This is a genomic window from Streptomyces griseus subsp. griseus (genome assembly GCF_003610995.1).
Classification (GTDB): Bacteria; Actinomycetota; Actinomycetes; order Streptomycetales; family Streptomycetaceae; genus Streptomyces.
In genome coordinates this window covers 6,356,917-6,472,259 of the sequence record NZ_CP032543.1, presented here as the reverse complement: position 1 = coordinate 6,472,259, position 115,343 = coordinate 6,356,917, and the positions used below count along the sequence as shown (strand labels likewise).

At 72.3% G+C, this 115,343-nt stretch carries 95 protein-coding genes, 6 pseudogenes and 2 riboswitches (1 of these 103 running past the window's edge); of the genes and pseudogenes, 60 read left to right on the top strand and 41 right to left on the bottom strand.

Translation table 11 applies throughout. The features are described 5' to 3' along the window. The 4 genes from D6270_RS29050 to D6270_RS29035 form a co-directional block, all read right to left on the bottom strand. Positions 1-505: the 5' portion of a S66 peptidase family protein gene (locus D6270_RS29050; protein ID WP_109162729.1), read on the bottom strand. Its footprint begins 452 nt before the window's first position; only the first 505 of its 957 coding nucleotides appear in the window; its start codon is at positions 503-505; its stop codon lies off the left edge, out of view. Next, on the bottom strand, positions 505-2,520 hold the full coding sequence (locus D6270_RS29045; RefSeq protein WP_109162730.1) for a prolyl oligopeptidase family serine peptidase: 2,016 nt from the start codon (positions 2,518-2,520) through the stop codon (positions 505-507). The genes D6270_RS29050 and D6270_RS29045 overlap by 1 nt, the downstream gene beginning before the upstream one ends. Before the next feature lie 80 nt (positions 2,521-2,600). Beyond that, entirely contained in the window at positions 2,601-3,944 is a 1,344-nt protein-coding gene (locus D6270_RS29040; RefSeq protein ID WP_109162731.1) for a M20/M25/M40 family metallo-hydrolase, read from the bottom strand. Next, entirely contained in the window at positions 3,937-4,770 is an 834-nt protein-coding gene (locus D6270_RS29035; protein WP_109162732.1) for a M55 family metallopeptidase, read from the bottom strand. Before D6270_RS29035 ends, D6270_RS29040 begins: the two co-directional genes overlap by 8 nt. A gap of 274 nt (positions 4,771-5,044) precedes the next feature. Here D6270_RS29035 and D6270_RS29030 point away from each other — a divergent pair, with 274 nt between their 5' ends. Continuing rightward, positions 5,045-6,472, top strand: a complete 1,428-nt coding sequence (locus D6270_RS29030) for a DUF6351 family protein (protein WP_109167233.1) — start codon at positions 5,045-5,047, stop codon at positions 6,470-6,472. Positions 6,473-6,478: 6 nt separating this feature from the next. On the opposite strand, the pseudogene D6270_RS29025 reads toward D6270_RS29030, so the two are convergent. Then, a pseudogene (locus tag D6270_RS29025) lies at positions 6,479-7,458 on the bottom strand (aldo/keto reductase). 112 nt (positions 7,459-7,570) lie between these two features. Here D6270_RS29025 and D6270_RS29020 point away from each other — a divergent pair. Further along, positions 7,571-8,482, top strand: coding sequence for a LysR family transcriptional regulator (locus D6270_RS29020; RefSeq protein ID WP_109162734.1), 912 nt, complete (start codon positions 7,571-7,573; stop codon positions 8,480-8,482). A gap of 50 nt (positions 8,483-8,532) precedes the next feature. On the opposite strand, the gene D6270_RS29015 is transcribed toward D6270_RS29020, so the two are convergent. Further along, positions 8,533-10,953: an MFS transporter gene (locus D6270_RS29015; protein ID WP_109162735.1), complete on the bottom strand. Its 2,421-nt coding sequence runs from the start codon at positions 10,951-10,953 to the stop codon at positions 8,533-8,535. Positions 10,954-11,173: 220 nt separating this feature from the next. Then, a complete protein-coding gene (locus D6270_RS29010; protein ID WP_109162736.1) occupies positions 11,174-11,617 on the bottom strand; it encodes an SRPBCC family protein in 444 nt (147 codons plus the stop codon). A 149-nt stretch (positions 11,618-11,766) separates the two neighbouring features. Between D6270_RS29010 and D6270_RS29005 the strand changes: the two genes are divergently transcribed. Beyond that, entirely contained in the window at positions 11,767-12,801 is a 1,035-nt protein-coding gene (locus D6270_RS29005) for an Rv2578c family radical SAM protein (protein ID WP_109162737.1), read from the top strand. Between the two features lie 156 nt (positions 12,802-12,957). After that, positions 12,958-14,553 (top strand): alpha/beta hydrolase, encoded by a 1,596-nt coding sequence (locus D6270_RS29000; protein WP_109162738.1) that lies wholly within the window; start codon positions 12,958-12,960, stop codon positions 14,551-14,553. A 15-nt stretch (positions 14,554-14,568) separates the two neighbouring features. Here D6270_RS29000 and D6270_RS28995 read toward each other — a convergent pair whose 3' ends face one another. After that, the gene (locus tag D6270_RS28995) at positions 14,569-15,135 is read right to left on the bottom strand and encodes an adenylosuccinate lyase (RefSeq protein ID WP_376204320.1); all 567 of its coding nucleotides are present in this window, start codon (positions 15,133-15,135) and stop codon (positions 14,569-14,571) included. Positions 15,136-15,496: 361 nt separating this feature from the next. Between D6270_RS28995 and D6270_RS28990 the strand changes: the two genes are divergently transcribed. Together D6270_RS28990 and D6270_RS28985 are read left to right on the top strand one after the other, a co-directional pair. Beyond that, on the top strand, positions 15,497-17,278 hold the full coding sequence (locus D6270_RS28990) for a 3-hydroxyacyl-CoA dehydrogenase family protein (protein WP_109162740.1): 1,782 nt from the start codon (positions 15,497-15,499) through the stop codon (positions 17,276-17,278). Positions 17,279-17,369: 91 nt separating this feature from the next. Continuing rightward, positions 17,370-18,185: a TetR family transcriptional regulator gene (locus D6270_RS28985; RefSeq protein ID WP_109162741.1), complete on the top strand. Its 816-nt coding sequence runs from the start codon at positions 17,370-17,372 to the stop codon at positions 18,183-18,185. Here D6270_RS28985 and D6270_RS28980 read toward each other — a convergent pair. Continuing rightward, complete coding sequence (locus tag D6270_RS28980; RefSeq protein ID WP_109162742.1) at positions 18,172-18,930, bottom strand: restriction endonuclease; 759 nt, start codon at positions 18,928-18,930, stop codon at positions 18,172-18,174. The two genes, D6270_RS28985 and D6270_RS28980, sit on opposite strands and share 14 nt — an antisense overlap. Before the next feature lie 131 nt (positions 18,931-19,061). On the opposite strand from D6270_RS28980, the gene D6270_RS28975 reads away from it, so the two are divergent. The 11 genes from D6270_RS28975 to D6270_RS28915 all read left to right on the top strand — a co-directional run bounded on the left by D6270_RS28975 (position 19,062) and on the right by D6270_RS28915 (position 34,241). Next, positions 19,062-19,868, top strand: coding sequence for a GNAT family N-acetyltransferase (locus tag D6270_RS28975; protein WP_109162743.1), 807 nt, complete (start codon positions 19,062-19,064; stop codon positions 19,866-19,868). A gap of 353 nt (positions 19,869-20,221) precedes the next feature. Next, positions 20,222-21,559: a crotonyl-CoA carboxylase/reductase gene (gene ccrA / locus D6270_RS28970; protein WP_109162744.1), complete on the top strand. Its 1,338-nt coding sequence runs from the start codon at positions 20,222-20,224 to the stop codon at positions 21,557-21,559. A gap of 9 nt (positions 21,560-21,568) precedes the next feature. After that, a complete protein-coding gene (locus D6270_RS28965) occupies positions 21,569-23,581 on the top strand; it encodes a protein meaA (RefSeq protein WP_109162745.1) in 2,013 nt (670 codons plus the stop codon). Beyond that, on the top strand, positions 23,578-24,600 hold the full coding sequence (locus D6270_RS28960) for an HpcH/HpaI aldolase/citrate lyase family protein (protein WP_225976980.1): 1,023 nt from the start codon (positions 23,578-23,580) through the stop codon (positions 24,598-24,600). The genes D6270_RS28965 and D6270_RS28960 overlap by 4 nt, the downstream gene beginning before the upstream one ends. 2 nt (positions 24,601-24,602) lie before the next feature. After that, positions 24,603-25,106, top strand: a complete 504-nt coding sequence (locus D6270_RS28955) for a MaoC family dehydratase (RefSeq protein ID WP_109162746.1) — start codon at positions 24,603-24,605, stop codon at positions 25,104-25,106. Between the two features lie 47 nt (positions 25,107-25,153). Next, positions 25,154-26,368 carry an acyl-CoA dehydrogenase family protein gene (locus D6270_RS28950; protein ID WP_109162747.1) on the top strand — a complete coding sequence of 405 codons (1,215 nt, stop codon included), beginning with the start codon at positions 25,154-25,156 and terminating at the stop codon, positions 26,366-26,368. 180 nt (positions 26,369-26,548) lie between these two features. Next, positions 26,549-27,196: a phosphatidylserine decarboxylase gene (locus D6270_RS28945; protein ID WP_093693814.1), complete on the top strand. Its 648-nt coding sequence runs from the start codon at positions 26,549-26,551 to the stop codon at positions 27,194-27,196. Then, positions 27,183-28,043: a CDP-diacylglycerol--serine O-phosphatidyltransferase gene (pssA, locus tag D6270_RS28940; RefSeq protein WP_109162748.1), complete on the top strand. Its 861-nt coding sequence runs from the start codon at positions 27,183-27,185 to the stop codon at positions 28,041-28,043. Before D6270_RS28945 ends, pssA begins: the two co-directional genes overlap by 14 nt. 586 nt (positions 28,044-28,629) lie before the next feature. Next, complete coding sequence (locus tag D6270_RS28925; RefSeq protein WP_109162749.1) at positions 28,630-29,472, top strand: hypothetical protein; 843 nt, start codon at positions 28,630-28,632, stop codon at positions 29,470-29,472. Positions 29,473-29,540: 68 nt separating this feature from the next. Beyond that, positions 29,541-31,694, top strand: coding sequence for a bifunctional serine/threonine-protein kinase/ABC transporter substrate-binding protein (locus tag D6270_RS28920; protein ID WP_109162750.1), 2,154 nt, complete (start codon positions 29,541-29,543; stop codon positions 31,692-31,694). A gap of 183 nt (positions 31,695-31,877) precedes the next feature. Continuing rightward, the gene (locus tag D6270_RS28915) at positions 31,878-34,241 is read left to right on the top strand and encodes a galactose-binding domain-containing protein (RefSeq protein ID WP_109162751.1); all 2,364 of its coding nucleotides are present in this window, start codon (positions 31,878-31,880) and stop codon (positions 34,239-34,241) included. Between the two features lie 91 nt (positions 34,242-34,332). Here the strand turns inward: D6270_RS28915 and D6270_RS28910 are convergent. The 5 genes and pseudogenes from D6270_RS28910 to D6270_RS28890 form a co-directional block, all read right to left on the bottom strand. Next, a pseudogene (locus D6270_RS28910) lies at positions 34,333-35,582 on the bottom strand (ABC transporter substrate-binding protein). Next, positions 35,579-36,739, bottom strand: a complete 1,161-nt coding sequence (locus tag D6270_RS28905) for a branched-chain amino acid ABC transporter permease (RefSeq protein ID WP_109162753.1) — start codon at positions 36,737-36,739, stop codon at positions 35,579-35,581. The pseudogene D6270_RS28910 and the gene D6270_RS28905 overlap by 4 nt, the downstream one beginning before the upstream one ends. Next, complete coding sequence (locus D6270_RS28900) at positions 36,732-37,622, bottom strand: branched-chain amino acid ABC transporter permease (RefSeq protein WP_093812558.1); 891 nt, start codon at positions 37,620-37,622, stop codon at positions 36,732-36,734. Before D6270_RS28900 ends, D6270_RS28905 begins: the two co-directional genes overlap by 8 nt. Further along, entirely contained in the window at positions 37,619-38,425 is an 807-nt protein-coding gene (locus D6270_RS28895; protein ID WP_109162754.1) for an ABC transporter ATP-binding protein, read from the bottom strand. The genes D6270_RS28900 and D6270_RS28895 overlap by 4 nt, the downstream gene beginning before the upstream one ends. Next, a complete protein-coding gene (locus D6270_RS28890; RefSeq protein WP_109162755.1) occupies positions 38,422-39,219 on the bottom strand; it encodes an ABC transporter ATP-binding protein in 798 nt (265 codons plus the stop codon). Before D6270_RS28890 ends, D6270_RS28895 begins: the two co-directional genes overlap by 4 nt. A gap of 263 nt (positions 39,220-39,482) precedes the next feature. On the opposite strand from D6270_RS28890, the gene D6270_RS28885 reads away from it, so the two are divergent. Beyond that, a complete protein-coding gene (locus D6270_RS28885) occupies positions 39,483-40,175 on the top strand; it encodes a helix-turn-helix domain-containing protein (protein WP_109162756.1) in 693 nt (230 codons plus the stop codon). 256 nt (positions 40,176-40,431) lie between these two features. Here the strand turns inward: D6270_RS28885 and D6270_RS28880 are convergent. Beyond that, a pseudogene (locus D6270_RS28880) lies at positions 40,432-41,546 on the bottom strand (glycerate kinase). 146 nt (positions 41,547-41,692) lie between these two features. Here D6270_RS28880 and D6270_RS28875 point away from each other — a divergent pair. Then, the gene (locus D6270_RS28875; protein ID WP_109162758.1) at positions 41,693-42,199 is read left to right on the top strand and encodes an NUDIX domain-containing protein; all 507 of its coding nucleotides are present in this window, start codon (positions 41,693-41,695) and stop codon (positions 42,197-42,199) included. Between the two features lie 15 nt (positions 42,200-42,214). On the opposite strand, the gene D6270_RS28870 is transcribed toward D6270_RS28875, so the two are convergent. After that, positions 42,215-42,415 carry a DUF2191 domain-containing protein gene (locus D6270_RS28870; protein ID WP_109162759.1) on the bottom strand — a complete coding sequence of 67 codons (201 nt, stop codon included), beginning with the start codon at positions 42,413-42,415 and terminating at the stop codon, positions 42,215-42,217. A gap of 18 nt (positions 42,416-42,433) precedes the next feature. On the opposite strand from D6270_RS28870, the pseudogene D6270_RS28865 reads away from it, so the two are divergent. Then, positions 42,434-42,646 (top strand): annotated as a pseudogene (locus D6270_RS28865) (NAD-dependent deacetylase); the annotation flags it as partial. A gap of 9 nt (positions 42,647-42,655) precedes the next feature. On the opposite strand, the gene D6270_RS28860 reads toward D6270_RS28865, so the two are convergent. After that, positions 42,656-43,060, bottom strand: a complete 405-nt coding sequence (locus D6270_RS28860; RefSeq protein ID WP_109162761.1) for a (2Fe-2S) ferredoxin domain-containing protein — start codon at positions 43,058-43,060, stop codon at positions 42,656-42,658. A gap of 425 nt (positions 43,061-43,485) precedes the next feature. Here D6270_RS28860 and D6270_RS28855 point away from each other — a divergent pair, with 425 nt between their 5' ends. Beyond that, positions 43,486-44,070: a TMEM165/GDT1 family protein gene (locus tag D6270_RS28855; RefSeq protein ID WP_109162762.1), complete on the top strand. Its 585-nt coding sequence runs from the start codon at positions 43,486-43,488 to the stop codon at positions 44,068-44,070. A 64-nt stretch (positions 44,071-44,134) separates the two neighbouring features. Here the strand turns inward: D6270_RS28855 and D6270_RS28850 are convergent, their stop codons facing one another. The 3 genes from D6270_RS28850 to D6270_RS28840 form a co-directional block, all read right to left on the bottom strand. Next, on the bottom strand, positions 44,135-44,644 hold the full coding sequence (locus D6270_RS28850) for a methylated-DNA--[protein]-cysteine S-methyltransferase (protein WP_109162763.1): 510 nt from the start codon (positions 44,642-44,644) through the stop codon (positions 44,135-44,137). Between the two features lie 14 nt (positions 44,645-44,658). Then, on the bottom strand, positions 44,659-46,131 hold the full coding sequence (locus tag D6270_RS28845; RefSeq protein ID WP_109162764.1) for an AlkA N-terminal domain-containing protein: 1,473 nt from the start codon (positions 46,129-46,131) through the stop codon (positions 44,659-44,661). Positions 46,132-46,216: 85 nt separating this feature from the next. Continuing rightward, complete coding sequence (locus D6270_RS28840; protein ID WP_109162765.1) at positions 46,217-46,753, bottom strand: O-acetyl-ADP-ribose deacetylase; 537 nt, start codon at positions 46,751-46,753, stop codon at positions 46,217-46,219. A 268-nt stretch (positions 46,754-47,021) separates the two neighbouring features. Here D6270_RS28840 and D6270_RS28835 point away from each other — a divergent pair, with 268 nt between their 5' ends. After that, complete coding sequence (locus tag D6270_RS28835) at positions 47,022-48,452, top strand: threonine/serine exporter family protein (RefSeq protein ID WP_225976979.1); 1,431 nt, start codon at positions 47,022-47,024, stop codon at positions 48,450-48,452. A 45-nt stretch (positions 48,453-48,497) separates the two neighbouring features. Here D6270_RS28835 and D6270_RS28830 read toward each other — a convergent pair whose 3' ends face one another. Both D6270_RS28830 and D6270_RS28825 read right to left on the bottom strand, forming a co-directional pair. After that, positions 48,498-49,913: a phytoene desaturase family protein gene (locus D6270_RS28830; RefSeq protein WP_109162766.1), complete on the bottom strand. Its 1,416-nt coding sequence runs from the start codon at positions 49,911-49,913 to the stop codon at positions 48,498-48,500. Positions 49,914-50,011: 98 nt separating this feature from the next. Further along, positions 50,012-50,857 carry an inositol monophosphatase family protein gene (locus D6270_RS28825; protein ID WP_109162767.1) on the bottom strand — a complete coding sequence of 282 codons (846 nt, stop codon included), beginning with the start codon at positions 50,855-50,857 and terminating at the stop codon, positions 50,012-50,014. A gap of 775 nt (positions 50,858-51,632) precedes the next feature. Between D6270_RS28825 and D6270_RS28820 the strand changes: the two genes are divergently transcribed. The 23 genes from D6270_RS28820 (at position 51,633) to D6270_RS28720 (ending at position 74,901) form a co-directional block, all read left to right on the top strand. Continuing rightward, a complete protein-coding gene (locus D6270_RS28820; RefSeq protein WP_109162768.1) occupies positions 51,633-52,253 on the top strand; it encodes a response regulator transcription factor in 621 nt (206 codons plus the stop codon). After that, a complete protein-coding gene (locus D6270_RS28815) occupies positions 52,250-53,026 on the top strand; it encodes an enoyl-CoA hydratase/isomerase family protein (RefSeq protein WP_109162769.1) in 777 nt (258 codons plus the stop codon). Before D6270_RS28820 ends, D6270_RS28815 begins: the two co-directional genes overlap by 4 nt. Positions 53,027-53,091: 65 nt before the next feature. Continuing rightward, a complete protein-coding gene (locus D6270_RS28810) occupies positions 53,092-53,898 on the top strand; it encodes an ABC transporter ATP-binding protein (RefSeq protein ID WP_225976978.1) in 807 nt (268 codons plus the stop codon). Then, on the top strand, positions 53,829-54,047 hold the full coding sequence (locus D6270_RS33435) for a hypothetical protein (RefSeq protein ID WP_225976977.1): 219 nt from the start codon (positions 53,829-53,831) through the stop codon (positions 54,045-54,047). The genes D6270_RS28810 and D6270_RS33435 overlap by 70 nt, the downstream gene beginning before the upstream one ends. Positions 54,048-54,147: 100 nt before the next feature. After that, a complete protein-coding gene (locus D6270_RS28805) occupies positions 54,148-54,954 on the top strand; it encodes an efflux permease Rv1217c-related protein (RefSeq protein ID WP_109162771.1) in 807 nt (268 codons plus the stop codon). 181 nt (positions 54,955-55,135) lie between these two features. Further along, a complete protein-coding gene (locus tag D6270_RS28800) occupies positions 55,136-56,428 on the top strand; it encodes a beta-ketoacyl-[acyl-carrier-protein] synthase family protein (protein WP_109162772.1) in 1,293 nt (430 codons plus the stop codon). After that, positions 56,425-57,432 (top strand): CoA-transferase, encoded by a 1,008-nt coding sequence (locus tag D6270_RS33430; protein ID WP_225976976.1) that lies wholly within the window; start codon positions 56,425-56,427, stop codon positions 57,430-57,432. The genes D6270_RS28800 and D6270_RS33430 overlap by 4 nt, the downstream gene beginning before the upstream one ends. Positions 57,433-57,515: 83 nt before the next feature. Then, complete coding sequence (locus D6270_RS33425) at positions 57,516-58,166, top strand: hypothetical protein (protein ID WP_225976975.1); 651 nt, start codon at positions 57,516-57,518, stop codon at positions 58,164-58,166. Then, entirely contained in the window at positions 58,163-59,209 is a 1,047-nt protein-coding gene (locus tag D6270_RS28790; RefSeq protein ID WP_109162774.1) for a ketoacyl-ACP synthase III, read from the top strand. The genes D6270_RS33425 and D6270_RS28790 overlap by 4 nt, the downstream gene beginning before the upstream one ends. Positions 59,210-59,274: 65 nt before the next feature. Beyond that, a complete protein-coding gene (locus tag D6270_RS28785) occupies positions 59,275-60,243 on the top strand; it encodes a ketoacyl-ACP synthase III (RefSeq protein ID WP_109162775.1) in 969 nt (322 codons plus the stop codon). Beyond that, entirely contained in the window at positions 60,236-61,135 is a 900-nt protein-coding gene (locus tag D6270_RS28780) for an SDR family NAD(P)-dependent oxidoreductase (RefSeq protein WP_109162776.1), read from the top strand. Before D6270_RS28785 ends, D6270_RS28780 begins: the two co-directional genes overlap by 8 nt. Continuing rightward, positions 61,132-61,956 carry an SDR family NAD(P)-dependent oxidoreductase gene (locus D6270_RS28775; protein WP_109162777.1) on the top strand — a complete coding sequence of 275 codons (825 nt, stop codon included), beginning with the start codon at positions 61,132-61,134 and terminating at the stop codon, positions 61,954-61,956. Before D6270_RS28780 ends, D6270_RS28775 begins: the two co-directional genes overlap by 4 nt. A gap of 44 nt (positions 61,957-62,000) precedes the next feature. Next, on the top strand, positions 62,001-63,278 hold the full coding sequence (locus D6270_RS28770; protein WP_202418558.1) for a beta-ketoacyl synthase N-terminal-like domain-containing protein: 1,278 nt from the start codon (positions 62,001-62,003) through the stop codon (positions 63,276-63,278). Positions 63,279-63,320: 42 nt separating this feature from the next. Next, the gene (locus D6270_RS28765) at positions 63,321-64,601 is read left to right on the top strand and encodes a beta-ketoacyl synthase (protein ID WP_109167236.1); all 1,281 of its coding nucleotides are present in this window, start codon (positions 63,321-63,323) and stop codon (positions 64,599-64,601) included. After that, a complete protein-coding gene (locus D6270_RS28760; RefSeq protein WP_109162779.1) occupies positions 64,598-66,133 on the top strand; it encodes an SDR family NAD(P)-dependent oxidoreductase in 1,536 nt (511 codons plus the stop codon). Before D6270_RS28765 ends, D6270_RS28760 begins: the two co-directional genes overlap by 4 nt. After that, positions 66,130-66,969, top strand: a complete 840-nt coding sequence (locus D6270_RS28755; RefSeq protein WP_109162780.1) for an SDR family oxidoreductase — start codon at positions 66,130-66,132, stop codon at positions 66,967-66,969. The genes D6270_RS28760 and D6270_RS28755 overlap by 4 nt, the downstream gene beginning before the upstream one ends. Further along, the gene (locus tag D6270_RS28750) at positions 66,969-68,681 is read left to right on the top strand and encodes a CocE/NonD family hydrolase (protein ID WP_109162781.1); all 1,713 of its coding nucleotides are present in this window, start codon (positions 66,969-66,971) and stop codon (positions 68,679-68,681) included. Before D6270_RS28755 ends, D6270_RS28750 begins: the two co-directional genes overlap by 1 nt. Then, the gene (locus D6270_RS28745) at positions 68,678-70,354 is read left to right on the top strand and encodes an ATP-dependent acyl-CoA ligase (protein WP_109162782.1); all 1,677 of its coding nucleotides are present in this window, start codon (positions 68,678-68,680) and stop codon (positions 70,352-70,354) included. The genes D6270_RS28750 and D6270_RS28745 overlap by 4 nt, the downstream gene beginning before the upstream one ends. A 101-nt stretch (positions 70,355-70,455) precedes the next feature. Beyond that, entirely contained in the window at positions 70,456-71,328 is an 873-nt protein-coding gene (locus tag D6270_RS28740) for an enoyl-CoA hydratase/isomerase family protein (protein ID WP_109162783.1), read from the top strand. 201 nt (positions 71,329-71,529) lie between these two features. Continuing rightward, complete coding sequence (locus D6270_RS28735; protein WP_345983539.1) at positions 71,530-72,366, top strand: alpha/beta fold hydrolase; 837 nt, start codon at positions 71,530-71,532, stop codon at positions 72,364-72,366. Between the two features lie 15 nt (positions 72,367-72,381). Then, positions 72,382-72,891, top strand: a complete 510-nt coding sequence (locus tag D6270_RS28730) for a GbsR/MarR family transcriptional regulator (RefSeq protein WP_109162784.1) — start codon at positions 72,382-72,384, stop codon at positions 72,889-72,891. 75 nt (positions 72,892-72,966) lie between these two features. Then, complete coding sequence (locus D6270_RS28725) at positions 72,967-74,022, top strand: amidohydrolase family protein (protein ID WP_225976974.1); 1,056 nt, start codon at positions 72,967-72,969, stop codon at positions 74,020-74,022. Positions 74,023-74,205: 183 nt separating this feature from the next. Next, the gene (locus D6270_RS28720; protein ID WP_109162786.1) at positions 74,206-74,901 is read left to right on the top strand and encodes a type 1 glutamine amidotransferase domain-containing protein; all 696 of its coding nucleotides are present in this window, start codon (positions 74,206-74,208) and stop codon (positions 74,899-74,901) included. Between the two features lie 67 nt (positions 74,902-74,968). Here D6270_RS28720 and D6270_RS28715 read toward each other — a convergent pair whose 3' ends face one another. Both D6270_RS28715 and D6270_RS28710 read right to left on the bottom strand, forming a co-directional pair. Next, entirely contained in the window at positions 74,969-75,334 is a 366-nt protein-coding gene (locus tag D6270_RS28715; RefSeq protein WP_109162787.1) for a Zn-ribbon domain-containing OB-fold protein, read from the bottom strand. A gap of 168 nt (positions 75,335-75,502) precedes the next feature. Further along, a complete protein-coding gene (locus D6270_RS28710; protein ID WP_109162788.1) occupies positions 75,503-76,267 on the bottom strand; it encodes a TetR family transcriptional regulator in 765 nt (254 codons plus the stop codon). 187 nt (positions 76,268-76,454) lie between these two features. Between D6270_RS28710 and D6270_RS28705 the strand changes: the two genes are divergently transcribed. Continuing rightward, the gene (locus tag D6270_RS28705; RefSeq protein WP_109162789.1) at positions 76,455-77,240 is read left to right on the top strand and encodes an electron transfer flavoprotein subunit beta/FixA family protein; all 786 of its coding nucleotides are present in this window, start codon (positions 76,455-76,457) and stop codon (positions 77,238-77,240) included. Between the two features lie 71 nt (positions 77,241-77,311). Beyond that, a complete protein-coding gene (locus tag D6270_RS28700) occupies positions 77,312-78,274 on the top strand; it encodes an electron transfer flavoprotein subunit alpha/FixB family protein (protein ID WP_109162790.1) in 963 nt (320 codons plus the stop codon). An 81-nt stretch (positions 78,275-78,355) separates the two neighbouring features. Here D6270_RS28700 and D6270_RS28695 read toward each other — a convergent pair whose 3' ends face one another. The 3 genes from D6270_RS28695 to metE all read right to left on the bottom strand — a co-directional run bounded on the left by D6270_RS28695 (position 78,356) and on the right by metE (position 83,838). Next, positions 78,356-79,741 carry a lysine N(6)-hydroxylase/L-ornithine N(5)-oxygenase family protein gene (locus tag D6270_RS28695; protein WP_109162791.1) on the bottom strand — a complete coding sequence of 462 codons (1,386 nt, stop codon included), beginning with the start codon at positions 79,739-79,741 and terminating at the stop codon, positions 78,356-78,358. A 37-nt stretch (positions 79,742-79,778) separates the two neighbouring features. After that, entirely contained in the window at positions 79,779-81,272 is a 1,494-nt protein-coding gene (locus D6270_RS28690) for a pyridoxal phosphate-dependent decarboxylase family protein (RefSeq protein ID WP_109162792.1), read from the bottom strand. A 241-nt stretch (positions 81,273-81,513) separates the two neighbouring features. Beyond that, the gene (metE, locus tag D6270_RS28685) at positions 81,514-83,838 is read right to left on the bottom strand and encodes a 5-methyltetrahydropteroyltriglutamate--homocysteine S-methyltransferase (RefSeq protein ID WP_109162793.1); all 2,325 of its coding nucleotides are present in this window, start codon (positions 83,836-83,838) and stop codon (positions 81,514-81,516) included. 182 nt (positions 83,839-84,020) lie between these two features. Next, a riboswitch (cobalamin riboswitch) is annotated at positions 84,021-84,167 on the bottom strand. A 301-nt stretch (positions 84,168-84,468) separates the two neighbouring features. On the opposite strand from metE, the gene D6270_RS28680 reads away from it, so the two are divergent. After that, positions 84,469-84,666, top strand: a complete 198-nt coding sequence (locus D6270_RS28680) for a hypothetical protein (RefSeq protein ID WP_015612446.1) — start codon at positions 84,469-84,471, stop codon at positions 84,664-84,666. Positions 84,667-84,784: 118 nt separating this feature from the next. Here the strand turns inward: D6270_RS28680 and cobF are convergent, their stop codons facing one another. Beyond that, on the bottom strand, positions 84,785-85,603 hold the full coding sequence (cobF, locus tag D6270_RS28675) for a precorrin-6A synthase (deacetylating) (protein WP_109162794.1): 819 nt from the start codon (positions 85,601-85,603) through the stop codon (positions 84,785-84,787). Between the two features lie 164 nt (positions 85,604-85,767). Beyond that, positions 85,768-85,947, top strand: a riboswitch (cobalamin riboswitch). Between the two features lie 229 nt (positions 85,948-86,176). On the opposite strand from cobF, the gene D6270_RS28670 reads away from it, so the two are divergent. From D6270_RS28670 to D6270_RS28650, 5 genes are read left to right on the top strand one after another with little or no spacing between them, the layout of a single operon-like run. Next, entirely contained in the window at positions 86,177-87,679 is a 1,503-nt protein-coding gene (locus D6270_RS28670; RefSeq protein ID WP_109162795.1) for a CoA-acylating methylmalonate-semialdehyde dehydrogenase, read from the top strand. Continuing rightward, positions 87,676-88,830, top strand: coding sequence for an acyl-CoA dehydrogenase family protein (locus tag D6270_RS28665; RefSeq protein ID WP_109162796.1), 1,155 nt, complete (start codon positions 87,676-87,678; stop codon positions 88,828-88,830). The genes D6270_RS28670 and D6270_RS28665 overlap by 4 nt, the downstream gene beginning before the upstream one ends. Beyond that, positions 88,827-89,894 carry an enoyl-CoA hydratase/isomerase family protein gene (locus D6270_RS28660; RefSeq protein WP_109162797.1) on the top strand — a complete coding sequence of 356 codons (1,068 nt, stop codon included), beginning with the start codon at positions 88,827-88,829 and terminating at the stop codon, positions 89,892-89,894. The genes D6270_RS28665 and D6270_RS28660 overlap by 4 nt, the downstream gene beginning before the upstream one ends. Further along, on the top strand, positions 89,891-90,817 hold the full coding sequence (mmsB, locus tag D6270_RS28655) for a 3-hydroxyisobutyrate dehydrogenase (protein WP_109162798.1): 927 nt from the start codon (positions 89,891-89,893) through the stop codon (positions 90,815-90,817). Before D6270_RS28660 ends, mmsB begins: the two co-directional genes overlap by 4 nt. Then, a complete protein-coding gene (locus D6270_RS28650) occupies positions 90,814-91,623 on the top strand; it encodes an enoyl-CoA hydratase (protein WP_109162799.1) in 810 nt (269 codons plus the stop codon). The genes mmsB and D6270_RS28650 overlap by 4 nt, the downstream gene beginning before the upstream one ends. On the opposite strand, the gene D6270_RS28645 is transcribed toward D6270_RS28650, so the two are convergent. Beyond that, positions 91,610-93,064: a short-chain fatty acyl-CoA regulator family protein gene (locus tag D6270_RS28645; RefSeq protein ID WP_109162800.1), complete on the bottom strand. Its 1,455-nt coding sequence runs from the start codon at positions 93,062-93,064 to the stop codon at positions 91,610-91,612. The genes D6270_RS28650 and D6270_RS28645 overlap by 14 nt on opposite strands. A gap of 194 nt (positions 93,065-93,258) precedes the next feature. Here D6270_RS28645 and D6270_RS28640 point away from each other — a divergent pair, with 194 nt between their 5' ends. The 5 genes from D6270_RS28640 (at position 93,259) to D6270_RS28620 (ending at position 98,937) form a co-directional block, all read left to right on the top strand. Continuing rightward, a complete protein-coding gene (locus D6270_RS28640) occupies positions 93,259-94,779 on the top strand; it encodes an MmgE/PrpD family protein (RefSeq protein ID WP_109162801.1) in 1,521 nt (506 codons plus the stop codon). Then, complete coding sequence (gene prpB, locus D6270_RS28635) at positions 94,779-95,684, top strand: methylisocitrate lyase (RefSeq protein ID WP_109162802.1); 906 nt, start codon at positions 94,779-94,781, stop codon at positions 95,682-95,684. The genes D6270_RS28640 and prpB overlap by 1 nt, the downstream gene beginning before the upstream one ends. Positions 95,685-95,729: 45 nt before the next feature. Further along, positions 95,730-96,875: a bifunctional 2-methylcitrate synthase/citrate synthase gene (locus tag D6270_RS28630; RefSeq protein WP_109162803.1), complete on the top strand. Its 1,146-nt coding sequence runs from the start codon at positions 95,730-95,732 to the stop codon at positions 96,873-96,875. Between the two features lie 95 nt (positions 96,876-96,970). Beyond that, on the top strand, positions 96,971-98,035 hold the full coding sequence (locus D6270_RS28625; protein WP_109162804.1) for a lipoate-protein ligase LplAB: 1,065 nt from the start codon (positions 96,971-96,973) through the stop codon (positions 98,033-98,035). A gap of 32 nt (positions 98,036-98,067) precedes the next feature. Continuing rightward, a complete protein-coding gene (locus tag D6270_RS28620; RefSeq protein WP_109162805.1) occupies positions 98,068-98,937 on the top strand; it encodes an oxygenase MpaB family protein in 870 nt (289 codons plus the stop codon). A gap of 101 nt (positions 98,938-99,038) precedes the next feature. Here the strand turns inward: D6270_RS28620 and D6270_RS28615 are convergent, their stop codons facing one another. From D6270_RS28615 to D6270_RS28580, 8 genes and pseudogenes are all read right to left on the bottom strand, one after another. Then, positions 99,039-99,686, bottom strand: a complete 648-nt coding sequence (locus tag D6270_RS28615) for a fasciclin domain-containing protein (RefSeq protein WP_109162806.1) — start codon at positions 99,684-99,686, stop codon at positions 99,039-99,041. 72 nt (positions 99,687-99,758) lie between these two features. Next, positions 99,759-101,354, bottom strand: a complete 1,596-nt coding sequence (locus D6270_RS28610; protein ID WP_109162807.1) for a molybdopterin-dependent oxidoreductase — start codon at positions 101,352-101,354, stop codon at positions 99,759-99,761. 173 nt (positions 101,355-101,527) lie between these two features. Then, positions 101,528-103,750 carry an NADP-dependent isocitrate dehydrogenase gene (locus D6270_RS28605; RefSeq protein WP_109162808.1) on the bottom strand — a complete coding sequence of 741 codons (2,223 nt, stop codon included), beginning with the start codon at positions 103,748-103,750 and terminating at the stop codon, positions 101,528-101,530. A gap of 266 nt (positions 103,751-104,016) precedes the next feature. Beyond that, a pseudogene (locus tag D6270_RS28600) lies at positions 104,017-104,826 on the bottom strand (sporulation-delaying protein SdpB family protein); the annotation flags it as partial. A gap of 5 nt (positions 104,827-104,831) precedes the next feature. Continuing rightward, positions 104,832-105,422, bottom strand: a complete 591-nt coding sequence (locus tag D6270_RS28595) for an SdpA family antimicrobial peptide system protein (RefSeq protein WP_109162810.1) — start codon at positions 105,420-105,422, stop codon at positions 104,832-104,834. Positions 105,423-105,533: 111 nt separating this feature from the next. Then, positions 105,534-106,160, bottom strand: a complete 627-nt coding sequence (locus tag D6270_RS28590) for a sporulation delaying protein family toxin (RefSeq protein WP_225976972.1) — start codon at positions 106,158-106,160, stop codon at positions 105,534-105,536. Positions 106,161-106,521: 361 nt separating this feature from the next. Then, the gene (locus D6270_RS28585) at positions 106,522-108,021 is read right to left on the bottom strand and encodes an amidase (RefSeq protein WP_109162812.1); all 1,500 of its coding nucleotides are present in this window, start codon (positions 108,019-108,021) and stop codon (positions 106,522-106,524) included. Between the two features lie 148 nt (positions 108,022-108,169). Then, the gene (locus D6270_RS28580; protein ID WP_109162813.1) at positions 108,170-108,562 is read right to left on the bottom strand and encodes a hypothetical protein; all 393 of its coding nucleotides are present in this window, start codon (positions 108,560-108,562) and stop codon (positions 108,170-108,172) included. Between the two features lie 228 nt (positions 108,563-108,790). Here D6270_RS28580 and D6270_RS28575 point away from each other — a divergent pair, with 228 nt between their 5' ends. Further along, a complete protein-coding gene (locus D6270_RS28575; protein ID WP_109162814.1) occupies positions 108,791-109,555 on the top strand; it encodes a hypothetical protein in 765 nt (254 codons plus the stop codon). A 121-nt stretch (positions 109,556-109,676) separates the two neighbouring features. On the opposite strand, the gene D6270_RS28570 is transcribed toward D6270_RS28575, so the two are convergent. From D6270_RS28570 to D6270_RS28555, 4 genes are all read right to left on the bottom strand, one after another. Further along, positions 109,677-110,690, bottom strand: coding sequence for a TIGR03842 family LLM class F420-dependent oxidoreductase (locus D6270_RS28570; protein ID WP_109162815.1), 1,014 nt, complete (start codon positions 110,688-110,690; stop codon positions 109,677-109,679). Positions 110,691-110,700: 10 nt separating this feature from the next. Continuing rightward, positions 110,701-112,101 (bottom strand): dihydropyrimidinase, encoded by a 1,401-nt coding sequence (hydA, locus tag D6270_RS28565; protein WP_109162816.1) that lies wholly within the window; start codon positions 112,099-112,101, stop codon positions 110,701-110,703. A gap of 187 nt (positions 112,102-112,288) precedes the next feature. Continuing rightward, the gene (locus tag D6270_RS28560) at positions 112,289-113,572 is read right to left on the bottom strand and encodes an aspartate aminotransferase family protein (protein WP_109162817.1); all 1,284 of its coding nucleotides are present in this window, start codon (positions 113,570-113,572) and stop codon (positions 112,289-112,291) included. Next, complete coding sequence (locus D6270_RS28555; RefSeq protein ID WP_109162818.1) at positions 113,569-114,411, bottom strand: nitrilase-related carbon-nitrogen hydrolase; 843 nt, start codon at positions 114,409-114,411, stop codon at positions 113,569-113,571. Before D6270_RS28555 ends, D6270_RS28560 begins: the two co-directional genes overlap by 4 nt. A 264-nt stretch (positions 114,412-114,675) precedes the next feature. Here D6270_RS28555 and D6270_RS28550 point away from each other — a divergent pair. Beyond that, positions 114,676-115,319: pseudogene (locus tag D6270_RS28550) on the top strand (aldo/keto reductase); the annotation flags it as partial. Positions 115,320-115,343: the final 24 nt, after the last annotated feature.

Sequence of the window (115,343 nt, the reverse complement as noted above, 5' to 3'; positions counted from 1 at the left end):
TCTCCGGCTCGAAGAGCGTGGCGCGCAGGTGCTCCCGGGTGGCCGCGTCCTTCAGGAACGCCTCGGTGGCCACCATCGGCCCGTGCAGGGTGGCGCATCCGGCCCGTAGCGCGAACGCCTCGTGCAGGGCGGTGATGTCGCTGTAGCCGACGAACACCTTGGGCCCGGCGTCCCGGAGCGCCGCCCAGTCGAGCAGGTCCACCATCCGGTGCGCGCCGTACCCGCCCCGGGCGCAGAACACCGCGTCCACGGACGGATCGCACCAGGCGGCCTGAAGGTCGGCCGCGCGGTCCGCGTCAGCCCCCGCCAGGAAGTCCAACTCCGGGTGTACGTCCAGGACATGAGGCGACACGACCGGCTCAAGCCCCCAGTCGCGCAGCACCCCGAGCCCCTCCTCCAGCCGGTCGGCGGGGACGGGGCCGCTGGGCGCGACCACGGCGACCCGCGCGCCGGGGCGCAGCCGGGACGGACGGGCCAAGGGGGCCAACGGCGAGGGAACCGACATCACTTCCTCAGCTCCAGCGGGGGCACATCACTCCGGCCGATACCGAACGTTTGCACGTAGAGGGAGAGTTCGGCCTCCAGCGCCCGGATCAGGGTCTCCGCCCGCCGGAACCCGTGCCCCTCCCCCTCGAAGGCGATGTACGCGTGCGGCACGCCGCGCCCCGCGACGGCGGCCAGGAACCGGTCGCACTGGGAGGGCGGGCAGACCAGGTCGTCCAGTCCCTGGAGCAGCAGGAACGGGGCGGTGAGCCGGTCGGTGCCGTTGATCGGCGCACGTTCGCGGTAGCGCTCGGGCACCTCGGCGGCCGGTCCGATCAGGGACTCCAGGTACCGCGACTCGAAGTCGTGCGTGCCGTCCGTCGCCCAGCCCTCCAGGTCCAGGACCGGGAAGAGGATCGTGCCGCAGGCGTAGCGGTCGGTGCCGATGAGCGAGGCCGCGGCGGTCCAGCCGCCCGCGCTGCCGCCCCGGACCGCGAGCCGGCCGGGGTCGGCCGCGCCCTCCGCGACCAGGGCGTCGGCGACGGCCGCGCAGTCCGCCACGTCGACAACTCCCCACTCACCTCGGAGCCGTTCGCGGTAGCGGCGGCCATAACCGGTGGAGCCACCGTAGTTCACGACGGCGACCCCGATGCCGCGCGAGGTGAAGTAGGCGAGCTCCAGGTCGAGGACGAGCGGTGCGTGGCCGGTGGGGCCCCCGTGCACGGCGACGAGGTACGGGGGCAGTTCCCCCTCGGGCGCGGTGCGTTCGGGGCTGTGCGGCGGATAGATGTGGGCGTGGATCTCGCGGCCGTCGGGGCCCGTGAACGTCCGGTCCCGCGGTGTGGGCAGGTAGGCCGGGTCGACCGCGTCCTGGTGGGCCGATCCGATGACGCGGGTACGCCCGGTCGCCGTGTCCAGCTCCACCACCTCGTAGCCGGTGCGCGGGCTCGCCGCGACGCCGACGACCCGGCTGCCGTGCACGGCGAGGGTGTCGGCCCAGGTGGTCCAGTGGCCGGGGGCATCGGCGAGTTCGCCGGTCTCCGGGTCGAGGACGCCGAGGCGCTGGGAGCCCCGGCCGTGCAGGACGGCGATCAGCCCGTTCTCCAGCGGGTGGAACCAGCGCAGCCCGATCTTCCACAGCGGCCCGCCGAACTCCTCGCCCCGGGGCGGCAGAAGACGGCTGCTGGGCACCGCACCACCGGCCACGGCATCGGGCCGGATGCGCTGGAGCTCCCACCAGTCGGCGAGGTCGGAGACGAACAGCAGGCTGCCGTCGCGGTCCCACTCGATCTGGCAGACCGACTCGTCGACATCGCCCACCAGGGGCCGGACGCCGGTGAATTCACCCGCGTCCGTGATCTCCGCCAGCATCACCACCGTGCCGTCCCACGGCATCCGGGGGTGGTCCCAGGCGATCCAGGCGGCCCGCCGCCCGTCGTGCGAGACCCGAGGGCCGGTGACGAACCGGTGGCCCCCGTCGGAGAGTTCCCGTACGGCGGAGCGGTCCCCGGCGGCCGAGCCGTCCAGCGGTACGGCGGCGAGCACCCGGCGTACGTCGGTCGGCCCGGGACCGGTGAACTCCTCCAGCACGCACCACACCTCGCCCTGCGCGCCCCGGTCCAGGCGCACCTGCGGGTCCACCCAGCGCAGTCCGCCGCCGACGTCCGAGAGCGGGGTCAGGGGGCGGGGCTCGTCCGGCCCGTCGGGGGCGTACACGTACAGCCGCTGGTCGGCGAAGTGGACGAAGACGACGAGCGGCCCGCCCTCCTCGCGCACCGCGCCCGCCCAGGGCTGTCCGCCGTACTCGATCACCCGGCTGCGCGGGTTCCACGGGGCGGGCAGCACGGACGCCGTGGTGCCGTCCGGGCGGCGGCGCACCAGGGCCCGGCGGCCGCCTTCGGCCGGGCGCGGCTCGGTCCACCACACCTCGTCGCCGACGGTGCCGAGGTGGTCCGGGCGGCCGTCGTGGGAGGCGGCGAGGGCCGCGTCGATCGGCGACGGCCAGGAGCCGTACGGGGCTTCGGGCACGGTGTTCACGGTGGAGGTCCCCCCAGGGTCCGGTCGAACGACATCGGTCGAACAGTGCTGGTCAGGCGGTGCTGGTCAGGCCATACGGATCAGGCGGTGCGCAGATAGTGGTCGAGGACGCGGACGCCGAAGTGGAGGGCGTCGACGGGGACGCGCTCGTCGACGCCGTGGAAGAGCGCCTGGTAGTCGAGGCCCGGGGGCATCTTGAGCGGCGAGAAGCCGTAGCCGGTGATGCCGAGCTTGGCGAACTGCTTGGCGTCGGTGCCGCCCGACATGCAGTACGGGACGGTGTGCGCGCCGGGGTCGAACCGCTCCACGGCGGCGCGGAGTCTGGCGTACGTGGGTGAGTCGACCGGGGCCTGGAGGGCCTGCTCGCGGTGGTAGAACTCCCAGGAGACGAGGGGGCCGGTGAGCCGGTCCAGGGTCTCGTGGAACTCCTCGTCGCCGCCGGGGACCGTGCGGCCGTCGATGAGGGCGGTGGCATGGCCGGGGATGACGTTGACCTTGTAACCGGCGTCCAGCATCGTCGGATTGCTGCTGTTGCGGATGGTGTTCTGGACGAGCGTGGCCGCCGGGCCCAGCTTGGCGAGGAGTTCGGCGACGTCGAAGCCCGGGTCGTCCAGCTCCACGGAGATGCCGTGCAGGGCGGCGATCTCGGTGATCGAGGCGCGGACGGTGGGGGTGAGGCGGACGGGCCACTCGTACGCGCCGATCCGGGCGGCCGCGGCCGCCACGGCGGTCACCGCGTTCTCCCGGTTGACCTTGGAACCGTGCCCGGCCCGGCCCTCGGCGGTCAGCTTCAGCCAGGCGGTGCCGCGCTCGCCCGCACCGATCGGGTAGAGTGAGAGGCCGTGTCCGGCGTGGAAGGTGAACGCACCGGACTCGCTGATGCCTTCCGTGCACCCCTCGAAGAGTCCGGGGTGCTGCTCGGCGAGGAAGCCGGAGCCGTCGGCGGCACTGTCCTCCTCGTCGGCGGTGTACGCGATGACGATGTCGCGGCGGGGGCGGAACCCCTCGCGCGCCCAGCCCCGGACGGTGGCGAGGACCATCGCGTCCATGTTCTTCATGTCGACGGCCCCGCGCCCCCACACCACCCCGTCGCGGACCTCGCCGGAGAAGGGGTGCACGGTCCAGTCGGCGGGCTCGGCGGGCACCACGTCGAGGTGGCCGTGGACGAGCAGCGCGTCGGCGGACGGGTCGGTGCCGGGGATCCGGGCGACGACGTTGGTCCGGCCGGGGGTGCGCTCCAGCAGCACCGGTTCCAGACCGGCACCGGCCAGGCGCTCGGCGACGTACTCGGCGGCCGGGCGCTCCCGGCAGTCGCCGCCGCCCCGGTTGGTCGTGTCGATCCGGATCAGGTCGGACGTGAACGTGACCACTTCGTCGAGGGCCTGCTCGTCCACGGGGCCGAGGGGGCCGGGGGCGTCAGCCATATTGTTCCTCCACGGCGGACGACACGATGGTCGTCACCGCCTTGAACGTGCGGATACCTTCGTACATCGTCCCGCTGGTGTAGGCGATGCGCCTCTCACCGCTGGGCGCGACGCCGGGCACCACGGTCGCCGCGGCAGCCAGATGCTCGGCGTCGAACTCCAGCTCCACGGTCCAGGTCCCGCCGGTGACGGGGGTCCGGCGGACGGCGAGCGCGGCGGCGTCCCGCGCGGCCGTCCGGATGTCCGCCGCCGTACGGGCGGGGGTGCGGCACACGGCCGCGTACCGCGATACGTGGTCCTTCACGGCGACCTTGCGGGCCCCGGGGGCATATCCCTCGGCGTCCACGCAGGTCAGGTCGTCGCCGGTGACGAGGACGACGGGCACGCCGTACTCGGCGGCGACGTGGGCGTTGAGGAGGCCCTCACTGGCGCGGGCGCCGTTGAGCCAGACGCCGGTGATGGAGTTGGCGAGGTAGGTGTGGGCGAGGACCCCCTCCGTACCGGCACCGGTGTGGTAGCCGACGAAGGCGATGCCGTCGACGTCACCGTGCTGGATGCCCTCCACCATCGAGAGCGACTTGTGCCGGCCGGTGAGCATCTGGACCCGGTCGTCCAGCCGCTCCAGCAGGAGGTTGCGCATCGACCAGTGGGCCTCGTTGACGAGGACCTCGTCGGCGCCGCCGTCGTAGAACCCGAGGGCGGCCGCGTTCACGTCGGAGGTGAACATCGGCCGGCAGCGCTCCCACTGCGGGGTGCCCGGCAGCACATCGGCCGGCCAGGTCACTCCGGTGGCGCCCTCCATGTCGGCGCTGATGAGGATCTTCATGCCGCCACACCGTACGCCCCGGCGGCGGGCTGAGCCAGGGAGGGTGCCCTTGTCGCCGGTCCGGCCCGCCGAAGGTCCCTCCGGTGGGCTCCTGAGGGGGCTCCACGGGTCACGCCGCGCGAACACTATGAACGCAACGCGCACGGGGGTTCTCCCGCCGCCCGGCCGCTTCCTAGCATCCCCGGCATCGCGGCACACGTCAGCGCCGCGCAGAGAGCCAGGAGCCCCGCCCGTGCACACCACCACCCCCCACGTCCCCGTCCGCTCCGCCCCGATGTACCGCCGAGGCCGGCGCCGGACCGCCGTGCTGGCGGCCCTCCTCGCCACGGCGTTCATCGGCATGGCCGGTCACGCCCAGTCGGCGGGGGCGGAGACGGCCGCTCCCGCCCCCGCCGACTGCCCGTCCGTCCTGGCCGGTCAGGCACGTTGCTACACCGGGCAGGACGCCAACGGGGCGCACTACGCCATCGCCGTCCCCACCCGCTGGAACGGCTCCCTGGTCGTGCACGCCCACGGCGGCCCCGACCTGGGCGAGGCCTCCGACCCGTCCCGCTCCACCGAAGACCTGGCACGCTGGGCCGTCATGGTGAAGGAGGGGTACGCCTGGGCCGGCTCCTCCTACCGGCGCGGCGGCTACGGCACGCGGATGGCGGCCGCCGACACCGAGAGTGTGCGACGGGTGTTCGTGGACCGGTTCGGGAAGCCGGGGCGGACCTTCGTGCACGGCCAGTCCTGGGGCGGCGACGTGGCGGCGAAGGTGGCGGAGACGTACGGGCGGAAGCCGGGGGCGTACGACGGTGTGCTGCTGACCAACGGCGTGCTGGCGGGCGGCTCGCGCGGCTACGACCACCGGGTCGACCTCCGTGTCGTCCACCAGTACTACTGCGGCAACCACCCGCGCCCCACCGAGCCGCAGTACCCCCTGTGGCAGGGGCTCCGCCCGGACTCCACGATGACGGCCTCCGGGCTGCGTGCCCGGCTGCGGGAGTGCACCGGGTTCGACGCGGACCCGGCGGAGCGGACCGCGCTCCAGCAGCGCAACCTGGACGACATCCTCGGCGTGACCGGCATCCCGGAGCGCTCCCTGGAGTCGCATCTGCGGTTCGCGACGTTCACGTTCCGGGACATCGTCTCGACCCGGCTCGGCGGCCGTAACCCCTTCTCCAACCAGGGTGTGAGGTACGCCGGTTCGCACGACGACCGGGCGCTGAACGCGGGCGTGGAGCGGTTCGCGGCCGACCCCGCCGCGCGCCGGGATCTCTCCTGGGACAGCGACCTCACCGGCCGGGTCTCCCTGCCGGTCCTCACCCTGCACGCGATCGACGACCCGACGGCCTTCGTGGAGCACGAGGCGGCCTACCGCTCCACGCTCCAGGGCGCGGGCCGGGCCCACCACCTCGTCCAGAGCTTCACCCGCGAGAGCGAGCACAGCGGGCTGAGCGACGCCGAGTACGCGAACTCCGTCGCCGCCCTGGACCGCTGGGCGCGCACCGGGAGCAGGCCCACCCCGCGCTCGCTGGCCGCCTCGTGCGCCGCCTTCGACCGGACGTACGGCACGGGCTGCTTCTACGACCCGGCGTTCCACCCGGCCCCGTACGCCTCCCGGGTCCTGCCCCGGCCGGGCGGGCACCACTGGCCCGCCATGTCCGCCGGGCAGGAGCGGGCGTGGAGCCGGATCGAAGGGGTGGGCATCGCCCCCTGAGCCCCCTCAGCGGAGCAGTTCCTCGATCCGCTCCAGCTCGTCCGCCGTGAACTCCAGGTTCGCGACGGCCGCCACGCTGTTCTCCAGCTGGGTGACGCTGCTCGCCCCGACCACGGCCGAGGTGAGGCGGCCGCCGCGCAGCACCCACGCCAGGGCCAGCTGGGCGAGGGACTGGCCGCGCTCCTCGGCCACCGCGTCCAGGGCGCGCAGCCGCTCCACCAGCTGGGGCGTGCGGGCGTCGGACGTCAGGAAGGGGCTGTCGCCCGCCGCCCGGGAACCGGCCGGGACGCCGTCCAGATAGCGGTCGGTGAGGAGGCCCTGCTCCAGCGGGGAGTAGGCGATGGAGCCGACGCCCAGCTCGTCCAGTGCGGTGAGCAGCCCGTCCTCGGGCGGCGGTCCAGCATCGAGTAGCGGGGCTGGTGGATGAGCAGGGGCGTGCCGAGGTCCTGGAGGATCGCGGCGGCCTCACGGGTCTGCTCGGCGGAGTAGTTGGAGAGGCCGGCGTAGAGGGCCTTGCCCTGGCGTACGGCGCTGTCGAGGGCGCCCATCGTCTCTTCGAGCGGGGTGTCGGGGTCGGGGCGGTGGGAGTAGAAGATGTCGACGTACTCGACGCCCAGGCGCTTCAGGCTCTGGGAGGCGCGCAGGTACTTCCGCGAGCCCCACTCCCCGTACGGGCCGTCCCACATGTCGTAGCCGGCCTTGGTGGAGATGACCAGCTCGTCCCGGAGGTGGGCGAAGTCGGTGGCGAGGGCGCGGCCCAGGGTGAGTTCGGCGGAGCCGGGCGGCGGGCCGTAGTTGTTGGCCAGGTCGAAGTGGGTGATGCCCAGGTCGAACGCGCGGCGCAGGATGGCGCCCTGCGTCTCGGGGGTGCGGTCGCCGCCGAAGTTGTGCCAGAGGCCGAGGGAGAGCGCGGGCAGCAGGAGGCCGCTGCGGCCGGTGCGGCGGTAGGGCATGGCGGAGTAGCGGTCGGCGGACGGCAGGTACATACGAAAGGCTCCGCGGGGAGAGGGACGGAGGGACGGCGCCCAGGCTTCCGTAGATGGATCCAGCAGTCCAACAGGAGATTCCGCTCGGATTCATCACCTACAGTCCTCAATCATGGAACTGCGTCAGCTGGAGCACTTCGTCGCCGTCGCCGAGGAGCAGCACTTCACCCGCGCCGCCGAGCGCCTCGCCGTCTCCCAGTCCGGCCTCTCCGCCTCCGTACGGGCCCTGGAGCAGGAGCTGCGGACCCCGCTGTTCTCCCGCACCACGCGGACGGTCCGGCTCACCGAGGCGGGGCGGGCGCTGCTGGTGGAGGCGGAGCGCACGCTGGCGGGGGCGCGGGCGGCGCGGGACGCGGTCGATGCCGTGCGGGGGCTGCTGCGCGGGACGTTGACGGTGGGCGTCGAACAGTGCGTGGCGGGGGTGAGCCCGGCCCGGCTGCTGGCCGCGTTCCACCGGGAGCACCCGCAGCTGGAGCTGCGGCTGCGCCAGGAGGGGACGAGCAGTCTGCTGGACGGGGTGGCGGGCGGGCGGCTGGACCTGGCGTTCGCCGCCACCGTCAGCCCGGCGGAGTGGCGCGGGGAGCTGATGCCACTGGCGCGGGAGCCGATGGTGGTGCTGTGTGCGGCGGGGCACCGGTTCGCCGGGCGGGGCGAGGTGGCGTGGGAGGAGCTGCCGGGTGAGTCGTTCATCGACTTCCACCCGGACTGGGGGCCTCGGCGGGCGGCGGACGAGGCGTTCGCGGCGGCGGGGGTCCGGCGGACGGTGGGCCTGGAGGTCAACGACGTGCACAGCCTGCTGGAGCTGGTGCAGGAGGGGCTGGGGATCGCGGTGGTGCCGCACCACTTCTCCCGCAAGCCGGAGGCGGCCCGGCTGCTCGCGGTGGAGGTGGCGCCCGCGGGCGGGCGGCAGGCCGTGTACGAGAGCGTGGTGGTGCTTCCGGCGGTGCGGAGCCTGAGCCCGGGGGCGCGGGCGCTGATGCGGCTGGTGCGGGAGGACGCGGTGCGGGAGGCGGGGGTGGGCTGAGGCCTCGGAGGCCCGCACCGGGCTCGAAGGGTCGGCCCACCCCGTACGCCTCAGTCCTCGTGGCCCAGCTGGAGGTCCCGTTCCGTGCGGCCGCCGCCCGCCACCTGGAGCACCGTGGCGACCGGCGGGTATCCGGCGGCGATCACCGTGTACTCGCCGGAGGACAGGTCCACGAACCGGAACGAGCCGTCGGCGCCCGTGGTGAGCGTGTCCACCACGTTGCCCGCCGCGTCCAGCAGCGTGACCCGGGCGTCCTCCACCGGCCGGCCGCCGGTGGCCCGGACCACGCCGCGCAGCACGGCACCGCCCGCCAGCTCGATGTCCTGCCGGGTCTCGCGGGCCGCCTGGACGCTGACCGGGAGGGCGGCGGGGCGGTAGGCGGGAGCGCTGGCGGCGAGGGTGTACTCGCCCGCGACCAGCTCGGTGATGACGTAGCCGCCCTCGCGCCCGGTGCGGGTGGAGGCGACGACCTCGCCGCGTACGTCGGTGAGGGTGACGGCCGCGTCCCGGACCGGCACACCGTCGGCCGTCAGGACGGACCCCGCGAGCCGTCCGGCGCCGCCGAGGACCACGTCCAGCTCCACGGGACGGTCGCCCACGGTGACGCTGACGGCCTGCGGCTGATGGCCCCCGGCCGCGGCGATGAGGACGTACGATCCGGCGCCCGGCACGCTCAGCGCGTACCGGCCGTCCGCGCCGCTGGCCCCGCGCCCGATCTGCTGCCCCTGGACGTCGATGAGCGTGAGGGCGGCCCGGTCCACCTTCGTACCGTCCGGGTGCTGGACGCTGCCGCTGACGGGCACGCCCGGGAGATGGCCACCGGTGCTCCGGCCGGAGTCGGTGCGGGCGGCGGGGATCGGCGAGGGCTCGGTGGCCGCTTCGGGGCTGTGGTGGGACACCAGCGGTTTCTCCTTGAGGAAGAAGGCGAGGATCAGGCCGAGGACGAGCACCGGCACGAGGTAGAGGAAGATGCGGGGCATCGCGTCGACGTATGCCTGGATGTAGGCGTCGCGCAGCGCGGGCTCCATCGCGTGGACGATCTGCGGGGTGATCGACTCGGGCGCGGGCAGCTCCACGCCGGTGGGCAGGCGGAGGCCGAGGGCGTCGGAGAGCCGCCCGGCGAACAGCGTGCCGAAGATGGCGGCGCCGACGCTGCCGCCGATCTGCCGGAAGTAGTTGTTGGCGCTGGTGGCGGTGCCGAGGTCGGCGGGGCGTACGGAGTTCTGCACGGCGAGGACCAGGACCGACATGACCAGCCCGATGCCGGTACCGAGGACGGCCTGCCAGAGGCTGTACTCCAGCCGGGAGGTGCCCCGTTCCAGCCCCGAGAGCAGCCACATGCCGACGACGGAGACGGCGCTGCCGACGATGGGGTAGACGCGGTAGCGGCCGGTACGGGTGATGAGCTGGCCGGAGACGATGGAGCCGCCGACGATGCCGAGCATCATCGGGAGCATCAGCAGTCCGGACTCGGTGGCGCTGGCCCCGTCCACCATCTGGAGGTAGGTCGGCAGATAGCTGGCGGCGCCGAAGAGCGCGACGCCGACGACCGCGCCGATCAGGCCGGTGATGTTGAAGACGGAGTCGCGGAACAGCCGCAGCGGGATGATCGGTTCGGCCGCGCGGTGCTCCACCGCGACGAAGAGGAGCGTCGTGACGACGGCCCCCGCCGACAGGCCCAGGATGGTGCGCGAGCCCCAGGCGTACTCCGTTCCGCCCCAACTGGTCACCAGGACCAGGCAGGTGGAGGCGGCAGCCAGCAGCACCGCTCCCAGGACGTCGAGTCGGGGACGTACGGCGGGCCTGGGGAGCTTCAGCACGACGGCGATCACGGCGAAGGTGACCAGTCCGAACGGCACGTTGATGTAGAAGCACCAGCGCCAGGAGGCGTGGTCGGTGAAGAAGCCGCCGAGCAGCGGTCCGGCGACCGAGGCGAGGCCGAAGACCGCGCCGATCAGGCCCATGTAGCGGCCGCGCTCCCGGGGCGGGACGATGTCCGCGATGATCGCCTGGACGCCGATCATGAGACCGCCGCCGCCGATGCCCTGGAGGGCGCGGAAGGCGATCAGCTCGTCCATGGTCCGCGACCAGCCGGCCAGGGCGGAACCGATGACGAAGACGACGATCGCGAACTGGAAGACGCCCTTGCGGCCGAAGAGGTCGCCGAGCTTGCCGTAGAGCGGCAGGACGATGGTGGAGGCGAGGAGGTAGGCGGTGACCGCCCAGGACATCTTCTCCAGGCCGTGCAGCTCACCGACGATCCTCGGCAGGGCGGTCGCGACGATCATCTGGTCGAGAGCCGCGAGCAGCAGGGTGAGCATCAGCCCGAGGAAGACCATGCGGACCTGACGGGGGCCGGTCTCCTCGGCCGCCGGGAGCGGGCCGGGACCGGCAGGTGGCGGTGGCGGCTCCTCCAGGGGAGCGGCAGCGCCGTCGGGCCCGTCCTTCACCAGCGTGATACCGCCCACCACGTAACGCTCCCCTTCGTCGCATCTGCGCCGCCCTTTCTCGCATCGCGGGGCAAGGCAGGGCAAACGGGATGAGGGGCGCGCAGGGCGCGTACGAAGGGCTTATGCGCCGGTGGGAGCCACTACGGCGCACAACCGGCCACCCCGGAAAACCACCCGTTCCGGTGAGGCCGGCCGACCTGCGGGAGCCGGGCCGTTCGAGGGCCCGGCGTACATGCGGGACCTACTTCTCGACCTCGGTGGCGAGGTTCTGGAGCAGCTCGTCGTAGATCCGGCCGAGGCCCTTGGGGGCGAAGGTCCGCTCGAAGAAGCCGCCGATGCCGCCGGCGCCGTCCCAGACGGTGGTGACGACGGCCTTGGACTTCCCCTCACCGGCCGGGGTGACGGTCCAGGTGGTGACCATGGAGGAGTTGCGGTCCTTCTCGACGAGTTGGCCGTCGGTCGGCTCGGTGACCTCCAGCAGGCAGTCGCGGACCCGCTTGCTGGTCGCCTGGAGCTTCCAGTGGACGAGAGTGCCCTCGCCGTCACCGCCCTCCCGGACCTCGTACTCGCTGAAGTGCGGGGTCAGCACCTTGCCGCGGACGTCCTTGTAGTCGGCCAGGGCGTCGAACACCGCCTCTGCGTCCGCCGCGATGATCCGCTCCGTGGTGGCCTCGACCTGCGCCATGGGTGTTCCTCCAGCAGTCCGTGATTCCGGGGGGTGAGCTGAGCCAACCACCTCGGGTGCCCCGTTCAAAATCGGGGCCGGTGGTACGGCTCGCACGATCAAGGGAACAAGTGTTCTATTCTGTGGCCAGTGCTACCGAGGAGGCGTCCATGCGCTGGGACAATCTGGTCGAAAACCGCTCCATGACCGGCAACAGCGCGCTCTTCGCCGCGGACGCGGTGACCACGCGCACCTTCGACACCCCGGAATTCCGGGGCATCACGTTCCATGAGATCCGGGCCCGTTCGATCCTGAACCGGGTGCCCGGGGCCTCACGGATGCCGTTCGAATGGACGGTGAACCCCTACCGGGGCTGCTCGCACGCCTGTGTGTACTGCTTCGCCCGTAAGACGCACAGCTATCTGGACCTGGACACCGGCATCGGGTTCGACTCCCAGATCGTCGTCAAGACCAACGCCGCCGAGCTGCTCCAGCGGGAGCTGGCCTCCCGGCACTGGCAGGGCGAGCACATCGCGATGGGCACCAACGTCGACTGCTACCAGCGGGCGGAGGGACGGTACCGGCTCATGCCGGGCATCATCACCGCCCTGCGCGACCGGGCTAACCCCTTCTCGATCCTCACGAAGGGCACGCTGATCCTGCGGGACCTGGAGCTGCTGCGGCAGGCCGCCGAGGTCACCGAGGTCGGCGTCTCGGTCTCCGTCGGCTTCACCGACCGCGAGCTGTGGCGGACGGTCGAACCCGGCACCCCCTCTCCCGGCCGCCGCCTCGACGTCGTCCACGCGCTCACCGAGAGCGGGATCGGCTGCTCGGTCCTGATGGCGCCGGTGATCCCCTTCCTCGGCGACAGTCCGGAGCAGCTGCGCGCCACCGTCTCCGCCATCGCGGCGGCCGGGGCGACCTCGGTGACCCCGCTGGTGCTGCATCTGCGCTCCGGCGCGCGCGAGTGGTACCTGCGGTGGCTCGGGCTCCACCATCCGCATCTGGTGCCGAGGTACGAGCGGATGTACGCGGACGGCGCGTACGCCCCCACCTGGTACCAGCGCCGGATCACCCGTCAGGTGCACGAGCTGGCGGACGAGTTCGGGATCGGCCCGGCGCACCGGGGCGAGGCCCGCCGGATCACCCCGGTCCGGACACCGGAGGAGCCGGAGCCGGGACCCACCCAGCTCACCCTGCTCTGAGGCCGCGCACACGCCCCTATGAGCCTCCCGCAGACCCGATCGCGTGACCGTACGGGTCAACTCCGCGCGGAATCGGCCCCGGACCCGTGGATCTCGGGGACCATGCGGCGGGGACCGGCCGACCGCCGGCGTGTCCCCTCCGCCTCGGGAGGCCCCATGACGAAACGTGCAGGAATTCTGGTCGCCGCCGGTGCGACGGTCGCCGGTCTGCTGGCCGGCGCTCCGGCCCCGGCCGCAGCGTCCTCCGGGACGGGCACACCGCCCGCCCCGGAGCTGGCGTGGACCGACTGTCCGACGGAGAACCATCCGACGCTCCAGTGCGCCAAGGTCGACGCCCCGCTGGACCACGCCGACCCCGCGGGCCGCCGGGTCACCCTCGCCCTGTCCCGCATCCCGCACACCGCGAAGACCTTCCAGGGCCCGCTGCTGGTCAACCCGGGCGGGCCGGGCGGCAGCGGTCTGTCGATGGCCGGGTTCGTGGCCTCGGCGCTGCCGAAGAAGGTGGCGTCGCAGTACGACGTGATCGGGTTCGACCCCCGCGGGGTCGGGAAGAGCACCCCGAAGCTGAACTGTCTGCCCGGCCACTCCGACCCGGTGCGCCCGGACTCGGTGCCCGCCTCCTACCGGGACGAGCGGATCAACCGCGACCGGGCCGCCGCCTTCGCGCGCGCCTGCGGCGAGAAGCACGGCGATGTGCTGCCCTACATGGACACCGTCAGCGCCGCGAAGGACCTCGATGTGATCCGCCGGGCGCTGGGCTCGGAGCAGATCAACTACTTCGGTTACTCTTACGGCACCTACCTGGGCGCGGTCTACGCGAAGCTGCACCCGGAGCGGGTGCGGCGGCTGGTCCTGGACTCGGTGGTCGGGCCGGACGACGTCTGGTACGAGGGCAACCTCAACCAGGACTACGCCTTCGACGACCGCCACAAGGCGTTCGCGGCCTGGGTGGCGAAGCACGACGCGGTGTACGGGCTCGGCACCGATCCGGCCGGGGTCGAGGCCGCCTGGTACCGGATGCGGGCGGCCGTCGCGGCAGAGCCCGCGGGCGGCAGGGTCGGGGCGAGCGAGCTGGAGGACACGTTCCTGCCCGGCGGGTACTACAACGGCTACTGGCCCTACCTCGCCGAGGCGTTCGCCGCGTACGTGAACGGCCAGGACACCGAGGCGCTGGTGACGGCGTACGAGAACTTCGGTGCCACCGGCCCGGGCGGCGGGAACAGCTACTCCGTCTACACCGCCGTCCAGTGCCGCGACGCCGGCTGGCCCCGGCACTGGAGCGACTGGCGCAACGACACGCGCCGCATCCACGACAAGGCGCCCTTCATGGCCTGGAACAACACCTGGTACAACGCGCCGTGCGCGAGCTGGCCGGTGGCTCCGCTCGCCCCGGTCCAGGTCACCAACCACCGCCTCCCGGCGACCCTGATCCTCCAGGCCACCGACGACGCGGCGACCCCGTACGCGGGCGCGGTCTCCATGCACCGCAAGCTGAAGGGCTCCAGCTTCGTGGTGGAGGAGGGCGGCGGCAACCACGGCATCACGCTCAGCGGCAACGCCTGCCTGGACAAGCACCTGACGGCCTATCTGACCGACGGGACCGTCCCGCGCGGCCGGGGCGAGGGTGAGGCGGACGCGGTCTGCGCGGCGCTCCCGGAGCCGAAGCCGCTGCCGGCCGCGAAGGCGGCGGCCCAGTCGGTGGACAACAGCGCGGGCAGCCGCCTGCACGGGCTGCTGGGGCCGCGCCACTGACCGCACGCCGCCCCCTTACCGCAGCCTCCCCAGCGCCTTCTCGGCCGCCGTCCCCAGGCGCGGGTGCGGAAGGGCCGCGGTGAGGACGGAGCGGGCCCGCCGGTCGCCGAGCTGACCGAGGCCCTCCACACAGGCGAGCGCCACCCTCCAGTGCGGCTCCCCCGGGGCCAGCAGGCGGTGGAGGGTGGCGACCAGGGCGGGCACCGCTTCCGGGGTCCGCAGGATGGTGAGCAGGCGCACCGGGTGCACGGCGTACGCGGTGCGCAGCGCGTTGGTGGCGAGCGCGGCGGCGGCCCTGGACGTGCGGGGGTCGTTCAGCTCGGCCAGGGCGTGGCAGGCGGAGACACAGCGCTCGGGGTCGCGGTGGTTGAGCAGGAGCACCAGCGCCTCGAAGGCCCGCCGGTCGCCCGCGCAGCCGAGCCGGAACGCGGCGATCTCACGGGCCCACAGCGGGCGCCCGGGCTCCACCAGGACCCGGGCCAGCACCTCGTTGTCGTCGGTCGCCACGAGCAGGTCGTACGCGGCGGAGCCGGCCGCCTCGTCCCGTAACCGGTCCAGGAGCGAACGGAGTTCCTCATCCATGACGCTCAGCGTATCGATGAACACGCTGCGTGGGGGACGGGGCCGGAGGAGCCGATGTGGTCCAGCACACAGAGACCCAGGGGTGGCGCGCTCGTTACTCGCCGGTTAATCTCATCTGAGCGGGAACACACTCCCCGCGACTCCGGTGGCCTGGTGACGCAGCCACCCAGAGTGCTTGTCGGTTCGGCAGTTCCCGTGCGACGCGACTCCGGGACAGAGTCCGTCACCCTTCCGGCCGGGCGTGCTTCCAGCGCCCCGCCACCGCGCTTCACGACACGCATCCGCGCATGCACCCGCGCCGCTCCCTCATCGCCGCGCGCCGCCTGCTCTCCACAGTCGTCACTCACCCTGGAGTCCCGTGATGGACACCCCGCTCTCCACCATTGCCGTCGTCGGCCTCGGCACCATGGGCACCGGCATCGCCGAGGTCCTGGCTCTCGCGGGCCGCGAGGTCATCGGTATCGACATCGACGAGGCGGCCGCCCGGCAGGCCGTCGCCTCCCTCGAAGCCTCCACCGCCCGGGCCGTCGGGCGCGGGCGGATCACCGAGCGGGAGCGGGCCGGCGCACTGGCCCGGTTCCGTACCTCCGACGCCCTCGCGGCCGCCGCCGAGGCCGAGCTGGTCATCGAGGTCGTGCCGGAGACGTACGAGATCAAGCAGCAGGTGTTCCGGGAGCTGGACGCCGTCGTCTCCCCCACCGCGATCCTCGCCACCGGCACGAACGCCCTGTCGGTGACCCGGCTCGCCGCCGAGTCGCAGCGGCCCGAGCGCGTGCTCGGCCTGCACTTCTTCAACCCGGCGCCCGCGATGAAGCTGGTCGAGGTGGTCTCCTCGGTGCTCACCGCGCCGCCCGCCGTCGAGGCCGTCACCAGGCTGGCCCGGGAGCTGGGCAAGGAGCCCGTCGCGGTCGGCGACCGGCCCGGGTTCGTCGCGGACGGGCTGCTCTTCGGCTATCTGAACCAGGCCGCCGCGATGTACGAGGCGAACTACGCGTCCCGCGAGGACATCGACGCGGCGATGAAGCTGGGCTGCGGGCTGCCGATGGGCCCGCTCGCCCTGCTGGACCTGATCGGCATCGACACCGCCCGGACCGTCCTGGAGGCCATGTACTCCGCCTCCCACGACCGCCTCCACGCCCCCGCCCCCGTCCTCGGCCAGCTCAGCGAGGCGGGGCTGACCGGGCGCAAGGCGGGACGCGGCTTCTACACGTACGACGCCCCGGGCGGCCAGAGTGTCGTGCCGGACGCCCTGACCCCTTCCGCCGAGGCGGCGGCCGGTGACGGGCACTCCGTCGCCTCCGTCGGCGTCGCCGGCTCCGGAACCATGGCCTCCGGGATCGCCGAGGTCTTCGCCAAGGCCGGGTACACCGTGGTCCTGGCGGCGCGCGGCCAGGAGAAGGCGGATCTCGCCAAGGCCCGGATCGCCACGTCACTGGAGCGTTCGGTCGGCAAGGGGCGGCTCACCGCCGAGGCGCGGGACGAGACGCTCGGCCGGATCACGGCCGCCGGGTCGCTGGACGCGTTCGCGGAGGTCGACCTCGCCGTCGAGGCGGTCGCCGAGGACCTGGAGATCAAGCAGCAGCTCTTCGCCACCCTGGACAAGGTCTGCCGCCCGGGCGCGGTCCTCGCCACCACCACCTCCTCCCTTCCCGTCATCGCCGTCGCCCGGGCCACCGCCCGGCCCGAGGACGTCATCGGGATGCACTTCTTCAACCCGGCGCCCGCGATGAAGCTGGTCGAGGTCGTCCGTACGGTCCTGACCGCCGACGATGTCCACGCCACGGTCCGCGCGGTCTGCGCGAAGATCCGCAAGCACCCGGTGGACTGCGGGGACCGGGCCGGGTTCATCGTGAACGCGCTGCTGTTCCCGTACCTCAACAACGCGATCAAGATGGTCGAGGAGCACTACGCCTCGCTGGACGACATCGACGCGGCCATGAAGCTGGGCGGCGGCTACCCGATGGGCCCGTTCGAACTGCTGGACGTCGTGGGGCTGGACGTCTCCCTCGCGATCGAGAAGGTGCTCCACAAGGAGTTCCGTGACCCGGGGCTCGCCCCGGCGCCGCTGCTGGAGCACCTGGTGGCCGCGGGCTGCCTCGGCCGCAAGACGGGCCGTGGCTTCCGCGAATATGCCCGTCGCTGATCCGGGAGCCGGGTGGGGCGGGCTGCTGGGACCCTCCGGCGGCCCGCCCCCGAAGGCGCGCTCCCCTGCACCGATGCGTTACGTTCATGCCATGTCCCAGCCCGCCAAGTCACCCCGTGCCACCGCCGCGCCCGACGCCCCGGAGACCGCCGCGGGAACGCGCGCCGCGGCCCAACGGCTCAAGATGCGCCGCGAGCTGGCCGCAGCCGCGATGGAGCTCTTCGCCACGAAGGGGTACGAGGCGACGACCGTCGACGAGATCGCGGGCGCCGCGGGCGTGGCCCGGCGGACCTTCTTCCGCCACTTCCGCTCCAAGGAAGAGGCCATCTTCCCGGACCACGACGACACCCTCGTCAGGGCCGAGGCCGTCCTGAACGCCGCCCCCGCGCACGAGCACCCCCTCGACACGGTCTGCCGCGGCATCAAGGAAGTCATGAAGATGTACGCGGCCAAGCCCGCCGTCTCCGTGGCCCGCTACAAACTGACCCGCGAGGTACCGACCCTCCGGGAGGCCGAGATCGCGTCGGTGGCCCGCTACGAGCGGCTGTTCACCCGCTATCTGCTGGGCCACTTCGACGAGCGCGACCACCACGTGGGCAACGACGACCCCCTGCTGGCGGAGGTGGCCGCGTCCGCCGTGGTCACCGCGCACAACCACGTGCTGCGCCGCTGGCTGCGGGCGGGTGGCCAGGGCGATGTGGAGGCCCAGCTGGACCGGGCGTTCGCCATCGTGCGGGACACCTTCGGCACCGGCATCGGGGCCGGCCGGACCGCCCAGGCCGAGCCCGCCAGGGCCCCGGCGGCGACGGTGGCGGCCGAGGGCGAGGTGCTCGTCGCCGTGGCGCGTACGGACGCCCCGCTGGACGAGGTCATGCGGACGATCCAGCAGGCGCTCAAGGAGCGCTGAGCCCGGGGGCCGGCTCCTCGGCGGGGACGGCCCACGGCGGCGGTGCGCCGCCCTCGCTCCAGGCGGCCAGCTCCTCGGGGCCGTAGCAGAGGATGGCGCACTGCTCGGCGTAGTCGAGCGCGGGTTCGGTGAAGCCGCCGGTGCTCACGACGAGCGCGATGTCCGCCTCGTGGACCGCGTAGCAGGTGCCGCCGAAGCGCTGGAGGTCCTGGGACCCGGCCCGGTTACCGGGCCCGTACCGCTTGCACTGGACGACCAGGCGGCGGCCGTCCGGGGTGGTGGCCAGCACATCGGCGCCCAGGTCTCCGGCGCCGCCCACCACCTCGGCGTCCGCGCAGCCGTCGCGCCGGCAGAGTTCGGCCACGGCCTCCTCGAAGGCGTACGGGTCCAGCTGCGCGTAGTCGACCGGGTGGGCGGGTTCGGGGAGAGCCTGCGCGCGGGCGGCCTCGGCGGCGTCCAGCTCCGCGATTCCGGCGTCGACGATTCCGTACGCGGTCTCCGTGACGGTCCGGGCGATCCGCCGGGCCCTGCGGCGGCGCAGCACCTGGAGGGCAACCGGGATGAGCAGGGCGATCACCAGCCCGGTGACGACCGGATGGCGGCCGGCGCTCTGCCAGGCGGCCCGCAGCGCCATGCCGCCGCTCGCGAGGATGAGCGCGACCAGGGCGAAGCCGAAGGTGGTGCGGCGGATGTCGAAGGGACCCCGGCGCTTGCCCATGCTCCCTCTGCGGACCGGTATCGCCATCGGTGTCCCACCCCTGTCCTACGATTACTTCAAGATCACTTGGTTCCGCACGTCTGCCCCGCGCCGGTCCTTCGACGCGCGCGGGCCGAAAACGGCTGGTTCACCGGTTGCCGCTGTGCTGAGGTGCGCGGATGCGATCAAGTGACAACGCCATCGAGACTCGTGACCTGTTCGACCGCCAGATGCGGGAGCACGCCCGTCCGGACGGGCCCGGCGTACGCGTGGAGCGCGTCGGGCCCGTCGTACGCCAGGTGGGCGGCCCCGACGACTGGAACGGCGTGGTGTGGTCCGACCCGGAGCTGGACGCGGCGGGGGCGGACGCGGCGATCGCCGACCAGATCGCGCACTGCACGGCGCTCGGCCTGCCGGATTTCGAGTGGAAGCTGTACGCCCATGACTCCCCCGCCGACCTGGGCGACCGGCTGCGGGCCGGCGGATTCGTGCCGGAGGAGCCGGAGACGCTGCTCGTGGCGCCCGCGGAGCTGATGGCCGGGCCGGTCGAACTGCCCGAGGGGGTGACCCTGCGGCCGGTGACCGACGCGGCGGGGGCGGAGCTGATGGCCAGGGCCCACGAGCGGGCGTTCGGGACGGACGGGACCCGGCTGCTCCACCAGGTGGTGCGGCGGCTGGAGGAGGCTCCTGAGGACTTCGTGGCGGTGATGGCGGTGGACACCGGCGGGGAGCCGGTCTGCTCCGGGCGGATGGAGCTGTACCCGGGTACGGGCTTCGCCGGGCTCTGGGGCGGCGGGACGGTGGCTGCCTGGCGCGGGAAGGGCGTCTACCGGGCGCTGGTGGCCTACCGGGCCCGGATCGCCGCCGAGCGCGGCTACCGCCACCTCCAGGTCGACGCGACCGACATGTCCGCGCCGATCCTGGGCCGGATCGGCTTCACGGAGCTGGGGACGACGACGCCGTATGTGTACCGACCGGTGCGGTAACCGCATGCCAGCAGGACAGAACGTCTCGTAACGCCCATCGTGTTGCTCATGCGTGCCTACGAGATGACAAGTGAGAGAAATTGTTGGCACTGGGTGCCTTGTCAGGTGTCACGGAGTGCCATACGTTGAAGGTGTCCGGGCGGCCGGCGTGCTGGGATCTCACGTACGCCGGCTGTCCCCGCAACCACCGCGCTGCGCGCCCGGACGCCTGCGTCACAGGCACCCTTCTGCTCCACCGAGCAAAGCCGAAGCCCCACCCGCCGAACCGACGGCAACACCTCCACACCGCACCGCCCCCTGCCAGCAGGGCCCCTCAAGCGTTCCCTCGACGCCGCATCACCGGAGGCAACACCGTGAAGGAAATCCTGGACGCGATCCAATCGCAGGACAGCACCGCCGCGGACTTCGCGGCCCTGTCCCTCCCCGAGTCCTACCGCGCGATCACCGTGCACAAGGACGAGGCGGAGATGTTCGCGGGCCTCGACTCCCGTGACAAGGACCCCCGCAAGTCGCTCCACCTGGACGAGGTCCCGGTCCCCGAACTCGGCCCCGGCGAGGCCCTCGTCGCCGTGATGGCCAGCTCGGTGAATTACAACTCCGTCTGGACCTCCATCTTCGAGCCGGTGTCCACCTTCGGCTTCCTGGAGCGGTACGGGCGGCTCAGCGAGCTCACCAAGCGCCACGACCTGCCCTACCACGTCATCGGCTCCGACCTGGCGGGCGTCGTCCTGCGCACCGGCCCCGGCGTGAACGCCTGGAACCCGGGCGACGAGGTCGTCGCGCACTGCCTCTCCGTGGAGCTGGAGTCCTCCGACGGCCACAACGACACGATGCTCGACCCCGAGCAGCGCATCTGGGGCTTCGAGACCAACTTCGGCGGCCTGGCGGAGATCGCGCTCGTCAAGTCCAACCAGCTGATGCCGAAGCCCAAGCACCTCAGCTGGGAGGAGGCCGCCTCTCCCGGCCTGGTCAACTCCACCGCGTACCGCCAGCTCGTCTCGCGCAACGGCGCCGGCATGAAGCAGGGGGACAACGTGCTGATCTGGGGCGCCAGCGGCGGACTCGGCTCGTACGCCACCCAGTTCGCGCTGGCCGGCGGCGCCAACCCGGTCTGTGTCGTCTCCTCCCCGGAGAAGGCCGACATCTGCCGGGCGATGGGCGCGGAGGCGGTCATCGACCGCAACGCGGAAGGCTACAAGTTCTGGAAGGACGAGCGCACCCAGGACCCGAAGGAGTGGAAGCGCTTCGGCAAGCGCATCCGCGAGTTCACCGGCGGCGAGGACATCGACATCGTCTTCGAGCACCCGGGCCGCGAGACCTTCGGCGCCTCGGTCTACGTCACCCGCAAGGGCGGCACCATCACCACCTGCGCCTCCACCTCGGGTTACATGCACGAGTACGACAACCGCTACCTGTGGATGTCGCTCAAGCGGATCATCGGCTCCCACTTCGCCAACTACCGCGAGGCCTGGGAGGCCAACCGCCTCATCGCCAAGGGCAAGATCCACCCGACGCTCTCCAAGACGTACACCCTGGAGGAGACCGGCCAGGCCGCCCACGACGTCCACCGCAACGCCCACCAGGGCAAAGTCGGCGTCCTGGCACTGGCCCCCCGCGAGGGTCTGGGCGTGCGCGACCAGGACATGCGCGAGCAGCACATCGACGCCATCAACCGCTTCCGCAACGTCTGAGGTTCTCCCATGACCGAACGTCAGAAGGACCGGCCCTGGCTCATGCGGACGTACGCCGGTCACTCGACCGCCGAGGCGTCCAACGAGCTGTACCGCCGCAACCTCGCCAAGGGCCAGACCGGTCTCTCGGTCGCCTTCGATCTGCCGACGCAGACCGGATACGACCCGGACCACATTCTCGCCCGCGGCGAGGTGGGCCGCGTCGGTGTTCCCGTCTCGCACCTCGGAGACATGCGCCGGCTGTTCCAGGACATCCCCCTGGAGCAGATGAACACCTCGATGACGATCAACGCGACCGCCATGTGGCTGCTGGCGCTCTACCAGGTGGTCGCGGAGGAGCAGGGGGCCGACCCCACCAGGCTCCAGGGGACCACGCAGAACGACATCGTGAAGGAGTACCTCTCGCGCGGGACGCACGTCTTCCCGCCGGTGCCCTCGCTGCGGCTGACCACCGACATGATCACGTACACGGTCAACCGCATCCCCAGGTGGAACCCGATCAACATCTGCAGCTACCACCTCCAGGAGGCGGGGGCCACCCCGGTCCAGGAGATCGCGTACGCCATGTCGACCGCCATCGCGGTCCTCGACGCGGTCCGCGACTCGGGACAGGTGGAGCAGGGGAAGTTCGGCGATGTGGTCGCCCGGATCTCGTTCTTCGTGAACGCCGGCGTCCGCTTCATCGAGGAGATGTGCAAGATGCGCGCCTTCGGCCGCATCTGGGACCGCGTCACCCGGGAGCGGTACGGCATCACCGACCCCAAGCAGCGGCGCTTCCGCTACGGCGTCCAGGTCAACTCCCTCGGCCTGACCGAGGCGCAGCCGGAGAACAACGTCCAGCGCATCGTCCTGGAGATGCTGGCCGTCACCCTCTCCAAGGACGCCCGCGCCCGTGCCGTACAGCTCCCGGCCTGGAACGAGGCGCTGGGCCTGCCCCGCCCCTGGGACCAGCAGTGGTCCCTGCGGATCCAGCAGGTGCTGGCGCACGAGAGCGATCTGCTGGAGTACGAGGACATCTTCGCCGGTTCGCATGTCATCGAGGCCAAGGTCGACTCGCTGGTCGAGGAGTCGCTGGCGGAGATGGACCGGATCCAGCAGATGGGCGGCGCGATGGCGGCCGTCGAGTCCGGATACCTCAAGTCGGAGCTGGTCTCCTCGCACGCGGCGCGGCGGGCGAGGATCGAGGGTGGCGAGGAGAAGATCGTCGGCGTCAACATCTACGAGACGACCGAGCCCAACCCGCTCACCTCCGACCTCGACGGCGCGATCATGACCGTCGACCCCGAGAACGAGGCCCGGGTCGTCGCCGCCCTCCACGAGTGGCGGGACAACCGCGACGAGGCCCGGGCGACCGAGGCGCTGGCCGCGCTGAAGAAGGCCGCCGCGGGCACCGAGAACATGATGGAAGCCACCGTCGAGTGCGCCCGCGCGGGCGTCACCACCGGCGAGTGGTCCTGGGCGCTGCGGGACGTCTTCGGCGAGTTCCGCGCGCCCACCGGGGTCTCCTCGGCCCCGGTCGCGGTCACCGCCGAGCCGGGCAGCACGCTCTCACTGGTCCGCGAGAAGGTCACCCGCACCGCCGCCGACCTGGGCGTGGGACGGCTGCGCCTGCTGGTCGGCAAGCCGGGCCTGGACGGGCACTCCAACGGGGCCGAGCAGATCGCCGTACGGGCGCGGGACGCCGGGTTCGAGGTGGTCTACCAGGGGATCCGGCTGACCCCGGAGCAGATCACCGACGCGGCGCTCGCCGAGGACGTGCACTGCGTGGGGCTCTCCATCCTCTCCGGCTCGCACGCGGAGCTGGTCCCCGATGTGCTGCACCGGCTACGCGAGGCCGGGGCGCCGGACATCCCGGTGATCGCGGGCGGCATCATCCCGCCGGGCGACGCCGCCGCGCTCATCGGAGCCGGTGTGGCCGCCGTCTTCACCCCGAAGGACTTCGGCATCACGGAGATCATCGGCCGTATCGTCGACGAGATCCGGAAAGCGAACAAGCTCGACCCTCTGGAGGTCTCCGCATGACCACGCCCGCCCACCCGTCGCCCACCACCGCCCCGGCAGAGAGCGGCTCCGCCGCGCGTTCACCGGTCAACCGCCTGCGCCCGCGGCGTTCGTGTCTGGCCGTGCCGGGCTCCAACCCGCGCTTCCTGGAGAAGGCCCAGGGCCTCCCGGCCGACCAGGTCTTCCTGGACCTGGAGGACGCCTGCGCGCCGCTGGCCAAGGAGGGCGCCCGTCACACCATCGTGGACGCGCTGAACAACGGTGACTGGAGCGGCAAGACCCGGGTCGTGCGGGTCAACGACTGGACGACGCACTGGACGTACCGGGACGTCATCACGGTCGTCGAGGGCTCGGGGCCCAACCTCGACTGCATCATGCTGCCGAAGGTCCAGGACGCCCAGCAGGTCGTGGCGCTGGACCTGCTGCTGACCCAGATCGAGAAGACGATGGGCTTCGAGGTCGGGAGGATCGGCATCGAGGCGCAGATCGAGAACGCCAAGGGCCTGGTGAACATCGACGACATCGCCGCCGCCTCGCCCCGGCTGGAGACGCTGATCTTCGGCCCGGCCGACTTCATGGCGTCGATCAACATGAAGACCCTGGTCGTCGGCCAGCAGCCGCCCGGTTACCCGGCGGACGCGTACCACTACATCCTGATGCGCATCCTGATGGCGGCCCGCACCCACGATCTCCAGGCGGTGGACGGCCCGTTCCTCCAGATCCGTGACGTGGACGCCTACCGCGAGGTGGCCGGCCGGGCCGCCGCCCTCGGCTTCGACGGCAAGTGGGTGCTGCACCCCGGCCAGGTCGACGCGGCCAACGAGGTGTTCTCGCCCTCGCAGGAGGACTACGACCACGCCGAGCTGATCCTCGACGCCTACGACTGGTGCACCTCCGAGGAGGGCGGCAAGAAGGGCTCGGCGATGCTCGGCGACGAGATGATCGACGAGGCCAGCCGCAAGATGGCCCTGGTCATCGCGGGCAAGGGCCGGGCCGCCGGAATGCGGCGCACCTCCAAGTTCGAAGCCCCGGAGGCCTGATCATGCAGTTCGGACGCACATTTGAGGAGTTCGAGGTCGGTGCCGTATACAAGCACTGGCCCGGAAAGACGGTCACGGAATACGACGACCACCTCTTCTGTCTGCTGACCATGAATCACCACCCGCTCCACATGGACAGCAACTACGCCGAGAGTACGACCGACTTCGGGAGGAACGTCGTCGTCGGCAACTACATCTACTCGCTGCTCCTCGGCATGTCGGTGCCGGACGTCTCCGGGAAGGCCATCGCCAACCTGGAGGTCGAATCGCTGAAGCACATCGCGCCGACCTTCCACGGCGACACGATCTACGGCGAGACGACCGTGCTGGACAAGACCCCGTCGAGGTCCAAGAACGACCGCGGGATCGTCTACGTGGAGACCAGGGGCTACAAGCAGGACGGCACCGTGGTCTGCGTGTTCCGCCGCAAGGTGATGGTCCCCACCGAGACGTACGTCAAGGAGCGGGGCGGCGAGCAGCCCGGCCGCCCCACGCCTGCCAACTAGGCGCGTCGTCCCACCAAAAACCGCGTGAAGCCACAGGAGAAGCAGCCATGACGCGACTCGCCCAGACAGCCGGCCTGAACGACATCCAGCGGGAAATCCTCTCCACGGTCCGGGATTTCGTCGACAAGGAGATCATTCCGGTCGCGACCCAGCTGGAGCACCGCGACGAGTACCCCACGGAAATCGTGGAGGGGCTCAAGGAACTCGGCCTGTTCGGGCTGATGATCCCCGAGGAGTACGGGGGTCTGGGTGAGTCGCTGCTCACCTATGCGCTCTGTGTGGAGGAGATCGCGCGCGGCTGGATGAGCGTGTCCGGGATCATCAACACGCATTTCATCGTGGCCTACATGCTCAAGCAGCACGGCACCCAGGAGCAGAAGGACACGTTCCTGCCGCGCATGGCGCTCGGTGAGGTGCGGGGCGCCTTCTCGATGTCGGAGCCGGCGCTCGGCTCGGACGTCTCGGCGATCACGTCGAAGGGCGTCAGGGACGGCGACGAGTACGTCCTCAACGGCCAGAAGATGTGGCTGACGAACGGCGGAACCTCGACTCTGGTGGCTGTTCTCTGCCGAAGTGACGAAGGCCACTCCAGCGAAGAAACAGCCACCGCGCCCCACAAGTCGATGACGACCTTCCTGATCGAGAAGGAAGCCGGCTTCGGAGAGGTCCGGCCCGGCCTGACCATCCCCGGGAAGATCGACAAGATGGGGTACAAGGGCGTCGACACGACCGAGCTCATCATGGACGACCTGCGCATTCCGGCCAATCGAGTCCTCGGGGGCACGACCGGCCGAGGGTTTTACCAAATGATGGACGGTGTCGAGGTCGGCCGGGTAAATGTCGCCGCGCGTGGTTGCGGCGTCGCACAACGTGCATTCGAGCTGGGCGTTTCATACGCCCAGCAGCGCCACACCTTCGGCAAACCGATCGCCCAGCACCAGGCGATCCAGTTCAAATTGGCCGAAATGGCCACCAAGGTCGAGGCCGCCCATGCGATGATGGTGAACGCGGCACGCAAAAAGGACTCCGGGGAACGGAACGACCTGGAGGCAGGGATGGCGAAGTACCTCGCCTCCGAGTACTGCAAGGAAGTCGTCGAGGACGCCTTCCGTATCCACGGCGGCTACGGCTTCTCCAAGGAGTACGAGATCGAGCGCCTCTACCGCGAGGCCCCGATGCTGCTGATCGGTGAAGGTACCGCCGAGATCCAGAAAATGATCATTGGCCGGCGCCTCCTGGAGGAGTACCGATTCCAGGGCTGATTGTCCCTTTCGAGGTGATTTGGTGGCGAAGAACATCACACCGGGTCACCCCCGGCGGGGACCGTACGACAGTCCGACTCGGCTGCTGGCTTGCCCAGTTGCGCCCGGCAACCGATAGCATCTTCGGAAAGCCGCCGTCCCCCGTTGCCAGCGCGGCATCATCCGCTACGAAGGTCATTCATGCCCGACAGCCCTACCTCCGCAAACCGCGGCGGGGTCCGCATCGCACGCGGAGCATCGCCGTGGCTCCTTCCGACCGTCGCCACCGCGGCCCTCAGCCTCGCCCGCGCCCGCAAGTCCGGGCGCTGGGCGGCAGTGGCCGTGCCCACCACCGCGCTCGCGGCGGGCATGCTGTGGTTCTTCCGTGACCCCGAGCGCGAGATCGCCGAGGGCCGGGTCATCTCCCCGGCCGACGGTGTGGTGCAGAGCATCATGCCGTGGAAGGACGGGCGTACCCGGGTCGCGATCTTCATGAGCCCGCTCAACGTCCACGTCAACCGCGCGCCGCTGGCGGGCACCGTGACGTCGGTCGAGCACATCCCGGGCGGCTTCGTTCCGGCGTTCAACAAGGAGAGCGAGAACAACGAGCGCGTTGTCTGGCACTTCGACACCGAGCTCGGCGACATCGAGATGGTGCAGATCGCGGGAGCGGTCGCCCGTCGGATCGTGCCGTACCTCCCGCAGGGCACGAAGGTGGAGCAGGGCGAGCGCATCGGCCTGATCCGCTTCGGCTCGCGCGTGGACATCTACCTTCCGGAAGGTATCGATGTCGCGGTCGAGGTCGGCCAGGCCACTACCGCGGGGGTGACTCGAATTGACCGTAGTTGATCCCGATACCCAGGCCGACTGGGTTCCCGAGGCCGACGAGGCGAGCGACACGGACGCGGAGGACATGCCGCTGTCGATGCGGCTGTCGATAGCGGACACGCTCACCCTCGGTAACGCCACGTGCGGATTCATGGCGGTGTACTTCACCACCACCGGAATCCTCATCCCGCACCTCACGGGCAGCGAGGAGACGGGGATGGCCCGCCACTCGGCGGCCACCGCCGTGATCCTCATGCTGATGGCGGCGATCTTCGACCTCTTCGACGGGCTCGTGGCACGCAAGCTGCGCTCCTCGCCGATGGGGGCCGAGCTGGACAACCTCTCCGACCTCATCAGCTTCGGGCTCGCCCCGGCCTACTTCGTGCTCGTGTACGGGATGGTCGCGGACGACGCCCATCAGCGGGTGTCGGCACTGGCGGCGATCGTCGTGCTGCTGGCGGTGGTGCTCAGGCTGGCGAGATTCTCCTGTGTGACCTTGAAGGACGGCATGTTCCAGGGCATGCCGAGCCCCTTCGGAGCGCTGACGGTCGTCTCGATCGTGCTCCTGGAGCTGCCCTTCGTCCCGACGCTGCTCGCGATCATCGGAGTGGCGTGGCTGATGGTGAGCCGGGTCGAGTACCCGAAGCCGCGGGGCATCCTCGCGGTGGCGATGCTCAGCTGGATCGTCGGTGCGATGGGGCTGCTCGCGGCGTGGGCGTTCGACGCGCCGGGCGGTCAGCTGCTGCTCCAGACCGGCTGTGCGCTCCAGGTCGTCCTCGGTGCGGTGATCCCGCTCTTCGCCACGGCGCGACGGGTGAACACGTTCCGTGACAACCGGCGCGAGGCGCGGGCGGCGCAGCACCCGTAGCGGCAGGGACAGAGAACGGGGCGAAGGCCCGGATGCTCCCCGGCATCCGGGCCTTCGTGCGTTCCGGGGCACTCGCGTCAGGCGGTGTCGCGGGGTTCCAGGCTCCGGATCAGCTCGGCGCGCAGGGGGCCGGAGCGGGCGAGGAAGTCGCCGTGGCCGGGTGCGGGGCGCCGGCTTCGGCGAGGCCGCGTTGGGCGCGGGCGTCCTCGGTGCCGCGGCCCCGGCGGGCCTCGGCTGCGGTGGTGGAGCCGCAGACGCAGTCCCACCAGGAGCCGGGTGGCACCCGGCGGCGGGAGCCCGCCGTGGACGGTGACGAAGGCGGGCTTGGCCTCCACCCCTGCTGTACGGGGGTTCCGACCGCCCGCCATGGCCTGATTTCAGCCACGAGGGGCCCGCTGGCGGCGGTACATACCACGGCCCGCACCTCCGCACCAGAGGTGAACCCCTCCCGGTGGCTGAGAAGTTCCGGCAGCCGCATGAGTACCGCCTCTCCGTCAAACCGGCGCGCCGGGCTTCTAGAATCACCTCGCACCCGACGCACCGACGACTCGGGCGGGGCGCGGGGCAGGGGGACGACGGGGGTCCGATGATGACGAAGTACAGGCGCAACGGGGCACGTGTGGTGGCGGTCGCGGCGACGGGGGCCCTGCTGGCGGGGTGCGGGAACGCGGGGACGAAGGCCGGGGAGGATCCGAAGCCGTCGAACTCCGTGCGGCAGGCCGGGGAGCCGGTGGACCCGTCCGGGACGCCTGAGCCGAAGAAGCCCGCGGAGACCAAGGAGCCGGGCGCGCTGCCGAGCGCCTACGAGTTCACCCCGGACCCGGCCCGGGTCCCGAGGACGGCGGCCGAGGCCCGCAAGCTGACGCGTAATGCCGCGCTCGGGGAGGCCGACTGGACGTCGGGCATGGTGCGCGGCACGCCGTACGAGACCGCCGGGACCTGGACCGTACTGGCCGATTCCTGTGTCTGGAGCCGGAGCGCGCTGCCCGGCGGCGTGCTGGACTCCTTCACCCGGCGCCTCGACGTCCCGGCGAAGGACGGCAAGGGGCGGGTCCGGGGGTCGGTGACCGTCACGGTGCACAAGACCGTGGAGGGCGCCGACCGGGAGATCAAGGACACCGTCCAGGAGAGCTTCCGCTGCCCGTCGCAGGAGCTGGGCGGCGGGCAGCGGCTGAGCGGACTGATGTCGCTCCAGTTCGACCAGAAGGACGTGCGCAACGCGGACGCCTCGCTCTTCGAGGCCGGGGGGTACACCGGTCCCGGCTCGGGCGGGACGCAGGACTACGTCTGGTCCAAGTCCCGGATCGGCCCGGTCACAACGGCGGTCTCGGTCAAGGGCGCCAAGGGGTACGAGACCACCGACCTGCTGCGGATCGCCGCCGAGGGCGGCGCCAAGGTGCTCTACCGCGTCGAGTTGGAACTGAAGTGACCGTAGAACCGGTCCTGTTGGCGAGAGCGTCCTCGGGCGCACGACACGATTCAGGGATGTAACCGCTGATGGAACCGCTCCGTTCCACGGACCCGGCGCGGATCGCCGGGTACCGCATCCTCGGCCGGCTCGGCGCCGGGGGCATGGGCGTGGTGCTGCTGGGGCGGTCGCCCGGCGGCGCGCTGGTGGCCATCAAGCTGATCCGGGCCGAGTACGCGGACGACGCCGGGTTCCGCACCCGGTTCCGGCGCGAGGTGGCGATCGCCCGGCAGGTGCGCAACCGGTGGGCGGTGCCGGTGGTCGACGCCGACACCGAGGCGGCGGCGCCGTGGCTGGCCACCGAGTTCGTGCCGGGGCCGGCGCTGAGCGAGGCCGTGGGCAGCGGGGCGCCGCTGCCCGAGCGCAGTGTCCGGGCGCTGGGGTCGATGCTGGCGGAGGCGCTGGAGGCCGTCCACGGGGCGGGGCTCGTCCACCGCGATGTGAAACCCGGGAACGTCCTGCTGGGTCTCGACGGCCCCCGGCTGATCGACTTCGGGATCGCGCGGGCCCTGGACGACACGGTCCTCACGGCGACGGACGCGATCGTCGGCTCGCCCGGCTTCCTCTCGCCGGAGCAGGCGCAGGGGCGACGGATCGGCCCGCCGAGCGACATCTTCTCGCTGGGCTGTGTCCTGGTGTACGCGGCGACCGGCGGGCGCCCGTTCGGCAGCGGCCCGGTCGAGGCGATGCTCTTCCGTACGGTGCACGACCCGGCGGATCTGGGCGCGCTGCCGTCCGGACTGCGGCCCGTGGTGGAGGGGTGCCTGTCGAAGGAGCCGGAGGGGCGGCCGACCTCCGGGGACATCCGGCGGGCGTTCGCCGAGGACGCGTCGGGCGGCAGCTGGCTGCCCGGCCCGGTGACCCATCTGATCGCCGAGCGGTCGGCGCGGATGCTGGCCCTGCCCGACATCGAGGCGACCAGCCTGGACGTCGGTTCCACGGTGGCGACGGGCGCCGGGAGCCGGGACACCACGGCCGTGCCGGTCCCCGGGCGGCGGCGGTTCCTCGCCTACGTCACCGGGGGCGCGGTCCTCGCGGCGGCGGGCGGCACCACCGCCTGGCTCGCCACGGCGTTCGGGGACGAGAAGGACCCGGGCGGCGAAGGGGAAGGCGACAAGGCCGCCGCCCGGCCCGAGCTGCGCATCGGACTCCAGGCCGACCTCAGCGGCCCCTCGGCGGCCATCGGCACGGGCCAGGAGCGGGCGGCGCTGCTGGCGGTCGCGGAGCACAACGCCCGTAAGGACGCGCCGTTCACGCTGCGTCTGGTCGCGGCCGACGACGGCGGCGAGGAGGCGCGGGCGAAGGCGGCGGTACGGAGGTTCGCCGAGGACCCGCTGCTGGTGGCGGCGATCGGGGCGACCGGCGCGGACGCGGCGCGCGAGGCGCTGGTGGCGTACGACGAGGCGGCCTTGCCGCTGCTGAGCGTGGTCGACGGGGACACGCGGAACCTCAACCGCGTCTTCCTCTGCGCCCGGCCGCGCAACGACATGCAGATGCTGCCGGTGGCGCAGTTCCTGGGCGCGAACGGACTGGACACCGTGGCGCTGGTGGACGACGGGACGGAGTACGGCCGCCAGACCACGCGGTTCCTGGACGCGGGGCTGCGGGGCAACGGCCGGACGGTCCTCGCGGAGACGGTCCGGGAGGGCACCCGTGACCTGGACGCCGAGGCGGAGCGGATCGTCGCGAAGAAGCCGGACGCGGTGGTGTACGGGGGCGGATGGCGGGATGCCGGCCGGTTGGCGCGGGCGCTGGCGAAGGCGGGGTTCCGGGGGCCGCGGATCGGAACCCAGGCCGTGCACGATCCCCGGTTCCTGGCGGAGGCGGGCGAGGACGCGGCGGGGTGGCTGGTCGTGTCGACGGCCGCCGACCCCGCCTCCGTGCCTTCCGTGCGCGCCTTCGCCGCCGCGTACCGCGAGCGCTTCGACGGTGAGCCGCCGCTGCTGGCCGCCGAGGCCTACGACGCGGTCGGGCTGATCGCGGCCTGCGCGGAGGGGCTGGGCCGGGAGAGCGTGACACGGCAGGACATGCTGCCCGTGCTGCGGTCGACGCGGTACAAGGGCGTGTCCAAGAGCTATGCGTTCGAGGCCGCCAACGGGATGTACACGGGCACCGGGGTCTTCATCTACCGCGTGGAGCGCGGGCGTTTCCGGTACCTCGGAATGGACGGGCGCGAGGTCTGATCAAGTCGGCCGCTCCGGGGCCGTTGAGGGCCCGTCGGGTGTGAGGGGCCGCCATATCGCACCCTGAGTCGCAAATTTGAGCGTCCAGGGCAATATTTTGCGCAGCGGCATAGACTTCCTTGCGGGGATGCTCTTAGCCTCAGGGCGTCCGCAGAGCCCCCGAGCCGCAAGGACGGACCTCCCGTGACCCCTCCCCCACCACCGCCACGCCCCGGCCGCGTCCTGCGGCGTTCCCTGTCCGCCTCCCTGGCGCTGGCCCTCACCGCGCTCGCCGCCGCCACCTCGCTCGTCGTGGCCGGTGCGCCGCCCGCCGCTGCCGCCGCCGTCCCCGCCCCCTCCCCGCTGAACGTCCCCGGACGCGGGGCGACCGTCCCGTTCAAGGAGCACGAAGCCGAGTACGCCGCGACCAACGGCACGCTCATCGGCCCGAACCGGCTCTACGGCTCGCTGCCCTCGGAGGCCTCGGGCCGCCAGGCCGTCACCCTCGACGCGGTCGGCGAGTACGTGGAGTTCACGCTCACCGCACCGGCGAACGCGATGACCTTCCGCTACTCGCTGCCGGACAACGCCGCCGGGACGGGCCGGGACGCCTCGATCGACGTGCGGGTCAACGGGACGCAGCTCAAGAGCGTGCCCGTGACCTCGAAGTACGGCTGGTTCTACGGGGGTTACCCGTTCAACAACAACCCGGGTGACACCAACCCGCACCACTTCTACGACGAGACCCGGACCATGTTCGGCTCCACCCTGCCGACCGGCACCAAGGTCCGCCTCCAGGTCTCCTCCACCGCGCAGTCCCCGACCTTCACCATCGACCTGGCCGACTTCGAGCAGGTCGCCGCGCCCATCGGCAAACCCTCCGGGGCGCTGGACGTGGTGAGCGACTTCGGCGCCGACCCGACCGGCGCGGCGGACGCCACGGCCAAGATCCAGGCGGCGGTTGACGCGGGCCGCGCGCAGGGCCGGGAGGTGTACATCCCGCAGGGCACGTTCAAGGTCCAGGACCACATCATCGTCGACAAAGTGACGCTGCGCGGGGCGGGCCCCTGGTACAGCGTGCTGACCGGCCGGCACCCCACCGACCGCTCAAAGGCTGTCGGGGTCTACGGCAAGTACGCCTCCCAGGGCGGCAGTTCCAACGTGACGCTGCGGGACTTCGCGATCATCGGTGACATACGCGAGCGGATCGACGACGACCAGGTCAACGCCATCGGCGGCGCGCTGTCGAACTCGGTGGTCGACAACCTCTGGCTCCAGCACACCAAGTGCGGCGCCTGGCTGACCGGTCCGATGAACAACTTCACCATGAGGAACACCCGGATCCTGGACCAGACGGCCGACGGGGTGAACTTCCACTACGGCGTCACCAACTCCACCGTCACCAACACCTTCGTCCGCAACAGCGGTGACGACGGGCTCGCCATGTGGGCGGAGAACATCCCGAACGTGAACAACAAGTTCACGTTCAACACCGTCATCCTGCCGATCCTGGCGAACAACATCGTGACGTACGGCGGCAAGGACATCACGATCTCCGACAACGTCATGTCGGACACCATCACCAACGGCGGTGGCCTGCACATCGCCAACCGCTATCCCGGGGTCAACTCGGGCCGGGGCACGGCTGTCTCGGGTACGCACACCGCCGCACGCAACACGCTCATCCGGACCGGGAACAACGACTACAACTGGCAGTTCGGGGTCGGCGCGGTCTGGTTCAGCGGCCTCAACGAACCGATCCAGGGCGCGACGGTCAACGTCACCGACACCGAGATCCTGGACAGCTCCTACGCGGCGATCCACCTCATCGAGGGAGCGAGCAACGGGCTGAACTTCAACCGGGTGAAGATCGACGGGGCGGGGACCTACGCGCTCCAGATCCAGTCGCCGGGCCGGGCCACGTTCACCGATGTCGTCGCGACCCACATCGCCCAGTCCAACCCGATCCACAACTGTGTCGGCGCGGGCTTCCAGATCACCCGGGGCTCCGGCAACTCCGGCTGGTACGCCGATCCGCCCGCCTGCACGGGCGTCTGGCCGGCCCCGGTGTGGACCAACGGCGGTGTGCCGGGAGGCGGCTCCGGCGGCCCGACGGACCCGCCCGGGCCCACCGACCCGCCGGAGGAGACCGGCAACCTCGCACAGGGGCGTGCGGTGAGCGCGACCAGCCACGTCGATGTGTACGGCGCGGGCAACACGGTGGACGGGAACGCCGACTCGTACTGGGAGAGCCGTAACAACGCCTTCCCGCAGTCGATCACCGTCGACCTGGGCTCGGCGAAGGCGGTGAAGCGGGTGGTGCTGAAGCTGCCCCCGGCGGCCGCCTGGGCGACGCGCACCCAGACCCTGAGCCTGCTGGGGTCCACCGACAACACCACGTACAACACCCTGAAGGCATCAGCGGGTTACACCTTCAACCCGTCGAGTGGGAACACGGCCACCGTCACCCTGTCCGACACCCCGGCCCGCTATCTGCGGCTGACGTTCACCGGCAACACGGGCTGGCCGGCCGCCCAGCTCTCCGAGGTGGAGGCGTACACCAGCTGAGCGGAGCGTGGGTGTGGGCCCGGCCGCAGGACGACGGCCGGGCCCACACGTCTGCTCAGGACCTCAGTTCACAACCAGCCTGTCCGGAGCGTCACTTCATGGTGAACGACTTCGCCGCCTCGGAGACCGACGCCGGGCTGATGACCTTCAGTCCGCCGGGGAGCGTGGCGTCCGGCTTCATGATGACGCTCTCCCGGGTGGACGGCGCGGCGGGGTCGGAGAAGTCGTGGGTGACCCCGAACTCGGTGCCGTATCCCTTGATCGTGAGCAGCGCCTTGTCGATTCCCTCACGGGTGAGGTCCTTGTTGTCGCACGCCTTGTCCAGCGCCTCGCCGAAGATGGAGGCCGCCGTCCACCCGCGACGACGCCGTTGTCGAGGACGTCGTTCGGGTACTGCGAGGCGTACTCCTTGGCCAGCAGGGACGGTCCGTCGCCGGGGTCGCCGATGGGCAGGGTGGAGGAGGCGATGTAGTAGTTCTTCAGCAGGGCCGGGCCCGCCTGGGTCTTCAACAGCTGTGGTGCGTAGGCCGAGTTGTTGCCGACGACGGGGACATCGAAGCCGGTGGCCGCCGCGACGCCGACCAGCGAGGCCGCCTGGCGCGGACCCGCGCTGACGACGACGGCCTTCACCCCGGCCTGCTTGAGTGCGGCGACCTGGGCCGTCATGTCGTTGTCGGTCGGCTTGATCTTCTGTTCCACGACCGTCAACCCGGCTTCCTTCGCGGCGTACTGGGAGCCGGTGAGCGCGTTCTCGCCGTAGTCGCCCTCGAAGTACACATGGCCGATCTTGTCGCCCTTGGCGATCCGCTTCTCCCCCAGCAGGTGGTCGATCAGGTTGATGGTCTCGATGTCGTACGTGGCGCCGACGACGCGGATGTACGGGGAGCCGAGCAGGTTCGCCGACCAGGCCTGGGGCAGCACGAGCCCCTTGTCCTTGCCGTCGATGCGCTGCTCCACGGCGGCGACGAAGGGGGAGCCGATGAACTGGGCGAAGCCGAGGACCTTCGGCTCCAGCTCGGTGTAGCCCGCGATGGCCTTCTGCGGGTCGTAGCCGTGGTCCCGTACGGTCAGTTCGATCTTCCGGTCGCAGATGCCGCCCTTGGCGTTGATCTGCTTCGCCCACAGCTGCTGGGCCTGGGTGACGCTCTTGCCGAGCGAGGCGTAGACCCCGGTCATGTCGGTGAGGACCCCGAGGGAGATCGTCGAGGAGGAGACCCCGGGACCCGTCTTGATCCCGGCCTTGTCCTGGTCGTCGCCCTTCCCTTCGGTCGCCTTGCCGCTGCACCCGACGAGGGTGACGGTGAGGGCCGCGACCACGGCCGTGAGCGCTCTGAGTTTCATTTCTTCTCCCCTGATTTCTTCGGACGGGTGACGCGCGGGAGTGCGATGCCGAGGCGGGCGAGGCCGCCGGGCAGGAAGAGGACCACCGCGACCACCGCGGCGCCGTACAGATAGCGGGACGCCTCGCCGGGTGCCAGACCGCCGGTACCGGGGGCGGAGACCAGCGGGAGGGAGTCGCTGTAGTGCGTGAGCACCTGCGGGAGCAGGGAGACGAAGAAGGCTCCGACGACGGCGCCCGCCACGCTGCCGAGCCCGCCGATGACGATCATGGCGAGGTATTCGAGGGAGAGGATCATGCCGAAGTACTCGGGCACGGTCCGCTGGAAGACCAGCGCGAGCAGGACGCCCGCGAGGCCGGCGTACATGGAGGACAGGACGAAGACCCCGGCCCGGTAGCGCGCCACCGGTACACCCATCACGCCTGCCGCGATCCGGTGGTCGCGAATGGCGTTCATCGCCCGGCCCGGCCTGCCCCGCAGGATTCCGCGGGCGAACAGGGCGCTGAGCAGCAGAGCGGCCAGGCCCACGTACCAGAGCTTCTCCGAGGAGCCGAACGGCACGGCCGCGATGACGACTTCGGTGTCGTCGAAGGTGAACCCGAAGAGGGAGAGCGGCGGTACGGCCCGCCCGTTGTAACCCCCGGTCAGGGAGCCCGCGTTGAACAGGACGTGCTGCCCGATGAAGATCAGCGCGAGCGTCGCGATACCGAGGTAGGCGCCGCGCAGCCGCCCCGCGATCGGGCTGAACAGCCCCCCGGCTCCGCCCGCGAGGAGGACGGCGAGGATCGCGGCCAGCCAGGTGGGCAGTCCGAGCCCGGTCAGGGCGTGGCCGTTCTCGGTGCTGCTCTCTCCCGCCAGGATGCAGTAGCCGTACGCGCCGACGGCGAGGAAGAAGGCGTGTCCCATGGAGAGTTGGCCGGTGGCGCCGGTGAGCATGTTGAGCCCGATGGCGCCGATCGCCGCCGCCATCGCGAACAGTCCGGCCTGGAGCCAGAAGCGGTCCAGGTAGAACGGGAGGGCCAGGAGCAGGACGGAGGCGATGAGGACGGCGTACGTACGGGGCCGGCGCAGCCGTTCGGTGAGGCTCTTGGTGCCACCGGGTGCGGGGGCGGGGGCGGTTGTGGCTTCGGGGGCGGCCTCGGCGGTGGTGTCAGACACGGGCGAGCTCCTTCGTGCCGAAGAGTCCCGCGGGCCGGATGAGCAGGACCGCGACCATCACCAGATAGGGCGCCAGATCGCCGATGCCCCGGCCGAGGAAGGAGAGGTCGCTCTGGTAGCCGGTGGCGAGCGATTCGGTGACGCCGACGATGAGCCCGCCGGCGAGCGCCCCGGTTGTGGAGTCGAGTCCGCCGAGGATCGCGGCGGGGAACGCCTTGAGCGCGGCGAGCGAGGTGGCACGCTCCAGGCCGGGGGTCGGGAAGACGGTGAGGAAGAGCGCGGCGACGGCGGCCAGCGCCCCGGCGACCGCCCAGGCGGCGAGCGAGACCCTGCCCAGCTTGATGCCCATGAGGGCGGCGGTCTGCGGGTTCTCGGCGGCGGCCCGCATCGAGACGCCCCACGAGGTGTAGCGGAAGGCCAGCAGGAAGACGGTGATGAGGAGCCCGGCGGCGAGGAACGCGGCGATCCTGGTCTGGGCGAGGGTGATCCCGCCGATGTTCACCACCTCGTTGCCCCACGGGTCGCCGAGCGCGAGGACGTCCGTGCCCATGCGGCGGGTGAGCTCCGTGATGAGGAGGATGTCGACGCCGATGGTGACGATGGCCAGGACACTGTGGTCGCTGCCCCGGTAACGCCGCATCACGAAGAACTCGATGGCCGCGCCGACGGTCGCCGCCCCGGCGATCCCGACGAGCAGCGCGGGCCAGAACCCGATGTCGTCGTGGAGGACGGCGGTGACGTAACCGCCCGCCAACAGCAATGACGCGTGGGCGAAGTTGACGACCTCGGTGGCCTTGAAGATGACGACGAAGCCGAGGGCGATCAGTGCGTAGACCGAACCGATCGACAGGCCGCCGAGGAGGAGTTCGACGAACGTGGTCATTGAGGCGCTCCCAAGTAGGCCTGGACGACGACCGGGTCGTTCTGGACCTCGGCGGGTGTGCCGCCCGCGATCCTGCGTCCGAAGTCGAGTACGGTCACCGCGTCCGCCAGCCGCATCACCACCCCCATGTCGTGCTCCACCAGCACGATGGAGATGCCGAGGCTGTCGCGGACATCGGCCACGACCGCTGCCGTACGGCGGCGTTCGTCGGCGGTCATCCCGGCGATCGGCTCGTCCAGGAGCAGGACCCGGGGCTCCATGCACAGGGCCCGGCCCAGCTCGACGAGCTTCTGCTGTCCGTACGGGAGCGAGCCCGCCGGGCGGTCCAACGCGGTCTCCAGGCCGATGAACGCGGCGATCTCGCGGACCCGGTCCAGATGGCGCCGCTCCTCACGGGCCGCCGACGGCAGCCGCAGGCCGGTGGCGATGAACCCGGAGCGGGTGAGCCGGTGGCGGCCGAGCAGCAGGCTGTCGGCGACGGTCGCGTGCGGCGGGAGCGCGATGTTCTGGAAGGTCCGGGCGACGCCCAGGGCGGCGATGGCGTGCGGCGCGAGTCCGGTCAGCTCGGTGGTGCCGAGGTGGACGGTGCCGCCCGAGGCGCGGTAGACGCCGGAGAGGACGTTGAAGCAGGTGGACTTGCCCGCGCCGTTGGGGCCGATGACGGCGTGCACGCTGCCGGGTTCGACGGTGAAGGAGACCGCGTCGAGGGCGGTGAGCCCGGCGAAGCGTACGGTCACGTCGGAGACGGTGAGGGCGCCCGTGGCGTTGTCGGTGGCGGTCGGGGGTGCCGGTGCGGTCCTCACGCGGACCACCTGCTCAGGGTGCGCCGGTCGCGGGACGCCACATCGGCGTCGGCGGCGGCCTCCTCGTCGACCACGCCGAGGTAGCGGCGGCGCACCTCGTCGGAGGCGGCGAGTCCGGCGGCGGGCCCGTGCAGGGCGACCTCGCCGACATCCAGGACGTACGCGGTCGAGGCGAGGCGCAGCGCGATGGCCGCGTTCTGTTCCACGAGCATGACGGAGGTGCCGCTCGCGTTGATCTCCTGCACGGTCTCCGCGATCCTGGCCGCCATCAGCGGGGCGAGGCCGAGCGAGGGCTCGTCCAGCAGGAGCAGCCGGGGTCCCGCCATCAGGGCGCGGCCCATGGCCAGCATCTGCTGCTCGCCGCCGGAGAGGAGGCCGGCGCGCTGGTGGGCGCGGTCGGAGAGGACCGGGAAGAGTTCGTGGACACGGGTCAGCGCGGCGGTCGTCCGCTTGCGCCCGCCGCGCGCCCCGAGTGCGCCCGCGCGCAGGTTGTCGGCCACCGTCATCCGGGCGAAGACCTGTCGGCCCTCCGGTACCTGGACCACTCCGGCGGCCACCACCTGGGCGGGCCGCAGCCCCTCCAGGGGGCGGCCGTCGAACCGGATGGTGCCGGTGCCCGTACCGCGGTGGAAGCCGAGGGTCCGCGAAACGGCCCGCAGCAGCGTGGTCTTGCCCGCGCCGTTGCCGCCGAGTACGGCGGTGATCGCGCCGTCCGGGACATCGACCGAGATGTCGCGCAGGGCGCGGACCGGGCCGTAGCCGACGGACAGTGCGCGGATCTCCAGCGTTGCCATGCGTCCTCCTCCTTCCGCCTTCTCGTGTCGTGCTCGTGGGTCGTGCTCATCTGTGGGGGTGTGGCGTCGTGTGGTGCCACAGACCAGCACCGGGCGGAGCGCGCGTCCACGGCGCGGGGCGGAGTCGATGCGGGTGACCAGCGATCGAAGGGCCTCGTTGTGCACGCGCACAGAGGCGGCGACGGGCGGGCGCCCGCCCGCGCGGCCGGTGGCATCCTCGTCGGTCACCGGGGAGAGCCGGCCCCCGGTGGAGGGAGGCGGGGATGGGGCGGGACACCGAAGCCGGGGCGCTGCTGGGCCCGCTGCTGGCCGGGTCCGCCCAGCCGCACCAGGTGCGGCGCGCGGCGCAGGGCCTCGGGCTGCCCGAACGGGGGCGTTACGCGGTGGTGGTGCTGGGGGCACCGGCCGTGGTCCCGTCCGACGGGAGCGGGGTGCGGTGGTGCTGGTGCGGGGAGGTGGGGGTCGTCCTGCTGGGCCCGGGAGGTCCCGCCGGACCGGTCGCGCGGCTGGTGGCGGCCGGGGCGGGGCCGGGTGGCGTCAGCCCGGTGGTGGACGGCTTGGCGGAGCTGGGGCTCGCCCGGAGGCTGGCGCGGGCGGCCCTGCTGACCTGCGGGCCGGGGAGACGGGAGATCGTGGCGCTGGAGGGGCGACTGCCGACGGCCCTGGTGGCGAGCGCGCCGGAGCTGTCCGCACGGCTGGTCGCGGAGGTGTTCGGCCCGCTGCTGGTGCTGGCCCCGGCGGAACGGGCGCTGCTGGTGGGGACGTTGGAGGCGTGGCTGGAGTGCGGGGGTTCCGTGGGGCGGGCGGCGGCGCGGCTGCGGTGCCACCGGAACACGGTGTTCAACCGGCTGCGGCGGCTGGAGCGGCTGACCTCACGGTCGCTGTCGCACCCGCGCGAGCTGGTCGAGACGCTGCTGGCGCTGGACGCGCTGCGGCTGACGGGGGTGGGGACATGAGGGGCGGCGGGTCGGGCCGGTCGGCCGAGCCGGGGCGGGGCGGGCGGATCGGGTCGGTGAGCCGGGGCGGCCGGTGAGCCGGGCAGGTGGGCGGGGCGGCCCGTGAGCTGATCCGGCGGTCGGCGCAGAGGCCGGTCCGGCGGTCGGCGCGGAGAGGCGCAGAGGCCGGTCCGGAGAGGCGCTGAGAGCGGACCGGCGCAGGAACAGCAAGGGCCGGCCGTACGTTCCGTACGCACGGCCGGCCCTTGTCCGGCGGTCAGTGCAGGAAGTCCCGCGCGATCGACTCGGCCACGCGTTCCAGCAGCGGTCCGGCCTGGGCCATCGAGACGGCCGGGTCCGGTTCCAGTTCGGCCAGGGCGTAGGCGCGCGCGATGCCCGCCCGCTCAGCGCCTCCTGCGACAGCGCGAGTCGGCCGCAGACCGCGACGACCTCGATCCCGGCCTCCCGGGCCGCCGCGGCGACCCCCGCCGGGGCCTTGCCGTGCAGGGTCTGCTCGTCCAGCGAGCCCTCGCCGGTGATGACCAGGGTGGCGCGGGCGAGCGCGGGGGCGAAGCCGAGGACGTCCAGCATGACCTCGATGCCCGGCCGGAAGCGGGCGCCGAGGGCGACGAGCGCCCCGTAGCCGATGCCTCCGGCCGCACCGGCGCCCGGCAGGGCGGCCTTCTCCGGCCCCAGGATCGAGGCGTAGTGCGCCAGGGCCGCGTCGAGGACCACGATGTCCTCCTCGCTCGCGCCCTTCTGCCGCCCGTAGACCTCGGGCGCGCCCTTGGGGCCGGTCAGCGGGTTGTCCACATCGCTGGCCAGGATCAGATCGATGTCCTTCAGGCGCGGGTCCAGCCCGGACAGATCGGCCTCGGCCAGTCCGGCGAGCCCTCCCCCACCGGGGCCGACGGGCTTGCCGTCCGCGTCCAGGAAGCGGGCCCCGAGCGCGGCGAGCATGCCCGCGCCGCCGTCCGTGGTGGCGCTGCCGCCGACCCCGAACACGATCGTCGCCGCCCCGGCGTCCAGGGCGGCCTTCAGCAGCTCGCCCGAGCCGTACGTGGTGGCCGTGAGCGGGGCGAACACCCCGTCGGGCAGGTGCTGGAGGCCCGAGGCCTCGGCCATCTCCACCACGGCGGTGGAGTCCCGCAGCGCGTACGCCGCCGTCACCGGGTCCCCGAGGGGTCCGGTCACCCGTGCCTCACGGCGCTCGAACCCGGCGGCCACCGCCGCGGCCACCGTGCCGTCACCGCCGTCCGCGACGGGCAGGGTCTCCACCCGTACGCCGGGAACGGCGCGCCGCAGCCCGGCCGTCACCCGCTCCGCGACCTGTACGGCCGTGAGCGAGCCCTTGAACTTGTCCGCCGCGACGAGCACGCGGGCGGTCTCCACATCTGCTCCGTCCGTCACCTTGCATCCCTTGCCTTCGAACAGAGTCGCGCCTCCCCGACCCTATCCGCACGCCCCCTGATCTGCCCATGGCCGTCCTCGACCGTCCGTCCCCGCCCCTCCCCGCTCTCCCACTACGCTTGTCGCCCGTGACGACCACCGATCCGCACTACGCCGCGTACATCGCCGGGCTCCCCAAGGTTCTGGCCGGAGCCGCGTGCCTCTTCCGCGACGCCGAAGGCCGGGTCCTCCTCGTGGAGCCCAACTACCGCAAGGGCTGGGCGCTGCCCGGCGGGACGGTCGAGTCGCAGACGGGCGAAGGCCCTCGGCAGGGCGCCCGGCGCGAGACGGTGGAGGAGATCGGACTCGACATCGCACCGGGCCGGCTGCTCGCCGTCGACTGGACGCGGGGTGCCGGCCGACCTCCGATCGTGGCGTACCTGTACGACGGCGGGGTGCTCACCCCGGAGCAGCTCGCGGCGATCCGGCTCCAGGAGGAGGAGCTGCTCTCCTGGAAGCTGGTCGACCGAAACGATCTGTCCGTCCATCTGCTCGGCCAGTTGGACGGGCGGGTGCGGGCGGCCCTGGACGTGCTGGAGTCCGGAGCGGGCACGGTGGAGCTGGAGGACGGGAAGCCGGTCGTGGAGGGGGTGTAGAGGGTGTCGGGGGCGTCAGCCCTGCTGTGCTTGCGGCTTGATCTCCACGTCCCGCACCGGCTCCTCGCGCTCGACGGCCCGCGCCTCGGTGCGGTGGCCGCGGGCGATGTAGTCGCGCACCACGAGTTCCACCGCGTCCTGCGGGCTGCCCACGCCCGCGAGGACCATGACTTCGACGACTGGTTCGGCGTCCAGACTGACGCTCACCTTGGCCATGGCGGGACTGTACCCACGGTGGCCGAGGCGTGCGAGGTCTTCGAGGCGGTCGGCTCGACGCTCCAGGTTCGGCCCGCCGCCTCGCTCGCCGGGATCGCGGTCGAGCACGGGGCGCGGCTGATCGTGGTGAACGCGGGGCCGACCCCGTGCGACGCACTCGCCGACGAGGTCGTCCGGGAGCCGACCGGGACCGCCCTGCCCCGGCTGCTGACGGGACCGGCTACGAGCTGACCTGCGGCCTCAGCCGTCCAGCCCCGCCCGGACCCGGCGCGAGGGCTGGAACACGTACAGGTCCAGGATGTCCGGCGCGTCCGCGAGTCCCGGGCCTCCGGCCGTCGCCCAGGTGATCACGTCCTGCTCGGCGTGCTCGTCGTTGACCAGGCCCAGCCAGACCGGGCGGCCCCCGGCGCGGCGGCCGTCGGACGAGGGCTGGACGACGATCACGTTGCCCTGCTCGCAGGCGTCCAGGCACTCGACGGCCCGTACGGTGGCGGCGCCCTCCAGTCCGGCGCGGAGCCGGGCGAGCTGGGCGGCGTGGTCGACGCCCGGGATCTTCTCCGTGCCGCAGCAGCAGCCCCGGCAGACGCTCACGGTGGGCCGGGGAACGCCCTGGGCGGGCACGTCCTTGCGGGGGCGGCGGCTCATGCGGGCACTTCCGGTCGGCGGGGTGGTGGACGGCGAGGGGGCCAGCAGGCCCCGTCAAGGCCATCGACGCTGGTCAGCGTGGTCACCGCGACTCTACCCAGCCCCCGCCGGTTCGAACATCCGCCCCCTCCCCCGCCCGATGGGTCCGCCCGGTGGGGTCCGCCCGGTGCGGTAGTCTTGGTGGCTGCGAAGGGGAGTAGCCCCGCAAACCGGTCGTCGACACACTGGAGCCTTCGGGTTCCCGGTGGCCGGGCTCGTGGAACTTTGATCGGGTTCATCCCACGGGCGGGCGAGACCTTCGGTCCTGTATGACACGCCCACGCCCTGTGGGCGCTGCCGTCATGCCGGGCCGAGTGGTCCTCCGAAAAGCCCGAGCGGCGCTTCGCGAAGATCCGGGGCCCGGCTCGCACAGAAAGCCACCCGGAATGCACCTCGACCCTCTGGCGATCATCACCGCCTTCGGGCTGATCTTCCTCGCGGAGCTCCCCGACAAGACGATGTTCGCGTCGCTGGCCATGGGCACGCGGATGCGCCCGCTCTACGTGTGGTTCGGCACGTCGTCCGCGTTCATCGTGCATGTCGCCATCGCCGTGGGCGCGGGCAGCCTGATCGGGATGCTGCCCGACTGGACCGTGAAGCTCGTCTCGGCCTCGCTCTTCGCCTTCGGCGCGTTCATCCTGCTGCGCGGCAGCGGCGGGGACGACGATGACGACGCCGAGGTGAAGACCGTGACCGGCTTCTGGCCGGTCTACTCGACCGCGTTCATGGCGGTCTTCATCAGCGAGTGGGGCGACCTGACCCAGATCACCACCGCCAACCTGGCGGCGAGCAACGGCACCTGGTCCACCGCGATCGGTTCGGCCGCCGCCCTGATGTCCGTCTCGGCCCTGGCGCTGCTGGCGGGGAAGTTCATCGCCAAGCGCGTGCCGCTGAAGACCGTGCAGCGCATCGGCGGGATCTGCATGCTGGGTCTGGCGATCTGGACGGCCGTGGAGATCTTCACCGGCTGAGACGGGCGCTCGCGAGCGAAGGAGGGGCGTACCGGGCCGGTGCGCCCCTTCCCGCGTCCGGAGTTCAGAACAGCGCCTGCACCCCGTCCTGCCGCACGCCCCCGCTCTCGAAGGCCAGCAGCCGCTGCTTGCGGTCCAGGCCGCCGCCGTATCCGGTGAGGCCGCCCGAGGCGCCGATGACCCGGTGGCACGGGACGATGATGGAGACCGGGTTCTTGCCGTTGGCCAGGCCGACCGCCCGGGAGGCGCCCGGCTTGCCGAGTTCCCCGGCCAGTTCGCCGTACGTGCGCGTCTCGCCGTACGGGATCTTCAGCAGCTCCGCCCAGACGCTCCGCTGGAACGGGGTGCCGTGCAGGGCGAGCGGCACGTCGAAGGTGGTGAGCTCGCCCGCGAAGTACGCCGTGAGCTGGCGGATGACCTCCGGGAAGGGTTCCGGGTCGGGGGCGCCGAAGGTCTCCTCGGGTGGGCGGTGGCGCTGGTCGGTCATGTAGACGGCGCTCAGGACGCCGTCGGTGGCGACGAGCGTCAGCGGGCCGTAGGGGCTGTCGACGACCGTGTGCTGCTTGGCGGACATGGGAGCTTCCTTCGTCAGGCGGGCAGGTGGTTGACGGGGTGGTCGTCCACGGTCCAGAGGTACTGGACGGCGTACGCGCGCCAGGGGCGCCAGTCGGCGGCCCGGGCGGTGAGGGCGGCGGGGGTGACCGGGAGGCCGAGCCGCCCGGCCGCGCGGCGGATACCGAGGTCGGTGGGGAGGAAGGCGTCGGGGTCGCCGAGAGCCCGCATGGCGATGGCCTCGACGGTCCAGGGGCCGAAGCCGGGGAGCGCGGAGAGTTCGGTGCGCGCCCGCTCCCAGTCGGTGTCGGTGCCCAGGCGGAGCGTCCCGTCGGCGAGGGCGGCGACCAGGGTGGTGAGCGTGGTGCGGCGGGTCCGGGGCAGGGCCAGGGACTCCGGGTCCAGCCCCGCCAGGGCCTGCGGGGTCGGGAAGAGATGGGTAAGCCCGCCCTCGGGGTCCTCGACCTCCACCCCGTGGGCGGTGACCAGGCGGGCCGCGTGGGTGCGGGCGGCGGCGGTGGAGACCTGCTGGCCCAGGACCGCGCGGACGGCGAACTCGGCGCCGTCCACCGTACGCGGCACCCGGCGGCCGGGCCCCGCGTCGACCAGCGGGGCGAGCAGCGGATCGGTGCGCAGCTGTGCGTCCACGGCGACCGGGTCCGCGTCCAGGTCGAGGAGCCAGCGGCAGCGGCTGATCGCCTGGGTGAGGTCGCGGGGGTCGGTGAGGGAGAGCCGGCAGGCGATGTGGTCGGGCTGCGGGGTGAGGGCGACGGTGCCGTGCCCGTACGGGAGGGTGAGCGTGCGGCGGTAGGCGCCGTCCCGCCACTCCTCGACGCCGGGGACGGCGGTCGCGGCGAGGTGGCCGAAGAGGTTGCTGGGGTTGAGCGGGACCCGGTACGGAAGGCGGAGCGCGATCACGCCGGGGGTGGCGGGGGCGAGGGGGCCGCGGGCGGCCCGGGTGCGCAGCTCGCCGGGGGCCAGGGCGAAGACCTCGCGGACGGTCTCGTTGAAGGTGCGGATGGAGGAGAACCCGGCGGCGAACGCCACCTCCGCCAAGGGCAGGGTGGTGGTCTCGATGAGGACGCGGGCGGTCTGGGCCCGTTGGGCGCGGGCCAGGGCGAGCGGGCCCGCGCCGAGCTCGGCCAGCAGCTGGCGTTCGATCTGGCGGGCGGAGTAGCCGAGGCGGGCGGCCAGGCCGGTCACGCCCTCCCGGTCGACGACGCCGTCCCTGATGAGCCGCATGGCGCGGGCCACCGAGTCGGCCCGGGCGTTCCACTCGGGGGAACCGGGGCTGGTGTCGGGGCGGCACCGTTTGCAGGCCCGGAATCCGGCCTGCTGGCAGGCGGCGGCGCTCGGGTAGAAGGTCATGTTGCGGACCTTGGGCGGCACGACGGGGCAGCTGGGGCGGCAGTAGATCCGGGTGGTGAGGACCGCGGTGAAGAACCAGCCGTCGAAGCGGGCGTCCTTGGATCGGACGGCCCGCACGCAGCGCTCGGTGTCGGTGTGCATGGTTCCAGGATGGGCCACCGGTCAGGGGCCTGGCTGGCGGGAATCCGACATGGGCCTCGGGGCCCGCAGCCCTCGCCCCCGGGGGTCAGCCGCGCATCGCGAGGACTTCCTCGAACTCCACGTACGCGTGCGCGTCGAAGAGCACGAACCGCACCTCCTGGACCGGCGCCACCGTCTCCGCGAGCACCGTGCGCACGGCGATCCGCGCGCCGTCGTCCATCGGCCAGCCGTAGATGCCCGTCGACACCGCCGGGAAGGCGATGCTCCTCGCCCCCAACTGGGCGGCCAGGCGCAGCGATTCGCGGTAGCAGGAGGCCAGCAGCGCGGAGCGGTCCTGGGCCCCGGAGAAGACGGGGCCGACCGTGTGGATCACCCAGCGGGCCGACAGCCGTCCGGCGGTGGTGGCGACGGCCCGTCCGGTGGCCAGGCCCTTGCCGTACTGCGAGGCGCGCAGCTCCCGGCAGGCGGCGAGGATCTCGGGGCCGCCGCGCCGGTGGATGGCGCCGTCGACGCCACCGCCGCCGAGGAGCGATGAGTTCGCGGCGTTGACGATGACGTCGGCGGACTGGTCGGTGATATCCCCTCGGACCAGGCGGATCGCGGGGGTGACGGAGGTGCTCATGCGGACATCATGCCGCGCTCGGGGCGCCCGTGCCGCCCGCTCGGAGGGACCGGGTCCGGTCACTCCCGCGCGCCCGGGCCGCCGGCTCGGAGTGATCCGGTCCGGTCATCCGGAGGGCACCGGTCCGGCCGGGCGTGGCGGGCCGTCGCCGTGCGGTGACGCGCGGCTCCCCGCTGCCGCTCGGCCGCCCGCCCGGCGGGCAGAATGTCCCGGTAGATCAACATTCCCCGCGCTGTCGGCGGTGGCTACCCAGGGGAGGGGCGCGCCCGTGTCCTCGTACGATGCGTCCACCGGCGGCCGACGGCCCGGCTCCACGTTCCTCTCCCGGCGGCGGGCCCGGCGCGAGCAGCTCGCCCGGTTGCGGGACAACGAGTCGACGCTGCTGGACCGGCTGTACGGAACGGAGTTCGAGGGGTACGCCTTCCCCGATCCGCACGACGTGGACGAGCGCACCGCCGTCGCCTGTATGCGGTTCGCGCTGCGCCACGGGCGGGAGCTGTTCCTCGCCGGGGCGGAGACCCGGGCCATCGAGTCGGCGGTCGTCGCGGTCACCGCGCGCTGGGGCATGGACCATATGACGGTCGACGTCACCTCGCGGACGATCCAGGCCCAGTACGCGCCACCGGGCGCCCGGCCGCTGACGATGATGATGGAGACGGGCTCGGAGGACAGCCGGGACCTGCGGCAGCTGGACGATCTGAGCGCGCTGACGCACCGGGTGCTGGACGAGGGGCTGCAACCGCTGGCCGCCGAGGGTGAGCTGACCCGCATCATCTCGCTGAAGGGCTACTGGCCCTGGTGGACGAAGGTGCTGGGCGGGGCGCTGCTGGCGGCGATGCTCTGTGTGCTGGCGTCGGGGACCCCGCAGGCGGCGGTGGTCTCCACGGTGGTGTTCCTGGTGGGCAACCGGTTCGGCTGGGCGCTGTCGACCAGCGGACTGCCCTCGTTCTACGTCACCGGGCTCCAGACGGCCGCCGTCATCGGGCTGACGATGCTGCTGGCCGACGCGGATGCGCTGACCGGGGGCGAGGCGGCGAGCGTGGCCGCGGCCAACATGGTGCTGCTGTTGCCGATCCTGTCGGTGGTGAGCCTCGCGGAGGACGCCATCTCGGGGTTCCGGGCGATGGCGGCCGGGCGGCTGATCAGCGTGGGGATGTTCCTGGCGTCGATGGCCGGCGGCGTCTACCTGGTCGGGTTCCTGCTGCGGGACGCCGATGTGGATGCCCGTAACACGGCCTTCCGTGCCCTGCCGTTGGTGCTCTCCCTGGTGACCTCGGCGGTCGGGGCGCTCGGCAACGCCATCTTCATGGGCGGCCCGCCGCGCCTGCTGCCGTGGGCGATGGGGGCGGGCGTGCTGGCCGGGCTGGTCAACGGCGTGCTGCACCAGGAGCTGGGGCAGCCGACGCCGCCGGCGGTTTTGGGGGCGGCGGCGGTGCTCGGCGCGGCGGCCGGTGCGGTGGCGCCGGTCCTGCGGATTCCGTCGCGCTCGCTGGTGGTGCCCGGTATCGCGGGGGCGCTGCTGCCCGGCCCGGATGTGTACCGCAGCCTGCTCCAGTACGGGCTGCATGTGCCGGGGGCGGGCGGTTACGCGGTGCTGGCGTTCGTCACGACGGCCGCGATCGGGGTCGGCACCGTGCTCGGCAACCACATCGGCGGTGCGGCGCAGCGGCGTTGGGCTCCAACGGCCGGCACCGGCTGATCCGGCGTCTGCTGATTCACCCGTCCGAGGTTCAGCGTCTGGGGTTCAGGACGCGCGCAGTTGCCGCCATACGGCCTTGGCGGCGTGGTGGCCGGACATGCCGTGCACACCGGGGCCGGGCGGGGTGGCGGAGGAGCAGAGGAAGACGGCGGGGTGCGCGGTGGCGTACGGGACACGGGCGAGCTTGGGGCGGATCAGGGTCTGGAGGCCCGAGAAGGCTCCGCAGGCGATGTCGCCGCCGATGTAGTTGGCGTTGCGCTCGGCGAGCTGGGGCGGGCCGGAGACGGCGCGGGCGAGGACGAGGTCGCGGAACCCAGGGGCGAAGCGGTCCAGTTGGCGTTCGATGACATCGGTGGCGTCGCCCTCCCAGCCGGCCGGGACGTGTCCGTACACCCAGAAGACATGGCGCCCTTCGGGGGCGCGCGTGGGGTCGGTGAGGCTGGGCTGGGCGGTGATGAGGAAGGGGACGGAGGGGTCTCGGCCCTCGACGGCGGCCTTGAGCGCGGTGTCGATGGTGCGGGCGTCGGGGCCGATGTGGACGGTGCCGGCGCGGCGGGCGGCCTCGGCGGTCCAGGGGACGGGGCCAGAGAGCGCGTAGTCGATCTTGAAGGCGGAGGCGCCGTAGCGGTAGTGGCTGTAGGCGGAGCCGAGGCCGGCGATGCGGGCGAGCGCGGAGGGTGAGGTGTCGAAGATGTAGGCGCGGGCGGGCGGGAGTTCGTCCAGCCGCTTGACCTCGCTGCCGGTGCGGATGGTGCCGCCCTGTTCGCGGAGGTGGGAGGCGAGGGCGTCGGAGATGGCCTGCGACCCGCCGCGCGGCACCGGCCAGCCGTTCTCGTGGGCGGCGAGCGCGAAGACGAGGGCGATCGCCGAGGTGGCGAAGCCGCTGGTGGGAGCTATGGCGTGGGCGGCGAGCCCGGCGAAGAGGCCGCGGGCCTTCTCGCCCTGGAAGCACCGGGAGACCCAGGTGGCGGGCTGGAGGCCGAGCAGGCCGAAGCGGGCCAGCCGGTACGGGTCGCGGGGCAGCCCGTCCCAGGGGGCGCGCAGGAAGTCGGCGGCCAGGGTGTCCCAGCGGCCGGCGAAGGGGGCGATCAGGCGGCGGTAGGCGCCCGCGTCGGCGGGGCCCAGCGTCATCGCGCTCTCGCCGACGGAGCGGGTGAGGGCGGCGGCGGTACCGTCGGGGAAGGGGTGGGCGAGGTCGACCTCGGGGTGGAGCCACTCGAGGCCGTGCCGGGCCAGAGGCATCGCGCGGAACGCGGGCGAGCCGATGCCGAGCGGGTGCACGGCGGAGCAGGGGTCGTGCCGGAACCCCGGCAGCGTCAGCTCCTCGGTGCGAGCGCCGCCGCCGACGGTGTCGTGCGCCTCGTGGACCTCCACCGCGAAGCCCCTGCGGGCCAGTTCGGCCGCGGCCGTCAGCCCGTTGGGCCCGGCCCCCACGACCACCGCATCAAGCATCGACGGCACCTTGGGACTCCTTCGTCGGCCGGCAGGCGGAGACCCAGGATATTCGGGCGCACCGACAGCGCGGACGCGGGGACCCGGCCCGGGGCGGGCCGGGCGGGTCAGCCGCCCGCGCGCAGGGCGGCCAGGACGAGCTGGGCGGTGGCCTTGTCACGGGCCGCCGTGAACGGCAGGTCGTTGCCGCCCGCGATCCGGTACGGGACGCCGGACAGGGTCGACTCGGCGCCGCCCGCCTCGGTGACCAGGAGGAGACCCGCAGCGTGGTCCCAGGCGAGCTCCCAGTTGAAGGCGACGGCGTCCAGGGCGCCGCGCGCGACGGCGAGGTACTCCAGCCCGGCCGAGCCGCAGGGCCGGGCGGCGATGCCTTCGGTGCGCAGGCCGAGGAGGGCGCGCTTCTGCGCCTCGGTGGTGTAGTCGGGGTGCGACATGGCCACGTCCAGTACGTCGCCGGGGGCGGGCGCGCCGGAGCGTATCGGCGTGCCGTTCAGGGTGGCGCCCCGGCCGCGTACGGCGACGGCCATCTGGTCCAGGACCGGTGCGTAGGTCCAGGAGGCGTGGACCTCGCCGTGGTGGGCGAGGGCGACCAGGGTGCAGAAGCCCCTCTCGCCCCGGACGAACTGGCGGGTGCCGTCGACCGGGTCGACGATCCAGACGGGGGCGTCACCGCCGAGGGCGTCGTAGACCGCCGGGTCGGCGTGCACGGACTCCTCGCCGACGACGACCGAGCCGGGCAGCAACTCGGTGAGGGCGGCGGTGAGGTACTCCTCGGCCAGCCGGTCGGCCGCGGTGACCAGGTCGTGCGGACCGCTCTTCTCGATGATCTCGTGGGCGGCGAGCTTCCGGTGCCGGGGCATGATCTCGGCCGCGGCCGCGGCGCGCACGGCCGCCTCGACCTCGGCCGGCGGTCCGGTGCGCCCGGCGGTCCCGTACAGGAAGTCATCGATCATGGCTCCAGCTAAGCACGGTCCGCCGCGCCCCCATCCCCCGGGTGAACCCGGACATCTACGACTCACGGTCAGATGCCGGACAGGAACCGCAAAGTCCGATCCGGAACAAAGACTGCGTCAATTCCTCGGCTTATTCTCGACAGCCGCTTATAAATCTGCTGCGTGACAAGTGGAGTCCCTGCGGTTAGTGTTGGCCTGGATTCGGGGCCAGAGCTCACGCATTGGGTTGCCCCGCACGTTCTTGAGCGGCCACCGGGCCGGAACGCGCAACCAGGGGGAAAACTGTGTCGCAGCCAATCACCGCCTCACCCCGCCGGGACCAGGCGGACCTCCCTGACGCGACATCGCGCCGCGCACCGGTTCCGGCCGCCCTGCCGCCGCGCACGGGCCCCGGACCCACTGTTCCCACGGATGTCACAGAGCTTTAACGTGCACACCGAGCCCCGGCATCAGATGTCCGCGACAGTGGAACCGACCACGGAGCGGAAGCGTCTTGCACAGGAACTCGCATTCCTCCGCAGGCGATCTACGCGCCGGTAATAACTGCCGAGAGTAAACGCGTTCCGTTGAAATGCGCTGCGGCATTCTCGCAGCAATACAGTCATGCGCCCGCAGGGCGTGACATCCCCCTTTTCCCGCCGCCCGGAACCACATCGGGAGTGAACTCCACCTGGCGGGGAAGGCGCGCCCCCGAACACATGGTTCACCACATTCACAACATGCCGAACGACAACGCGGCATCCGCCGTCGCTGTTGGAGCACGAGGGGTTCTGGTATGGCAGAGAAGGGCAGACGCGGACTGCTGGTCCTGCACTCGTCACCTTTGATACGCAAGGCGATCCTCGATCTCTTCGACGGAGATCCGGGCATCACCGTCGTGGGCGGCTGTCCGCATCCGGCCACCGCCGGCAGCCTCCCCAGGAAGCGGCCGGATGTCGCACTGGTGGAGTACGAGCAGTGGCAGGTGGTACGCGGCGACGTGGCGTACTGGAGCGACACCCGGGTGATCCTCTACAGCAGGGACAACACGCCCCGCAGCGTGGTGGACTGCATCAGGGGCGGCGCCGCCGGCTTCGTGCACGAGTCGTGCCCGCCCGAGTCCATCGTCAAGGGGCTGCACGACGTCCTGAGCGGGCGCAGCTTCTGGCACCTGGGGACCGACGAACCCGAACGCCCGCCGGTGGCGGTGCGCGCCGACACGGGCAGGCAGTGGAAGCTCAGTGGACGGGAGGAGGAGATCCTCGGACTCTTACTGCGCCGGCGCTCGAACGAGGAGATCGCCCACGAGCTGTGCCTCACCCAGCAGACCGTCAAGAACTACGCGAGCCGGGTCTTCCACAAGGTGGGCGTGTCCGGACGCAAGGAGCTGTTCAGGATGCTGAGGCCCTGCGCATGACCGCCCAGGAGACGGCGGCCGCTACGCCGGAGAGCCCCCTGCTGGTGGAGCGGCACGGGCGGGTGGTCACCCTCACCCTCAACCGGCCGCGTCGCCGCAATGCGATGTCCACCCTGATGCTCACTCAGCTCTCCCAGACTTTAGATCAGTTGACCGCGCGGGGCGAGGGGGCGCCGGGCGCCCTGGTGCTCACCGGGGCCGACGGGACCTTCTCCAGCGGCGCCGACACCCGCGAGCCCGACTGGCGGGACCTGTCGCGCCGCGCGGTGCGGCGGGGCCATTTCCGTACCGTGTTCGCGGCGTTGCACGAGGCACCGTTCCCCGTGGTGGCGGCCGTCGAGGGGTACGCGCTCGGTGGCGGGCTCGAACTGGCCCTGGCCTGCGACCTGGTGGTGGCCGGCGAGGGTGCCCAGTTCGGCCTCCCGGAGCTGGGGGTGGGGGCCGTCCCCGGCGGCGGCGCGGTCCACTCGCTGGTGCGCCGGGCCGGCCGTGGCGTGGCCGCGAGAATGCTGCTGATCCCCGGGGAGCGCGTCCGGGCGGACGAGCTCGCCCGGCTGGGCGCGGTGGAGCGCACGGTGCCCGACGGCGGGGCGCTCGCCGAGGCGCGGGCGCTGGCGGCCGCCGTGGCCGAAGGAGATCCGGCGCTGCTGGAGGCGGGGGTCCGGCTGCTGCGGGACTCCGGACACCTGGACCGTACGGCGGCGCTCGGCGTCGAGAACGGCTACTGGTGGCAGGCAGCGTCCGCCGCTAGTGTTGTTGATCAGATTCAGTAATCAGTGAATAAGCTGTGCGTGCCGTACCGGCAGGCGCCGGCGCAAGAGGAGAGAGCAGAAGAGACGTGACCCCTCTCATCGAATGTACTGATGTCACCAAGAAGTTCGGTGACTTCACCGCGCTGAGCCGACTGAACCTGACGGTCCCTCCGGGTGTGGTCTACGGATATCTCGGCCCCAACGGAGCAGGCAAGAGCACCACCATCCGGATGCTCATGGGCCTCTCCCGGCCCACGTCGGGCCAGGTCCGGGTGCTGGGCCAGGACCCGACCACCCCCGAGGTCCGGCGGCGCATCGGCTATCTGCCCGGCGAACTGCGGCTGGACGAGCGGCTGACCATCGAACAGACCCTGACCTCCTGGGGGCGGCTGCGCGGGCTGGCCGACACGGCCTACCGGGACGAGCTGGTCCAGCGGTTCGGCGTCGACCCGTCCCGGCAGGTGCGCGGGCTCTCCACCGGAAACCGCCGCAAGGTCGGCCTGGTCGGCGCCTTCATGGCCCGGCCCGAGCTGCTGATCCTCGACGAACCGACCAACGGACTCGACCCGTTGATGCAGCAGGTGTTCCTCGCCACCGTCGAGGAGGCCCGGGACAACGGGCAGAGCGTGCTGCTCTCCTCGCACATCCTCTCCGAGGTGGAGCGGGTCGCGGACCTGGTCGCGGTGTTGCAGGGCGGCAGGCTCGCCGCCTCGGGGCCCACGCAGGAGCTGCGCCGCCAGGCCGCGCAGCGCTTCCACATCATCTTCGCCGAGGGCGAGGAGGTGCCGCTCGCCGGGCTCGCCGCCCTGGAGGGGCCTCGGGTGTGGAGCGGCGGCAGGCGGAGGGCCAGGAGGTCTCGCTGGCGTGGGCCGGCTCGCCCGACGCGCTGCTGAGGTTCCTGGCGGGCCATCGGATCACGACGCTGACCGCGCCCGAACCGGACCTGGAGGAGGCGTTCCTGGAGTACTACCAGAAGGACGTCCCCGGCAGTCGGAGCGCCGCCACCGAGGAGCCCTCCCCGGCCGTCGGCCCGGTGCGGTAGCGAACGTCGCCCGGTGGTGTCCGGCCCGCCCGGCACCGACCGGCCCGCGACGGGTCTCAGTGATCAAGGCCGTCCCGCGGGCCGGCCGGAAGGGAAACACATGTCATCGCCCAGCTCGGAGATCTTCCGGCGCGGAGTACAGATCCAGAAACGCACCCTGATCGCCTGGTCGGCCGCGCTGGTCCTGCTCGCACTCTCCGTCGTCGGTGCCTGGCCCTCGATGGAGAGCTCCGGCGCCCTGGAGGACTTCTCCTCCGGCCTCTCGCCGGAGCTGGCCACGGCGTTCGGGATCGACCAGATCAGCAGCGCAAGCGGCTACCTCAAGGGGAACCTGTACGCGGTCCTGCTGCCGCTGCTCCTCGGCCTGATGGCCGTGACCGCCACCGCCGCCCTGACCGGCGGCGACGAGGAGGCCGGGCGGCTCGAACTGCTGCTCGCGCTGCCCGTCGCGCGCCGTCAGGTCTTCCTGGTCCGCTTCCTCTGCGTGGCCTTCGGTCTGGCCCTGACCAGCGTCCTGGTCTGGCTGTCGGTGTACGGCTCGGTCGTCTCCTTCGACATGGACGTCTCCGGCGGCGGAGTGGCCGCGGTGACGCTGACCGTCGCCCTGCTGGCCGTGCTGCACGCGGGCATCGCGTACGCCGTCGTCGGGTTCGGCCTCGGGCGCGGCACCGCGCTGGGCGTGGCGGCGGGGGTGCTCGTCCTGGGCTATCTGCTGCACGGCATCGCGCCGATGTCCGACGCCTTGGAGCCGCTGGCGAACATCTCTCCCTGGAAGTGGGCGCTGGGCAGCGATCCGCTGGTCAACGGTGTCCCCTGGGGTGGGGTCGGGCTGCTGGTGGCCGTCACGGTCGTGGTCGTCGCCGCCGGTACGTACGCCGTCGACCGGCGCGACATCAAGAACGCCTGAACCGCGCGGTCCCGCAGCGGCCCGGCCCCTCTCCCCGTGGAGGTGCCGGGCCGCTGTCGTGTGTACCTCGGGGCGTTGACGTAACCGGCCAAAAATCGAGTACCGGCAGTCACCGAAAATGGCGTGCATGGGTACTTGACGGCCATATCGAGGCTCATGTAAGGGCAGCTAGCTTCGATCCATGGACAGCAGCCGATCCCATCCCCCGGACCCTTCCGACCCCATCGTGCTGACCGGCATCGGGTGCGTGCTGCCCGGCACTCCCGACGCCGATGCGTTCTGGAACCACCTCTCGACCGGCAACTCGCAGGTGAGCCGGTTGGAGAGGCCCGCGTTCGCCGCCGCCGGGCTGCCCGTCCACGCGGCCGCGCAGCTGGGCGGGTTCGACACCGCGAGCCGGCTGCCGGACCTCAACCCGGCGCACGCCGCGAAGTACAGCCGCGACATCCTGGCCACCATGGCCGCCGTCGGTGACGCGCTGAAGGACGCCGGGATCGCCCGTGGCCAGATCGCGCCGGAGCGCCTGAGCATCGTCCAGTCGTCCTCCCGCGGCCCCCTGTCGTGGTGGGCCGAGACCATCACGGCGGACCCCGCGCAGGACCCGTACGGAGGCAAGGCCACGGCCATGTTCCGCGGGCTCGCCGGGTGCCCGGCCACCCTCGCCGCCATCGACGTCGGCGCGAGCGGCCTGGTCACCACCGTCAGCAGCGCCTGCGTGGGCGGCCACCACGCGATCGGCCTCGCCCTGCGCGAGCTGCGCTCCGGCAGCGCCGACGTGGTCCTGGCCGGGGGGCACGAGTTCCCGATCGTCCCCGAGGTCGCCCGCTGCTATCTGGCGCTCGGTGACGGGGTGCTCTCCCCGGAGAGCGCAGATCCGGCCACCGCCGTCCGCCCCTACGACCGCGACCGGCGCGGATTCGCCCTCGGCGAGGGCGCCATGACGCTCTGCCTGGAGCGGGAGTCCTCCGCCAGGGAGCGCGGGGCACGGATCTACGCCCGGATCCTGGGCCACCGCGCCCTCAACGAGGCCAACCACGCCACCAGCATGGACCTGGTCGGTGACGTCACCGCCTCGGTCGTCGCGGGCGTCCTGGACGACGCCGGACGCAAGCCCGAGGAGATCGGCTACGTCTGCGGCCACGGCACCGCCACCCGGTACAACGACATCGCCGAGAGCCGGGCGCTGCGCCGCCTGCTGCCGCGCCACGACGACGCCGACCTCCCGCCGCACGGCTCCAACAAGCCGATCTACGGCCACACGTTCGGCATGGCCGGGATCATCAACGTCGCCGCCACCTCGCTGATGCTCCACCACCAGCGGCTGGCCCCGACCGCCAACCACCGCACACCGGACCCCGAGTGCGACTACGACCATGTGGCCGAGGGGCCGCGCGACGCCGAGATCGACCTCGCGGTCTCGCTGTCCTTCGCCTTCGGCTCGCAGACCTCCGTCATGGCCCTGGAGCACGCATGACCACAGCCCCCGAACGCCCCTCCGCCACCGCTCCCTATCTGGCCTCCGGCCCCGACGAGCTGGTGCGCCGCTTCGTCCACGAGGGCGACCACGTGCACGCGGCGGCAACGATGTCGCGGCCCAACGCCCTGCTGAACGCGGTGTGCCGGGCCTTCGCCGGAACGCACAGCATGACCGTCTCCACCACCGCCGTGCACTCCAGCGCCCACGCGCTCGCCCTCTCCGGTGCCGTACGGAAGGTGATCACGGGCTTCGTCGGCGACACCTTCCCCTCGCCCCGCCCCAACCGCCTCTACCGCGAACTCGCCGAAGGCAGGCCGTTCGAGGTGGAGATGTGGTCGCTGCTCAGCTACACCCAGCGGCTGATGGCCGCCGCGCTCGGCCAGCCCTTCGCCACCACCGGCTCGATGCTCGCCGAGACCGACCTCCGGCACGGCAAGGAGGGCAGCCTCCACCTGGTGCCCCACCCGCGGGACCCGGAGCGCTCCGTCACCCTGCTCACCCCGCTGCGCCCGCGCTTCACCCTCTTCCACGGCGTCTGCGCCGACCGGCGCGGCAACGTGGTGGCCGTCCCGCCGCTGGGCGAGGGCGCCTGGGCCGCGTACGCCGCCACCGAAGGGGTCCTGGCCTCGGTAGAGGCGATCGTCCACGACGAGGTGATCGCGGCGATGCCGGACCGGGTGGTGATCCCGGCGGCCCGGGTGCTGGGGCTGTGCGAGGCGCCGCTGGGCGCCCACCCGCAGTCGCTGCGTACGGGCGGACTCGCCGGTGTCGAGGGCTACTTGGACGACTACGGCTTCCTCACCGACATCGTCACCGCCTGCAAGGACCCGGAGACGGCGGCCGCCTGGTACGAGGAGTGGGTCGGCGGGGTGGAGAGCCACGCCGAGTACGTCGAGCGGCTGGGCGAGGAGCGCCGCGCCACTCTGGTCTTCCCCGCTCCCCCGGCCGCTCCCCGGCCCCGGCCGACGGGTCCGGCGCCCCCACCGAGCAGGAGCAGCTGATCGTCCTCGGCGCCCGCGCGGTCGCCGATCTCGTCCGGGAGCGCGGCTACGACACGCTGCTCGCCGGGATCGGCACCTCGCACATGTCGGCGTGGCTGGCGGCCCGGCTGCTGGCGGCCGACGGCATCCAGGTGCAGGTGGCCGCCGAACTGGGGCTCCAGTCGATGGACCCCGAGCCCGGCGACGTCTTCCTCTTCAGCCAGCGGCACGCCGAGCGCTCGCAGATGCTGGCGGGCGTCGCGGAGACGCTGGGCGGCGCGGTCGCCGCCAACCCCCGCTGCCTGGGTGTGCTGTCGGCGGCGGAGATCGACCCGGACGCCAACATCAACACGACGCTGCTGCCCGACGGCCGCTGGATCACCGGCTCCGGCGGGGCCAACGACATCGCCTCGTCGGTGGACTGCGTGGTGGTCGCGGTCGCCTCGGCCCGCCGTTACGTGCCCCGGCTGACCCATCTGACCAGCCCGGGCCTGAACGTCCGCGACGTGGTCAGCCAGTTCGGCCGCTTCACCCGTACGGGAGCGGGCGACCCCTTCGAGCTGACGAGCTGGCTGCCGCCGGTGCCGGGCCGGGGGCGCGCCGCACAGGACCTGCCCGACGCGCCGGAAGCGGCCATACGCGACCTCACCGGCTGGTCCGCGGGCGTCAGCGGGTTCCTGACCGACGAGAAGGCCGTCACCACCGAAGAGCTCACGCTCCTGCGCACCATGGACCCGGAAGGCTGCTACAGATGACCAGTACCACCACGGGCACCGTCCCCGACCCGGCGACGGCCCACCTCCGCCCCCTGCCTCCCACCGCGATCGCCCCCGTACGGCTCGCCGGGATCGGCCACTACTTCCCCGGCGAGCCGGTCACCAACGCCCACTTCGAGCAGATCGAGGCGCTGGGCATCGACGACGCCTGGATCCGCGAGAACACCGGGATCGTCAGCCGCCACTGGCCGGCCGACGAGAAGGAGCGCGCGGTGGAGATGGCGGCCAAGGCGGTGGACGACGCGCTGAGCGCCGCCGGCCTCGGCCCGGACGACATCGACCTCGTCATCGGTACGACCTCCACCACCCGGCCGCGTACCAACCCCTCCAGCGCGACCAACAACTACATGGACATCTCGCTGCCGCTCCAGAAGCAGGTCGGGCTGCGCCACGCCACCTGCTTCGACGTCACCTCGGTGGCCTGCGCAGGCTTCATGTACGGCACCGCCACCGCCGCCGCGATGCTCCCGGCCCTGGGGATGCGCAACGCGCTGGTCGTCTGCGCGGAGAACCCGCGCCCGATCCTGAACTTCAACTACCGCTACTCGGCGCTGTTCGGGGCGGGGGCCGCCGCGGCGGTCTGGTCGGCGGACACGCAGGAGCGCGGGCTGCTGGATGTGGCGCTGCACGCGGACGGCTCGTACTTCGACGCCTTCGACATCGACGAGAACGACAAGATGCTGATGCGCGGCCGGGAGGTCGGCGCGGTCGGCCCGAAGCTCCTCTCGCACGTGGGTCAGGAGATCCTGGAGCGCAACGGGCTGACGGTGGACGACGTCGACTGGTTCGTCCCGCACCAGGGGAACCTGAACATGATCAACCAGGTGTGCCGGACCCTGGACATCCCGCGCGAGAAGCTCCTCACCAACATCCAGGAGCGCGGCAACACCTCCAGCGTCTCCATCCCCAGCTGCCTCTCCGAGAACCTCCGCTCCGGGAAGATCCGCTCCGGCGACCTCGTCGCGACGATCGGCATCGGCCGCGGCTTCAGCTGGGGCGCGATGCTCCTGCGGATCCCGTGAGCCCTGGCGATCCCTCATCCGCCGGGAGACCCCCGGTTCCACCGCTGAGTACGGGAAGACGAGAGATGCACGACGAGACCTCCCTGTGGCGCGAGAGCGGTCTGCGCCTGTCCGGATTCGGGCACTACTACCCACGCCTCCTGATCGAGAACGAGAGCGGCGACGACCCGGCGGGCAACGCCGTGGACGAGGCCGTCATCGGACGGCTGGACGTACGCAGCCGGCATGTGGCGGACGAGGAGGAGACCCCGGCGTACATGGGGGTCCGCGCCGCCCGTGCCGCGATGGAGCAGGCGGGCATCGGCGCCGACGAGGTGGACCTGCTGGTCTTCAGCAACTGGACGGACCGCCAGTTCGTCCCCGAGTGGGGCCCGCACACCGCGCACCTGCTGGGCGCGGACCGGGCGCTCGCCTTCGATGTGTGCGGTGCCTGTACGGGGTTCGTCCACGGGGTCCAGACGGCGGCGGCGCTCTTCGGGGCGCACGCCACATGGCGCCATGCGCTGGTCGTCTCCAGTGAGCGGTTCTCGCGCCGGGTGCGCCCCGGCAGCAAGGGCGAGCTGATCGTGGGAGACGCCGCCGGTGCGGCGGTGCTGTCGCGGGGCGCCGGACCGGGCGCGGGGCTCTGGGACTCGCTGCTGATCAGCGACGGCTCCGGCCGCGAGACGGTCACGGTCTACCCGCCCAACGGGTGGATCAAGAGCAGCCGCGAGCTGGTCACCATCGCGGCCGACTCCCATGCCGACCTGGCGACCCGGATGCTGGCCCGCTCGGGCACCAAGATGGACGAGATCGACTGGGTGGTCCCGCACCCCGGGACGGGCCAGCTGCACACGGCCGTACGGGAGCGCCTGGACATCCCGGAGGAGCGCTTCATCACCAACTACGAGACGCGCGCCAACACCGGCAGCGCCTCGGTGCCGATCGTGCTCTCCGAGATGTCACGGGACGGCCGGCTGAAGTCCGGGGACCTCTGCTACACGCCCACGGTGGGCTCGGGCTGGTACTACGGGGGGCTGCTCTTCCGTGTCTGATTCCTCGCTGGGTAAGGGCGTTCGCGGCACCGCCCTGGTCACCGGCGGCAGCCGGGGCCTCGGCGCGGCGATCGCCCGCCATCTCGCCGGCGTCGGCTGGCACACCGTGATCTGCGGGCGCGACCCGGAGAGCCTGGACGCGGCCGTCAAGGCGGCGGCCGACGACGGGCTCGCCCTGCACGCCGTACAGGCGGACGTCACCGACGAGCGTTCGGTGGCCGCCCTCTTCGAGCGGCTGGCGGAGGACGCCCCGCCGCTCGGGCTCTGCGTCAACAACGCGGGCAACAACTTCTCCCGCCGCCTGGTGAGCGTCAAGGAGCGGCCCGACGGCCCGCCGCTGCTCACCCCGCACCCGCTGGAGGACTTCGAGCGGGTGGTGACGTCCCTGCTCACCGGCACCTTCCTCGTCGGCCGCCATGCGGCGCAGGCGATGCTGGCCGCCGGTACGCCCGGGGCCATCGTCAACATCTCCTCCACCGTCCGCCACGGCGCGTACGGGCAGTCCGCCTACTGCGCGGCCAAGTCCGGGGTGGAGGCGCTGACCCGCACCTGGGCGGTGGAACTGGGCGAGTACGGCATCCGGGTCAGCGCGGTCGCGCCCGGCGTCATCGACGGCGAGGCGCTGCGACGGCGTTCGGCGGCGAGCGAGCGGCACGCGGCCTACATGGCCGACTTGCAGCGCCATGTGCCGCTGCGCCGCTGGTGCGACGAGAGGGACGTGGCGGAGGCCGTCGCCTTCGCCGCCGACAACCCCTCGGTGACCGGCACCGTGCTGGAGGTCGACGGGGGCGGACTGCCAGCCCGCGTCCCGCCCCCGGCCGGCCGGACCACCGGAGCGAGCAGGAAAGCCGCGCGCGCGGACCTCCCCGAGAAAGCGGAGAACACAGCATGACCAGCGGCTTCTCGCCCACCCTGCTCGAAGGCAGGACCACCTTTCTGACCGGCGCCAGCAGCGGGATCGGCGCCGTCCTGGCGACGATGCTCGCCGCCCACGGCTCGCGAGTGGCGCTGATGGCCCGCAGCGAGAAGGAGCTGCGGCTGCTGGCCGAGCGGATCGAGGCGGACGGCGGGCGGGCGGTGGCCGTCCCCGGCGACCTCACCGACGCCGGCAGTGTCCGCGCCGCCGTCCGCGAGGCCGAGGAGCAGCTCGGCCCGATCGACCGGCTGGTGCACTGCGCGGGCGAGGCCCGCAACCAGGCGTTCCTCTGCGACCAGGACGAGGAGCAGTGGATGGCCACCCTCGACATCAACCTGCTGGGGGCCTTCCGGGTCGCCCGTGCGGTGGTGCCGGGGATGATGGAGCGCCGCGAGGGCAACATCGTGATGGTCTCCTCCATCGCCGGGAAGCGCGGTCTGCCCGCCAACACCTCCTACTGCGCTTCGAAGTTCGGCCTGAACGGGATGACCCAGGCGCTCGCCTCCGAGCTGGGCGCCTTCGGTGTGCGGGTCAACGCGGTCTGCCCGGGGCTCACCGACAGCCCGGCCGCCACCGACGGCGGGCGGTACGGCGACGCCTTCATGGCCGCCATCGCCAAGCACCACGGCCCGCCGGACCTGACCTGGGAGCGGTACCTCAAGCGGGCGGTCAACTCCACGATCCTGCGCCGGCTGGTGCGCCCCGAGGAGATCGCGGCCCAGGTGCTGTTCCTGCTCTCCGACCTCTCCGGCGGGATGACCGGGCAGGCCGTCAACGTGGACGCGGGGGCTCTGTGAGCGAGCAGTGGACCCCCGGACCACGGGACGCCCTGGTCACCGGGATGGGCTTCTGCCTGCCCGGGGCGGGCGACGAGCCGGTGCGCGAGGCCGAGCACGTCTGGGCGACCGCCTCCACGGGGACGAGCCATGTGGAGCGCGACGGCTTCCACCACGGGACCGTACGCGGTGCCCGCGAGGCGTTCGCGGAGCTGCTGCCGGAGGTACCGACCCGCTATCTGCGCAGCTACGCCGATGTCCACCTCTACGGGCTGATCTCCCTGGTCGAGGCGTGCCGGGACGCCGGACTCGACCACGAGACAGGCCAGTTGAGGGGAGCGGACGTACTGACCGCCCGGGCCGGGGTGGACAGCAACTACGACAGCTACCGCGCCTGGCACGACGCCGATCCGGCGACGGTCAGCCCGGCGGACGCCAAGTCCCTCTTCGTACGGCTGCTGGTGGCGGGAACGTCGAGTGACGTCGGCCCGGTCCAGGCCGCGTTGCTCGGCTCCACCGGCGCCAACTACACGGTGAGCTGCGGCTGCGCCTCCTCCTCGGTGCTGCTCGGCATCGCCCGCATGATGATCGCCTCGGGCCAGAGCGACCTGGTGGTCGTCACCGGGGTGGACCGCTTCGACACCGAACGGGTGCTGCACGGACACCGGTTGCGGGAGGTCGTGGAGCGCGAGGGCGTGACGGTGCGGCACAACAGCGATCCGCCGGCCGCGCCCCGCCACGACCGGCCGATGCGCCCGTACGACGCGGCGGGCGACTGCATGAACTACGGCGACGGCTCGGTGACCCTGATCCTGGAGAGCCGCGCGCACGCCTGCGCACGCGGCGCCCGGGCGCACGGCGCGGTCCTCGGCCAGGCCACCACACGCGGCGGGCTGAACAGTGCGGTCGCCATCGACACCGGCGGTACCGGGCTGGCCGAGGCGGCCCGCCGGGCACTGGGCGGCCACACCCCGCTGGAGCGGATCCCGTACGTCAACGGGGGCGGCGAGGGCGACGCCCTGTTCACCCGGATCGAGTCCAATGCCGTGAAGGCACTGTGGGGCGAGAAGTCCGATCAGGTGCTGGTGAGTTCGCAGGAGGCCTGCTTCGGGCACAGCGGCGCCCCGCTCGGCAACCTGGGCACGGCGCTGACGCTGATGATGATGCGCGAGGGCCAGGTCTGCCCCACGGCCAACTGCGAAACCCCCTCCCCCGTCTGCACGTTCGACCCGGTGCCGGGGACGAGCACGCGACCACTGCGGTTCGACCGGGCGCTGAGCTTCAACTACCAGGTGGGCGGGGTCAACAGCGCACTGCTGCTGGGCGGTGGCGATGTCTGCTGAGCCGCCTGTGACCTCGTGCGCTGCCGGTGAGGGGTGGTCGTGATGCCCGCTGAGCCGCCGCTGCTGCGGCTGTCCGGTGCCGGATTCGTCCTGCCGGGACCGGACGGCCACGCCTGCACCGACCTGGACACCTTCTGGCGCGTGGTGCGCGACGGGGCGAGCTGCCTCTCCCCGTACGCCCATCCCGAACTCCCCCTCCGTATCGCGGGAACGGTGAACGGCTGGGACCCGGAGGCCGCCCTGCCGCTGTCGGAGCGGCAGATCCGCCGCTCCTCGCGCGCCGGTCTGATGGCCACCGGGGCGGTCCACCGGGCCCTGGAAAAGGCCGGGTTGACCGCTGCCGACCTCGATCCGGAGCGGACCGCGCTGGTGGCCTGCTCGCTCCAGTTCGCCTTCCCGGAGACCGAGCGCTACTACGGCCTGGCCCGGGAGAAGGGGGTCGCGGCCCTCGGCATGGAGTACTGGCTCAACGGCACCCCGCCCAGCGTGGTCGGCACGGTCGCCTCCGGCCTTCAACTCCCCTGCCAGACACTGAGCGTGGCGGGCTCCTGCAATGTGGCGCTGCGCACGCTCCACCTCGTCCAGCAGATGTTCCGGTGCGGGGACATCGACCGCGCGATCGTCGTCGGCGTGGACACCACCGTGGACCCGGTCTTCGTCGCGGGCACCAGCCACACCGGCCGCAGCGGCTACCGTGCCTCCTCGCTCTCCGACGACCCCGCCGACGTCCGGCCGCACGACGAGATCCAGACCGGCAACGCCACCGGGGAGGGCGCGCTCGCCGTCGTCCTGGAGGACCCGGCGGCCACCGGGGAGCGCCCGGGCCTGCTGCACCGGGCCCACCTCCGCACCTCGCGCTCCAACGGCCCCTCCACCGTCGCCACCGGCCCGCCCGCCAACGTGGTGGGCGATGTGCTGGCCACACTGGCGTCGGCCGGGCGCGGCCTCGGCGATCTGGCGTTCGTCAACGACTACGCGGACGGCAACCGGTTCGTCGAGGACCACCTGTGCCAGGCGCTGGCCGGGGTACGGGAGGCCGCCGCGTACGACGGCGAGCTGCGGCTCACCAACCAGGAGGCGGTCTTCGGCCATGTCGCCGGGACCGGCGGCCTGGTCAAGCTCGTCGGCAGCCTGCTCATGCTGCGCCACGGCCATATCGCCCCGAGCGCCAACACCCTTGTCCCCTACGCGGGCCTGCCGGGCGATCCGGTGCTCGCGGGCGGCCTGGCGACCGGCGGCGACAGTGCGCTGGTGCTCGCCTCCGGGGCGGGCGGCGACGCCACGAGCATGGTCATCGAATACGAAGGCGGCGACTTGCCATGACCCACGTTCACAGCACCGCGACGCGGCCCGGGACGGCCGTGGGAGGTGACCCGCTGCGGGCGCCGGTCAGCGCCCGTGTGGCCGTCGACGCCGCGGGGCCCGGGGCCGCCGGTCTCCGCGAGGCGTTGAGCGCGCTCGGCCTCTCCCCCGAGGCCCCGGACGCCGGTGCCGGATCAGGGGCCCCCGCCGCGTACTGCGCGCTGCTGATCGGCGAGGAGGCGTACGGCGCCGAGCGCTCGGCGGGCCTGGACCGCGAGCGGATCCGGGGAGCCGCCCTGGCGATGGCGGCGGCGGGCCGGGGCCGCCTCGTCCTGGTGACCGACGCGACGGGCGAGACGCACGCCGGGACCGACCCCGACCGGTACGCCCGGCTGGCGGCCGACCGGGCCTGGTGGCAGCACCTGGTCACCGAGGTGGCCGGGCGCGGCGTCACCGGCAACACCGTGACCACCGGCTACTCCCCCGCCCTGGGCCACCACCTCTCCGAGGCCGCCGAGGCCGGGCTGCTGCGCTATCTGGTGCAGCGCCGCCCCACCACGGCCGCCGATGTGGCGGCCACCGTCGCGTTCCTTCTCTCCGCGGGGTGCTCGTATCTCGTCGGCGAGACGGTCCCGGTGGACGGGGGCGCGGGGCTCGGCCAGATCCCGTCCCTGCCGGCCGGCCCGCCGACCGCTCCCGCGCCGCGCCGCAGCGCCCCGCAGGAGCAGCCGCCGCCGGAGCCGGTGACCGGTCAGGACCTGCTGGGCCACAAGGTGCTGGTGGCGGGTGCCAGCAGCGGTATCGGGCGGGCCGCCGCCCTGCACCTGGCCGGGCGGGGAGCGGATGTGGTCCTGGCCGCCCGGCGTACGCAGGCGCTGGAGGAGGTCGCCGCCGAGATCGAGGCACAGGGCCGGCAGGCCTGGACCCTGCGCTGCGACCTCTCCGACCCCGAGGACGCCGCGACCCTGGGTGAACGCGCCTGGAAAGCGGCCGACGGGGTCACCACCCTGCTGTACGCGGCGGGGCACCTGGGCTTCAGCGCGGTGGGCGGCGACCCGGCCTCCGCCGCCCGGACCTTCGCGGTGAACCTGCACAGTTTCGTCGCCGTCACCGAGTATCTGACGGCCCGTTGGCGGCAGGAGAAGGTGCCCGGCGCGGTGGTCGGGGTCTCCTCGGTCAGCTCCACGCTCAGCCCGGTGGCCGGGCTGGAGTATTACGGGGCGAGCAAGGCGGCGATGGCGCAGTACATCCGCTGCCTCGCGGTCTCGGTGGCGCGCCACGGCATCCGGGCCAACTGCGTGGCGCCCGGCATCATCGAGACGCCGATGGGCGATGCGGCGGGGCCGGACCACCGGCGCGGCTGGATCAGCCGGATCCCGGCCGGGCGGGTCGGTGAGCCGCGCGAGGTGGCCGCGGTCCTCGGCTTCCTGCTGAGCGGCTCGGCCGCCCGGGTGACCGGTGCGGTGCTGCGCGCGGACGGCGGCTTCGGCCTCGGTGACGTGGCTCCGCTACGGCCGGGGTTCCCGGAGTCCGTGGAGGTGGAGAGCCTGTGAGCGCCGCCGGAGAGCCGGGCGGCAGGCCGGTCGCCCTCGTCGCCGGTGCCTCCTCCGGGATCGGGGCCGCCATCGCCCGCCGTCTGGCCGCGCGCGGGAGTGCCGTGGCGCTGGTCGGGCGGCGGGAGGCCGAGCTGAAGGAGGTCGCCGAGTCGATCCGTACGGACGGAGGCACCGCCCTGCCGCTGCCCTTGGACCTGGCGGAGCCGGGCGCCCCCGCCGAGGCGGTCGCCGCCACGGCCGCCGCGCTGGGGCCGGTCGGGCTGCTGGTGTGCAGCGCGGGCGCGATCCGGCTGGCCGCGATCCACGAGACCGAGGAGCGGCACTGGGAACGGCAGCTGCGGGTGAACCTCACCGTGCCGTTCCTGCTGGCGCGTGCGGTGCTGCCCGGGATGCGGGAGCGCGGCTACGGCTGGGTCGTGAACATCGGCTCGGGCGTGGGCTCCGAGGTGGTGCCGGGCAGCGGCGGCTACGGCGTCAGCAAGCACGCAGTGCACCGGCTCACCGAGCTGGTCCACGAGGAGAACCGCGACCTCGGCATCCGCGCGGTCACCGTCGCCCCCGGCTGGGTCTCCACCCGGCTCGCGGCCCGCCCGGCCGACCTCGGCGTGCCCGAGGAGGAGGTGCTCGACCCGGAGGACATCGCGGACACCGTCGCCTGGCTGCTGGACCGCCCGGCCCGGATGAGCGTGGGCCCGCTGGTCCGCGTGGAGCCCTCGGCGAGCCGGGCGGCCGCCGGTGACGCCATGACCCGCCATCTGACCCGCTCCCGCGACCGGGACACCGGTCCGGCCGAGAACGCGGGCACCGCACCCGCCGCGAAGGAGACCCGCTGATGGGCAGGACCACCCTCATCCAGCACGACGTGCCGGTGGAGATGCGCGACGGGACGGTCCTGCGGGCCGACGTCTGGCGCCCCGCCGACGGCCCGGCCTCGCCCGCCGTGCTCTTCCGCACCCCGTACGGCAAGTCCCAGCTGGGACTTGCCACGTTGACCCCGGCCCAGTGCGTGGACCGGGGGTACGCGGCCGTGGTGCAGGACACCCGGGGCCGGTTCGGCTCGGAGGGCGAGTGGGCGCCGCTGGACTGGGTGCAGGAGGGGCCCGACGGCTACGACACGGTGGAGTGGGCCGCCGAACAGCCCTGGTGCGACGGGAACGTGGCCATGGCGGGCACCTCGTACCAGGCGATCGTCCAGTGGCTGGCCGCCATGGAGAAGCCGCCGCACCTGCGGGCCATCGCGCCCACCATGTCCACCTCGGCCCCTTTCGACGCCCAGCAGCTCGGCGGCTCGCTGCGCCTGGACCACCTCACCAGCTGGCTCGGCCTGACCGCGCTGGAGTGGGTGCAGCGCCGGGCGGCGGCGGGCGATCCGGTGGACGGGGCCGTGGTGGCGGAGGTGGTGCAGCTGCTCACGACGCCCGAAGTGCCGCTGCGGCGCTGGCCGTTGTCGACCGTCCTCGACTTCGAGGGGTTCCCCGGGCGGCTGCGGGACATCTTCGCCGGGCGGGTGGCGACGGTGGCCGACTACCGCCTCGGGGAGGTCGGCGTGCCCACGTTCTCGGTGGGCGGCTGGTACGACGTGTTCTCCTACGGCACGATCGAACTCCACCGTGCCATGTGCGCCCAGGACCCGGTGGCCGGGCGGCACGAGCTGGTCATGGGCCCCTGGGTCCACTCGGGCCAACTGCCCCAGGTGCAGGGCGAGGTGAACACCGGCCTCTACGGCTCGGCGCAGGGCGCCCGGCTCGCCGATCTGCACCTGGACTTCTTCGACCGCCACTTGAGGGCGGAAGGGGAGCGGGCCGCCGACCAGGATGCCGACGGCGGCGTACGGTACTTCCTCTTCGGTGCCGACACCTGGCACCGGTCCCCGGCCTGGCCGCCGCCGGAGGCCGTCGACTCGCCCTGGTACCTGGCCGGACCGGCCGGTGACGGGGACGGCGGCCGACTGCTGCCCGAGCCGCCCCAAGTGGACCCGGGCAAGGACACGTTCACCTACGACCCCGAGGACCCGGTGCCTTCGCACGGCGGGCGGGTGCTCCAGCTCGGCCGGCTGACGGCGGGCCCGCTCAACCAGGCACACCTGGAGGACAGGCCGGACGTGCTGCTCTACACCTCCGAGCCGCTCACCGAGCCGCTGGACGTGGTCGGCCGGCAGCGGCTGCGGCTCCGCTTCGGCTCGGACGCGCCCGCCACCGCCGTGGTCGCCAAGCTCACCGACGTACATCCGGACGGGCGTTCGCTGCTGGTGGCCGAGGCCAGTCTGCGGCTGGAGGCGGAGGGGGACGGCCCGCCGGACGAGCCGTTCGACGCCGACCTGCTGCTCGGGGACACCGCGTGGCGCTTCGCCCCCGGACACCGGCTGCGGGTCCACGTCACCAGCAGCAACTTCCCCCACCTGGACCGGCACCCCAACGTTCCAGGCCCGATCGGCGAGGCGGAACACTGCCGCCCCGCCCGGCAGTCGGTCTGGTACGGCGGCCCGTACGAGAGCGTGCTCCGGCTCCGGACCCTGCCCTCGCCGAACACCGAGGAGACCCGGTGAGCGACGACATACTCCACCCGGCGTCCGCCGCCGTGCCGACCGCCGAGCAGTGCGTCCTGGGCCCCCTGCTCCGGCGGCGGGCAGCGGCCACGCCGAAGGCTCCGTACGCGCTGATGCCGGACGGTGACATCTGGACGTACGCGCGGACGCTCCGCGAGACCGAGGAGACGGCCGCCGCGCTCCAGGCACTCGGCGTCACCCCGGGCGAGCTGGTGCTGAGCTGGCTGCCGAACGGTCCGGAGGCGCTGCGCGTCTGGTACGGGGTCAACGCGGCCGGTGCCGTCCTGGTCCCGCTCAACACCGCTTACCGGGGCGCGATCCTGCGCCAGGTGATCGCCGACAGCGGGGCCGAGGTGCTGATCTGCCGGCCGTCGCTGGCGGCCCGGCTGGAGGAGGCGGAGGGGTCGGACCACCGGGTGGGGGCGGTGCGGACGGTGGTCCTGCTGCCGGGCCCCGAGGACGTACCGGAGGACGTGGACGCGCTCGCCGGGCGGCTCTCGGCGCACTACCGGGTGGAGACCGAACTCCGCTCCGAACAGGCACGGTTCACCGAGCCCGTCCCCGCCCCGCGGCCCTGGGACCCGCAGACCGTCATCTACACCTCGGGAACCACCGGCCCGTCCAAAGGGGTCGTCTCCTCCTACGCGCACCTCTACAGCAGTTGCACCGCCGCCTTCCACGGCATGGCCGGGCCGGAGGACCGCTATCTGCTCCAGCTGCCCCTGTTCCACGCGGGCGGCACGATCGGGGCGTACGGGATGCTGGTGCACGGCGGTTCGGTGACCGTCGTACCCGCCTTCACCACCAGCGAGTTCTGGCCGCTGATCCGGCGTACGGGGACGACCCTGTGCACGCTCCTCGGTGTGATGGCGACCTACCTGCTCAAGCAGCCGCCGCTGCCGCAGGACACCGGGCACCCGCTGCGGGCGGCCTACGTCATCCCGTTCACCGAGGGGGCGACGGAGTTCTCGAAGCGGTTCGGGGTGTCGGTCCGCGCGCTGTTCAACATGACCGAGGTGTCGTGCCCGGTCCTCTCCGCCCCGGACCACCACCCCGGTGTGGCGATGCACTGCGGGGAGCCGAGGCCGGGCATCGCCGCGCGGGTCGTCGACGACCACGACCGTGAGGTGGCGGACGGCGAGATCGGGGAGCTGGTGCTGCGGGCGGACCGCCCGTGGTCGTTCCTCAGCGGCTATCTGGGGCGGCCCGCCGAGACGGCCGCCGCCTGGCGCAACGGCTGGTTCCACACCGGCGACACGTTCCGGCGCGCCCCGGACGGCGGCCTGGTCTTCGTGGACCGCAAGAAGGACGCCATCCGCAGGCGCGGCGAGAACATCTCCTCCTTCGAGGTGGAGGCCCAGGCGGTCGCCCACCCCGGCGTGCTGGAGGCGGCCGCGGTGGCCGTACCCGGCGACGAGGGCGAGGACGAGGTGCTGCTGGTGGTGGCGGACCGCGACCCGGCGGCCCCGGTCGACCCGGCGGCGCTCCTGGAGTTCCTTCGGGAGCGGCTGGCCCACTTCATGCTGCCGCGCTACATCCGGGTGCTGCCCGAGCTCCCGAAGACCCCCACCGGCAAGCCGACCAAGCACACGCTGCGCGCCGACGGCGTGGTGGCGGGGACGTGGGACCGCGAGGCGGCCGGCATCCGGATACGCAGGGAGAAGATCACATGAGCCAGGAAGCGTTTCGGGCGGACCGAGAGGCCGTCCCGACAAGCCAGGGAGCCGCTCCGACCGGCCAGGAAGCCTTTCGGGCGGGCTCGGAGAGCTCCGCGATGAGCCAGGGGCCCGGGGCCGAGTGGGCGGGGGCGGCGACCGAGTCGTTCGCGGACTTCGCGGACCGGGTGGACGGCAAGGAGGACGTACCGCTACGTGCCTCGCTGGCGGGCGGAGTCGCCACACTGACGCTGGACCGGCCGCACCGCCGCAACAGCCTCGACCTGACGCTCTCCCGCCATCTCCTGCTCGGCCTGATGTGCGCGGGCGACGACCCCCGGGTGCGTACCGTCGTGATCACCGGGAGCGGCGGCGCGTTCTGCGCGGGCGACGACGTGGAGAGCGTACGGCGGTGGCGGCTGGGCGACCGGGTGGACACCCCCTTCGACCCGATCACCTCGGACGCGCACTATCTACGGGTCTGCGAGGCGGTCCTGCACCTGCCGAAACCGGTGATCGTGGGGCTGACCGGGGCGGCGGCGGGCGCGGGGGCGGAGATCGCCTGCGCCGCCGACTTCCGGCTGGCCGACACCCGTGCCTCGATCGGCAGCTGTCTCGCCGGGGTCGGACATGTGGGGAACGTGGTCCTGATGTCCCGGCTGACCGGCCCGGCGCGGGCGACGGAGATCTACCTCACCGGGCGGATGGTCTCGGGGGCCGAGGCCGTACACCTGGGGCTCTTCGACCGACTCTGCGAACCGGAGGAGTTCGATCGCGAACTGGCCGAGCTGGCGGGCCGGTTCGCCGCGCTGCCGACCGCTTCGGTGGGGCTGTTCAAGGAGTTGCGGGAGCGGAGCTGGGGACAGCCGGCCGAGTACGGGCTGCGCCTCCAGGACGCGTACCACCTGAAGACGCACGCCACGGTGGCCGATGCCCGCGAGGGGATGGCCGCGTTCGCGGAGAAGCGGCCGCCGCGCTTCACGGGCGGCTGACCGGCCGGGGCGGGCGGGGCGGTAGGGAGACAGGCGGGGCGGGGCGCCGCCGCCCCGCCGGGCGCGCGCCTCCCTTTGCGACCGCGACGGAGAGAGTATTCTGATTCTGATGAACGAAGCGCTGCGGCATCCACGTCCGGCGGCCCCGCCGCCCTTCTCCCCCGCCCTGTCCACCGGAGGCCGGACCGAGAGGTCCCCCCGGTGACGGGCCCCGACAAGCTGGTGGCCGGAACCCGGGTCGAGGAGACGGCCCACAGCCTCGACACCCACGGCGCCCGGCTGCACTACTGGACCGCCGGCGCGGCCGACCGTCCGGCGGTCGCCCTCACCCATGGCGCCGGGGCCGACCACCGCATGTTCGACCCGCAGATCCCGGCGCTGGTCCGCGCGGGCTACCGCACCCTGCGCTGGGACGTCCGCTACCACGGTGCGTCCGCCTCCGGCACCGGCAGATTCCGTACGGAGTACGCGGCGCAGGACCTCGCGGCGCTGCTGGACGCGGCCGGGGTACGCAGGCCCGTGGTCCTGCTGGGGCAGTCGATGGGCGGCAACATCGCGCAGGAGTACCTGCGCCGGCGGCCCGAGGAGGTCGCCGCGCTGGTGGTGATCGGCTCCACGTCCAGCACCCTGCCCATCACGCGCGGAGAGCGGCGCCGCCTGGCCCTGTCCCGCACCCTCATGCGGCTGATGCCCTACCGGCGGCTGACCCGGTGGATGGCCCGGGCGTCGGCCGAGGACCCCGGGGCCCAGGAGTATCTGCGCGAGGCCTTCGCGACGAACGGGCGGCGCGCCTTCCTCACCACCTGGGACGGAATGACCCGCGCGGTCGACCCCGCCCCGGACTACCGTGTCGAGAAGCCCGAGCTCCTGATCTGCGGTGAACACGACAGCACGGGTAACATCCGCTCGGCGATGGAACGGTGGAGCGAACGCGATCCGAACAGCGAGTTCCATGTCATCCCCGGCGCCGGACACGTCGCCAATCTGGACCGTCCCGACGAGGTCAACCGGCTGACCGTCGCCTTCCTGAAGGCCTGAGAACCCAGCGAGACCATGACTGACCACGACGACATCACCCCCGACGCAGGACCTGCCCCGGCCCCCGGCCCCGACGGGTTCAGCGACGCGGAGGCCGCCTTCATCAGCGAGATGGGTTCGCTGATGGAACGGTGGGGCCTCCCCCAGGCCACCGGACGCCTCTTCGGCTACCTCCTGCTGCGCAACAAGCCGGTGGACCTCGACACCATGACCCGTGAGCTCGGCCAGGCCAAGAGCGGACTCAGCGTGGCAGCACGCCAGTTGGAGTCCTGGACGCTGGTACGGCGCTCCACCAGGCCCGGCAGCCGGCGGATCGACTACGAGGCGGTGGGCGACCTCCAGCACCTGCTGCTGGTGAACAACGCCCATATGCGCAAGTTCACCGAGACGCTGAGCTCGGGCATCCCGGTCGCGCGCGGCGAGGCCCGGGGCCGGCTGGCCTCGCTCGCCGACCTGTTCAGCGGATACGTCCACCAGACCGAGGCGCTGGTGGCCGACTGGGAGGCCCGGCGCGCGGCTTCCTGAAACGGCCTCCGCGCCCCTGCATCCTCGGCCGATTTTCCCCCTTGACGGCTCTTGAAGACCCTCGATGGAGTGACCGTGAACGTGTCGTCCGGCCCTGCCCTCAGCGACGGAACAGCGGCGGCCAGCACCGCCGTGGCGGACGCGGTCCCGGGGGCCCGGGCCCGTCCGCGGATCGTGGACGCCTGCTCGCTGGTGTACGACGACGCGGGGTGGCGGGTCTATCTGCACCGGCTGGGCGAGAACGCCCCCGAGTACCTGGACGTCTTCTCCGCCTCCTTCTGCCGGTACTTCGGTGCCGCGCACACCGCCTACCGCGACGCGCTGGCCGTCCGCTGGCAGGACGCGGTCGATGTGCTGCTGCCGCCCGGCCGGCCGCCCTTCGACCTGGCCGCCCACCTCGCCGACCGGCGACGGCAGGGCGTCACGGGCGAGTTCGCGATGGGCTCGCAGGAGCGTCTGCCGGACGGCCGTACCGTCAACGACTGGCTCCTGGAGACGACCCGGGACGTACGCGACCGGGTCCACGTCTGGGCCGGGCTCTCGCTGCGCGACCCCGCCACCGCTCTGGGCGAGCTGGAACGTTCGGCTGCGGCGGGTGCGGCCGGGCTGTGCGTGATCCCCTTCCTGGACGGCACCGACCCGGCCGATCCACGGTTCTCCCCGGTCTGGGACGCTGCGGCCGGGGCCCGGCTGCCGGTCTGGCTGCACACCGGCCACCACTTCGCCCGCAGCCACCCGAGCGGCCTGGGCAGCTGGCGTACGGTCGAGACGCTGGCGGGCCGCCACCGGGAGCTGCTCCTCGTCGCCGGGCACGCGGGCTGGCCCGATGTGCAGGAGACCCTGCTCACCGCGGCCCGGCATCCGGGGGTCTTCCTGGAGTTCTCCTCGCACCGGCCCCGGCACATGGACAGGCCCGGATCGGGCTGGGAGCCGCTGCTCCACCACGCCCGGGGGATGGCCCGCGACCGGGTCCTGTTCGGCACCTCGACCTGGGTCAACCCGGCCCCGACCGGCTCGCTGGCGGATGAGCTGACCGCGCTCCCGCTGCCCGCCGAAGTGACCACCGCCTGGCTCTCGGGCAACGCGGAGGCGCTGATGGCCCGCGCGGCCGGGGCACGGCGCCGGGGCTGATCCGCACCGGAGCGGTCCGGATGGTTCGGACGGGCTGCCGGGGGCAGGCGATCCGCCGGACGGCCGATCGCCGCCGACCCGTCGGAAGCCACTTTCCGGCACGCGTCGGCGGGGCGCGGCTCCTGGCCGGACCGGGCCTACCGTCGGCCTGTTCAGCCACCCCGACCAATGGAGATGTACGACATGGCAAAGATCCTTTTCGTGGTGACCGGCGCGGACCACTGGACCCTCGCGGACGGCACGGCCCACCCGACGGGCTTCTGGGCCGAGGAGGCCGTGGCCCCGTACCAGGTGTTCACCGCCGCCGGTCACGAGGTGGTCGTCGCCACCCCGGGCGGCGTCGTCCCGACCGTGGACCGCGGCAGCCTGGCCCCCGACGTCAACGGTGGCCAGGAGGGCGCCGACAAGGTGGCGGCGGGGCTGGAGGCGTTCGAGGAGCTGCGGCGCCCCGTCGTACTGGAGGACGTGGACCTGGAGGCGTACGACGCCGTCTTCTACCCGGGCGGCCACGGCCCGATGGAGGACCTCGCGGTGGACCCGGTCTCCGGGCGACTGCTCACCGAGACCCTGGCCTCGGGCAAGCCGCTCGGCGTCGTCTGTCACGCCCCGGCGGCGCTGCTGGCCGCCACGGGCGCCGACGGCACCAACGCGTTCGCCGGGTACCGGCTGACCGGCTTCACCAACGCCGAGGAGACCCAGGCCGGCCTGGCGGAGAAGGCCAAGTGGCTGCTCCAGGACCGGCTGGTGGCGCTCGGCGCCGATTTCCAGGAGGGCGAGCCCTGGGCGCCGTTCGTGATCACCGACCGGAACCTGGTGACCGGTCAGAACCCGGCGTCCTCCACCCCGCTGGCCGAGGAGCTGCTCAAGCGGATCGGCTGACCGGAACGCACGCGTGACGCCCGCGCCCCGGCCTGTGGTTCCGTCGTGCGGCCGGCCTCCGCGGGCGTCACCAGTCCCGTTGCGCCGGCGGCTCGCAGAGCTCCAGGACCACGGCGCCCGAGTCCGGCTCCTCCCCCGCGAGGGGCTTCACGCGGGCGCCGACCGTCACCATCTGCGGTGCGGCGCCGACGACCTGGCAGCGGAAGACGAAGCCCTCGGGGAAGCGGACCAGGGATTCGTTGCGCGCCGCCTCGGTGTAGCGGTGGACCACGGCGGTCCGTACGACCACCCCGTGGCCGGTGGTACGTTCCGGCACCAGTTCGCTGGACGCGCACACCGGGCACAGCAGCCGCCGGAACGAGGCGGTGCCGCACCAACGGCAGCGATGGTAGGAGAGGCCGCACTCCTCGTGCGCCTTCCGGACGGTGCCCATTCCTGCCTGAGACACGGCTCGACCCCCTGCGCTCGACTCGGACGCGCCGCACCTGGCTGACGGCGCGTCCGCACCATATGGCACTGAGTGCCGGATAGTAAAGGCACTGAGTGCCGATTATTACCGGGCTCGCGCCGAGGATGCTGCCTGTCCCGCCGCCCGTACCGCTCAGCTCTCGCCGACGGCCGCCTCGATCTGCTGCACGACGCGCCACATGGGGGTCCCTCTGGCCGCCACCATGACGATGACCTCGTTGTCGCCGGAGCCGGAGGTGATGCCGTCGGCCGCCGCCTGTCGCGCCAGCTGTTCCGCCGCCTGTTTCCCGGTCCGTTCCTCCGTCTGCCCCGCCGTCTGCCCCTCCCGCCCGGATGGAGGTCCGGCGGGCCGCTCCCACACGTCCCGCACCAGGTCGAGGGCGTGGTCCACGGCCGCCTCGGGATCGCCCGCACCGCCCGAACGCAGCCACAGCCGCAGCCCGTTGTTGTGCGCGGCCACCACGGAGGCGGCGATCACCTCGGCCCGCAGCTCCCCGTCGCCGCCCGCCCCGAACCGGCCCCGGAGGTGCCCGGCGAGCGTCTGTTCGTAGCGGCGCACCACGGAGAGTTCGTACGTCCGCAGTCCGGGCACCTCCCGGGTGAGCCGGTAGCGCTGCACGGAGAACTCGGGGTCGGCCGCGTACATCCGGAGCACGATCCGCGCCGCGTCGCACACCGCGCCCACCGGATCACCGTCGTCCACGGCGGCGAGGAACTCCGTCATCTCGGCGAGACACCGCTCATGGTCCGGAAAGACCACGTCCTCCTTGGAGGGGAAGTAACGGAAGAAGGAGCGGCGTCCCACGCCGGCCCGCGCCACGATGTCGTCCACCGTCGTCCGCTCGAAGCCCCGTTCCAGGAAGAGCCCGAAAGCCGCCTGGGCGAGCACCTCCCGCATGGGTGCCTTCTTCTCGGGTCCGCGTGCCTCGCTCATGCGGCGAAACGTAGCACCGGAAGGGGGCTTTTGGCACTGGGTACCTTTACAGAGGGTACTGAGTACCATAAGGTCACCCTTAGAAACCACACCCAGGTGGGACCGGGCCCGATCGGCGGGGGACCACACCCAGGTAGGCAGGAGAGCCGGCGTGAGCTTGAGGATCGTTGTCTGTGTGAAGTACGTGCCCGACGCGACCGGTGACCGGCATTTCGCCGATGACCTGACGCTGGATCGTGAGGATGTCGACGGTCTGTTGTCGGAGCTGGACGAGTACGCGGTCGAGCAGGCGTTGCAGATCGCGGGTGCGGCGGATGGTGCGGAGGTCACCGTGGTGACGGTGGGTCCTGAGGATGCCAAGGACGCGTTGCGCAAGGCGTTGTCGATGGGTGCGGACAGGGCTGTTCATGTCGAGGACGATGGTCTGCACGGCACGGATGTGATGGGGACGTCGCTGGTGCTGGCGAAGGCGGTGGAGAGGGCCGGTTACGACCTGGTGGTCTGCGGGATGGCCTCGACCGACGGTGTGATGGGTGTGCTGCCGGCTCTTCTGGCCGAGCGGTTGGGTGTTCCGCAGGTCACGTTGTTGTCGGAGGTCGCGGTCGAGGGTGGTGTGGTGACCGGGCGTCGTGATGGTGACACGGCCTCGGAGCGGCTGGAGGCGTCGTTGCCGGCGGTGGTGTCGGTGACCGATCAGTCCGGTGAGGCGCGTTACCCCTCGTTCAAGGGGATCATGGCGGCGAAGAAGAAGCCGGTGGAGTCGCTGGACCTGGATGATCTGGGGCTGGAGGCGGACGAGGTGGGGCTGGCGGGTGCGTGGACGGCGGTCGACTCGGCGGCCGAGCGTCCGGCGCGTACGGCGGGCACGATCGTGAAGGACGAGGGTGAGGGCGGCAAGCAGCTCGCCGAGTTCCTCGCGGGCCAGAAGTTCATCTAGCCCGCCCGCAGGCCACCCACCCCCCCTCCTTTCTGTCGTCTCTTTCCTCTTCCTGTCTGGAGTGCGTTGTCATGGCTGAAGTTCTTGTTCTGGTCGATCACGTGGACGGTGCGGTCCGTAAGCCCACCCTGGAGCTGCTGACGCTGGCGCGGCGTCTGGGTGAGCCGGTCGCGGTGGCTCTGGGTGCGGGGGCGCAGGGGACCGCGGGTGTGCTGGGTGAGCACGGTGCGGTGAGGGTGCTGACCGCGGATGCCGCGGAGTTCGCGGACTATCTCGTGGTTCCGAAGGTGGATGCGTTGCAGGCGGCGTTCGAGGCGGTGTCGCCGGTGGCGGTGCTGGTGGTGTCCTCGGCCGAGGGCAAGGAGATCGCCGCCCGTCTCGCGTTGCGGACCGGGTCGGGCCTCATCACCGACGCCACCGATCTGGAGGCCGGTGAGCAGGGCCCCATCGCCACGCAGGCCGCGTTCGCCGCCTCCTACACCACCCGGTCCCGTGTCTCCAGGGGTGTTCCCGTCATCACGGTCAAGCCGAACTCCGCCCCGGTGGAGCCGGCCCCGGCGGCCGGTGCGGTCGAGGCGCTGCCGGTGTCGTTCAGCGAGGGTGCGACGGGGACGAAGGTGACCGCGCGCACGGCGCGTGAGTCGACGGGGCGTCCGGAGCTGACCGAGGCCGCGATCGTGGTCTCCGGTGGCCGCGGGGTCAACGGGGCGGAGAACTTCCCCCTGATCGAGGCCCTCGCCGATTCCCTGGGTGCCGCGGTGGGCGCCTCGCGTGCCGCCGTCGACGCGGGCTGGTACCCGCACACCTCCCAGGTCGGCCAGACCGGCAAGTCCGTCTCCCCCCAGCTCTACATCGCCTCGGGCATCTCCGGCGCGATCCAGCACCGGGCCGGGATGCAGACCTCCAAGACCATCGTCGCGATCAACAAGGACGCCGAAGCCCCGATCTTCGACCTCGTCGACTACGGCATCGTCGGCGACCTCTTCACCGTCGTCCCCCAGCTCACCGAAGAGATCAACACCCGCAAGAACTGACACCCCGAACAACACCCACCACCCAGCAACACCCCCGCCCTGGGCCGCACGGTGCACCCCACCGCGCGGCCCAGCGCCGTATCACCGCCGCTCTTCGGCTGTCCGCCCCGGCACCCCGGCACGGTCCTCCGTTCCGAGTCCGAACGTGGTGAAGGCGGTCCGGTCCGGCAGCGGGTACGTCTCCTTGCCCGTCAGCGCGTTGATGATGACGGCGGAGCGCCAGGCGGCCAGGCCCAGATCCGGTGCGCCGACCCCGTGTGTATGCCGCTCGGCGTTCTGCACGAAGACGGCTCCCTCGATCTCCGGTGCCAGGACGAGCCGTTGGGCCTCGTCGACCTGGGGCCGCCCGGCGTCGTCGCGGACGATGTGCGGGTCCAGCGCGGCGAGCAGCGTGTCGACCGGGCGCTCCCGGTATCCGGTGGCGAGGACCACCGCGTCCGTGGTCAGCCTGCCCCCGGCCTCCTGCTGGCCGTGCCGCACGGTCAGTTCGATGCGGCCGCCGTCCGTCACGGTGGCGCCGGTGACCTCGATGCCCGGGGTGAGGGTGACGTCGGGCCAGTCGCCGCCGAGGCTGCGCCGGTACAGCTCGTCGTGGATGTCCCCGAGCGTGTCGCCGCTGACCCCCTTGTAGAGCTGCCACTGGCTGGGCAGCAGCCGGTCCCGGGTGGCCTGCGGCAGGCCGTGGAAGTAGCGCGTGTAGTCCGGGGTGAACTGCTCCAGCCCGATCTTGCTGTACTCCATGGGCGCGAAGGCCGGGGTACGGGCGAGCCAGGTGAGCCCCTCCGCCCCCTCCGGCCTCAACCGCAGCAGATCCAGCAGGACTTCGGCGCCCGACTGCCCCGAGCCGACGACGGTGACATGCCGGGCGGCGAGCAGCCGGTCCCGCTGGGCGAGGTAGTCGGCGGAGTGCAGGACGAGCGGTACGGGGCCGGCGGCAAGGTCCCGCAGCGGCGCGGGGACATGGGGCGCGGTGCCTACGCCCAGAGCAAGGTTACGGGCGTGGGCGAGCCCGCTCCCGAGGGTCTCGCCGTCCGGGCCGAGCCGGGTGAAGTCGACGGCGAACGCGCTCTCCCCCGTGTCCCAGGCGATCGCGTCGACGCGGTGGCCGAAGTGGGTGGAGGGCAGTTCGGTGCTCACCCAGCGCAGGTAGTTGTCGAACTCGGAGCGGTGGATGTGGAAGCGCTCGGCGAAGTAGAACGGGAAGAGCCTGCGCCGGGTCTTGAGGTAATTGAGGTAGCACCAAGGGCTTGTCGGCTCCACCAGGCTCACCAGGTCAGCCAGGAAGGGCACTTGGAGCGTCGCCCCCTCGATCAGCAGTCCGGGGTGCCAGTTGAAGGTGGGGCGCTGTTCGTGGAAGGCGGTGCGCAGGCCGGTAACGCCGTCGGCGAGTGCGGCCAGCGAAAGGTTGAAGGGCCCTGCGCCCACCCCCAGCAGGTCGAGGGGCGGGGTTCGCGGTCCGGGCGTCATCGGGTTCCTCCCACAGGATTCGTGCGCGTCGGCAACGTCATGGCGACAGCCTTTCCGCCGCCGGGGCGCCGGTATCTCCGGTGCCGCCGCGGGCGGCCGCCGCCCGTTCCGCCGCCTCCGTCACCAGGTCGAGGAGCGGCAGCAGTTCGGCGCTCGCGGCGGCCGGATGGAGCAGGGTGGCCTTGAGCCAGAGTCCGCGCCGCCCGTCGCCGTCCTCGGCCACCGCCCGCCCGAGGACGGCCCGGCCCTCCATGAGCAGCGTGCGGCGGACCTCGGCGACGACGGCGTCCCCGGCCTCCGGTTCCAGCGCGTCGGCCACCACCGGCCGGAACAGCACGGTGCTGATCCCGATCTCACCGGGCCGGCGGCGTAGTTCGGGCCGTGCGTCGACGGCCCGCCCGAACTCCTCAGCGGTACGTACGCAGTGCTCCACCAGTTCGCTCAGTCCCCGGCGCCCCAGCGCCCGGAAGGTGACCGCGATCTTCAGTGCGTCGGGGCGCCGGGTGGTACGGACCGAGCGGCCCAGCAGGTCGGGGAGCCCGGCCTCGGTGTCGTCGTCGGCGTTGAGGTAGTCGGTGCGCAGGGACAGCGGCGCGAGCAGGGCGGTGTCCGCGACGGCCAGCACCCCGGCGGCGACCGGCTGCCAGCCGAGCTTGTGCAGATCGAACGTGACGGAGACGGCCCGGCCGAGACCCGCGAGCCGGGGCGCCAGGCGCTCGCTGAAGAGCAGGGGCCCGCCGTACGCCGCGTCGACGTGCAGCTCGGCCCCGTACCGCTCCGCGATCCGGGCGATCTCGGGGAGCGGGTCGATCCGCCCTTCGTCGGTGGTCCCGGCGGTGGCGACGACGAGGACCGGTCCGGCGCCGAGCCCGGCCAGGGTGCGGTCGAGGGCGGCGGGGTCGATGCGGCCGTCGTGGCAGGCGACGACGGCCGGGGCGGGGAGGCCGAGCATCCAGGCGGCCCGGTGCACGCTGTGGTGGGCGTTGGCCCCGGCCACCACACGCAGGGGGCCTGGCGCCGCTCGTTCGCGGGCGAGGAGCAGGGCGACCAGGTTGGACTCGGTGCCGCCGCTGGTGATGAGGGCGTCGGGTGCGGGGGCGTCCGGGTGGACGAGCCGGGCCAGCGCCGCCGTGGTCAGCTCCTCGATCACCCCGGCGGCGGGCGCCTGGTCCCAGGAGTCCATCGACGGATTGAGCGCAGCCCCCGCCAGCTCCGCCGCCGCTGCCACGGCCAGCGGCGGGCAGTGCAGATGGGCCACGCACGCGGGGTCGGCCGGGTCGGCGGCCCCCTCGGCGACGGCCCGCACCAGATCCGCGAGCGCGGCCTCGGCCCCGACGCCTTCCTCGGGCAGCACCGGAGCGGCCAGGGCGGTGGTCCGGCGGGCCACGGCGTCCGGCCCTCCGGCGGGGATCGGTCCGCCCCGGGTCCGGGCGGCGGTCTCCAGGGCGTCCAGGACGACGGCGGTCAGGGCGCGCAGCCTGCCGGGGCCGTGGACGCCGCCGGCCAAAGGGGCTCCCGTACCGGCGCTCACACCGCACGCCCCAGGCGGAGTTCGGCGGGCAGCAGGCCCTGAGCACGCTCCATGGCGAAGCCCTTCGATCGGAGTGCAAGATCCACAGCCGGGATGCGGGTTAGGCTAACCTAACTCCGCCGCTGGGGAAGAACGCGCTCCGTCCGGCCGGGCCTCCTGCGAACCGGCTTGCTCCCGAACCGAGTCGGGGTCGTGTGCCCCGGTACGGGAGCGGCGGTGGCCACTCCCGTACCGGGTCGGATCACGCCGCTTCGGTGGGCAGCTCCGCGCGGATCTCCCGCGCGGCGGCGACCAGGTTCTCCAGGGAGGCCCGGGTCTCGGGCCAGCCGCGGGTCTTCAGGCCGCAGTCGGGGTTCACCCAGAGGCGCTCGGCCGGGATGGCCTCAAGTCCCTTGCGCAGCAGGGCGGCTGCCTCTTCGGCGCTCGGGATGCGCGGGGAGTGGATGTCGTAGACGCCGGGTCCGGCCTCGCGGGGGTAGCCGTGGGCCGCCAGTTCACGGGCGACCTGCATGTGTGAGCGGGCGGCCTCCAGGCTGATGACGTCGGCGTCGAGGTCGTCGATGGCCTGGACGATGTCGCCGAACTCCGCGTAGCACATGTGGGTGTGGATCTGGGTGTCCGGCCGCACCCCGGAGGTGGCGAGGCGGAAGGACTCCGTCGCCCACGCCAGGTACGCGGCGTGCTCGTCGGCCCGCAGCGGAAGCGTCTCGCGCAGGGCGGGCTCGTCGACCTGGATCACCGAAGTGCCGTTCGCCTCCAGGTCGTTCACCTCGTCGCGCAGGGCGAGCGCCACCTGGCGGGCGGTCTCGCCGAGCGGCTGGTCGTCGCGGACGAAGGACCAGGCGAGCATGGTGACCGGGCCGGTGAGCATGCCCTTGACGGGGCGCTCGGTGAGCGACTGCGCGTACGCCGTCCAGCGCACGGTCATCGGCTCCGGGCGCGAGATGTCCCCGGCGAGGACCGGCGGCCGGACGTAGCGGGTGCCGTACGACTGGACCCAGCCGTGCTGGGTGGCGAGGTAGCCGGTGAGCTGCTCGGCGAAGTACTGCACCATGTCGTTGCGTTCGGGCTCGCCGTGGACCAGGACGTCGATCCCGGCCTTCTCCTGGAAGGAGAGGACCTCGCGGATCTCGTCCTTGATCCGCTCCTCGTACCCGGCCTCGTCGATGCGGCCGGCCCGCAGGTCGGCGCGGGCGGTGCGCAGTTCGGTGGTCTGCGGGAACGAGCCGATCGTGGTGGTCGGCAGCAGCGGCAGTCCGAGGTGGGCGCGCTGCGCGAGGGTGCGCTCGGCGTACGGCTGGGAGCGGCGGCCGTCGGCGTCGGTGATGGCCGCCGTACGGGCGCGGACGGCCGGGTCGCGGGTGACGGCGGCGTCGGTGCGGGAGGCCAGGTCGGCCCGGTTGGCGGCGAGTTCGGCGGAGATGGCCTCGGTGCCCTGGGAGAGACCCTTGGCCAGGGTGACGATCTCGGCGGTCTTCTGCTTGGCGAAGGCGAGCCAGCGGGCGATCTGCGGGTCGATGTCCTGCTCGGCGTCGGCGTCCAGCGGGACGTGCAGGAGGGAGCTGGAGGCGGAGACGTCGACGTGGTCCGCGAGGCCGAGGAGCGTGCCGAGGGTGGCGAGCGACTTCTCGTAGTCGTTGATCCAGATGTTGCGGCCGTTGACGACGCCCGCGACCAGGCGCTTGCCGGGCAGTCCGCCGGCCGCCGCGAGGTCGGCGAGGTTGGCCGCGCCGGACTCGGTGAAGTCCAGCGCGAGCCCCTCGACCGGGGACTTGGCGAGCACCGGCAGGGCCTCGCCGAGCCGCCCGAAGTAGGAGGCGACCAGCAGCTTGGAGCGGTCGGTGAGGGAGCCGAGCTCGCGGTAGGCGCGGGCGGCGGCGTTCAGCTCGGCCGGGGTGCGGTCCTGGACGAGGGCGGGCTCGTCCAGCTGCACCCACTCGGCGCCCGCGGCCCGGAGGTCGGCGAGGACCTCGGCGTACACGGGCAGGAGCCGGTCCAGCAGGGTCAGCGGCTCGAAGTCGGCGGCGACCCCGGGGGCCGCCTTGGCGAGCAGGAGGTAGGTGACGGGTCCGACGAGGACCGGGCGCGGGGTGTGCCCCTGCGCGAGGGCCTCCTGCAACTCGGCGACCTGCTTGGCGGAATCGGCGGTGAACACCGTGTCCGGGCCCAACTCGGGCACCAGGTAGTGGTAGTTGGTGTCGAACCACTTGGTCATCTCCAGCGGCGCCACGTCCTGCGTACCGCGGGCCATGGCGAAGTAGCCGTCGAGGGCGTCCGCCCGGACCGCCTCACGGTGCCGCTCGGGGACAGCGCCGACCATGACACTGGTGTCCAGGACGTGGTCGTAGTACGAGAAATCACCGGTCGGCACCTCGTGGACCCCGGCCTCGGCGAGCTGCTGCCAGGTCCCCCTGCGCAGTTCGGCGGCGGTCTGCCGGAGGGTGTCCGCGTCGACGCGGCCCTTCCAGTAGCCCTCGATGGCCTTCTTCAGTTCACGGTTCTGACCCTGGCGGGGGTAGCCGTACACGGTGGCCCGTGCTGCCGCGGCTGCGGGCTTCGCTGTCACGTGACTCTCCTTCGCGAGCATGTCTCCAGCTGATCCCGGGACGGGACGCGGACGCGAAGGGGTGACGAAATCGGGCGGGAACACGACACGTTGACCGTGTCCGTCCACCCGACGGTTACGCCGACCCGCCCACGAGGTCACCGGGAACTCCGCACACGAACGGTCGCGTGCGGGCAACGGGCAGGTCTTCGGACTCGCGGGCACGTCTGCCGGGGCAGACACCTACTGGCCGTCGCTTCCCAGACCCGGCCGGGCCCAGTGCGTATGACGGCGGTCGTTCCCACTCACCGCTGCGGGGCAGTCCCGGATTCCCACCGGGTTCCCTCTTACGACACCCTGCCTGGCGGACAGGGCGAACCAGCTGCACCGGCCACCCTAAGGGGACGGCCACCGGGCGCACACCGTTGTTCACACTTCGGACGGTGATATGAGACACGGGCTCCGAACGGGTGACCTCGGGTTCCGCTCCTCTTCGCCCGTTCGCTGACTTCCGGTCAGGTCGTGGTGGCACGGTGACACAGATGTAACCGAATGGCGTAGGCGAACCGGAACCACAGAGCGTCACAGGCCGTTCTTCCTGCCAATACCCGGCCGCCGATCCACGGCGGCGACGAGCGAGGGAAGCGCCATATGAAGAAGACAGTCGGGTGGGCCCAGGACGGCGACGACTGGACGATCACCGTGAACGGCACGCTGTACCGGGCCGTGGAGCGGCCCGCTGACGGGCGCGTGCACGACTATCTGGTGCGGGGCAACGACCTGACCGCCGAGTGCCCGAGTCTGGGGCACGGGCTCGGAGTGATCCGGGCGCACGAGTCCCGGAGCTGACCTCCGGCCGGGTCCGACGGCGAGGTGCGGCGGCCGCCCGCGCCTCGACGCGACCCGCCGCCCGGTGTCATCCCACACCCGCCACCTGTCCGGGCCCCCGCTCGCGGGCCGGAGCCCCTCAGCTGCCGGTGCCGCCCGGACTCTCCGTACCGTGGGCGGCCTCCGGCCCGTGGCGCAGCAGATAGGTGTCCATGATCCAGCCGTGGCGTTCGCGGGCCTCGGCGCGCACCCGGCTGATCTGCCCGGCGACCTCGTCGAGGGGGCCGGAGACGAGGAGTTCGTCCGGGGTGCCGATGTAGGCGCCCCAGTAGATCCACAGCCCCCTGCCCGTCAGATGGGTGAAGCTCGCGTGGCCGTCCAGCATCACCACGATGTCGCCGTCGTCGTCCGGGAACCCTCCGGCGAGCCGCCTGCCGGGGGTGATGTGGATGGGGCGGCCGACCTGGTTCAGGGAGGTGCGGTGGCGGGCGGCGAGCGCGGAGACGCTGCTGATCCCGGGGATCACCGCATGGCCGAATTCGACCGTTCCACGGGCCCGGATGTCCTCCAGGATCGCGAGGGTGCTGTCGTACAGGGAAGGGTCTCCCCAGACCAGGAAGGCCCCGGTCTCCCCCGGTGCCAGCTCCTCGATGATCAGGCGCTCGCAGATGTCGGCGCGGCGGTGGCGCCAGTCGTGCACCGCCGAGGTGTAGCGGCCCCGGTCGTCCTGGGTGCGGTCCCGCCAGGGGTCCTCGGCCTCGACGACCCGGTAGGGGCCGGTGAGGTGCTCGGCCAGGATGTCCCGCCGCAGCCGGGTCAGGGACTCCTTCTCCCGGCCCTTGCCGAGCACGAAGAAGACCTGCGCCCTGCGCATCGCCTTCACCGCGGCGAGGGTCAGGTGGTCGGGGTCGCCGGCTCCCATGCCGATGACGAGGATGTGCCGTGGTGCGTCGCTCATGTCGGCCGATCATGCCAGCAGCGGGGCGCGCGATCGCGCCGGGCCCGAGGGTGGCCGGGGCGAGGCGGGGTGGACTTACTAGGACGTCCAACTATATGTTCGTGAGCAGCGGGGTGGTCGGCGTGCAGCCGGGCACCCTCAAGGGTGTGTCCGGCTGTACGCCGGCCACGCTCAAGGCCCGTGGTGTCAGGGAAGCCGGTGCGATTCCGGCGCGGTCCCGCCACTGTGACCGGGGAGTGCGTCCTCGCGGGAAACGCCACTGACGGCGAAGCAGCCGTCGGGAAGGCATGAGGGCGGGCGCTGATCCGGGAGTCAGGATACCGGCCGCGGGATGTTCCGTGTTTCCACGAGGATGGAGCAGACACGCATGGCACCGGTCCGCACCCACGGCCCCGCAGGCCCGTCCCGGCGAGCGGTTCTCCCCGCTTCCCCCTGACGGCCCCAGCCCTTCGCGTCCCCCGACGGCGAGCCCCCTCACGCCCGCGCGCACCCGGCCCGAGCGCCGCGTGCGGTGGGGCCCGTGCGCCATCCCCGGATCTCTCCTGACGATCTCACCGACGAGAGCAGGTTTCCATGGTCCGCGAACTCACCCATTTCATCGGCGGCAAGCACACGCCCGGCACCTCGGGCACGTACGGCGATGTCCACGACCCCAACACCGGCCGGGTCCAGGCCCGGGTGCCGCTGGCCGGCCGGTCCGAGACCGAGGCGGCCATCGCCGACGCGGCCGAGGCGCAGATCGATTGGGCCGAGTGGAACCCGCAGCGCCGGGCCCGTGTCCTGCTGCGCTTCCTCCAGCTGGTCGAGAAGGAGAAGGACTCCCTGGCCCGGCTGCTCTCCTCCGAGCACGGCAAGACCGTCGCCGACGCGCACGGCGACATCGCGCGCGGCCTGGACGTGGTGGAGTTCGCCGCCGGTGTCCCGCACCTGCTGAAGGGCGAGTTCAGCGACAACGCGGGCGCCGGGATCGACGTCCACTCGCTACGCCGGCCGCTCGGTGTGGTCGCGGGCATCACCCCGTTCAACTTCCCGGCGATGATCCCGCTCTGGAAGGCCGCACCGGCTCTGGCCTGCGGAAACGCCTTCATCCTCAAGCCGTCCGAACGGGACCCCTCGGTACCGCTGCGGCTGGCGGAACTGTTCCTTGAGGCAGGGCTTCCGCCCGGTGTCCTGAACGTCGTCAACGGCGGCAAGGAGGCCGTGGACACCCTGCTGGAGGACCCGCGCGTCAAGGCGCTCGGCTTCGTCGGCTCCACACCGATCGCCGCGCACATCTACGCCACGGCCGCCGCCCACGGCAAGCGGGCGCAGTGCTTCGGCGGGGCGAAGAACCACATGATCGTGATGCCGGACGCCGACCTGGACCAGGCGGTGGACGCCCTGATCGGCGCCGGGTACGGATCGGCGGGCGAGCGGTGCATGGCGATCTCGGTGGCCGTGCCGGTCGGTGAGGAGACCGCCGACGCACTGGTGGCCAAGCTCACCGAGCGGATCGCGGAGCTGCGGATCGGCCGCTCGGACGACCCGGACGCAGACTTCGGCCCGCTGGTGGGCCGGGACGCGGTGGACCGGGTGCGGGGCTATGTCGACCTCGGCATCGAGGAGGGCGCCGAACTCGTCGTCGACGGAAGGGACTTCGCCTTGGAGGGTCATGAGGACGGCTTCTTCGCCGGCGCTTCCCTCTTCGACCGGGTCACCCCGGACATGCGGATCTACCAGGAGGAGATCTTCGGCCCTGTCGTCTCCGTGGTCCGCGCCGCCGACTACGAGGAGGCCTTGCGCCTCCCTTCGGAGCATCCGTACGGCAACGGCGTCGCCCTCTTCACCCGCGACGGCGACATCGCCCGCGACTTCACCCGCCGGGTGGACACGGGCATGGTCGGCGTCAATGTGCCGATCCCCGTGCCGGTGGCGTACCACACGTTCGGCGGCTGGAAGCGGTCCGGCTTCGGCGACCTCAACCAGCACGGGCCGGACGCCATCCGCTTCTACACCCGTACGAAGACCGTCACTTCGCGCTGGCCCGCCTCCGGGATCCGGGACGGCGCGAGCTTCACGATTCCGACCATGGGATGACCGCCGTGACCACCCTGCTCAGCGACGACCAGCTCGCGGTCGTCGAGACGACACTCGACTTCGCCCAGGAACACCTGGCCCCGCACGCCGTGGCCTGGGACCAGGACAAGCACTTCCCCGTCGACGTTCTGCGGAAGGCGGCGGGCCTCGGCCTCGGAGGTGTGTACGTACGGGAGGACCTCGGCGGCTCCGAACTGTCCCGCTCCGACGGGGTCCTCGTCTTCGAGGCCCTCGCCACCGGCTGCCCGTCCGTCGCGGGCTATCTCTCCATCCACAACATGGTCGCCTGGATGGTCGACCGGTACGGCACCGAGGCCCAGCGCGGCCGGTACCTGCCCGAGCTGTGCACCATGGAGCAGCTGGGCAGTTACTGCCTGACCGAACCGGGCGCGGGCTCCGACGCGGCCGCACTCCGCACCCGCGCGGTGCGCGACGGCGATCACTACGTGCTGACGGGGACCAAGCAGTTCATCTCCGGCGCGGGCGCCACCCACCTCTACATCGTGCTGGCCCGCACCGGCGACAGCGGGCCCGGCGGGATCTCCGCGTTCCTCGTCGAACGGGACGACCCCGGGCTCTCGTTCGGGGCCAACGAGAAGAAGATGGGCTGGAACGCACAGCCCACCCGCCAGGTCCTGCTGGACGGGGTGCGCATCGCGGCGGACCGGCTGCTCGGGGCGGAGGGCGAGGGCTTCCGGATCGCCATGAACGGCCTCAACGGTGGCCGACTCGGCATCGCCGCCTGCTCGTTGGGAGGTGCGCAGAGCGCGCTGGACCGCTCGCTCGCCCATCTCGCGGACCGGGAGGCGTTCGGCGGCCCGCTGCTGGACGCCCAGGCGCTCCAGTTCCGGCTGGCCGACATGGCGACCGAACTCGCCGCCGCCCGAGCACTGGTGCGGCAGGCGGCCGAGGCGCTGGACCGGAAGGTGGGCGGGGCACCGGAGTTGTGCGCGATGGCCAAGCGCTTCGCCACCGACACCGGCTACTCGGTCGCGGACCGGGCGCTCCAGCTCCACGGCGGCTACGGCTATCTGGCCGAGTACGGCATCGAGAAGATCGTGCGGGACCTGCGGGTCCACCAGATCCTGGAAGGGACCAACGAGATCATGCGCGTCATTGTGGCCCGGAGCCTGACGGGAGCCCTGCGATGACCGAGGAGCTCGTACGGGTGCACACCGAAGGCCGTGCGGGGGTGGTGACCCTCAACCGGCCGGGGGCGCTCAACGCGCTCACCCACGCGATGGTGGAGACGATCGCGGCGGCGCTGGACCGGTGGGAGCACGACCCCGAGGTGGCGACGGTCGTCGTCACGGGGGCCGGGGAGCGCGGCCTGTGCGCGGGCGGCGACATCCGGTCCATCTACGAGGACGCCCGCGTCGGCGGCACGGCCTCGGCCGCGTTCTGGCGCGACGAGTACCGGCTGAACGCCCGGATCGCCCGCTATCCGAAGCCGTACGTCGCGGTCATGGACGGCATCGTGATGGGCGGCGGGGTCGGCGTCTCGGCACACGGCAGCGTCCGGATCGTCACCGAGCGGTCCAAGGTGGCCATGCCGGAGACCGGCATCGGCTTCGTGCCGGATGTCGGCGGCACCTATCTGCTGGCACTGGCCCCCGGTGAGCTGGGCACCCATCTCGCCCTGACGGGTGTGGTGGTGGGGGCCAGGGACACGCTGCTGTGCGGGCTGGCCGACCACTTCGTACCGCAGGAGGAGCTGCCCGCGTTCCTGGCCGGGCTGCGGACGGACCCGCCCGCCGAGGTGCTGCGCCGCCATGTCCGGGAAGCGCCTCCCGGGGTGCTGGAGGCCGACCGCACCTGGATCGACCACTGTTACGCGGCCGACACGGTCGAGGAGATCGTGGAGCGGCTGCTCGCCTCCGACGCCCCGGCGGCCGGTGAGGCGGCGGCCACGATCCTCGGCCGCTCGCCGACCGCGCTCAAGGTCACCCTCGCCGCACTGCGCCGGGCGCGCGAACTCGGGCCGCTGGAAAAGGTGCTGGAGCAGGAGTACCGCGTCTCGTGCGCGGCCCTCTCCTCCCCCGATCTGGTGGAGGGCATCCGGGCCCAGGTGATCGACAAGGACCGGACGCCGCACTGGTCGCCCGGCACGCTCGTGGAGGTCACGGACGCCGACGTGGCCCGGTACTTCGCTCCGACCGGCGACGAGGAACTCTCCCTCGCCGCAGACGACTCTCCGCAGGAGGTGCCCTGGTGACCACGACCGTCGCGTTCATCGGACTCGGCCACATGGGCGGCCCGATGGCCGCCAACCTCGTCCGCGCCGGGCACCGGGTGCTCGGCCACGACCTCGTCGATACGTGTCTGGCCGCCGCCGTGGCGAGCGGGGTGGAGCGGGCGAGGTCCGCCGCCGACGCGGCCGACAAGGCCGATGTGGTGATCACGATGCTGCCCGCCGGGCGCCACGTCCTCTCCCTGTACGGGCAGGAGGGGCTCCTCGAAGCGGCGCGCCCCGGCACCCTGTTCATCGACTGCTCCACCATCGATGTGGCCGACTCCCGGGCCGCCCACGCGGCAGCGGCGGCCCTCGGCCACCGGTCGCTGGACGCCCCGGTCTCCGGCGGGGTGGTGGGCGCCGAAGCGGGCACGCTGACCTTCATGGCCGGGGGTGAGGAGGGCGCCTTCGCGGAGGCCGAGCCGCTGCTGTCCGTGATGGGCAGGAAGGCGGTGCACTGCGGGTCGGGCGGCGCCGGGCAGGCGGCGAAGATCTGCAACAACATGATCCTCGGCGTCTCGATGATCGCCGTCAGCGAGGCGTTCGTCCTCGCCGAGAGCCTGGGCCTCTCCGACCAGGCGCTGTACGACGTGGCGTCGGCGGCCTCCGGCCAGTGCTGGGCGCTCACCGTCAACTGCCCGGTCCCCGGCCCGGTTCCGACGAGCCCGGCCAACCGGGACTACCGCCCCGGGTTCGCCGCGCCGCTGATGGCGAAGGATCTCGGGCTGGCGGCCAACGCTCTGCGCGCGGGCGGCATCGATGCCGAACTGGGCCTGCGAGCAGCTGAGATGTACGCCCGGTTCGCGGAAGGGGCCGGGGCGGACCAGGACTTCTCCGGGATCGTCCGGGCCATCCGGGCCGCTTCGTCGACCACCACCGATGCACAGGAAGGCACCACCGCGTGAGCGAGAACAGCGAGAGCGCGTCCACCTCGGGCCCGTACGGGACCATCCTGGTCGAACGCCGGGGCCGTACCGCCCTGCTCACCCTCAACCGCCCCAAGGCGCTCAACGCGCTGAGCCTGGACGTCATGCGGGAGACGGTCGAGGCGACCGAGGCCCTGGACCGGGACCCGGACGTCGGCTGCATCGTCATCACCGGCAGCGGGAACAAGGCGTTCGCGGCGGGGGCGGACATCAAGGAGATGCAGCCGCAGAGCTACATGGACATGTACCTCAGCGACTGGTTCACCGCCTGGGACCGGCTCGGCCAGCTCCGGACACCGACCGTCGCGGCTGTACGGGGCTACGCCCTGGGCGGCGGCTGCGAGTTGGCCATGCTGTGCGATGTGGTGATCGCCTCGGAGACGGCCGTCTTCGGGCAGCCGGAGATCCGGCTCGGGGTGATCCCCGGCATCGGCGGCTCCCAGCGGCTGACCCGGGCGGTCGGCAAGGCCAAGGCGATGGACCTCTGCCTCACCGGCCGGAACATGGGCGCCGAGGAGGCCGAACGGGCCGGACTCGTCTCCAGGATCGTCCCGGACACGGACCTGCTGGAGGAGGCGCTCGCCATCGCGGACACGGTCTCCGGCATGTCGGCGCCGGTCGCCATGATGGCGAAGGAGGCGGTGAACCGCGCCTTCGAGACGACGCTCGCCGAAGGCGTCCGTTTCGAACGCCGCCTGTTCCACGCGGTGTTCGCCACGGCCGACCAGAAGGAGGGCATGAAGGCGTTCACGGAGAAGCGGCCGGCGGAGTTCACCCACCGCTGAGGTCGTCCCTCGGGCCGTCGGCCTCGACCGGGTACGGCACATGCGTACGCCGGTCGGGGTCGACGGCCAGCCGGCCCCCGGCCGGGGGCCGGGCCCGCTGGGCGCAGTCCTGCCGTTCGCAGATCCGGCAGCCGAGCCCGATGGGGGTGGCCGACCGGGGGTCCTCCAGAGCCAGGCCCTCGGCGTACACCAGGCGGTGGGCGTGGCGGAGTTCGCAGCCGAGCGCGACGGCGAAGTCGGCCCGGGGCGCGCGGTGCCCGAACCCGCCGCGCGTCACGGTCCGGGCCACCCAGAAGTACCTTTTGCCGTCCGGCATCTCGGCGACCTGGGTGAGGATGCGGCCGGGCGCGGAGAACGCCTCGTACACCGTCCAGAGCGGGCAGGTGCCGCCGAGCCGGGAGAAGTGGAAGTCGCTGGCGGACTGCCGCTTGGAGATGTTGCCCGCCCGGTCGACGCGCAGGAACGAGAACGGCACGCCCCGGTCGCCGGTCCGCTGGAGGGTGGAGAGCCGGTGGCAGACGGTCTCGAAGCCGACGCCGAAGCGGGCCTGGAGCAGTTCGACGTCGTAGCGCAGCTCCTCGGCGGCCCGGTGGAAGGCGGTGTACGGCATGAGCAGGGCACCGGCGAAGTAGTTGGCGAGGCCGATCCTGGCCAGCCCCGCCGCCTGTTCGGAGGCGAGCTCACCGCCGGCGACCAGGGTGTCCAGCAGCGATCCGTGTTCCAGCAGGGCGAGTTGGGTGGCGAGCTGGAAGGCGCGCTGGGCCTCGCTGAGCCACGGGGAGAGCATCAGCAGCCCGCTGTCGGGGTCGAACCGGCGGGCGTCGGTGGCCCGTTCGCGGTCGGCGGTGACGGCGGTGATGCCATGGCGGGCGGCGAGGCGGTCCTTCAGGGCGTCGGCGGCGCGGCCCGCCGATCCCCTACCGAGGTCGGTCGCCGTGCGCTCGGCGACGGTGTCCAGGGCGCCGAAGTGGTTGTGGTGGGCGTAGAAGAAGTCCCGTACCTCGTCGTGGGGTTCGGCGGTGAGGAGCGACTCGCCGTCGTGGGGCGGGGCGAGGGCGACGACGCGTTCGGCCGCGTCCCGGTAGCGGTGGTGCAGGGCCACGAGGGCGCGAGCCACCTCCGGGTGGTCGCGGGCCACATCGGCGGCCTCCTCCAAGGGGACCTGGGTCCCGCAGGCCTCGTCGCCGAGAGCGGCTCGCAGGTCGGTGGCGAGGCGCTCCTCGTCGGCCTCGGAGAAGAACTCCGGGTCGACGCCGAAGACCTCCGCGATCCGTAGCAGGACCGGCGCGGTCAGCGGGCGGCGGCTGTGCTCGATCTGGTTGAGGTAGCTGGTGGAGAGGCCCAGTGCGCGGGCCAGCTCCACCTGGTTCATCCCGCGCTCACGGCGCAGCCGCCGCAGCTTGGCGTGGGCGTAGATCTTGCGTCCGGCAGGCCGTCCCATGGCGTCGGCGCTCCTCTCCCCCGCCCCCGCCTCCGCTCCGAGGCGCTCTGCGAAAGTAGCATCCGCATCTTTTGCAGCATTCGCAGATTCGCAGCTCAGGGCTGTACGGATTGTGCACAGTGGACCGGTCGCATCGGGGGCCGGAGCGGGGAAAGCTCCTTCCGTACGGCACCACCGACGTTGCGAGGAGCCCCGTGATCCACCACCACGTCCGCGTCCACCCCAGCGCCGACCGGCTGCCCCGTGAGGAGCAGCTCGCCTGGAAGCTGGCGGCCGTCGCGACCGGGACCCAGGACGCCGCCGGCCTCGATCCGCAGGCGGCTGCCATGGCCGTCAACCGGGTCGTCGACAACGCCTCCGTCGCCGTGGCCTCCCTGCTGCGCCGCCCGGTCGCGGTCGCCCGCGGCCAGGCCCTGGCCCACCGCGCCACCCCGGGAGCGACGGTGTTCGGCGCGGCCCCCGGCGTACGGGTCTCCCCCGAGTGGGCGGCCTGGGCGAACGGCACGGCCGTAAGGGAGCTGGACTTCCACGACACGTTCCTGGCGGCGGACTACTCACACCCCGGGGACAACATCCCGCCGCTGCTCGCCGTGGCCCAGCACACCGGGCGCAGCGGTGCTGAGCTGCTGCGCGGGATCGTCGCCGCGTACGAGATCCATGTGGCGCTGGTGCGGGCCATCTGCCTGCACGAGCACCGCATCGACCATGTGGCCCACCTGAGCGCGGCCACCGCGTGCGGGCTCGGCGCGCTGCTGGGGCTGGACACGGGGACGACGTACCAGGCGGTCCAGCAGGCGGTGCACACGACGACGGCGACCCGGCAGTCCCGCAAGGGCGAGATCTCCAGCTGGAAGGCGTTCGCCCCGGCGTTCGCGGGCAAGGCGGCGATCGAGGCGGTGGACCGGGCGATGCGCGGCGAGGGGTCGCCGTCGCCGGTCTACGAGGGCGAGGACGGGTTCCTCGCCCGGATGCTGGACGGCCCGGACGCGGCGTACACGGTGGGGCTGCCGGAGCCGGGGGAGGCGCGGCGCGCGATCCTGGACACGTACACGAAGGAGCACTCCGCCGAGTACCAGGCGCAGGCGGTCATCGATCTGGCGCGGCGGCTGCGGGAGCGGACGGGCCCGACGGAGAAGATCCGGTCGATCGTGCTGCACACCAGCCACCACACGCACCAGGTGATCGGTTCCGGTTCGGGCGACCCGCAGAAGTACGACCCCACGGCGAGCCGCGAGACGCTGGACCACTCGGTGCCGTACATCTTCGCGGTGGCGCTGGAGGACGGCGTCTGGCACCACGAGCGGTCCTACGCCCCCGAGCGGGCGCAGCGGCCGGGGACGGGTGAGCTGTGGCGGCGGATCTCCACGGTGGAGGACCCGGAGTGGACAAGCCGCTACCACGACCCGGACCCGGAGCGGCGGGCCTTCGGCGGGCGGGCCGTGGTGACGCTGGTGGACGGCACGGTGATCGAGGACGAGCTGGCGGTGGCGGACGCCCACCCGGCGGGGGCCCGGCCGTTCGACCGTTCGGGGTACGTGGCGAAGTTCCGTACGCTCGCGGAGGGCATCGTGGCCGCCCCGGACCAGGATCGTTTCCTGACGGCGGCCGAGGGGCTCGCGGAGCTGCCGGCGGACGGTCTGGACGCGCTGCTCCCGGCCGTGGACACGGAGGCGGTCGCCGCCTTCGACGCGGGCCTGCCGAAGGGGCTGTTCTGATGCTGCACACGCGTACGACTCCGGCCGGGCGCCGCCGCGCCTTCCGCGAGCAGCTGGCTTCCGGGCGGCTGGCGCGGATGCCGGGCGCGGTCAACCCGTACTCGGCGCGGCTGATCCAGGAGGCCGGGTTCGAGGCGGTGTATCTGTCAGGGGCGGTCCTCGCCGCCGAACTGGCCCTCCCCGACCTCGGGTTGACGTCGTCCACCGAGATCGCTGCGCGGGCGCAGCAGATCGCCCGGGTCACGGATCTGCCGGCCCTGATCGACGCGGACACCGGGTTCGGCGAGCCCATGAACGCGGCCCGCACGGTGCAGTTGATGGAGGACGCGGGGTTGGCCGGACTGCATCTGGAGGACCAGGTCAACCCCAAGCGGTGCGGCCATCTGGACGGCAAGACGCTGGTGGGGCGCGCGGAGATGGTCCGTAAGGTGCGGGCCGCCGTGGATGCCCGCCGTGATCCGGACTTCCTGCTCATGGCCCGTACCGACGCCCGGGGCCCGGAGGGTCTGGCGGCGGCGATCGACCGTGCGAAGGCGTACGTGGACGCGGGCGCCGACGCCGTGTTCCCTGAGGCGCTCGCGGACGAGAGCGAGTTCGAGGCGTTCCGGGCCGCTGTCGACGTACCGCTGCTGGCCAACATGACCGAGTTCGGCAAAGGCCCGCTGCTGGACGCGGCGACGCTGGAGAACCTCGGCTACAACATCGCGCTCTACCCCGTGACCCTCTTCCGCCTCGCGATGGGCGCGGTGGAGGACGGGCTGCGGACCCTGGCCGCCGACGGCACCCAACAGGCCCTGCTCCCCCGGATGCAGACGCGTTCGCGGCTGTACGAGGTGCTCGGTTACGAGGAGTACGGCGCGTTCGACTCGGCGGTCTTCGACTTCACGCTGCCGCCGGGCGCCTGACCGCCCCGCCCTTCTCCGCTCTCTCCGTACGCCTGGAGGTTCACCATGCCCGCATCCGCCACCCCCGAGATCCACCGGGGTCTCGCCGGGGTCGCCGTCGACACCACCGCCATCTCCACCGTCATTCAGGAGACCAACTCCCTCACCTACCGGGGCTATCCGGTCCAGGACCTCGCCGCGCGCTGCTCCTTCGAGGAGGTGGCGTACCTCCTCCGGTACGGTGAGCTGCCCGACGCGGCCGAGCTGGCGTCGTTCGAGGCGCGCGAGCGCGCGCTGCGGCCGCTGGACCGCACCACCGCCGAGCTGCTGGCCCGGCTGCCGGAGACCTGCCACCCGATGGACGTGCTGCGGACGGCGGTGAGCTTCTTCGGCTCCGAGGACCCCACCGAGGAGGACGACAGCACCGCCGCCCACCACGCCAAGTCCCTGGCCCTGCTGGCCAAGTTGCCGGTCGTCGTGGCCGACGACCACCGGCGGCGCCACGGGCTCGCCCCCGTACCGCCCGATCCTTCGCTCGGGTACGCGGAGAACTTCTTCCACATGTGCTTCGGGAGCGTGCCGGACCCGGAGGTGGTGCGCTGCTTCGAGATCTCGCTGATCCTCTACGCCGAGCACAGCTTCAACGCCTCGACGTTCACCGCCCGGGTCGTCACCTCCACCCTCTCCGATCTGTACAGCGCGGTGACGGCGGCGATCGGGGCGCTGAAGGGGCCGCTGCACGGCGGGGCCAACGAGGCCGTGATGCACATGCTCAACGAGATCGGTGATCCCGACCGGGCGGAGGCGTGGCTGGACGAGGCGCTGAGCGCCCGGCGGAAGATCATGGGGTTCGGCCACCGGGTCTACCGCCACGGCGACTCCCGCGTACCGATCATGCAGGAGGCCACCGACCGGCTGGTGGCGCGGGCGGGCGACCCGGAGGTGACCCGGCTGGCCACCCTGCACGCCGCGCTCCGCCACGCCATGATCAGCCGCAAGGGCATCCATCCCAACCTGGACTACCCGGCGGGGCTCGCGTACCACCTGATGGGGTTCGACATCGCGGCCTTCACCCCGATCTTCGTGATGAGCCGGATCACCGGATGGACCGCGCACATCAGCGAGCAGCTGGAGCACAACGCGCTGATCCGCCCACTCGGCGTCTACAACGGGCCTGACCAGCGGACCGTCCCCGCGCACACCCGCGCGTGAACGGGGGATGATCGACGCCCCGGCGTGCGTTATAGCCAGGTGTGTCCGGCTCATCACCGAGCCGGGCCGGGGAAACTGGAGCTGGAGGCGGCGCTGTGCACGGTGAGTACAAGGTTCCCGGCGGCAAGCTGGTCGTGGTGGACCTGGATGTGGAGGGCGGGGCGCTGCGGAACGTCCGCGTGGCCGGGGACTTCTTCCTCGAACCGGACGAGGCGATCCTGGCGATCGACGCGGCGCTGGAGGGCGCTGCGGCCACCACGGACACGGCGGGTCTCGCGGCCCGGATCGAGGCGGCGCTCCCCGACTCCACGGTGATGCTCGGGCTGAGCGCGGAGGGCGTCGCCATCGCCGTACGCCGGGCGCTGGCGCAGGCCACGGAGTGGAGCGACTACGACTGGCAGCTGATCCACGACGCGCCGCAGTCGCCGGCGCTGCACATGGCGCTGGACGAGGTCATCACCGCCGAGGTGGCGGCGGGGACGCGGCCGCCGACGCTGCGGGTCTGGGAGTGGGACTCCCCCGCCGTGATCATCGGCAGCTTCCAGTCGCTGCGCAACGAGGTCGACCCGGCGGGTGTGGAGCGGCACGGCGTGAACGTCGTACGCCGGATCTCCGGCGGCGGCGCGATGTTCGCCGAGCCCAGCTCCACCATCACCTACTCGCTGGCCGTCCCGCAGTCCCTCGTCTCCGGGCTCTCCTTCGCCGACAGCTACGCCTATCTGGACGACTGGGTCCTCGAAGCGCTCGCGGACATGGGCATCAAGGCGTGGTACCAGCCGCTCAACGACATCGCCACCGAGATCGGCAAGATCGCCGGGGCGGCGCAGAAGCGGGTGGTGGGGCCGGACGGCGGGCCGGGGGCCGTGCTGCACCACGTGACGATGGCGTACGACATCGACGCCGACAAGATGCTGGAGGTGCTCCGTATCGGCAAGGAGAAGATGTCGGACAAGGGCACCAAGTCGGCGAAGAAGCGCGTCGACCCGCTGCGGCGGCAGACCGGCCTGCCGCGCCAGGCCGTGATCGACCGCATGATCGAGTCGTTCCGCAAGCGCCACGGGCTGACCGAGGGCGGTGTGACGGAGGCGGAGCTGGCGCGCGCCGAGGAGCTCGTCCGGACGAAGTTCGCCACACCGGAGTGGACGGCCCGGGTGCCGTAGGGCGTTCTCCGCGGGCCCGCATACTGGGAGGCATGGACAGAGCGCAGTCAGGATCCGGGGTACGGGAACGGCTCGGGCGGTCCCTGTTCTCCCGGGTGGCGGGGCCCTCCGGCCCGGAGAACCGGGCCCGGATCCACGGCACCCCCGGCCCCCGCTGGTTCGGCCCGGACCGGCCGGTGCGCCGGGTGCACGGGGACGCGTCCATGTTCATCGGCGGGCTGCGCGCCCTGCTCCTCCAGTCGCTGCACCCCCTCGCCATGGCCGCCGTCGCGGGCCATTCGGGGTTCAAGGGTGACCCGTGGGGGCGGCTCCAGCGGACGAGCACGTTTCTCGCGGTGACCACGTTCGGCACGGCCGAGCACGCTCAGGAGGCGGTGGACCGGGTACGTTCCGTGCACGAGCGGGTGCGCGGGATCGCGCCGTCCGGGGAGCCGTACCACGCGGCCGATCCGCACCTCCTGTGCTGGGTGCACATCGCCGAGGTGGACAGCTTCCTCCGGGCCCACCAGCGGTACGGGGCGCAGCCGTTGGACGGTGCCGGGTGTGACGGGTACATCCACGACATGGCGACGGTGGCCCAGGCCCTCGGCGTCCCCGACCCGCCGCACGACCGGGCGGAGCTGGCCGAGCGGATCGCCGCCTACCGCCCGGAGCTGCGCGCCACCGACGAGGCCCTGGACGCGGCCCGCTTCATCCTGCTGCACCCGCCGCTGCCCTGGCCCGCCCGTCCCCCGTACGCCGTACTCGCGGCCAACGCCGTGGCCGCGCTCCCCCCGTGGTCCCGGGAGCCGCTGCGGCTGCCCCGGGTGCCGGGCGTCGAGGAGGTCTGCGTACGCCCGGCCGGGAAGGTTCTGACCCGGACCATCCGGTGGGCGATGACCCCGCCGCCCACGCCCGCCTGAACCGGTGACGGCGAGAGCCCCGCTACGGAAGGGCCTCGGAGCCTGGCGGCGGCCCTCCCGCAGCGGGGCGGTCTGTCGCGACAGCGAGGCTGTCGGCCCGGTTACTTGGGCATCAGCACCGTGTCGATGATGTAGACGGTGGCGTTGGCGGTCGGCACGTTGCCGCAGACCACGTTGGCGCTGTCGTTGACCTTGTACGACTCACCGGAGCCGGACGTGGTCAGCGTGCTCTTCTGGAGGGTGTCGAAGGTGCCGCTCTCCAGCTGCTGCGGGGTGAGCTTCTCGCCCACGACGTGGTAGGTGAGGATCTTGGTGAGCATGTCCTTGTCGTTGAGGACGGCATCCAGGTCGGCCTTCGGGATCTTGGCGAAGGCGTCGTTGGTCGGCGCGAACACCGTGATGTTCTCGGCGTTGTTGAGGGTGTCGACCAGACCGGCCTTCTGCACGGCGGTGACGAGCGTGGAGAGCGCCGGGTTGTTGGACGCGGCGGTGGCGACCGGGTCCTTGGCCATACCGTCGAAGCTGCCCGCCCCGTCCTTCGGGACGCCGGCGCAGGCCGGGCCGAACGGCTTGTCCGTCATGGCGTCGTCACCGGCGGCCGGCTTCGACTCCTCGGGGGTGGAGCCCGCGGCGGAGGAGCTGTCGGAGGCCTTGTCCGAACCGGAGTCCGAACAGGCGGTCAGCGTCAGGGGCAGCATCACAGCGGCGACGACGGCGACGGCTGCACGGCGGTGGCGAAGGGCGTTCATGGAGTTCTCCTGAATCGTTCGTAACGGGAAATGAGAGGAAGTGGTGCGACGGGTAGGTCTGTTGGGGTGGGGTCAGTCGACGGTGACCACGACCGAGTGCCAGCCACTGGCACCGTCCGGGACGGTCTTGGTGCGCTTCTCGGTCTGCACCTCGCCCGTGCCGTCGGTGGCGCGGACGGTGAGGGTGTGGCCACCGGCGGTGGCCTTCCAGGGGTAGGACCACTGGCGCCAGGTGTCGACGGTGTCCTGTTCGGCCAGCTGGGCCGGGCGCCACGGGCCGTCGTCGACGCGGATCTCGACCTTCTCGATCCCGCGGTGCTGGGCCCAGGCCACCCCGGCCACCATGACCGTGCCGGCCTCGGGGCGCCCGAAGGGCTTGGGGGTGTCGATCCGGGACTGGGTCTTGATGGGGGCCTTGCGGGCCCACTTGCGCTTCACCCAGTACGCGTCGTAGTCGTCGAACGTGGTGAGTTCGATGTCCTCGATCCACTTGCAGGCCGAGACGTATCCGTACAGGCCGGGGACGAGCATGCGGACGGGGAACCCGTGGACGAAGGGGAGCGGTTCGCCGTTCATACCGACGGCGAGCATCGCGTCCCGGCCGTCCATGACGTCCTCGACGGGGGTGCCGAGCGTCATGCCGTCGACCGAGCGGGCGATGATCTGGTCCGCCTTCCCGCCCCGCGACGGCGGCTTGACGCCCGCCTCCTTGAGCAGGTCGGCCAGGCGTACGCCGATCCACCTGGCGTGGCCGATGTAGGGGCCGCCGACCTCGTTGGAGACGCAGCAGAGGGTGATCTCGCGTTCGATCAGGGGGCGGTCCAGCAGGTCCTGGTAGGTGAATTCCAGGTCGCGGCGTACGCCCTTGCCGTGGATGCGCAGGCGCCAGCTGTTCGCGTCGACCTTGGGGACCGCCAAGGCGGTGTCCACACGGTAGAACTTGTTGTTGGGGGTGGTGAACGGGGGCAGGCCCGGCACCCGCAGCTGTGCCCCGGCCGGGATCGGCTCGGCGGGCGAGGCGGGGGCGGGCAGCTTGACGGCATCGCGGGAGGCGACGGCGTCCTGGGCGCTGCGGCCGTTGAGTGTCCGGCCGACCGCTCCCACCACGGTGGAGGCGGCGGCCGCGGCGGTGGCGGCGATCAGGAAGCCCCGCCGGTCCCAGCCGCTCTCCTCGGGCGCCTCCTGCTCCTGCCCCGCGATCCGGCGCGGGCTGGTGAGCCTGCCGATGAGGACGTACAGCAGGACGGCCCCGGCGACCGCGCCGACCAGCGACGGCAGTGCGTCGGTGATACCCGTGGAGTCAGGGCGGCTGACGGCCGAGGCGGCGCCGACCACTCCGAACGCCAGGACGGCGGCGGAGCCCGTACGGCGGTGGCGCAGCGCCAACAGGCCTACGGCGAGGGCGAAGAGGGCGAGCGTCACGACGATGCCGAGTTGCAGGACGAGCTTGTCGTTCTCGCCGAAGTTCCGGATGGCGAAGTCCTTCACCCCGGCGGGCGTCCGGTCGATGGCCGCTCCGCCGACCGCCGTCACGGGACTCGACTCGGGCCTGACGGCGGCCGAGACGAGTTCGGCGACGGTCAGGGCGGCGAATCCGGCCAGCAGTCCGCTCAGGGCTGCGAGCGTTCCGCGGGTCAGGGCTGTCCGGGTGATCCTCACGGTCGTCATTCGGAGCCGTGGGGCGGGCGGATTGGTCGATCACCCGATCACGTGAAACCCGAGGGTTCACCTGCGGTGGGTGCGCGTACCGGCGTAAAGGCGGAAAGCGAACCGCCCCGGCGGGCACAGGGCCTACCGGGGCGGAGCGGAGGGAGGGCGGACGCGGCCGCCCTCACCTCATGTCAGGCGAGGCTCGCGATCGCCTTGTTGAACGTGGCGGACGGACGCATGATCGCCTCGGCCTTGGCCGGGTCGGGCTGGTAGTAGCCGCCGATCTCGGCCGGGGAGCCCTGCACCGCGATCAGCTCGGCGACGATGGTCTCCTCCTGCTCGGCCAGGGTCTTGGCGAGCGGGGCGAAGGCCTCGGCGAGCTTGGCGTCGTCGGTCTGCTGCGCCAGCTCCTGGGCCCAGTAGAGGGCCAGGTAGAAGTGGCTGCCGCGGTTGTCGATGCCACCGAGGCGGCGGCTCGGGGACTTGTCCTCGTTCAGGAAGGTGCCGGTCGCCCGGTCCAGGGTGTCGGCGAGGACCTGGGCCCGCGCGTTGTCCGTGGTGGTGGCCAGGTGCTCGAAGCTGACCGCGAGGGCCAGGAACTCGCCCAGGCTGTCCCAGCGGAGGTAGTTCTCCTTGACCAGCTGCTGGACGTGCTTGGGAGCCGAACCGCCGGCGCCGGTCTCGAAGAGGCCGCCGCCGTTCATCAGCGGGACGACGGAGAGCATCTTGGCGCTGGTGCCGAGCTCCAGGATCGGGAAGAGGTCGGTGAGGTAGTCACGGAGCACGTTGCCGGTGACGGAGATGGTGTCCTCGCCGCGGCGGATGCGCTCCAGGGAGAAGGCGGTGGCCTCCTCCGGGGTCTTGACGGAGATGTCCAGGCCGTCGGTGTCGTGGTCGGCGAGGTACGTGGTGACCTTGGCGATCAGGTTGGCGTCGTGCGCGCGGCCCTCGTCCAGCCAGAACACGGCCGGGTTGCCGGTCGCGCGGGCGCGGGTGACGGCGAGCTTGACCCAGTCCTGGATCGGGGCGTCCTTGGTCTGGCACATCCGGAAGATGTCGCCGGCGCCGACGGCCTGCTCCAGCACGGCGTTGCCGTTCGTGTCGACGACGCGGACGGTGCCGGTGGCGGGGATCTCGAAGGTCTTGTCGTGGCTGCCGTACTCCTCGGCCTTCTGCGCCATCAGACCGACGTTGGGCACCGAGCCCATGGTGGCGGGGTCGAAGGCGCCGTTGGCGCGGCAGTCGTCGATGACGACCTGGTAGACACCGGCGTAGCTGCTGTCCGGGAGGACGGCGATGGTGTCGGCCTCGTCGCCGTCCGGGCCCCACATGTGGCCGGACGTGCGGATCATGGCCGGCATGGAGGCGTCGACGATGACGTCGCTGGGGACGTGCAGGTTGGTGATGCCCTTGTCGGAGTCGACCATCGCGAGGGCCGGGCCCTCGGCGAGCTCGGCCTCGAAGGACGCCTGGATCTCGGCGCCGATGTCCGGCAGCGAGTCGAGGCCCTTGAGGATGCCGCCCAGCCCGTCGTTCGGGGTGAGGCCGGCGGCGGTGAGCTGGTCGCCGTACTTGGCGAAGGTGTTCGGGAAGAAGGCGCGGACCGCGTGGCCGAAGATGATCGGGTCGGAGACCTTCATCATGGTGGCCTTGAGGTGCACGGAGAAGAGCACGCCCTCGGCCTTGGCGCGGGCGACCTGCGCGGTGAAGAACTCGCGCAGCGCGGCGACGCGCATGACGGCGGCGTCGACGACCTCGCCCTTGAGTACGGGTACGGACTCGCGCAGCACGGTGGTGGTGCCGTCGTCGCCGTGCAGCTCGATCCGGAGGGAGCCGTCCTCGGCGATGACCGCGGACTTCTCGGTGGAACGGAAGTCGTCGACGCCCATGGTGGCGACGTTCGTCTTCGAGTCGGCGGTCCAGGCGCCCATGCGGTGGGGGTGGGCCTTGGCGTAGTTCTTGACGGAGGCGGGGGCGCGGCGGTCGGAGTTGCCCTCGCGCAGCACCGGGTTCACGGCGCTGCCCTTGACCTTGTCGTACCGGGCGCGCACGTCCTTGTCCGCGTCGGTCTGCGGGTCGTCCGGGTAGTCCGGAAGCGCGTAGCCCTGCCCCTGGAGCTCCGCGATCGCGGCCTTGAGCTGCGGGATCGACGCCGAGATGTTCGGCAGCTTGATGATGTTCGCGCCGGGGGTCCTGGCCAGCTCGCCCAGCTCGGCGAGTGCGTCATCGATACGCTGCTCGGCCTTGAGGTGCTCCGGGAAACTGGCGATGATCCGGCCCGCGAGGGAGATGTCACGGCGCTCGACCGTGACGCCTGCGGTCGAGGCGTAGGCCTCGATCACGGGCAGGAACGAGTAGGTCGCCAGGGCAGGGGCCTCGTCGGTGTGCGTATAGATGATGGTCGAGTCAGTCACCGGGTGCTCCGCTCCACGTCTGCAACATTGCTTGACATCAAGATATCTCGTCGCCGCCCGTGGCTCCACAAGGGCCCCGTACGGCCGGGGCCCTAAGGAGCCGAGGGCGCGTGCCGTGCCGGAACGGGTTCGCGTTCCCCGTCCGGCCGCGGCTGCGCGCCGTCGTCAGCACCGGCCGGCGGCCCGGGCGCCGGGGCGGGCCGGCGGAACGCTCGGCGGACGGGCTCGGGCAGCGTGACGTGGAAGTGCGAGCCGAGCGGGAAGCAGAGCACCACCAGTCCGCCGATCATGGCCAGGGCGAAACTCCACAGGCCCATCATGACGGCGATGGAGAGGTGCAGGAGGAACCCCGCGGCCAGCAGGTACCAGCGGTGGCGCTGGGCCAGCAGGAGGCTCGCGGCGAGCCCGATCTCGATCGCCAGGGGCGCCCAGGTGAGCAGGGCCACGCCCCAGGGAGAGGCGAGTACCGGGTGGACCAGGGGCTGGAGCGGCCCGGGGGCGCCGAAGGCGAGGCTGTTCCCCCAGTACCACATGGCGGTTCCGTCGGCCCATTCCGCGTGCGGCAGCTTGGCCACGCAGGACTGGAAGTAGAGGAAGGACATCTGGATGCGTACGAGCACCAGTCCGGTGGCTCCCACCAGCACCGCCCGCCCGCGGTTCGGCGCGGCGTCCTCCGGGAGCGGCCGCCAGTGCCAGCGGCGGGGGTCACCGAGCGCGGTCAGGGCGAGCAGCGACGACAGGACCACGGTGACCTGGTCGCCGCCGTCGGCGATGGCGATGCCCGAGAAGACGCTGAAGGACACCCAGGCATGAGGGAGCGCGGTCCACCGGGGACGCCAGCCGGAGGCGACGACGAGCAGGACCAGGACGCACAGCAGCCGGATCGGGGTCAGGCCGTCCTCTGGGGCCAGGCAGAACACGGACGCCCGCATCGGACCGGTGCAGAGGGGGTGGTCGCCCTGTGTGGCCACGGGGCGGAAGAGCGTCGCGGTGCTGCTGAAGGCCAGGGTCCCCAGAGTGCCCAGGGCCAGCAGCGTGCGGGCCAGCCCGTAGACGTTGGTCCAGGGGACGGGCACCCGCCTCAGCACGAGACGTCCAGCAGGACGGCGTTCTGCGGGGTGCGGGGATCAGGCAGGAGGTCGCGCCAGGCCCATGGGGTGGGTTTCTGCTCGACGACCGCTATCCGCCCGCACAGCGTCGGGTGCGGTGTCCGGTTCTTCACGGCGGCGGGTACGCGGGCCTTCTCCAGGCACTCCTGGACCGCGCTCAGCTCGCACGGCGTACGGGTCACCTTGCCCGCCTCGTGGAGGAGCAGGGCGGTCTCGATGCCCTGGGAGCGGGACACCCGGTCGAAACCGTGCTCCGAGTGGCGGCCGAGCGAGGCGCTGACCCAGGTGGAGCCGTCCTTCCGGAAGGGCTCGAACTCGGGGCTGCGGGCGGACTTCGTGAAGAAGGCCCAGCCCTGCGGTGCGACGGTGACGGCCACGGGCTTGACCGCCGCCTGCCCCGGCAGGGACAGCGCGTTCTTCGGCAACTGCGTCTGGGCCACGTACAGGATCACGGCGGCACACAGGAAGGCGGTCACCCGGAGCCACGCGCGGGGCACCTCCACCGTCTGACGGCCCGACACCGTGACCCGGCCGCCCCTGAGCGGGGAATCCTTCCACCACATACTCTTCTTCGTCTCTCCATGGGTTCCGGAAGCGAGTGCCGGTCCCGGGCCCCGGCCGGAGGTCCGCCGGGGCCCGGAACCACGACCCGCCGTTGGGCCTGGTCGCCGGGGTCAGATGGTGCGCAGCACCGTGGTCAGCCCTGCCACGAGTTCGTCCCTGGACAGCGTCTCCATCGGTGCCGGCTCCCGGACCACGACGTTGATGACGGCCGCGGCGTTGATGAAGAAGCCTCCGGTCGCCACGGCGACCACCACGGCCGCCACCGCCACGGCCACGACGACGGCCGCGCAGGCGCCCTGGTCGGTGGGGGCCTGCCCGCTCCCGCTGGAGATGCCGACCAGCACCCGCGAGAGTTCGGTCATCGTCTGGTCGACGAGTCTGGGGTCGCCGCTGCGCGCCTTCTGCGAGAAGTCGGCGAATATTCCCGGGGACTTCCGCTCGATCTTCGTGATCAGCTCCGCCACGGCACGGAGGGCCTTGGGGTTGTCGTTCACCCCCTGATCGACTCCGCTGAGCTTCCCCTCGGCCGCGAGCTTCGCGGCGACCGGCCCCTGAGCGAAGAAGAGCCCGGCGAAGAGCTGCCGGCCGTCCTCGGCGGCCGGCAGCTCCGTCTTCTGCGCGGCCGCCGGACCGGCCGTCACAGCAGCCGTATCCGCCTTCGTGGGAGCCGCGTTGGCGTTGCCGATGGTCGTGAACGCCGCGGTGCCGGCCACCGCCGCGGCCGCGATCACACTCACTGTTCGCCCATAGCGCTTCACAGATCGTTCCTTTCGAAAGGGACATGTTGACCTTGTGCGAGACGGCGCAATCTTTTCGACTGCTCCACAGCGGTACAAGGTCAGTTCCCGGTCGCAGGCGCGTGGAGTTTCCAGCCATATTCGGCTGTCGGGCCGCCAAGGGGCCGTGAACACAGGGAAAGAGCGCTGCCAGGGGCTTTGTCGCCACCTCACGGCGTTTTCCGTCAATTCAGCAGGCGGGAAATGGCCATTGATGGACAGAGAATCCGGAACGCCACCGAGGACGGGCGCGCGTCGATCCACCACGCGGCATGCGTCGTGGCGGTTCCCGGCGACGGCCGGTTCTTTTCGGTGTCCCGGGTTACGGGGTCGGCGGCCGGTGCCCGTACCAGCGCAGGTCGTCCTCCAGCTGGGCGGCCAGGGCGATCAGGCGCTCCTCGCCACGGGAGGGGCCCAGCAGCTGGGCGCCGACGGGCAGGCCGGAGCGGGTGAAGCCGGCCGGGACGTTGATGCCGGGCCAGCCGAGGACGTTCCACGGCCAGGCGTAGGGGCAGGCGGCGGCCATGGTGACGTCGGTGCGCCAGGCGCCGAGCCGGTCGAAGGTGCCGATACGGGGCGGGGGCGCGGCGGTCGTCGGGGTGAGGAGGACGTCGTACGAGTCGAAGAGGGCGCCGATCCGGTGGTGCTGGCGTACCTCGCGGGCGCGGGCCGCCCGCACCACCCGGCCGCCGAGCCGCGTCCCGGTCCGCAGGGCGCTGCGGGTGCGGGGGTCGAGGAGGGCCGGTTCGGGGTGGCGGGCGGCGAATTCGGCGATGCCGGCGGTGGCGCGGGGCACGAAGGTGAGGCCGATCAGTCCGTACCGGGGGCGGGCCTCCTCGACGTGGTGGCCGAGCCGGGCCAGGGTCTCGGCGAGAGCGGCGACGGCCCGGCGCACCTCGGGGTCAGGTCCGGCGCCGGTGAGGGTGAGCGGGGGCCGCCAGGCGAGGGCGATGCGGAGGCGGCCCGGGTCGCGGCGGGCGGCGTCGGAGGCGCGGACGGCGGGCGGGCGGTGGAAGTCGTCGGGATGCGCGCCTGCCGCCGCGTCCAGCAGGAGCGCGGCGTCGGCCACCGTACGGGCGAGCGGGCCGTTGACGGTGAGGCCCTGGAAGGCGTCGTGGTGCGGGTGGACGGAGACCCGGCCGCGCTGGGGCTTGATGCCGACGAGGTGGGTCCAGGCGGCGGGGATACGGACGGACCCGGCGCCGTCCGAGCCGAGGGCGGCGGGGACGAGCCCGGCCGCGACGGCTGCGGCCGATCCGCCGGAGGAGCCGCCAGGGGTGTGGGCGGTGTTCCAGGGGTTGCGGGTGGCGCCGAAGGCGGGGCCCTCGGTGAACGGCCACTGGCCCAGCTCGCAGGAGTTGGTCTTGCCGACGATGACGGCCCCGGCGGCGCGCAGCCTGCGGACCGCCTCGCTGTCGGTGGTGGCCGGGGGCCGTTCGCCGTCACAGCCGAAGTGGGTGGGCAGACCCGCCACATCGGTGTCGTCCTTGACGGCGACCGGGACGCCGAGCAGCGGCAGCCGCTCCCCCGCCGCCAGCCTGCGGTCGGCGTCGGCGGCCTCCGCGAGGGCTGCCTCGGCCCGCAGATGGCGGAAGGCGTTGAGGGTGGGCTGCGCGGCCTCGATCCGGGCGAGGGCGTCGGCGACGAGGGCGGTGGAGGTGGTGGCGGAGTCGGCGAGCAGGCGGGCGCTCTCCGCGAGGCCGGGCACCGGCGCCGGACGCGGGGACCGCTGGACGCTCTCGGGGTGGTGGGCATGCCCGGCGTGCGGGGGCTGCGATCGTACGGCCGGGCCGGTCTGCTCGGTGGGCTCCGCTGAGGACATGGGCGTGCCGCCTCCCTCGTGGCCGCGGGGTCGGCCGGTCGTCCCGGCGGACCACACGTACTTACTGGAGGGTAACGAGAGGAGGCGGCACGCTCAACCGTGCCGGCCGCTCCGGCTGCCACGGCGCTACGGGCCTACGGCCCCTGCGTCACGGGCGGACGTGGATCTCGCCGATGCCCGTGCCGATCTTCCCGCAGTGCGCGGTGGACTGGCCCGACTCGCCGGGCCGCACCGTGACGCGGTCGCCGTCGACGTCCGGTGCCCAGCCGCAGACCAGGTGGACCCAGAAGGTCTGCGTCTGGCTCCCGTTGTTGCGGCAGAGCGCGAAGCCCGTGTACTCGTCGATGGCGTGCTTACCGGTCTGGCAGGAGAGGCCCGGCGGGATCGCGGTCGGCGCGGCGGCCGGCTTCGCGGTCGCCGAGGTGACCGGGATCGCCAGCGCGAGCGCCGTCGACACGACGGCGAGCACCCGCAGGACGGACCGGGACCGCGCCCCCGTGGCCGCGCCACCCTTGCTCCTCGTCCCCGTGAACAGGTTCATGGTTCTCCTTCGTGGAAGTGCCTGCGCGTGCGTGACGCCCGTTGTGCGTCCGTACACGGGATCCCGAGCGGGATCGCCGCAGCTCTGCCCACGCTCCGTGGTCGAAAACATCGTGGTACTTCACTCTCCGTACACGCGCCGGGCGGGGTCTCCCCTCCCGTCGTACGCTCGAATGTGCCGGTCACTCCGGTTCGCACGCCCTGACCGGGGCCTTTTCGAGGAGGCGACGTGAGCGGACACCGTTGGGCCGCACGGGCGGCAGCGGGCGCGGCGGCCGTCGCTCTCACCGTGACGGGTGGCGCGGTCGCGCAGGCTGACGACGACACCGCCTCGCTCACCGCCGAGCAGATCGCGGACCGCTCACGCGACGCCCTGCTCGGGGTCTCGTCGCTGCACCTGAGCGCCCGGGGCGATCTCGGCGGGGGCGGCGGCGACCGGATGAGCCTCGACCTGACACTCGACCGGGAGGGCAACTGCGCGGGCGGGGTCGACATGGGCGAGAAGGGTTCCGTGGAGATCGTGAAGCGCGCCGACGATGTCTGGCTGAAGCCGGACAAGGCGTTCTGGGAGACCCATGTCCCGATCGGCGGCTCCACCTTCGACACGATCCTCGACGGCCGCTACATGAAGGCGAAGGCCGACGACCCCCGGCTGCTGACGGTGACCGAGGTGTGCGATCTCGACACCTTCCGCGAGCTGATCACGGACAACCCCGACGCCACCGGGAGCGGCACGCTGACGAAGGGCCGGGAGACCGAGGTGGACGGCACGCCCGTCATCCCGGTGACCCGCACCCAGGGGAACGAGCGGCTGACGGTGGACGTCGCCACCGAGGGCGAGCCGTACCCGGTGCGGATCACCGTGCGAGGGGCGGACGAGGAGGGGACCGTGAGCTTCTCCGGCTTCGGCCGGCCGGTGCCCGCCGGGACTCCTGCGGCGTCCGAGACGGTGGATGTGACGGCGCTGCTGGGCCGCAGCGTGAAACCGGTGTGACGGCCCTGCCGGGCCGCGGCATCACACCGGCATGAGCACCGGTGCGGACGGCGGCGCGGCGGTACACACGTCGACCGGCGCAGTAGGCGCCCGTCCCCAAAGCGGGTCCTCCCAGGAATGCTCAGCCGAGCATCGGGATGATGTCGGAGCCGTAGGCGTCGATGGTGCCCTCCCTGCGGTCGTGCATGGCGTAGACGGCGAACTGGTCGACGCCGAGGTCGCGGAGGTGCCGCACCTTCTCGACGTGGGCCTCGGGCGGGCCGAGGAGGCAGAAGCGGTCGATGATCTCGTCGGGGACGAAGGCGGTGTCGGGGTTGCCGGTGCGCCCGTGGTGGGAGTAGTCGTAACCCTGCCGGTCCTTGATGTACGCCGTCAGCTCCTCGGGGACCATCGAGGAGTGCTCGCCGTACCTGGCGACCAGGTCGGCCACGTGGTTGCCGACCATGCCGCCGAACCAGCGGCACTGGTCCCTGGCGTGGGCCAGCGCCTGCGGGGAGTCGTCCGCGGTGACGTACGCGGGGGCCGCCACGCAGATCGTCAGGGCGTCCGGGTCGCGGCCGGCGTCCACGGCGGCCTGCCGGACCGCCTTGATCATCCACTCGGTGAGGAAGGGGTCGGCGAGCTGGAGGATGAACCCGTCCGCCTTCTGCCCGGCCAGGGCCAGGGCCTTCGGCCCGTACGCCGCCATCCACACCGGCAGCCGCCCGTCCTTCACCCACGGGATCCGCACCGGCTGGCCGTCGACCTCGGCCTCACGGCCCTCCGCCAGGTCCCGGATGGCATCGATGGACTCCCCCAGCCGGGCCAGCGTGTTGGGCCGGCGGCCCGCGACGCGCATCGCGGAGTCGCCGCGCCCGATCCCGCACACCGTGCGGTTGCCGTACATGTCGTTGAGGGTGGCGAAGGTGGAGGCGGTGACCTCCCAGGTGCGGGTGCCCGGGTTGGTGACCATCGGGCCGACGATCATCCGGTCCGTGTGCTCCAGGATGCGGCTGTAGATGACGAACGGCTCCTGCCAGAGCACCGCCGAGTCGAAGGTCCAGCCGTAGCGGAAGCCGTTCCGTTCGGCGCGGCGCATCAGGCCGACGACGGCGGAGGCGGGCGGGTCGGTCTGGAGGACGAGTCCGAAGTCCATGCGGGATCTCCTAGTCGAGGTACTGACAGGTGGCACGGGGGGTGTACATGCCGTGTCCGGCGCGCCCGGTGAACTTCCTTCCTTCGAGGACGAGTTCACCGCGCGAGAGCACGGTCTCGACCTGACCGGTGATCCGCTTCCCCTCGTACGCCGAGTAGTCGACGTCCATGTGGTGCGTCTCGGCGGAGAGGGTCTGCTCGGCCTGCGGGTCGTAGACGACGATGTCCGCGTCGGCGCCCGGGGCGATGGTGCCCTTCTTCGGGTAGAGGCCGAACATCCGGGCCGGGGAGGCGCAGGCGATCTCGATCCAGCGGCGGCGGGTGATGTGGCCGTCCACGACGGCCTGGTGCAGCAGGTCCATGCGGTGCTCCACGCCCGGCATCCCGTTGGGGATCTTGGAGAAGTCGCCGCGCCCCATCTCCTTCTGGCCGGAGAAGCAGAACGGGCAGTGGTCGGTGGAGACGACCTGGAGCTCGTTGTTCCGCAGCCCCCGCCACAGCACCTCCTGGTGCTCCTTGGGGCGCAGCGGCGTGGAGCAGACGTACTTGGCGCCCTCGAAGTCGGGCTCGGCGAGGTTGTCGGTGGAGAGGAACAGGTACTGCGGGCAGGTCTCGCCGAAGACCGGGAGCCCCTTGTGGCGGGCGGCGGCGATCTCGGCGACGGCCTCGTCGGCGGAGACGTGGACGACGTAGAGGGGCGAGCCCGCCACCCGGGCGAGCTGGATCGCGCGGTGGGTGGCCTCGGCCTCCAGGGCGACCTTGCGGACGTCTCCGTGGTAGCGGGGGTCGGTGCGGCCGGCGGCGAGCGCCTGTTCGACCAGGACGTCGATCGCGATGCCGTTCTCCGCGTGCATCATGATCAACCCGCCGTTGCCGGAAGCCTGTTGCATGGCGCGCAGGATCTGGCCGTCGTCGGAGTAGAAGACGCCCGGGTACGCCATGAACAGCTTGAAGGACGTGACGCCTTCGGCGACGAGGCGGTCCATCTCCTTGAGCGAGGACGGGTTCACGTCGGCGAGGATCATATGGAAGGCGTAGTCGATGGCGCAGTTGCCGTCGGCCTTGGCGTACCAGGCGTCCAGCCCTTCGCGCAGGGACTTCCCCACGCTCTGGATCGCGAAGTCCACGATGGTGGTGGTCCCGCCCCAGGCGGCGGCGCGGGTGCCGGTCTCGAAGGTGTCGGCGGCGTACGTCCCGCCGAACGGCATCTCCATGTGGGTGTGCGCGTCGACACCGCCCGGGATGACGTACTTGCCGGTGGCGTCGATCCTCCGGTCGGCGCTCCAGGACTCCGCGGCGTCGGTGCCGTGGGCGGCGAGCGCGGCGACGCGGCCGCCCTCGACGAGGACGTCGGCGTGGATCTCGTCGGACGCGGTGATGACCAGACCACCGTGGATGACGGTGCGGCTCATGGGTACCTCCTCGCTGGGGCGGTACGGGGGCCCTGCACAGGCCCCCGTACGGAGCTCGGTCGGCGCTCGGACGGTGCTGGGTGAGCGGTCGTGCTGTGCGGTGATGTGCCGTGTGTGCTGGATCAGCGCCCGTGCGTCATCCGGTCGGCGCTCGTACGCTGTTTCGGTCGGCGCTCTTACGTCGGGCTCAGTCGGCGGCGCGCAGGGCGTCGGCGAGCACCGACGCGCCCTCCTCGGCCTCGGCGACGGTCAGGGTCAGGGGCGGGGCGATCCGCAGCACGCTGGTGTTGTGTCCACCGCCCTTGCCGATGAGCAACCCGCCCGCGCGTGCCGCTTCGAGGACGGCCGCGGCCGCCTCCGGGTTGGCCTCGTCCGTGCCGGGCTTCACCAGTTCGATGCCGATCATCAGGCCCCGGCCGCGCACTTCGCGTACGGCGCCGGAACCGGCCGCGACCCCCCGCAGCCTCTCGATGAGGAGCCCGCCCACGCGCCTCGCGTTGCCCTGGAGGTCGTGCTCCAGGTGGTACGAGAGGTTGGCGAGCCCGGCCGCCATGGTGACGGGTGAACCGCCGAACGTGGAGATGGAGTTGGCGTCCAGGCAGTTCATCACCTCCGCGCGGGCGACGACTCCGCCGATGGACATGCCGTTGCCGATGCCCTTGGCGAAGGTGAGGATGTCCGGCGGGCCGTGCTCGGCGTGCGCCTGCCAGCCCCAGAAGTGTTCACCGGTACGGCCCCAGCCGGTCTGCACCTCGTCGGAGATCCACAGGATGCCGTGCCGGTCCAGGACTTCGCGGAACGCGGCGAACAGCCCGTCGGGCGGTGAGGTGAAGCCGCCGACGCCCTGGATGGGTTCCGCGATCAGTGCCGCGGCCTCCCGGGTGTGCCCGAGGAGGTCCTCCAGATCGGCGACGCACGCCCGGATGAACCGCTCGTCGCTCAGCTCGGCGTACGGGCCCCGGGTGCGGACGCCCCCGTGGACGTACAGCGTCTGCAACGGGGAGAGACTCGTCGGCGACCAGGCGTGGTTGCCGGTGATGGAGACCGCCGAGAACGAGCGGCCGTGGTAGCTGTTGCGCAGCGCGAGGATCTGGTTGGAGCCCCGGTACGCGGTGGCGAGCAGGAGCGCGGTGTCGTTCGCCTCGGTGCCCGAGGTGGTGAAGAAGACCCGGGCGTCGGGGATGCCGGAGAGGGTGGCGATCCGCTCGGCCAGCTCCACCATGGGGCGGTTGAGGTAGAGCGTGGAGGAGTGGATGATCCGCCCGGCCTGCTCGGAGACCGCCTTGGTGACCTCGGGCAGGGCGTGGGCGGTCATGGTGGTGAGGATGCCGCCGAAGAAGTCCAGATAGCGGTTGCCGTCGGCGTCCCAGACGTACCGGCCCTCACCGTGGGTGAGTTCGATGGGGTGGCGGTAGTAGAGGGCCAGCCACTCGGGGCTGACGGCGAGGTGGCGTTCGTACAGTCCGCTCACGGCTCCACCAGCCCGTCGTAGGCGTCGGGCCTGCGGTCCCGGTAGAAGGCCCACTGCTGGCGGACTTCGTCGATCAGGCCGAAGTCCAGGTCGCGGACGAGGAGTTCCTCCTCCTGGTCGCTGGCGACGTCGCCGACGAACTGGCCGCGCGGGTCGACGAAGTAGCTGGTGCCGTAGAAGTCGTTGTCGCCGTACTCCTCCTGGCCGACCCGGTTGATCGCGGCGACGAAGTATTCGTTGGCGACGGCGGACGCGGGCTGTTCCAACTGCCAGAGGTAGCCGGAGAGGCCGCGTGAGGTGGCGGACGGGTTGTAGACCAACTGGGCTCCGTTGAGTCCGAGTTGGCGCCAGCCTTCGGGGAAGTGCCGGTCGTAGCAGATGTAGACGCCGACCTTGCCGACGGCGGTGTCGAAGACCGGCCAGCCGGCATTGCCGGGCTTGAAGTAGAACTTCTCCCAGAACCCCTTGACCTGCGGGATGTGGTGCTTGCGGTACTTGCCGAGGTAGGAGCCGTCGGCGTCGATCACGGCGGCGGTGTTGTAGTAGAAGCCGGACTGTTCGAGCTCGAAGACCGGGACGACGATCACCATGCCGGTCTCGCGGGCGAGGTCCTGCATCCTGCGTACGGTCGGGCCGTCCGGGACCGGCTCGGCCCAGCGGTAGTGCTCGGGGTCCTGGACCTGGCAGAAGTAGGGGGCGTTGAACACCTCCTGGAACCCGATGATCTTCGCCCCTTGCCGGGCGGCCTCGCGCGCATGGTCCTCATGCTTGGCGATCATGGATTCGGTGTCGCCGGTCCAGGTCGCCTGGACGAGTGCGGCGCGTACGACGTGGGACATGAGCTGCTCCTTCGACGCGGCGTCAGAGAGCCTCTACGCGTTTTCTACGCACGTAGATCGGTGCATGGATGGAGAACGTAAGCCCCTCCGTCCGGCGGGGCAAGACCATCGCCGTGAACCGGCTGAGTCGATCATGTTTCGCACCCGAGCGGTCCACACCGTTCACGGTACGCATCACTCCTGGCACGCGCGGCGCGTCGCGAGGATCCGCGACGGAGTTGCCCTGAAGCGGGCTCCAGCTCTTAGCCTCCGAGCGTCGACGGGCAGGAGGTCATGCGCGCCCTCGACGACCTCGTCCGGAGCGGCAAGGTGCTGTACGTCGGGGTGTCCGACTGGCCCGCCTGGGAGATCGCCCAGGCCGGTACGGTCGCCGAGCTGCGCGGCTGGGCGCCGTTCACCGGGTCGCAGCTGCGCTACAGCCTGCTGGAGCGCACTCCGGAGCGTGAACTGCTCCCGCAGGCCCGCGCGTTCGACCAGGCCTTCTTCGCCTGGAGCCCGCTCGCCCGGGGCCGCCTGACGGGCCGCCGGAAGGAGGCCGCGGCCGGTGTGGCGGACGAGGCGGAGCTGCGCGCCCGGGAGACCGTGCGGCCGTGGTCGAGATCGCCCGGGAAGGCGGCTGGAGCCCGGCCGCCGTGGCGCTGGCCTGGCTGCGCGGGCGCCCGGGCAACATCGTCCCGCTCCTCGGCCCGTCCACCCCGGACCAGCTCACCGATGCCCTCGGCCGCCTGGACGTGGAGCTGGATGTGGACGCCGTGGACCGGCTGGACACGGTGAGCGGGGTGCCGCTGGGCTTCCCGCACGACTTCCTGCGGGACGAGGGGGTGCGCGAGACGGTGTACGGGGACCGCTGGGCGGCCATCGAGGACCGGCGCTCCACTTATCGGCGTAGGACCTCCGAGGTGCTCTGAGCCCTGCCCGGCCGGGAGACCCTG

Bases quoted from the DNA above. Each gene is read 5' to 3' on its own strand.
- D6270_RS29040 (WP_109162731.1), bottom strand. From the start codon at position 3,944: ATGGCTGACGCCCCCGGCCCCCTCGGCCCCGTGGACGAGCAGGCCCTC.
- D6270_RS29035 (WP_109162732.1), bottom strand. From the start codon at position 4,770: ATGAAGATCCTCATCAGCGCCGACATGGAGGGCGCCACCGGAGTGACC.
- D6270_RS29030 (WP_109167233.1), top strand. From the start codon at position 5,045: ATGTACCGCCGAGGCCGGCGCCGGACCGCCGTGCTGGCGGCCCTCCTC.
- D6270_RS29020 (WP_109162734.1), top strand. From the start codon at position 7,571: ATGGAACTGCGTCAGCTGGAGCACTTCGTCGCCGTCGCCGAGGAGCAG.
- D6270_RS29010 (WP_109162736.1), bottom strand. From the start codon at position 11,617: ATGGCGCAGGTCGAGGCCACCACGGAGCGGATCATCGCGGCGGACGCA.
- D6270_RS29005 (WP_109162737.1), top strand. From the start codon at position 11,767: ATGCGCTGGGACAATCTGGTCGAAAACCGCTCCATGACCGGCAACAGC.
- D6270_RS29000 (WP_109162738.1), top strand. From the start codon at position 12,958: ATGACGAAACGTGCAGGAATTCTGGTCGCCGCCGGTGCGACGGTCGCC.
- D6270_RS28995 (WP_376204320.1), bottom strand. From the start codon at position 15,135: ATGGATGAGGAACTCCGTTCGCTCCTGGACCGGTTACGGGACGAGGCG.
- D6270_RS28990 (WP_109162740.1), top strand. From the start codon at position 15,497: ATGGACACCCCGCTCTCCACCATTGCCGTCGTCGGCCTCGGCACCATG.
- D6270_RS28985 (WP_109162741.1), top strand. From the start codon at position 17,370: ATGTCCCAGCCCGCCAAGTCACCCCGTGCCACCGCCGCGCCCGACGCC.
- D6270_RS28980 (WP_109162742.1), bottom strand. From the start codon at position 18,930: ATGGCGATACCGGTCCGCAGAGGGAGCATGGGCAAGCGCCGGGGTCCC.
- D6270_RS28975 (WP_109162743.1), top strand. From the start codon at position 19,062: ATGCGATCAAGTGACAACGCCATCGAGACTCGTGACCTGTTCGACCGC.
- D6270_RS28965 (WP_109162745.1), top strand. From the start codon at position 21,569: ATGACCGAACGTCAGAAGGACCGGCCCTGGCTCATGCGGACGTACGCC.
- D6270_RS28960 (WP_225976980.1), top strand. From the start codon at position 23,578: ATGACCACGCCCGCCCACCCGTCGCCCACCACCGCCCCGGCAGAGAGC.
- D6270_RS28955 (WP_109162746.1), top strand. From the start codon at position 24,603: ATGCAGTTCGGACGCACATTTGAGGAGTTCGAGGTCGGTGCCGTATAC.
- D6270_RS28950 (WP_109162747.1), top strand. From the start codon at position 25,154: ATGACGCGACTCGCCCAGACAGCCGGCCTGAACGACATCCAGCGGGAA.
- D6270_RS28945 (WP_093693814.1), top strand. From the start codon at position 26,549: ATGCCCGACAGCCCTACCTCCGCAAACCGCGGCGGGGTCCGCATCGCA.
- D6270_RS28925 (WP_109162749.1), top strand. From the start codon at position 28,630: ATGATGACGAAGTACAGGCGCAACGGGGCACGTGTGGTGGCGGTCGCG.
- D6270_RS28920 (WP_109162750.1), top strand. From the start codon at position 29,541: ATGGAACCGCTCCGTTCCACGGACCCGGCGCGGATCGCCGGGTACCGC.
- D6270_RS28900 (WP_093812558.1), bottom strand. From the start codon at position 37,622: ATGACCACGTTCGTCGAACTCCTCCTCGGCGGCCTGTCGATCGGTTCG.
- D6270_RS28890 (WP_109162755.1), bottom strand. From the start codon at position 39,219: ATGGCAACGCTGGAGATCCGCGCACTGTCCGTCGGCTACGGCCCGGTC.
- D6270_RS28885 (WP_109162756.1), top strand. From the start codon at position 39,483: ATGGGGCGGGACACCGAAGCCGGGGCGCTGCTGGGCCCGCTGCTGGCC.
- D6270_RS28870 (WP_109162759.1), bottom strand. From the start codon at position 42,415: ATGGCCAAGGTGAGCGTCAGTCTGGACGCCGAACCAGTCGTCGAAGTC.
- D6270_RS28860 (WP_109162761.1), bottom strand. From the start codon at position 43,060: ATGAGCCGCCGCCCCCGCAAGGACGTGCCCGCCCAGGGCGTTCCCCGG.
- D6270_RS28855 (WP_109162762.1), top strand. From the start codon at position 43,486: ATGCACCTCGACCCTCTGGCGATCATCACCGCCTTCGGGCTGATCTTC.
- D6270_RS28850 (WP_109162763.1), bottom strand. From the start codon at position 44,644: ATGTCCGCCAAGCAGCACACGGTCGTCGACAGCCCCTACGGCCCGCTG.
- D6270_RS28845 (WP_109162764.1), bottom strand. From the start codon at position 46,131: ATGCACACCGACACCGAGCGCTGCGTGCGGGCCGTCCGATCCAAGGAC.
- D6270_RS28840 (WP_109162765.1), bottom strand. From the start codon at position 46,753: ATGAGCACCTCCGTCACCCCCGCGATCCGCCTGGTCCGAGGGGATATC.
- D6270_RS28825 (WP_109162767.1), bottom strand. From the start codon at position 50,857: ATGATCGATGACTTCCTGTACGGGACCGCCGGGCGCACCGGACCGCCG.
- D6270_RS28820 (WP_109162768.1), top strand. From the start codon at position 51,633: ATGGCAGAGAAGGGCAGACGCGGACTGCTGGTCCTGCACTCGTCACCT.
- D6270_RS28815 (WP_109162769.1), top strand. From the start codon at position 52,250: ATGACCGCCCAGGAGACGGCGGCCGCTACGCCGGAGAGCCCCCTGCTG.
- D6270_RS28805 (WP_109162771.1), top strand. From the start codon at position 54,148: ATGTCATCGCCCAGCTCGGAGATCTTCCGGCGCGGAGTACAGATCCAG.
- D6270_RS28800 (WP_109162772.1), top strand. From the start codon at position 55,136: ATGGACAGCAGCCGATCCCATCCCCCGGACCCTTCCGACCCCATCGTG.
- D6270_RS33430 (WP_225976976.1), top strand. From the start codon at position 56,425: ATGACCACAGCCCCCGAACGCCCCTCCGCCACCGCTCCCTATCTGGCC.
- D6270_RS33425 (WP_225976975.1), top strand. From the start codon at position 57,516: ATGTCGGCGTGGCTGGCGGCCCGGCTGCTGGCGGCCGACGGCATCCAG.
- D6270_RS28790 (WP_109162774.1), top strand. From the start codon at position 58,163: ATGACCAGTACCACCACGGGCACCGTCCCCGACCCGGCGACGGCCCAC.
- D6270_RS28785 (WP_109162775.1), top strand. From the start codon at position 59,275: ATGCACGACGAGACCTCCCTGTGGCGCGAGAGCGGTCTGCGCCTGTCC.
- D6270_RS28775 (WP_109162777.1), top strand. From the start codon at position 61,132: ATGACCAGCGGCTTCTCGCCCACCCTGCTCGAAGGCAGGACCACCTTT.
- D6270_RS28770 (WP_202418558.1), top strand. From the start codon at position 62,001: ATGGGCTTCTGCCTGCCCGGGGCGGGCGACGAGCCGGTGCGCGAGGCC.
- D6270_RS28765 (WP_109167236.1), top strand. From the start codon at position 63,321: ATGCCCGCTGAGCCGCCGCTGCTGCGGCTGTCCGGTGCCGGATTCGTC.
- D6270_RS28760 (WP_109162779.1), top strand. From the start codon at position 64,598: ATGACCCACGTTCACAGCACCGCGACGCGGCCCGGGACGGCCGTGGGA.
- D6270_RS28750 (WP_109162781.1), top strand. From the start codon at position 66,969: ATGGGCAGGACCACCCTCATCCAGCACGACGTGCCGGTGGAGATGCGC.
- D6270_RS28740 (WP_109162783.1), top strand. From the start codon at position 70,456: ATGAGCCAGGGGCCCGGGGCCGAGTGGGCGGGGGCGGCGACCGAGTCG.
- D6270_RS28730 (WP_109162784.1), top strand. From the start codon at position 72,382: ATGACTGACCACGACGACATCACCCCCGACGCAGGACCTGCCCCGGCC.
- D6270_RS28720 (WP_109162786.1), top strand. From the start codon at position 74,206: ATGGCAAAGATCCTTTTCGTGGTGACCGGCGCGGACCACTGGACCCTC.
- D6270_RS28715 (WP_109162787.1), bottom strand. From the start codon at position 75,334: ATGGGCACCGTCCGGAAGGCGCACGAGGAGTGCGGCCTCTCCTACCAT.
- D6270_RS28710 (WP_109162788.1), bottom strand. From the start codon at position 76,267: ATGCGGGAGGTGCTCGCCCAGGCGGCTTTCGGGCTCTTCCTGGAACGG.
- D6270_RS28700 (WP_109162790.1), top strand. From the start codon at position 77,312: ATGGCTGAAGTTCTTGTTCTGGTCGATCACGTGGACGGTGCGGTCCGT.
- D6270_RS28695 (WP_109162791.1), bottom strand. From the start codon at position 79,741: ATGACGCCCGGACCGCGAACCCCGCCCCTCGACCTGCTGGGGGTGGGC.
- D6270_RS28680 (WP_015612446.1), top strand. From the start codon at position 84,469: ATGAAGAAGACAGTCGGGTGGGCCCAGGACGGCGACGACTGGACGATC.
- cobF (WP_109162794.1), bottom strand. From the start codon at position 85,603: ATGAGCGACGCACCACGGCACATCCTCGTCATCGGCATGGGAGCCGGC.
- D6270_RS28670 (WP_109162795.1), top strand. From the start codon at position 86,177: ATGGTCCGCGAACTCACCCATTTCATCGGCGGCAAGCACACGCCCGGC.
- D6270_RS28665 (WP_109162796.1), top strand. From the start codon at position 87,676: ATGACCGCCGTGACCACCCTGCTCAGCGACGACCAGCTCGCGGTCGTC.
- D6270_RS28660 (WP_109162797.1), top strand. From the start codon at position 88,827: ATGACCGAGGAGCTCGTACGGGTGCACACCGAAGGCCGTGCGGGGGTG.
- D6270_RS28645 (WP_109162800.1), bottom strand. From the start codon at position 93,064: ATGGGACGGCCTGCCGGACGCAAGATCTACGCCCACGCCAAGCTGCGG.
- prpB (WP_109162802.1), top strand. From the start codon at position 94,779: ATGCTGCACACGCGTACGACTCCGGCCGGGCGCCGCCGCGCCTTCCGC.
- D6270_RS28630 (WP_109162803.1), top strand. From the start codon at position 95,730: ATGCCCGCATCCGCCACCCCCGAGATCCACCGGGGTCTCGCCGGGGTC.
- D6270_RS28620 (WP_109162805.1), top strand. From the start codon at position 98,068: ATGGACAGAGCGCAGTCAGGATCCGGGGTACGGGAACGGCTCGGGCGG.
- D6270_RS28615 (WP_109162806.1), bottom strand. From the start codon at position 99,686: ATGAACGCCCTTCGCCACCGCCGTGCAGCCGTCGCCGTCGTCGCCGCT.
- D6270_RS28610 (WP_109162807.1), bottom strand. From the start codon at position 101,354: ATGACGACCGTGAGGATCACCCGGACAGCCCTGACCCGCGGAACGCTC.
- D6270_RS28595 (WP_109162810.1), bottom strand. From the start codon at position 105,422: ATGTGGTGGAAGGATTCCCCGCTCAGGGGCGGCCGGGTCACGGTGTCG.
- D6270_RS28585 (WP_109162812.1), bottom strand. From the start codon at position 108,021: ATGTCCTCAGCGGAGCCCACCGAGCAGACCGGCCCGGCCGTACGATCG.
- D6270_RS28580 (WP_109162813.1), bottom strand. From the start codon at position 108,562: ATGAACCTGTTCACGGGGACGAGGAGCAAGGGTGGCGCGGCCACGGGG.
- D6270_RS28570 (WP_109162815.1), bottom strand. From the start codon at position 110,690: ATGGACTTCGGACTCGTCCTCCAGACCGACCCGCCCGCCTCCGCCGTC.
- hydA (WP_109162816.1), bottom strand. From the start codon at position 112,101: ATGAGCCGCACCGTCATCCACGGTGGTCTGGTCATCACCGCGTCCGAC.
- D6270_RS28555 (WP_109162818.1), bottom strand. From the start codon at position 114,411: ATGTCCCACGTCGTACGCGCCGCACTCGTCCAGGCGACCTGGACCGGC.